This is a genomic window from Comamonas sp. JNW, from assembly GCF_003105075.1.
Lineage (GTDB): Bacteria > Pseudomonadota > Gammaproteobacteria > Burkholderiales > Burkholderiaceae_C > Comamonas > Comamonas squillarum.
Genome location: NZ_QETI01000006.1, coordinates 1 through 110,692 on the forward strand (window position 1 = coordinate 1; position 110,692 = coordinate 110,692).

The following is a 110,692-nucleotide window of genomic DNA, read 5'->3' on the forward strand; positions in this document are numbered from 1 at the left end:
ATCCGGTTGGCTGTCCTGAGTGGGTTGGGTGTTTGGCGACTTCCAGTCTCTCAAATCCAACCCGGATGAACACCGGATACAACCTATTGAACCTTCACATCTAGGGCACCCCATCCACCACGGCGGTGCGTGTAGCCGCTTACTCAGCCTTTGCCAGATAGGGCTTGAGCCAGCCCAGCCCATCGCTGGTGGCATGGGGCGCTGCGCCGCGCGCGGGCTTGTACTCGCAGCCAATCCAGCCGTCCCAGCCCAGGCTGTCCAGCAGCGCAAACAGATAGGGGTAGTGCAGCTCGCCCACATCGGGCTCGTGGCGCTCGGGCACGCCGGCAATCTGGATATGGCCGACCTGGCCCGTGGGCAGGTACTGGCGGATCTTCATCGCCAGGTCGCCCTCGACGATCTGGCAGTGGTAGAGGTCCATCTGCACCTGCACATTGGCGGCGCCAATCTCGGCCACCAAGGCATGGGCCTGGTCCTGGCGGCTCAGGAAGAAGCCGGGCATATCGCGGCCATTGATGGGTTCGAGCAGAATGCGTACATCCTGCGCTGCTGCATGCTCGGCCGCATGGCGGATATTGGCGATGTAGGTGGCGCGCACGGTAGCCGCATCCACGCCCGCGGGCACCAGGCCGGCCATCACATGCAGGCGCGGGCATTGCAGCGCTTGGGCGTAGCGCAGCGCCTGTGCAATGCCGTCGCGGAACTCGGCCTCACGCCCGGGGATGCAGGCGATGCCGCGCTCGCCCCGGTCCCAATCGCCCGGCGGCGCATTGAACAGCACCTGCTGCAGGCCTTGCTGCTGCAGCAAGGCTGCCAGCTGCTCGGGCGCGTAGCCGTAGGGGAAGAGGTACTCGACGGCCGTAAAACCATCGTGGGCGGCGGCGGCAAAGCGGTCCAGAAAGTCCAGGTCGTTGTAGAGCATGGACAGGTTGGCGGCAAAACGGGGCATGGGTGATTTCCAAAAAAAGGGGGCGGCCGGCAGGCAGAGGGTCAGTGCACGGCAGGCAGGGTGTGGTTTTACCAGTGCGCGCCAAAGCTTTGGCGCAGCTCGTCAATCTGGGCCTCGCTCAGCGGCGCGGGTGGCTGCGCGCGGCATTGGTTCCAGAGCAGGGCGGTCTCTTCCAGCTCTTCCAGCGCGGCCATCGCCGCAGCCGGGCTTTCGTGCCAGACATTGGGGCCCAGGCGCGCCAGCATCACCGCGCGGATCGGCCGGCCCGCTGCTGCGTACTGCGCAATCGCCTCGGCCACGGCCTGCGCCGCATCGGGCGAGCCGGGGCGGTGGTAGGGGATATGCGGCACGCGGCCCACCTTCATCACAAAGTAGGGGGTCAGCGCGGGCAGCAGCTCGGCGGCGGGCACCACCCCGGGCACAGCAGTGGCTTGCAGCGAGCAGGCCACCAGCTGGCGGCTGTGGGTGTGGATCACGCAGCCTGCGGGTGTGGGCGTGTTGGCGCTGGCCTCGTAAATGCGCCGGTGCAGCACGATGGTCTTGCTGGCGCGGTCACCGCTCAGCTGTTGGCCTTGCAGATCGAGCTTGGCCAGGCGGTCGGGCTGCAGCTGGCCCAGGCTGGCATCGGTCGGGGTGATCAGGTAGCCGTCGGCCAGGCGCACGCTGATATTGCCAGCGCTGGCATGCACATAGCCGCGCTGGAACAGCGATGCTCCTACCCGGCAGATCTCGGCGCGGGCGCTGGGTTCGTCCATAAAGACCATGGTTGTCAGCCTTGCAAAGCGGTGAATGCCTTGGTGAAGAAGTCGGTGCTGCCAAAGTTGCCCGATTTGAGCGCGATGTGCAAGCCCTCCGGCGCTGCAGCGCTGGCCGCATGGCACCAGGGCACACCCGGGTCAATCTGGCCGCCAATGCGCATCTGCGCAATGCCCAGCGCCTGCACGCAAGCGCCTGATGTTTCGCCACCGGCCACCACCAACTGCCGCACGCCCAGCTCCACCAGGCCGCGCGCAATGGCGGCCAGCGTCTGCTCGACCAGTGCGCCGGCCTGCTCCACGCCCAGCTGGGCCTGGATGCTGCGCACATCGTCGGGCTCGGCGGTGGAGTAGACCAGCACCGTGCCGCTCGCTAGATGGGGACGCGCCCAGTCGAGCGCCTCGCGCACCACATCGTCACCAGCGGCCATGCGCAGCGGCTCGATCGCAAGTGCCGGGCGGCCGCTGGCGATAAAGTGCGCCACCTGGGCATTGGTCGCCACCGAGCAGCTGCCCGAGACCACCGCCTGCAGGCCACTGGCCGCTGGCAAGGCGGCAGCCTGGTTGCTGGGTTGCAGGCCAAAGTTGGCAGGCAGCGCAATGGCGACGCCAGAGCCAGCGGTCACCAGCGGCAGATCCGCCAGCGCCGGGCCCATGCGCAGCAGGTCGTCGTTCGATACCGCGTCGACAATCGCGATGCCCACGCCGTCGGCCTTCAGCGCCGCAATGCGGCTGCGGATGGCGTCCGCCCCCTGGGCGACTACGCTGTGGTCAATCAAGCCCACCTTGCGCCGGGTCTGCGACTGCAGCACGCGCACTAGGTTGGGGTCAGTCATGGGGGTCAGCGGGTGGTTCTGCATGCCGCTTTCGCTCAGCAGCACATCGCCGGCAAACAGATAGCCCTTGAAGACGGTGCGCTTGTTGTCGGGGAACGCAGGCGTCGCAATGCTGAAGTCGCTGCCCAGCGCATCCATCAAGGCCTCCGTCACCGGGCCGATATTGCCGGCCGGCGTGCTGTCAAAGGTGGAGCAGTATTTGAAATAGATCTGCTGCGCGCCCTGGCCCTGCAGCCAGCGCAGGGCCTCCAGGGACTGCGCCACGGCCTGCTCAGCGGGGATGGTGCGCGACTTGAGCGCCACCACCACGGCATCCACCTCGGTATCCAGCGGGCCCGTAGGCACGCCAATGGTCTGCACTACGCGCATGCCGGCGCGCACCAGGTTGTTGGCCAGGTCGGTGGCGCCGGTAAAGTCATCGGCAATGCAACCCAGCTTCAAGGCAGCGCCGCTCATCGCTGGCCTCCGTCGTTGGCAGCTTGGGGGAGGGTGATGCCGGGGAAGATCTTGATCACGGCGCTGTCATCTTCCTTGGCGTAGCCGGCAGTCGATGCCTGCATGAACATCTGGTGCGCAGTGGCCGCCAGCGGCAGCGGAAACTTGCTGGCGCGCGCGGTATCGAGCACCAGGCCCAGGTCCTTCACAAAGATATCGACGGCCGACAGCGGTGTGTAGTCGCCCGCCAGCACATGGGCCATGCGGTTTTCAAACATCCAGCTGTTGCCGGCGCTGTGGGTGATGACCTCGTAGATCGCGGCAGCATCCACGCCTTCGCGCAGGCCCAGGGCCATGGCCTCGGCCGCTGCGGCAATGTGTACCCCTGCTAGCAGCTGGTTGATGATCTTGACCTTGCTGCCCGCGCCCGCCTTGTCGCCCAGGCGGTAGACCTTGCCGGCCATTGCATCGAGCACATCGCCCGCTGCCGCATACGCCGCGGGCGTGGCCGAGGTCATCATCGTCATCTGGCCGGCCGCTGCCTTGGCCGCGCCACCGGAGATCGGGCCATCGACATACAGCACGCCGCTCTGGGCCAGGCGCGCCTCCAGCGCGATCGACCAGTTCGGGTCCACCGTGGAGCACATCACAAAGGTGCTGCCGGGGCGCATGGCGGCAGCGGCGCCATGCTCGCCAAACAGCACGGCCTCGGTCTGCGCAGCGTTGACGACGACCGACACCACCACGTCGACCTGGGCGGCCAACTCCGCCGGGTGGGCGCAGGCCACGCCGCCGGCGCTGGCAAAGTCGGCCGCTGCGCCAGGGCGCACATCGCAGACATGGACCTGGTAGCCCCGGTTGCGCAAGGTTTGGGCAATGCCCAGGCCCATCGCGCCCAGGCCGATGACGCCCACCTTGGCGTGCTGTGCTTGTGTAGTCATTGGAGATGCTCCCGTGAATCAGAGATAGAGAATGCCCGGCCGGGGGCCGGGGCACAAGAATGCAAGTGACAAATAGCCAAGCGGCAAGCGAGGCTGCGGATCAGGCCACCAACGCCCAGACCAGGCAGGTCAGCGCAAAGCCAGCGACGCCCAGCACGGTCGTCAGCACCGTCCAGCTGCGCAGGCCATCGGCCACGCTCAGGCCCAGGTAGCGGGTCACGATCCAGAAGCCCGAGTCATTGACATGCGACAGCCCCAGGCCGCCAAAGCCAATGGCCACCGTCAGCACGGCGACCTGCACGGCGCTGTAGCCGCCGCTGTGGATGCTCTCGGCCAGCAGGCCGCAGGTGGTGAGAATGGCCACGGTTGCCGAGCCCTGCGCGGCGCGCAGCGCCAGCGAGATGATGAAGCCCAGCAAAATCAATGGCAGCCCCGTGCCCGCCAGCGCCTGCGACAGCGCCGAGCCAATGCCGCTTACCGTCAGCACCTTGGCAAACACGCCACCGGCGCCGGTCACCAAAATCACCGTGGCCGCTGCGGGCAGGGCCGATTCCATCACGTCATTGGTGCGCTTGCGCGTCCAGCCCAGTGGACGCACCAGCAGCACAAAGGCCAGGCCAATCGCGACCATCAGCGCAAAAATGGGCGCGCCGGTAAAGGCCAGGAAGTCGCGCAGCGCATGGCCCTTGGGCAGCATCGTCGCCGCCGTGGTGCCCAGCATGATGAGGGCGAGCGGCGCGAGGATCAGGGTCAGCACGGCGCCCACGCCGGGCAGCTTGGCAGCAGGGGCATCGGCCGCATCACCGCTGCCAAAGTTGCGGAACTGGGCCTGCGCATCGGGCAGCATCGCGTAGTCGCGGCGGTTGAGCAGGCGGCCCAGCCACTGAGCCACAAAGGCCAGCGGAATGCAGATGCCCAGGCCAATGACCGTGATCCAACCCACATCGGCCGACAGCACGGCCGCGCCGCCCACAATGCCCGGGTGCGGTGGCACCACCACATGGGTGGCCAGCATGATGCCGGCCACCGGCAGCCCGTACTTGATGGGGTTGACGCCTGCGGCCTTGCAAAAGCCATAGATGATGGGGATCAGGATGATGAAGCCCACATCAAAGAACACGGGGATGGACAGCACCAGTGCCGCCGCGGTCAGCGCCGCAGGCACGCGCTGGGGCCCCAGGATCTGCGTAAAGCGCTGCGCCAGCGTATTGGCCCCGCCCGAGACCTCGATCATGCGCCCCAGCATGGCGCCCAGCGCCACCAGGATCGCCACCGAACCCAGGGTGCCGCCCATGCCCGAGATCAAGGTGGGGATGATGTCGGCCAGCGGCACCCCTGTGGCCAGCGCCACCAACAGGCTCACCAGCATCAGCGCGACAAAGGCATGGATTTCGAAACGGATGATGAGCAGCAACAGCGCAGCAATGCTGGCGCCCGCAATGCTCAGAAGGGCAATGGTCGTCATGTGAAGGACTTGTCTCGTTGACTCGTTAGAAGAACTCCTGAGACCCTTGAATCGCAGGATACTGGTATGGTTATCATACAAATTTTGCTGGATCATAGCATTGCTTTCGCAGTGCTTTGGTTCGCACTTTCCCCGAGAAATTCTGGGGTTTTTGAGAGGCGTGGGGATGCCGCTGCGCGCCGGTGACACGCATAAAAAAGGCGCCGCAGCTTTCACTGCAGCGCCTTTGGTTCGGCGTCGACCACGGTGGGCCCAAGGCCCAGGCCTCGGCGATCTAACCCGCCACTAAGGCATCAAGCCAAGGTACGCAACGTCGGCTCGCGCTCCCAGAATCGGGTCTTGGCACCGGCAATAAAACCGGCCACATCCTTGGGGTCAAACACGCCGTCATCGGGCTTCACCCCGGCGGCATCCAGGATCAGATGCGTGGCCTTGCAAGCAGCAATGGCTTTCAGATGCCCAAAGGCATCGCGGAACCAGTCTTGCGCGGCGCTGTCCTTGCTCAGCATCTCGCCTGATGCCATCGGGATCACCGAGGCAACCGCATCGAACTGCGCCGAAGGCGCGCCGGCCAGCTGCGCGTCGGCGGCGATGTGCTTGCCATCGCTCAAGGTCGCTCCACCAATCTTGGGGGCGATGATCTTGACCATCGCCTTCTCGGCCAGGATCGCTTTTTGCAGCGCGGCCACATTCTCGGCGTTGGAGCCGTCGTCCACCAAGATCGCCACGCAGCGGCCTTCCAGGGTCGGCTTCATGCGGTCGATGATGCGCAGCGCAGGGCTGGGCGGCAGGTCCTGCACGGGCACCGCCGGCTTGGCCGGTTTGGGCAGCGCAGCCAGGCCCAGGCCCTTGGCCACGCGCTTGCCCAGGTCGCTGTCAATCACCAGCAGATGGGCGACCATCGCTTCGCGCACATGGGGCGTCTGCACCTTGGACAGCTCAAACACCAGCGCCGAGGCCATATGCGCCTGTTCTATCTCGCTCTGGCTGGTGTAGAACAGGCGCGCCTGGCTGTAGTGGTCGGCAAAGCTTTCGGGGCGGATGCGGCTCTTGGCCTCGGCCTCGGACGGTTGCGCAAAGGACTTGAAACCCTGGGCCCGCGATTCGCGCGGCGAGTTCGGCTCCAGGCTCGAAGGCTCATAGGCGACGCGGCCCTTGGGCACCTCGGTCTGCATATGGCCATCGCGCTGCGTGTGTGCAAACGGGCACTTGGGCGCGTTCACGGGGATCTGGGTAAAGTTGGGCCCACCCAGGCGCGAGAGCTGCGTGTCCAGGTACGAGAACAAGCGGCCTTGCAGCAGCGGGTCGTTCGAAAAATCAATACCGGGCGGCACATTGGCCGGGCAAAACGCCACCTGCTCGGTCTCGGCAAAAAAGTTGTCCGGCCAGCGGTCCAGGGTAAAGCTGCCGATCTTGGTGAGCGGAATCACTTCTTCCGGAATGATCTTGGTCGGGTCCAGGTGGTCGTACGGAAGGGCATCGGCTTCTTCCTGCGTGAACAGCTGCACAAACAAATCCCAGGCGGGGGCATGGCCGGCCTCGATCGCTTCGAACAGGTCACGGCGGTGAAAGTCGTTGTCGGCCGCTTGCAGCTTGGCCGCCTCGTCCCACACCGTCGACTGGATACCCAGCTGCGGGCGCCAGTGGAACTTCACAAAGGTGCTCTCGCCCTGGTCGTTGATGAGGCGAAAGCTGTGCACGCCAAAGCCTTCGATGGTGCGCAGGCTGCGCGGAATGGCGCGGTCGCTCATCGCCCACATGATCATGTGCATCGACTCGGGCATCAGCGAGATGAAATCCCAAAACGTGTCATGCGCCGAAGCAGCTTGCGGAAAGCCCCGGTCCGGTTCCATCTTCACGGCGTGCACCAGGTCGGGGAACTTCATCGCGTCCTGGATAAAGAACACCGGGATGTTGTTGCCCACCAGGTCCCAGTTGCCTTCCTCGGTGTAGAGCTTGATCGCAAAACCGCGCACATCGCGGGGTGTATCGACCGAGCCGGCGCCGCCTGCCACCGTGGACATGCGCGCAAAGATCGGCACCTTCTTGCCGACTTCGGTCAGCACCTTGGCCGTCGTGTATTTCTTCAGCGAGTGGCTCAGCTCAAAGTAGCCATGCGCTGCCGTGCCGCGTGCATGCACGATGCGCTCTGGAATGCGCTCGTGGTCAAAGTGGGTGATCTTCTCGCGCAGCACAAAGTCTTCGAGCAGGGTGGGTCCCCGGCCGTAGGCGCGCAGCGAGTTCTGGTTGTCGGATACCGGAATGCCTTGCTGCGTGGTCATTACCGGGTGGCCGTCACCGGCCTGCTCGTGCAGCTCGCCCCCAGCGCCTTGGGTGGGGGCTGCGGACGAAGTCGTTTTGCGGGTGGTCATCGTGGATCTCCAAGTTAGGGTGGCAGTGCATGTCTGCCGGTGGGCTCAAGCCTTCAAGGATGACCGCTGCGCGGCAGCGCGCTTGTAGGCGTTTGGAGGGCTTGGCTGTATGCGTACTCCGAGCTGCTCGCCCGCCTCCTGTGTCAGTGGGGCGCAAAAAAGGCCGCTGGTGGGCGGCCTGGGTGTCTTGGGGGGCTGTTCTTAGTGGAAGAACAGCGCAATCAAAATGATGATCGGGATTGGTACGCCAATCAGCCACAGCAGGATGGATCGCATGGTGGTTCCTTTCTAGGTTTGCCCGTGGGCAAAGGTTGTGTTCAGGTCAGGTCGATGGTCAATTACGCGTCGCGCTGGCGTCCGCCAAAGGTGGCAGACAGGCTGCCCACAAAGGCCCCGATCAGCAGCACCACAAACATCCACAGCAGCGAGTAGGCGGTGGCCTTGCGGGCTTGCTCGGCCGCTTGCTTGGCCTTCACTTCGGCGTCCTGCGCAGCTTGCTTGGCCTTGTCGATCTGTTGCTTGACCTGGTCGTAAGTGGCTTGCACCTTCTTCTCGGACTCTTCCTGGCTCATGTCGGTGCGCTGTGCCACCAGGCGGCCCAGGTACTGGCGGTCGTCATTGGACAGCGAGCCCGCTTGCAGCGAATGCACAAACACGGTGCTCATCTCGCTGGCGTCATCGGCGGCGGAGCGGGCCTTCTGGGCGGCGTTTTGCGCGCTGTCCTTCATGTCCTGCTTTTGCTGCTCGGTGGGGCCGCCCTGGCGCAGCAGGCTGTTGATCCAGTAGTTCAGGTCCGAGCCGGGCTCATTGGCCTTGCCAGCGGTCACGCCAGCAGCACCAGTCAGTGCGGCAGAGGCGGCACCACCGATCACACCGGTGGCACCACTGGCCGCACCGCCCACCACTTGGGCCGCGCCGCTCACCACCGCACCGGCTGCCTTGGCCGTGCCCGAGATGGCAGCACCGGCTAGCGATCCGGCCACTGCGACCATCAGCATCGTGGCCAGTGCCCAGGCCAGAAAGCCGTGGGCGGTGTCGCGGAAGTACACCTCGTCGGTGTGCACCCCTTGCCACTTGGTGCGCAGGCGGCCTGCAATATAGCCACCCACACCAGCGGATGCCAGCTGGGTGAACACCAGCCAGGCCACCGCGCCCCAGCCAATGGTGTCGCCATCGGCGCCCCGGCCGGACCAGACCGACACCGACGACAGGCCCAGCCCGACGCCGAGCATGAACAGCAGCAGCGACAGCACCGCTGCAGCCAGCGCACCGGCCAAAATGGCGGCCCAGGAGACCGCGCTTTCACTGTGGCCCGCGATAGCGCGTGGTACGGCGCCAGCGACGACACGGTCGTCTTCTACGTATGTGGTGGTAACCATTGCTATTCCTTGTTAGATAAGGCTTTCATTCTGCTTTTGGGGCTTGAAATTCTTGTAGTCCAAATGCCGTCCTACCCGTGCGAGCTTGGCGGTTTACCGCATCAGCCGATCTGCGCAAAGGCACGCCTGGCTTGGTGGTAGGCCTGTACATGGCGCAAAACCGCCGCGAAAACCAGGTGACAACGAGACACCAGAACAACGCCAAGGGCGGCCGCAGCGGGCGCAGTGAACAGAGCCGTCAATACACCGCCACCGGTGCATGTCCCTCGTCGGCAAACAGCCAGGCATGCAGCGGCTGCACGGCCATCGGCCCCGAGCCGGTGAACTCAGAAAACGCCGGCAGGTTCAGGTAGGGCGCAGAGTAGGCCAGGCAAGGCAGGCGCTTGCGCAGCTGTGGCACGCGCATGGCAGGGTGGATATGGCCGTGGATATTGAGCGCAAAGTGGTGCACGCCCGGGCCCATGGGCTCATGGCTCATCAGCACCTGGTGGCGCACCAGGTGGGTGTGCACGTCATCGAGCAGCAAGGCTTCGGTCTGCAAGAAGCGGTCATGGTTGCCACGTGTCAGGCTAAATCGGGTTTTGAGGTTGGCGCGCCGCAGGTTCTGCCACAGCTGAAAGGTGTCTTCGCCAATAAAGCGGCCATGCACAAAGTCGCCCAGAATCACCAGCTCCTGGGGCTGCCATTTCTGCAAGACCTGGTGCAGGCGCAGCAGGTCTTGCCGTTGCACTTCCAGCGGCACGGCCACGCCTCGGCGCCGGAAGATATCGCTCTTGCCCAGGTGCAGGTCGGCAATGATCAGCAAGCTCTCCTGGGGCCAGAACAGCGCCCGCTCTGCCAGTACCAAAAACTCCATGCCGGCAATGCTGGCGGCAACATGGTCCTGGGGCGAGGGGGAGACTTGAATCGGGGAGAAGAGCTGGGCGGAATGCGTACCTGCCATTAAGAACGGTCCTCTGGTTGCCGGGAGCGGCGCGCGCGGCGGGCCGCTCCCTGGGTCGGGGCGCCCGGGTGGGCGGCCTGTCGGTGGTGGGTGTCGCCAAGGCTTTGGCGCTCTTGCTGCGCGGCCATGCGCCGCACCTTGTCCTGCCAGGTCTCATTGCTGAGCTGGCCACGAAAGCTCTCCGCCCACAGCCCAAACGAGAACGGCGTGTGTTTGGCCGGAAAGCGCAATGCGATCTGCCGCCCTGCAATGCTGGTCAGCAGCCTTTGCATGGTTGGCAGGTGCAGCTCCTGGTCCAGCGCCTCTTGGCGGGCCTGGCGCAGCAGCAGGTGCTCGGGGTCGTACTTGCTCAGCACATCAAACAGCAGGCTGGCCGAGACCTGCAATTGCCGGTCGCTGGCGCGGCTTTTCTTGCCCGGCACCTTGGACTGCACCAGGCCGGCAATCTGTGCAATTTCCTTGAAGCGCTTGCGTGCCAGCTCGCTGAAGTTCACGGCAGAGCGCAGATCGGTATCCAGCCCGTCGAGTTGAAATATCTCTGACCAGTCCACCGCATTCGCGTCGATGGGCAAGGTGGGCTGGATCATGAGCCCGATCTCATTGCAGGCCCAGGCAAAGGTGTTGGGCTGGATGTGGGCCAGGCGCGTGGCAATCAGCACCGCCAGCCCCTCATGCGCCACCCGGCCGGCAAAGGGGTAGACAAACAGCGGCGCCGCCTTGCCCGCCTGGGGGGCTTGGGTTTGGCCCACCTGCTCAATCAGCAGTTGGTCGGCATCTGGCACCAGCGAGCGCTGGCTTTGCAGCTGCAGCAAGGGCTGCAGCCATTGCAGCTCGCGGGCGTGCGGCGCGTCATCGGCGGCAGGGCTGGCGGCAGCTTGGCTCAGCAGCTGCTGCATGCGCTCGCCCAGTGATGACGACATCGGCATCAGCGAGCCGGCCCAGGCGGGCGTCAGCAGGCCCACCTGGGCACTGCGGCGCACCCAGGCGGTGTTGTTCTCCAGCCGCACCAGCACCAGGCTGCGGCCGGCAAAGTTGAATACATCGCCAGCGTTCAGGCGCGCGATAAACGCCTCTTCAACCGAGCCCAGCCGCGCGCCGCGCAGGTACTGCACATTGACTGCCCCATGCGCAGTGATCGTGCCAATCGACATGCGGTGCATGCGCACCACGCCGGTGTTGGCTGGCTGGCACAGGCCATCTTCGCAATGCAGGCGCTCGTACTGCGGGTACTGCACGAGCGAATCGCTGCCATGCTCCAGAAACGCCAGCACCGCCTGCCACTGCGCATCGCTCAGATCACGAAAAGCGGCAGTGCGCCGCACCTCGGCCAACAGCTCGGGCGGCCTGAATCCCCCCGCCAGCGCCGCGCTCATCGCATGCTGGCTCAGCACATCAAAGCACAGGCGCAGGGGCTCGCGCCGCTCATACACCTGGGCCTCGGCCAGCTCGCGCACGGCGGCAAACTCGGCCAGGTCCATCGCCTGGGTGGCAACGGCTTCCACATGCACGGCAGCACCAGGCCGGTGCTTGGCACGGCCGGCGCGCTGCACCATGCGGGCCACAGACCGTGCCCCGCCAATCTGGATCACGCGCTCGACTGCCGGGAAGTCCACGCCCAAATCCAGGCTGCTGGTCGCCACCACGCAGCGCAGGGTGCCAGCGCGCAGGCGCTGCTCCACCGACTGCCGTACGCCCTGGTCCAGCGAGCCATGGTGGATCGCCAAGGTCTCGGCATCTTCCGGCCATATGCTCGCCAGCGCCGTGTGCCACAGCTCGGCCTGCGCGCGGGTGTTGGTAAACACAATGGTGCTGGGCGCGCTGAACACCAGCTTGGCCACCTCGCCCAAATTCGCCAGGCCCAAATGCCCCGCCCAGGGCATGCGCGTGCCCAGCGGCGGCGTGATGCTGTGCAGATGAAAAGGCTTGGGCCGCATATCCTGAATCAGCGCGGGCTGCTTGACCTGCCAGGCGCTCAGCAGCACATCGCTGGCCTCTTGCAGATTGCCAATCGTCGCCGACAGGCCCCAGACCTGCGCGGCAGGTGCCAGCGCCTGGATGCGCGCCAGGTTCAGCTGCAGCAGCACGCCGCGCTTGCTGGGCAAGAGCTCATGCCACTCATCCACCACGATGCAGCGCAGCTGGCTGAACTGCTCGCGGCTGCGCTCATGGCTCAGCAGCAGCGCCAGGGATTCGGGCGTTATCACCACCAGCTGAGCCTTGCCGGTGTCGGTCAGCCGCTTGTCACGCGATGTGGCGTCGCCCGTGCGCATCGCCACTTGCCAATGGGGCAGCACGGCTGCTACCGGGCCGGTGATGCGCTCGCGGGTATCGCTGGCCAGCGCGCGCAATGGCGTCACCCACAGCATGCGCGGGCCATGCGCTGCGCGGCCCTCGGACGTCTCGGCCTCGGCCATCGCCTGCATCAACGGGCCCCCCAGCGCTGCCAAGGTTTTGCCCCGGCCGGTGGGCGCCGATACCAAACCGCTGTGCCCTTCGGCATAGGCGCGCCAGGCCTGTTGCTGGAAGACGGCCGCGCCTATGTCCTGCTCCTTCAACCAGTCGCGCCAGCGCTTGGCCGCACGCTGCATCGCGCGGTCGCTGGGGGCCGTGGTGTCGCTCCGCTCAGCCATCGGCCAACTCCAGCAAGGCGCCCAGCTGGTCGGCATCCTGCGCAGTCTTGTCCTCGCGCCAACGCAAGATGCGCGGAAAGCGCACCGCCACGCCCGATTTGTGGCGGGTGGAGCGGTTCACGCCTTCAAAGGCAATCTCAAACACGAGGCTGGGCGTGACAGAGCGCACCGGACCAAAACGCTCCAGCGTGTGGCTGCGGATCCATTTGTCCAGCCGCAAAATCTCTACATCGGTGAGGCCCGAGTAGGCCTTGGCGACAGGCACCAGCGCATCGCCGCTCCACACGGCAAAGGTGTAGTCGGTATGCAAGGTGCTGCGGCGGCCGCTGCCGCTTTGCGCATAGATCAGCACCGCATCAATGCTGAACGGATCCACCTTCCACTTCCACCAATCGCCCCGGCGCCTGCCTTCCTTGTAGGGGGAGGCCAGCGCCTTGAGCATCAGGCCTTCGGCATTGCGTTCCGCAGCGGTATTGCGCAAAGGGCCCAGTGCTCCCCAGTCATCAAACGGCAGCTGGGGCGACAGGCCCAGCGCGGGTAGCTCGGCCTGGTTGATCACCTGTTCCAGCCTGGCACGGCGCTGCTGCAGCGGCTGGGCGCGCAGGTCTTCGCCTTCATATTCCAGCAAGTCGTAAAACAATATGCGCGCTGGCACCGTCTGCATCAGCTTGGCAGAAGGCTTACGTTTTTGAATGCGGCTTTGCAGCGCGACAAAGCCCAGCGGTTTGTTCTGCTCGTAATCCCAGGCCAGCAGTTCGCCATCCAGCACCATATCGCGCGGCAGCAGTGCGGCGGCGGCCTCCAGCTCCGGAAAGCGGCCATCCAGCCGTTCCTCGCCGCGCGACCACAGGTAAGGCGCATGGCCCTGGCGCCGCACCAGCTGCACGCGTATGCCATCCCATTTCCATTCAGCCAGCCAATCCTTGGGGTCGCCCAGTGCCGCTGGCTCTTGCGGCAGCGGGGAGGCGAGGTAGAAGGGGTAGGGCTTATCCAGCAGCTGCGCGCTGGTGTCCGGGTCCATCAAGGCCTCATAGGCCTGGGCGCTGGGCAGCCATTCGCCCACCATGCGGTGGGCCATATCGGCGGCAGATATGCCCACCAGGGGCGCCAGGCTGTTTTGCAGGCTGCGCTTGTTAACGCCTGCGCGCAGCGATCCGGTCAGGAGCTTGTTAAAGACCAGGCGCGAAGGCGTGTCCAGCTGCTGCCAGGCTTGTTGGATCGCGCGCTTGCGCTGCTCGGTATCGGCGGCCACCAGCGGCAGTAAAAATTGCTCAGTCCATTCGTCCAGGCGGCTGTCGTTGTCGGGTGTTTTAAAGGTGGCGCCCAGCAAGGATGCATGCCAGGGCGCAGCGGCATCGGGGGCAACGGCTGCGCCGGGCGCAGCAGCCAGCTCAGGATGATTGATACCCTGCTTTTGCCAGGCCGCTACCAACAACGACAAGGTCTCTGCCAAATCGCCCACCTGCCGGTAGCTCTCTTCCACCAGCCACAGCGGCAGGGTGGTCAACTCGCTCACCCAGCTGCGCAGCTCGGTGGTGGTGGCCAGGCGGTTCTTGCCGGTGTTCACCTTGCCGCCGCTCAGCACATAGACGGCCCAGGTTGCCTCAGCAGCTGTGGCGCCGGCAAAGTACTGCTGCAAGGCGAGCTCGCGGTCGCGCGTGCCGGAGGCCTCATCCAGCAGCTGGTACAGCGCCACAAAGCGGTTCATTCGGCCGCCTCCTCTTCGTCGCCATAGGCGGTACGCAGGCGCTCCGCCTGTATGCCCAGGCTCTGCAGATAGGGGATCAGCGCATCGGTATTGCCATGGGTGGCCAGCACCCGCTGGGCGCCGCTCTCGGTAATCGTGTCGACGAGTTCCTGCCAATCGGCATGGTCCGATATGACAAAGCCGCGCTGCATATTGCGCCGCCGCCGGTTGCCGCGCAGCAGCATCCAGCCCGAGGCAAAGCCTTGCTCCACCTGTTTAAAGCGCTTGAGCCAGGCAGAGTCTTGCGCAGAAGGCGGTGCCAGCACCATGCGGCCGGCAAAGTCGGTATCGGTGGGCACATCGGCCACCATCTCGGTGGCGGCCAGCGCAATACCCGCCTGCCGGTAAATATCGGTGCCGCGCGCCATTGCGCCATGCAGCAACACGGGCGCATCCAGCTTGCCAGCCAAGCCCGCCAGTACCCGCTGGGCCTTGCCCAGGCTGTAGGCATACAGCACTGCCGCCTTGCCCTGCTCCTTGCAATGCGCCACCCAGCGCTCAATGCGTTCCACCTCATGGGCCATCGTGGGCCAGGCGTAGACCGGGTAGGCAAAGGTGGCTTCGCAAATCAGGGTATCGCAGCGCAGCAGCTCAAATGCCTCGCAGGTCGGATCCGGCTCGCGCTTGAAGTCGCCCGTGAACACCCACACCGCATCGTCGTGCTGCACCCGCACCTGGGCGGAACCAAGAATGTGCCCCGCCGGGTGCAGCGATACCTGCACCTCCCCCATCGTGATCGTCTGCCCAAACGGCAGCGCATGGATGTTCTGCTCCCCGAGCCGCCATCGAAGAATGGGTTCGCTTGTCGAGCTGCAGTAGTACTCGCCCATCCCCACATGGGCATGGTCCGAGTGGCCGTGGGTAACAAAAGTGCGGTGTACCGGCTTCCAGGCATCAATAAAAAAATCCCCAGCCGCGCAGTACAGACCTTTGTCGGTCAAGGTGATGACGTCAGCGGGTGGGGCGTTGGCAGATGCAGAAGCAGCGAGCATGGGCAAATTCTGCGGCTGCGGGGGTAGGGGTGGGCGTCAGAGTTTGCCTTGTTGGGGTGCGGGTCAGTGCGGTTAGATTGAAATGAAGACGATTGAGGCACTCATGTGGATTTGCTGAGGACAGCAGGGCGAATTGACTCGCTCACTGCTACGATAAGGTGCTCTATTGAGGCGAAGCAGTAGTCGTATTCGCGATCCAGCGGAAGAGCTCCACGCGTCTACTACAGAGTTGCCGAAGTACACCCTGTATTCATAGAAGCACTGCATCAGACAGTGAAAAATTAACTCTTATCGAATAAGCCTACATTGGTAAAAGAGTATTCTCTTAATAATATGCAAAAATTAACAGATAAGGTAATTAGGCAGGCATTGATAGCCAATTTAAGGCGCAGACTGAATGCGCCTCTTGCTACGCTCGAGGAAGTACATGTGTGCAATAGCAATGCAATTGCTGATGTAGTTGCTGTCTATAAAAAAATGCACTGCTATGAAATAAAAGGCGAGACGGATTCTATAACTAGAATTGCTAGGCAGGCCAGTTTTTACGACCAAGCTTTCTCTCTTATATCTCTGGTTACAACAGAAAATCATCTTAAAAGAGCAGAGATAATAATCCCAAATCACTGGGGTATTATATTGGCGAAGGAGTCCGGGGGGGCAGTTAGCCTAAGAAATATTAGGGGGGCATCCAAAAATTCTCTATATCGCCCTGAAATTGCACTGCTTAGTCTATGGCGCTCTGAATTAATTCAGTTTGCAAATGTGGATAACATTTCATTGGGTAAAATGAATCGCCAGAAGATTGCGGAGCTTATTGCTTCAAATGCTTCAATTAATGTAATTAATCAGGGTTTGGGGCGAGCCCTTGCTGCTCGCGAGAAACAATTATCTATGCTGGATAACTATTTGCCATGTACGTAATGTGAGCGCATATAGTAGGTTTTAGGACCGTGGATGGGGTCACATTTTTTACACGAATTCCATTTGCCCGTTCTTGAATGAAGTTATCTCCCCATGAGTAGGGTGATCCTCGAAAAAATTTTTTGACTGAAATTGATTCGAATATTTCATCATATTGACCATACCCATGTGTCTTAATTCGACTGCCCCGAGCAATGTAATGGTGGCCTTGATAGGTGTAAAACACCTTTGGTGCAGTAACGCTGAGAAGTAGCTCCGGTTCAATATTTATCTCTGAATAATTTGGGCTCACAATAGTATAATCACCCAGCGATACTGTATTTTCACCGAGAATTCTTTGAATATGATGGAAAACTGCCAGTTCAGTCCGGTCTACTATAGATTCTTTACTTGGTTTTGCAATGTCTGTAATAGCGGCAGGAATGGATGATCCAGTGATGATGAATTCTTGAATTTTTATTATTGGCTTCAAGGATTTTATAAAATCAGCTATTTTTTCAGCAGTTGAAACTGTGTCGATGTTTGCGCAAAATCTACAGTCGAAAATAAATATCCAATGATCAAATAAATCGAAGCCTTCATTAATTAAATCTTGTAACTCATACTCAATTAATTCATACGAAAGAAATTCCTCTGACTGAAGTCTTACGGCAACCGTGTTGGAAATAATTTCGTTGTTGTCTTTTGCTTTAAAAATGGTGTCATTGTGATCCAATGATCTATCTAGTCCGAGTACAGGAATATAATTAAAATTTTCAAATTCTTTAATTATGGATGCACAATTTGGTGAGCCTTTTTTTGCAATGTTATCTGGAATATCAAAGGAATCAATGAATATATGATGAAATTGCTTTAGGTATTTATCGGCCTTCTTGCGGCAGTCTTTAAGTGCTTTCTCAAAATCTGATTTTTTCATGCCATCTTTTCGCGGAATGTCAAAAAAAGGCTTTATTTGTGCTTTGACTTGAGAGCTAAGTGCAGATAGACCCGCTACTTCGTTAACTTTGAACTTCATAAAAGGGGTGTAATTATTGTTTATCGGCACCTAGAATCTCCTTGACATTAAACTCATTGATGATTTCTGCAAAAAGCTCATACCTATTGAGCTCTCTTTGCAAACGGCCAGCTACGCACTGCGCGGGAATTCCTAGTCGATTCGCAAAATTAATTACATCCGCGGAGGAATGTGTAAATCTAGCGGGACAACTTCGCCACTCATTTCTTGGTATTAAGCTATCCAGCGCTAATCTATCAGCTTGTTTCTCTTGAATGGATGCTGAGGTAATTTCTAAGTTATCGATTATCGGTGAATTCAAATGATCGGCATGCAGTACTACATGCGCAAGTTCATGCAGTAGTGTGAACCAAAAATAATCTAATCGAGAATATCTAAGGCTTAAAGCTACAACAATTTGTCCTGAGGGTATTGAAAATACAGCCCCATCAAGCTTCATTGCGGGAAATGCATTTTTGTAAACAAATATTACCCCCTCATTTGCCAGAAATGGCTCAATCCTCTTTAAATTTTTTGGTTCTTTGAAGTTTCTGGGTAGGGATACGAGAGTGGACTTATCAATCCCTTTAAATATGGGCGTGCTATTGGCCGCTGCATACCAGTTCGCTATATTTCGAACTTCAGATAGCCACAGGCCAACTAATACATCTGAAGCCGTTTCTTGTTTTCGATATAAAGCTTGAGTTGTATCGCCTTCGCTATAGAAATAGCTGGTGAGTTCCGCGAGACTGTTTTCGGCGGCTTCTTTGTGCTTTGTTGGTGTAGCTTTTAATATTTCTTCTGCTTTTAAAAATGCCTCATAATATTTGCGAGAATTCACTGTAGACGATGCAGGACATGGAAAATCGTCTTCTAAAGTATTAAGGATTTTCATAAATTTGTCCACCTAGCTCGTTGGGGGGAACAACCCATTCGAAAAATTTAAGACCCTCTTTGTCATATTTAGGGAATGCGGTCATTCCGATCTTTTCATAGAACTGAATAGCCTTAGGTAGAGAGTGTAATGAAAAGCCTGGATCAAGTTTTAAATTATCCTTTGCGTAAATAATAACGTGATTTAATAGCTTGGCACCGGCGCCTTTAAAAATGCGCTCATTTAGGGCATTCTCACGATTCCACGGCGCCGCTGCTATATATTCAATGTAGAAAATATTGCTCGGTCCAGCAACACTATTTTTAGGATGATATACAAGGCATGCCGCCTGAGGATAATTTTCGGCAACTAGGAAAAACCATTTGTAGCAATCAGTTTTGTAGCTAAGGCTCTTGTTGAGCCAATTCCAATGGTTATCCTCAAGTTGGGCTGTTTCCAGTATTGAGGTTACGTCAACACCAGATTGTTGAAGCTTTCTTATATGGCGTAGTAGGGACATATTGAATGTGCCCCAGGAACGATCGCAAAGATTGGCGATTAAAAGATCCCAGCCAAGATGGACCGTGTAATCGACTGCCCTGCCTTTGCCAAGCAATTCTCCACGAGCTATGATTCCATTCGGACTTATCTCCAATGGGACTGCATCTACTGCTCGACGGATATCCTCAATGGTATAGAGCAAGAGTTCTCCTTAGATCTATGAGCCGTAGAAACATTTTTTCTATCGACCGGCCTTCTGAAATTGTGTACGGTTGGTTACTTTTTATTTCAGTATAAACCATTTGCTGCTATTCAGAGGCCCCTCCCTAGATTGGTTACCTAGAAAGGCGGTAGCAGAGGTGGTTCCCAGTCGCGTTAAAACAATGACTGACTTGGCTGCTACGTATGGGGAGAGTGTCTTGGCGCAATGCATTTGCAGATTAGCCCAATCCCAGAGGTAAAAGGTTGGCGCACCTGTATTGCAATTCAAGTTGCTACTATTTCGATAGCAATAAAGCAGATCACCTCTTGGACTGAGTGAGAAATTTGAGTGTTACCGCTGCTTGTCGCATCCCGGATGATTGCTTACATAGAAAAACTAGCATCATCGCCGGACTGACGTTGAGGTTCGTAACCTTTACTCCCCCAACAACACCCGCGCCAACCGCTCCCCATCCTGCCGCCAAAACGCCGGATCCGCCTGCCGGATCCGGTCAATCGCGTTATTCATATGCGCCGTCGCTGCCGCCCGTGCAGCCGCCGGGTCCCCCGCCTCAATCGCCTCCACAATCCGCGCATGCTCTTGCGTCACCGCAGCCGCAAAGTCCTGTCGCCGCGCCTCATTAGCCCGAGTGATGCGCGTGGCACCCGCCAGTACCTGCGACAGGTAATCCAAGGTACTGAGCAGGAAAGGGTTACCGGAGGCCTGGGCGATGACGCGGTGCAGGGCGACGTCTTCGGCTACGCCGTCTTGGCCATTGGCCACGGCTTTGGCTAAGGCCTTGACGCCAGCGCGGATGCGGCGCAGATCGGCGGTGCTGCGGCGGGCGGCCGCTAGTTCTGCTACTTCGGCTTCTAGCGCGCGGCGCACTTCTACGATTTGGATGACGGCCTCTTGCGAGGCGGCATGGCCTTTTTCCAGATCGAGCGGTTCGGCCCTGGGCGCTTGTACAAAGACGCCGCTGCCTTGGCGGGAGGCGACCAGGCCGCTGGATTTGAGGCGGGACAGCGCTTCGCGCACCACTGTTCGGCTCACGCCAAACTGCGCCACCAACAACAGCTCTGTGGGCAGGCGGTCGCCGGGTTGCATTTGCCCTTGCCGAATGCTGGCCTCCAGCGCCTGGGCCACTTGGTCGGCGAGGGAGTTGGCGGCCTTGACGGGCGTGAAGGAGATCGGCATGCGTGGGCAGGAGAGCTAGTTGCTGGGAGTGGGCGCTGGCTGCTGCCAGGCCGCAAGATGGCGCTTACTGTACTCCAGCCCAGGGGCGGCGCCTGCGCCTTAGGCGCAATGGATGGCTATGCCGTGTTTTTGGACAAAAGGCGCGCTGCTGTAGATGCAGTGGCTACACCTGCCGCAGCGGGGCCATCTGCTTGCACCCGGCCTGTATATACCAGCACGCAAACGCCAAAGCTGCAGGCCCATATCGGCGGCCTGCAGCGGGGTGCCTGGTGGCTACAGCCCTGCATGCACTGCAGTGGCTGTGGCCCCATCAGCGGATAACTGCCTTATTTAGGCAGCAGCACCTTGTCGATCACATGGATCACGCCATTGGATTGGTAGACATCGGGGATGGTGACGGTGGCGGTGCCGCCTTTCTCGTCCGTCAGCATGATCTTGGAGCCCTGGCTTTTGGCCACCAGGGTGCCGCCGCTGACGGTCTTGATGCTGGCCATGCCCTTGCCGTCTTTGATCATCTTGCTGATGGCTGTGGCGTCCCACTTGCCGGGGACCACGTGGTAGGTCAGCACGGTGGTCAGCATGGCCTTGTTCTCGGGCTTGAGCAGGTTGTCTACCGTGCCGGCGGGCAGGGCCGCAAATGCTGCATTGGTCGGGGCAAACACGGTGAAGGGGCCTGGGCCCTTGAGAGTGTCTACCAGTCCTGCAGCCTTGACTGCTGCCACCAGGGTGGTGTGGTCCTTGGAGTTGACGGCGTTGTCGATGATGTCCTTGGTGGGCAGCATGGGCGCTCCCCCCACCATCACATCTTTGGCGATCGCTGCCATGGTGGTGCTTGCCACCATGAATGCCATGCCATAAGAGACCAGTTTGCGCGTACTTTGGATCGAGGCCATGAGATGCTCCTTGCGTATGGATGAACAGCCGAAAAAACGTTGCGGCTGTTTGGAATACGCAGCGGATGGCGCAGTGGATTCAACAAATCTAGAAATAGTTTTGCAAAGAGGTGAAGCAGGGGAGTGATGCAGGGTGCGCAAAAAAATTCTGCATCCACTGCATCCAAACATGCCACAGAGGACTAGTACTACTAACAGCACACACCAAACAGCGCTGTTTTCACTCTCGTCCTTCTGTCCCCCTCACTTAGGAGAACTCGTATGTTGACCTCTCGCACAGCTCCCCGTATCGCCGCCATCGCCACCGCAGTGGCCTCCATCGGCCTGCTCACCGCTTGCGGCTCGATGCAGAAAAAGGAAATGGCTTTCTCGCAGGCATCGCTGCCAGCGACCATCCAGGTGCCAGCGGGCCACAAGGTGGCCTGGGAAACGGTGGGCTCGGGTGACATCACCTACGAATGCCGCGACAAGGCCAACGCCCCCGGCCAGACCGAATGGGTGTTTGTGGGCCCCGATGCGGTGCTGAAGGACCGCGCGGGCAAGACGGTGGGCCGTTACTATGGCCCGCCTGCCACCTGGGAGGCGAATGATGGCTCCAAGCTGACGGCAACCCAGCTGGCCGTGGCGCCATCGGGTGCCGGTAACCTGCCCTACCAGTTGGTGAAGGCCAACCCTGCGATGGGCAGTGGTGCCCTGGTGGGTGTGAGCCACATCCAGCGCGTGGCATTGAAGGGCGGTGTGGCACCGGCGGACAAGCCTTGCACGCCAGCGCAAAAGGGCCAAAAGGCGGTGGTGCAGTACCAGGCTGACTACATCTTCTGGAAGCCGGTCTAAGAGTCACAAACACAACCCTTGATACTTCGTTGCCTCGCCGGCCGCCTCAAGCCTTGCCGTACGTCTGTACTGTCTGCGGCTTGATGTCTTGTATCAACCGCAAACCTTCGGTTTGCTGGGTTGTCTTCATGACTCTAAGTCGGATGTAAATTTTTGTGCGGTAGCGGCTACACTCGAAGAAGGACGTCTTGCTCCTTCTTTGATCGAAATCTCCATGCCGCCTGCCGCTTCTGTGACCGACGACAATTTTGACCATGCCTTGGCGCTAGCTGCTTGCGCGCGTGGCGACCGCCATGCGCTGCAGCGTATTTACGAGCAAGAGTCGCGCTATCTGCTGGGGGTGGCGATGCGCATTGTGCGCAGCCGCGCAGCGGCCGAAGATGTGCTGCACGATGCCTTTGTGGCGATCTGGAGCAAGGCGCACAGTTTTGATGCGGCGCGGGGTGCGGCTAGAGGCTGGATCTATAGCATTGTTCGGCATGCCGCATTGAACCGGGTGCGCAGCAGCGCCCGCGAAAGCACACTGGATGAGCCGACCGCCGCTGCCTATGAGGCCAGCGCCGCGATGGCTGCCTGGCAGGAAGAGGGCGATGCCCTGGACCGCCAGGCCCAGCTGGGCCGCCTGGGCCAGTGCCTCGAAGGCCTGGAGCCGCAGCGCCGTGAATGCCTGCTGCATGCCTATGTAGATGGCTGCAGCCACAGTGAGATTGCAGCGCGGGTGCAGGCCCCGCTGGGAACCGTCAAAGCGTGGATACAGAGGGGCCTGCGCGCCCTGCGGGAATGCATGCAATGAGCGCCGATACCAACCACCAATTGCCGCCCGATGGCGACAGCCCGGACGACCTGCAGACGCTGGCCGGCCAGTATGTGCTGGGCACGCAGGATGCTGCAGAGCGTCGCGCAATCGAAGAGCGCCTGCCGCAGGATGCTGCGCTGCGCGCCGCCGTGGATGCCTGGGAGCAGCGCCTGCAACCCTTGACCACTCTGGCCCCGCCGCAAGAGCCGAGCACGGGCCTGTGGCCGCGCATTACCGCCAGCCTGTGGCCCGCAGCCGAGCCGCAGCGCGCCGCCGCCGCAGTGCCGCGCCGCTGGTGGCATTGGGACAGCCTGGCGCTGTGGCGTGGCCTGGCCGGCAGCGGTTTTGCTGCTGCTGCCGTGCTGGCCGGTGTGCTGGTGCTGGGCCCCGCCCCGGCGCCTGGCCCCGCCCGCTACTTTGTGGTGCTGGCCGCGCCGCAAAGCCAGGCCCCTGGCTGGCTGGTGCAGGCCCAGGCGGCAGACCGGCTGCGCCTGGTGCCGCTGGGTACCGATGTGGTGCCGGCCGAGAAATCGCTGCAGTTCTGGACCAAGGCCGATGGCTGGAGCGCCCCGGTGTCGCTGGGCCTGGTCAAACCGGGTGAAGCGATTGAGGTGCCTGTGGACAAGCTGCCACCACTGCAGCCCAACCAGTTGTTTGAGCTGACCCTGGAGCCCGCAGGCGGATCGCCGATTGGCAAGCCGACGGGGCCGATCCAGTTCATCGGCCGCGCGGTTCAAATTTAGCCGCTGCTGCCAAGCAGCAAGGGGCCCGTTCATGGAACGGGCCCTTTGTTGTGGTTGCTGTGATTCCGCCAGAAAGCTGCGATCCGCTTTAGTGGTTGTTCGCGCCTCGGTGCGCCCATGCGGTGGTCCGCTTCTCGACAAAGCTGAACAGCTCGTACATCACCATCGCCATCGCACCCACCACCAGCAGGCCCGCAAAGGCCAGGCCCATTTGCATGGAGGAGCCGGCGGAGATCAGCAGGTAGCCAATGCCTTCGTTGGCGGCGGTCATCTCGGACACGGTGGTGCCGACAAAGGCGAGGGTGATGGCAACCTTGAGCGAGCCGTAGAAATAGGGCAGCGAGCGGGGCAGGCCGACCTTGATCAATACATCCCAGCGCTTGGCGCCCAGCACGCGCAAGACATCTTCCAGCTCCGGCTCCAAGGTGGCCAGGCCGGTGGCGATGTTGACCATGATGGGGAAGAAGCTGATCAGGAACGCGGTCAGGATGGCCGGGCCAATGCCGATGCCAAACCAGACCACGAGGATGGGCACAAAGGCGGCCTTGGGCAGCGCGTTGAAGGCGGTCATCAGCGGGTAGACGGCGGCGTAGGCCAGGCGCGAGCTGCCAATCAAAAAGCCCAGCAAAACACCGACGACGATGGCCACGCCAAAGCCTGCCATCGTCACCCAGAAGGTGCGCCAGGCATGCGCGGCGATGACGGCGTGGAACTCCAGAAACTGCTGCCAGATCAGCAAGGGGCTGGGGAAGATGAACTCCGACACCTGGAAGGCCGAGCAGATGATTTGCCAGACGATGACGACGGCCGCCAGCAGCAGCCAGGGCGACCAGCGTTCGAGCTTGGGGTTGTTGAGCTTGTACATAAGTGAATGGGCCTGGGCGCTTACTGGTTGATCACGGTGCCGGTCTTGCGCATCGCGCCGATGTGGCCGCGCAGCTCATGCACGATGTCGCTGAACTCCTTGGTGTAGGTCAGCTCCAGATCGCGCGGGCGGGGGATGTCGATATCGCGGCGCACCACAAAGCGGCCGGGGCTCTTGCTCATCACATAAATGGAGTCGGCCAGGAACACCGATTCGCGCAGGTCATGCGTGACGAGGATGACGTTGAACTGCTGCTCGGCATGCAGATCGCGCAGGATGCACCAGAGCTCTTCGCGGGTGAAGGCATCGAGGGCGCCAAAGGGCTCGTCGAGCAGCAGCATCTTGGGCTCATGGATCAGCGCGCGGCAGATGCTGGCGCGCTGCTGCATGCCGCCCGACAGCTCCCAGGGGAACTTGTCCTCATAGCCCGCGAGGCCCACCTTTTGCAGCAGGCGGCGGGCGCGCTCTTCGTACTCCTGGCGCCGGGCCTTGAACTGGCTGCGGTGGGGCTCGACGATCTCCAGCGGCAGCAGCACATTGTCGACCGTGGTACGCCAGGGCAAGAGCGATGGCGACTGGAAGGCCATGCCCGATATCTTGAGCGGGCCGGTGACGGGCTGGCCATCGATGCGGATCTTGCCAATGCTGGGCATGCGCAGGCCGGTGGCCAGCTTCATGAAGGTGGATTTGCCGCAGCCCGAGGGGCCGACGATGGCGATGAACTCGCCACGGCGCACTTGCAGGTCAATGGCTTCGACAGCGAACTGGTTCTTGGCCTGCAACTCGTCGTTGTAAGCCAGCCAGACATCGCGAAACTCAACAAAGGCAGGGTCTTGGAGGGAGGCCGTCATAGGGTGCAATCGTCTTCAAAAGGGCAGGGCGCGGGCAGCGCCCTGCAGGCGGCGGGATCAGCGCTTGGGGAGGATGTCCAGCTCGGCAGCGCTGGGCAGAAAGCTGCCGTTCCAGACCGCCTGGGCGGGCACGGGGTTCTTGGTTTCATAGGCCTTGGCGACCTGCTCGGCCATCAGGCCCAGGCGCTCGGGGCGCAGCTGGCCAAAGCCTTCTTCGCGCGCGCCCTTGCTGTCGATGGCGGTGTCGATGGTGAGCTTGAGGCGCTTCACCTCCAGCGGCACATTGACCAGGCCATCCTTGGCCTTGAGCGAGGCAATGGCGGCCTGCGGATCGGCAATCGCTTCCTTGGCGCCTTTCGCAAACGCCTTGAGGAAGGCGCGCACCGCTTCGGGCTTCTCGGCAATCAGCTTGGGGCTGGCGATGATGACATTGCCGTAGAGCTGCACGCCATGGGTGGCATAGGGCAGCACCACCACGTCTTCGGCCTTGATGCCACGCGCTTCCAGGTTGAGCAGGCTGGTGAAGGTGTAGCCGGTGACGGCATCCAGATCACCACGCACCAGCATGGTTTCGCGCAGCGGTGGGTCCATCGTCGTCCACTGCACGGCGCCCACGCCATTGGCTTGCGCAAAGATTGGGAAGGTGCGGCGGCCTGCGTCAAAAATCGGTGCGCCCATCTTCTTGCCGGTCAGGTCGCTGGCCTTGGTGATGCCCGATTTCTTCAGCGCCATCACCGATGCCGGTGTGGTGTTGTAGATCACCATGATGGCCACCGGCTTGATCGGCGCATCGGGGTTGTTGGCATGGAACTCCATCAGCGCCGCCAGGTCGGCAAAGCCCAGGTCATGCGTGCCCGAGGCCACGCGCTGGATCGCGCCCGCGCCGCTGGCAGCTTCCACCGTCACATCCAGACCTGCCTGCTTGAAGTAGCCCTTTTGTTCGGGGTGCACAAAGAGAGCGGCCGGGCCTTCAAAGCGCCAGTCGAGCTGGAACTTGAGCGGCGTCAGCGGCTGGGCCAGGGCGCTGCAGGTGCTGGCGGCGGCCAGCAGGGCGATGGAGGCATGGAGGAAGCTGCGTTTTTTCACGGGGAGGTCTCGTCAGGTGGTGGGGGATCGGTGAAAGGGAGCGGAGCGATGCGGTGTGCTCAGCTGGTGGATGGCTTACTTTTTCGGGAGCACATCCAGCACGGCGGCAGGCGGCAGAAAGCTGCCGTTCCAGACGTCTTCGGCCTTGACGCGGGTCTTGGTGCCATAGGCATCGGAGACCTGGGCGGCCATCAGGCTCAGGCGGCTGCTGTCGAGGCGCCCAAAGCCTTCCTTGCGGGCGTCGGCGCTGTTGATGACGGTGTCGATCGCCAGCTGCAGGCGGCGCGTCTCCAGCGCCACATTGGCGATGCCATCACGCGCCTTGACGGACTGGATCGCCTGGGCCGGGTTGGCAATCACGCCCTTGGCGCCCTGGGCAAAGGCGGTCAGGAACTTCTTGATCGCCTCGGGCCGCTCCTGGATCATCCTGGGGCTGGCGATGATCACATTGCCGTAGAGCTTGACGCCATAGTCGGCGTACTGCATCACCACCACATCGCTGGCCTTGGCGCCGCGCGCCTCCAGGTTCAGCAGGCTGGTAAAGGTAAAGCCGGTGATGGCATCGACATCGCCGCGCACCAGCATGGTTTCGCGCAGCGGCGGGTCCATCGCCGTCCAGGCCACGTTGCTGACGCCATTGGCCTTTTCAAAAATGGGGAAGGCCTTGCGGCCGGCATCGAACACCGGCGCGCCCAGCTTTTTGCCAGCCAGATCGGCGGGGGTCTTGATGCCCGACTTCTTGAGCGCCATCACCGAGGCCGGCGTGTTGTTGTAGACCACCATGACGGCGACGGGCTTGTTGGGCGCGTCGGGGTTGTTGGCATGGAACTCCATCACCGAGGCCAGGTCGGCAAAGCCCATGTCGTAGGTGCCCGATGCCACGCGCTGCACCGCGCCGCCCGAGCCATTGCCGGCATCCACCGTCACATCCAGGCCCTGGGCCTTGAACAGGCCTTGCGCGACGGGCTGCAGGAAGAAGGCGGCTGGCCCTTCAAAGCGCCAGTCGAGCTGGAACTTGATGGGCGCATCTGCCGCCTGGGCCGCACCCCAGGACAGCGCCAGAGCGGCGACGGTGGTCTTCAGAAAACTGCGCTTGTGCATGGGGAGCCTCCGATGTTGCATACAAGGTCGTTTGCAAGATCGGTGCCAGTTTGTAAGCCCCTGTATTGGCGTGCGTAGCTGCACCAGGCTGGTGCAAATGCCAGGTGATGCAGCTGGGGCGTGCACGCGCAGATGCATGGCAGCGCATCTGCTTGGTGCAGCTTGTATACATGCTTGGTCGGCTACTGGGGCGGCGCCGCCCGGGCATGGCAATTGCAAGCAAAATGCCCCATTCAGACGATGAGAAAGCGCCCATGACCGAGATCGACTTTGCCCAGCTGGGCACCTACGAACGCTACAAGCTGATGGCCAGCCTGATCGTGCCGCGCCCCATAGCCTTGGTGACGACCCTGGGCGCCGACGGCACCGTCAACGCCGCGCCTTTTAGCATGTTCAACATGATGGGCGAGGACCCACCGGTGGTGATGCTGAGCGTGAACAAGCTGCAGGACACCGCGCAAAAGGACACCGCCACCAACATCCTGCGCGACAAGGAGTTTGTGGTGCACATCGCCGACGAAGCGATGGCCGCCGCCATGCACCGCTGCGGCGACCGCCTGGCCCCGCACGAGAGCGAGCTGGACCACACGGGCCTGACAGCCACCCCCTCCCAAAGCGTGCGCCCCCCACGCATCGTGCAAGCCCCCGTCGCCTTCGAATGCTTGCTGCACGAAACCTTGGAAACCGCGAGCCGCTATGTCTTTATCGGCCGCGTGCAATGGCTGGCCGTGCGTGACGGCCTGGTCGACACCGAAAAATGGCGGGTGCGCCTGCAGGAGTTCTTCCCCGTCGGGCGCTTTGGCGCGAGCTTCTATATCAACTGCCGGGAACGCTTTGCGATTGAGGCGGGGGAAGGGCTGGCGGGGGCGCAGGGTAGCGCTGCAAGTACGGCGATTGATGAGATGTGACGGAGCCGACCGGCGCGTTGGGATCGATTGGTTGCGGGAATGGATAGATCCCTAAAACGCTTGCACAAACAGAACCTCGCGCTGGATACGGGACACCTCGGCTTCATGGAAAGGGAAGACATGGTAGCCGCAGTGTTCGGTGAACACTGCAATCGCGAACTTCCGCGCATTGACCACATGGAATGCGTGTTCGAACTGAACAAACGAGCCGTCCATCAGTTTGATGTGCAAGCTTCCGTTCGATGGAAAGTCTGCTGCGCCCAGGCCCTTTTGCTGTATTTCTTCAACAGAGCGGCCAAGGACAGGGGCTAGGTCTTCAGCCCATTCAGTGACAAGCTGTTGGGCCAAGCGCGGTACAGGATGCATGTCATTCCTTGGGTTGGGGGAGGCGGGGGATTCCGCTGAAGAGCACTTGGGAGTGGATTCTAGCTACAGGAGGTATGTGAGTTAGGTACGTGCTTGGCGCGTGTACTGCAATGGGGGACCCCGCCCCTCAAGGCAAATTCTCCCGAAAAATGACCTGACTCCGCACAATGTCCACCGCCGTCATCGTGTCGAGCTGGTCGCGCAGATTGCTGAACATGCGGATGCAGCTCATGATGATGCCCAGGTGGCTTTGGGTGATGACGGCGTCCATGGTGCCGTTGATCAGCAGGGCGCGGGTGTCGGGGGTGAGGCCGTGGCCGATGAGGACGACCTGGTGCTCGCGGCCGGCTTCCTGCAATGCGCGGCCTACGCCATCGGATGAACCACCGATGTTGTAGATGCCGGCGATATGCGGGTGGCGTTGCAGCAGCTCCTTGGTTTGCTGGTAGTTGCGGGAGGTGTCGTCATAGCTCTCGCGCAGGCCCAGGATCTGCATGTCGGGGAACTGCTCGGCATGCAGTTGCAGAAAACCGCCCTCGCGCTCCTCATGCGCCAGGTAGCTGCGCGATCCTGCGATCAGTGCGATTTGCGCATCGCGGCGCTGGCTGCCGATAAAGCGGGCCAGCAGGTAGGCGGCGGTGCGGCCGGCGGCCCGGTTGTCCAGCCCCACATAGGCGATACGGGCGCTGTTGTCCAGGTCCGAGATGACGGTCAAGGTCGGCACACCCCGGTCGGCGAGTTGCTGCACCGCTTCGCGCACGGCCGGGTGCTCGATGGCCATGAAGGCGATGCCCTGCACGCGCTTGCCCAGGCGCAGCAAGGTGGCGGCCAGCGCTTCGGGGTTGAAGCTCTCGACATATTCCACCTGGCATTTGACGTTGAACGGCGCCTGGTGGCTTTCTGAAAAGCCAATGGTGTCGCCCAGCATACGCAGGTAGGGGTTCTGTCCCTGGGGCAATACAAAGGCCAGCTTCCAGGGCGCGGATTGGGGCGCGGCATCGGCCAGGGCATCGGGCAGGTAGCCCAGGGCCTGCGCGGCCTGGCGCACCTTCTGCACGGTGATGGGGCGCACGCCGGGGCGCTGGTTCAGCACCCGGTCGGCGGTGGCGGTAGACACGCCCGCCAGGGCGGCCACGGTCTTGAGCGTGAGGCGCTGGCTAGGCACTGCGGGGTTATGGGGCATCAAAAAACATCAGATTCAATCATTTTGTGCGTTTGACTATAGCAAGTCGTTTGCATATCTTCCAGTATGAGATCTGTGCCATTACATCAATTCAAATCAAATACTAGGAGACAAGCATGACCGAACTCAGCCGCCGTTCCCTCATCAAAGGACTGACCGCCCTGCCTGCCGCGGGCATGGTGTCGGGCTTTCCATTGATCGCCCGTGCGGCCGAGTTCTCGCTCAAATACGGCAACAACCTGCCGCTCAGCCACCCGCTCAACGTCCGCGCGCAAGAGGCGGCCGACCGCATCCGCAAGGAAACCAATGGCCGCGTTGAGCTGGCCATCTACCCCAACAACCAGCTGGGCGGTGATACCGACATGCTGGCGCAGGTGCGCTCGGGCGGTATCGATTTCTTCACACCGTCCGCGCTGGTGATTGCCACCTTGGTCCCGGCAGCGGCCATCAATGCGGTGGGCTTTGCGTTTACCAACTACGACCAGGTCTGGAAGGCCATGGACGGCCAGCTGGGTGCGATGGTGCGGGCCGAGATTGCCAAGCGCAAGCTCTATGCGTTCGACAAGATGTGGGACAACGGTTTCCGCCAGACCACCAGCAGCAAGGGCGCGGTGCAAAGCGCCAAGGACATGGATGGCCTCAAGATCCGCGTGCCGGTGAGCCCGATGCCGATTGCGATGTTCAAGGGCCTGGGCGCTGCGCCGGCCAGCCTGCAGTTCTCCGAGGTGTACTCGTCGCTGCAGACGCGCATTGTGGATGCGCAGGAGAACCCGCTGCCCATCATCCAGGTGGCCAAGCTGTACGAGGTGCAGAAGTTCTGCTCGCTGACCAACCATATCTGGGACGGCTACTGGTTCATTGCCAATGGCCGCATGTGGGAGAGCCTGCCAGCCGACCTGAAGAAGATCGTGGCCACGGCGATCAACGATGCCGGCATGGCGCAGCGTGCGGATATCAGCCAGCTCAATGCCTCGGTGCAGGCCGATCTGGCCAGCAAGGGCCTGCAGTTCAACCAGCCCGATGCGGAGAGCTTTCGCGCAGCGCTGCGCAGCTCGGGCTTTTACAAGGATTGGCAAGGCCGCTTTGGCAAGGACGTGTGGAGCCTGCTCGAAGGCGCCGTTGGCAAGCTCGCTTGAGCGCTGCTCTGATTCACGCCCTGAAAGAGCATTGCCATGTCCCACCCTGCAACCCCCGCGCTGGCGGGGCACTCTGCTGCGCCGCCCGACAACGCCTTGGCCTCGCTCGCGCGTGGCGTTGACCGTGGCCTGGGCGCCATCGTCGAGACAGCGGCCGCTGCCTTGGTGCTGGCCGAAATCATCGTGCTGTTTGCCGGCGTGGTGGCACGCTATGTGTTCCACCAGCCGCTGGTCTGGTCCGATGAGCTGGCTTCGCTGATGTTTCTGTGGCTGTCCATGCTGGGCGCCGTGGTGGCGCTGCGCCGGGGCGAGCACATGCGCATGACGGCCTTTATCAACAATGTGCGGCCAGGCCTGCGCGCGGCGCTGGAGGCCTTTGCGCTGGCCGCATCGCTGGCCTTTTTGCTGATGGTGCTGGGCCCCGCCTACGAGTACGCGGAGGAGGAGGCCTTTATCACCACCCCGGCGATGGAGCTGAGCAATGCCTGGCGCGCCGCAGCGCTGCCGGTGGGCATGGGCCTGATGGCCGTGGTGGCCCTGCTGCGCCTGCTCACGCAGACGACCTGGCAAAAGGCGCTGGCGGCGGTGGCCATGGTGGCTGCGCTGGTGCTGCTGTTCTGGCTGTGCCAGCCGCTGTTCAAGAGCCTGGGCAAGTTCAACCTGGTGATCTTTTTTGTGCTGGTGGTGGCGGGCACGGTGTTTGCCGGTGTGCCGATTGCGTTCTCGTTTGCGCTGGCCACCTTTGGCTACCTGGCGCTGACCACCCGCACACCGCTGGTGGTGATGGTGGGGCGCCTGGATGAGGGCATGTCGCACCTGATCATGCTGGCGGTGCCGATGTTCATTTTTCTGGGCTCGCTCATAGAGATGACCGGCATGGCCAAGGCGATGATCCAGTTTCTGGCCAGCTTGCTGGGCCGCGTGCGCGGTGGGCTGTCCTATGTGCTGATTGGCGCGATGTACCTGGTATCGGGCATCTCGGGATCGAAGGTGGCCGACATGGCGGCGATTGCGCCGGTGCTCTTCCCCGAGATGAAAAAGCGCGGCGCCAAGGAGGGCGATCTGGTCGCGCTGCTGTCGGCGACGGGCGCGCAGACCGAGACCATTCCGCCGTCCATCGTGCTGATCACGATTGGCTCGGTCACCGGCATATCGATTGCCGCGCTGTTTACCGGCGGCATGTTGCCCGCCGTGGTGCTGGGCGCTGCGCTGTGCTGCGTCGTGTGGTGGCGTTACCGCAAAGAGGATCTGGGCGGTGTGGAGCGCTTTAGCGGCAAGCAGATTGGCCGCTTGCTGGTGATCGCGCTGCCGGCGCTGGCCTTGCCCTTTGTGATCCGCGCCGCGGTCGTGGAGGGCATTGCGACGGCGACCGAGGTCTCCACCATCGGCGTGGTCTATTCGGTGCTGGTGGGCCTGTTCATCTACCGCTGCTTTGACTGGCGGCGCCTCAAGCCCATGCTGGTCGAGACCGCTTCGCTGTCGGGCGCGATCATGCTGATTGTCGGCTGCGCCACTGGCATGGCCTGGGGGCTGACGCAGTCGGGCTTCTCGTCGGACCTGGCCAAGGCGATGACCAGCATGCCGGGCGGCAGCTGGGGGTTCCTCGCCATCTCCATCGTCTGCTTCATCGTGCTGGGCAGTGTGCTCGAAGGCATCCCCGCCATCGTGCTGTTTGGCCCGCTGCTCTTCCCCATCGCCAAGGAGGTGGGCGTGCACGAGGTGCATTACGCAATGGTCGTGATCTTCGCGATGGGCATTGGCTTGTTTGCGCCGCCCTTTGGCGTGGGCTACTACGGCGCCTGCGCGATCAGCAAGGTCAACCCCAACGAGGGCATTCGGCCCATCGGCGGCTACATGCTGGCGCTGTTTGTCGGGCTGCTTTTTGTCGCGGCCATTCCCTGGATTTCTACCGGATTTTTATAAGCGGACTGCGGCCCCAAGGCCACCCGGCCAGCTTCCCGGCCTTGGTCTGCATCGCGTGCACCCACGTGAGGCAGCGCCCATGCCACCAACGCAACAACCAACTTAACAACAAACGAAAGACAAGCTATGAGCCGCTTTTTGGGAGAAATCCGCCAGCTGGGCTATGTGGTCGACGACATCGAGGCCGCGATGAAATACTGGAGCGAGACCTTGGGCGTGGGTCCCTGGTTCTACAACCCGCAGGTGCCGATCGAGAACTACCAGTACGCGGGTGAGCGTTACCAGCCGCACAACTCGGTGGCGCTGGCCAACTCGGGCTTTGTGCAGGTGGAGCTGATCCAGGTGCGCAACGATGTGCCGTCGATGTACCGCGACTTTCTGCGCGCGGGCCGCACGGGCCTGCAGCATGTGGCGTACTGGACCACCGACTACGACGCCGATCTGCAGCGCTTGCTGGCGCAGGGCTTCAAGCCGCAGATGAGTGGCGAGGTGGGCAAGAACGGCCGCTTTATCTACTTTGACACCGAATACCACCCGGGCACGGTGATCGAGCTGTCCGAAGTGATGGGCCCCAAGGGAAAGATGTTTGATCTGATCCGTGCGGCCTCCCAGGACTGGGATGGCCAGAACCCCGTGCGCCCTTTCCCTGACCTCAACACCCTGTGATGGCCGGCCCGCCCTGGGCCTGGAAATGCGATGAAATCTACCCATTTTGAAGCCAGCTACCTGATTGAGACGCCGCTGGCGCCCGAGGCCGTCGCCGAGGTGATGGCCGGTGAGCAATCCTGCGGCACCTTTACCCGCGTGGCCGGCGAGACCGATGACCTGCGCGCGCGCGCACGTGCCCAGGTGCTGCAGGTGCAGCCGCTGGGTACGGTGGAGCGGCCCAGCCTGCCCAATGCCTGGCTGGAGCGCCAAGGCTATGGCGCAGGCGCCAACTGGCAGCGTGCGCGCGTGCGCATTGCCTTCCCCATCGCCAATGTGGGCGCCAATCTGCCCACCTTGGCCGCTACCGTCAGCGGCAATCTGTATGACCTGGGAGAGGTATCGGGCCTTCGGCTGGAGCGCCTGGACCTGCCGCCGGACTACCGCGACCAGTTCGATCTGCCGACGATGGGCGTGGCCGGCACGCGGCGCAGTATTGGGGCCAGCGCAGGCGCCATGGTCGGCACCATCATCAAGCCCAATGTGGGGCTATCGGCCCAGCAGACGGCCGACCTGGTGCGGCAGCTCTGCGACGCGGGTGTGGACTTTATCAAGGACGATGAGGTATCGGCCAACCCGGCGCATGCACCGCTTGAGGAGCGCATTCCCGCGGTGATGCGCGTGATCCGCGAGCACCGCGAGCGCACCGGCAAGTGGGTGATGGTGGCTTTCAACATCACCGATGAAACCAGCGCCATGCTGCGCCATGCCGATCTGGTGCAGCAAGAGGGCGGCAGCTGCGTGATGGCCAGCATCAACTGGTGCGGGCTGTCGGGCATCCAGAGCCTGCGGCGCCACACGCCCTTGGCACTGCATGCGCACCGCAATGGCTATGGCGCGCTGTCGCGCGACCCGATGCTGGGCATGGGCTACCAGGCCTACCAGACCCTGTGGCGCCTGGCTGGTGTGGACCATGTGCATGTGCATGGCTTGCAAGGCAAGTTTGCGCAGCCTGATGCCGAGGTGGTGGAATCGGCGCAAGACTGCCAGCGGCGCCTGTCGGCCGCGCAGGATGACTGCGTGCTGCCCGCCTTCTCATCGGGCCAGTGGGCGGGTACGGTGCCTGCCACCTGGGCGGCGCTGCAAAGCGATGACCTGCTGTTCATGTCGGGCGGCGGCATTCTGGCGCACCCCGACGGGCCGGCCGCTGGCGTGGTGAGCATTCGCCAGGCCTGGGCTGCCGTGCGTGAAGGCAGCAGCCTGGACGACTATGCCTGGCATGCGCCGGAGCTGGCGCGGGCGCTGCAGTTCTTTGGCAAGCGCGGATAGGCAAGCAACATGCTGGACACCTTGCTGCGCGGCAAGCCCGCTGTCGTCTGGTATGGCGATGACTTTACCGGTGCGACCGACACCTTGGCCACGGTGGCGCAGGCCGGCCTGCGTTCACTGCTTTTTCTGGAGGTGCCGACCGAGGTGCAGCTAGCCAAAGCCGGGCCCTTGCAGGCCATCGGCATTGCCGGTGCAGCCCGCAGTTTGTCGCCCGCCGCGATGGGCAAGGCGTTAGCGCCGGTGGCACAGTTCATGGCGCACAGTGGTGCGCCCGTGTTGCACTACAAATGCTGCTCCACCTTTGACAGCGCCCCGCATGTGGGCAGCATTGGCGCGGCTGTGACGGCATTGCGCAAGGTGGCAGTCGCATCGCCAGCGGTGATCGTTGGCGGCCAGCCCAATATCGGGCGTTTTTGCGCCTTTGGCAACCTGTTTGCGCAGGCTGGGCCGGGGGGCGCGGTGCAGCGCCTTGACCGCCACCCCACCATGCGGCAGCACCCCGTCACCCCCATGGACGAGGCCGATCTTCGCCTGCATCTGGCCAAGCAGGGGCTGGCCGATATTCGGCTGCTGAGCACCCGGCAGCTGGAGCTGGCGGGCGCCGATACCGCCGTGCTGCTGCGCTGGATGCAGGCGCAGGAAGGAGCAAGCCCTGTGCCGCATGCCTTGCTGATCGACCTGGTGCACGAAGCCCAGCTGCCGCAGATTGGAGCGTTGCTGTGGACGCGCGCGCAGCAGTCGCCCTTGCTGGCCGTGGGGCCCAGCGGCGTGGAGCAGTGCCTGATAGCAGGCTGGCGCCAACTGGGGTTGGTGGGGGAAGTGCCAGCGGCTAGCCCCTTGGCGCCCGCGCAGGGCCCGGTGCTGGTGCTGGTGGGCAGCTTGTCGCCGGTCTCCAATCAGCAGATCGCGGCCAGCCAGCAGTTTGACAAGCGGGAGGTGGATGTGGGCCGGCTGTTGGCCGAGGAAGGCTATCTAAGCGCTTGCGCGGCCCAGCTGGCCCAGGGGCTGCTCCAGGGGCGCCATACGCTGGCGCACACCAGCCGGCCCGATCAAACCGTGGATGCAGCGACCACGGCAGCGGTGGCACAGCGCAGTGCGCAATTGCTGGCAGAGACCTTGCGCCTGATGGCGGCACAGGGCCAGCCACTCAAGCGCCTGGGCATTGCGGGCGGCGATACCTCCAGCCTGGCGACCCAGGCTTTGGGGTTGTGGGGGCTGGCCTTCCACAGCACCTTGGCGCCGGGGGTGACCTTGAGCGTGGCGCGCAGCGATGATGCGCGCATCGATGGGTTGGAGCTGATGCTCAAAGGCGGGCAGATGGGCGATGCGCAGCTGTTCGATCGGCTGGTGAAGGGGGCGGGCTGAGGGGCACCTGGGCAGAGGCACAGATGTAAAAAAGCCCCAGGCGCTATGCCTGGGGCTATCTTTTGGTGTGGTGTGGTGTGGCTTGCTGCGCAAGCAAAGGCGCGGCCTGCGCCGCGCCAGCGCTTACTTGCCTTCCTTGCGCGCTTGGGCCTGGGCGGCGACCAGGGCCGTCATGTTGACCACGCGGCGCACGGTGGACGATGGGGTCAGCACATGGGCGGGGGCCTCGCTGCCCAGCAGGATCGGGCCGATGGTGGTGCCATGCGAGGCGGTGGTCTTGAGCACATTGAACAGGATGTTTGCGGCGTCCAGGTTCGGGCAGATCAGCACATTGGCCTCACCGGTCAGGCTCGACTCGATCAAGGTGCGCTCGCGCACGTGTTCGTCCAGCGCGGCATCGCCATGCATTTCGCCATCGCATTCGATGTCGGGGTTGGCTGCGGCAAACAGGTCGCGGGCAGCGCGCATCTTGAGCGCCGACTTGCGGGTGGACGAGCCGTAGTTGCTGTGCGAGAGGAAGGCCACCTTCGGGGGCAGGCCAAAGCGCTGCACCTCTTGCGCGGCAAGCTTGGCGATCTGGGCCAGCTCTTCGGCGGTCGGATCTTCGTTGATGTAGGTGTCCGCGATAAACAAGGTGCGGCCTTCCAGCATCAGCGCATTCACGGTGGCCAGGCGGTTGGCGTCGGTCTTGTGGCCGAGCACGTCTTCGATATGGCCCAGGTGACGGTCAAAGCGGCCCATCACGCCGCAGAGCATCGCGTCGGCATCGCCCAGGTGCACCATCAGTGCGGCGATCACGGTGTTGGAGCGGCGCACGGCAGACTTGGCCACCTCAGGCGTGACGCCATTGCGGCCCATCAGCGCGTGGTAGGCCTCCCAGTACTGCCGGAAGCGCGGGTCGTCTTCGGGGTTGACGATGTCCACATCCTTGCCCAGTTGCAGGCGCAGGCCGGCCTTGGCAATGCGCGCTTCGATGACCGCAGGGCGGCCGATCAGGATGGGCTTGGCCAGGCCGTCGTCCACCGCCACTTGCACGGCGCGCAGCACGCGCTCGTCTTCGCCTTCGGCGTAGGCCACGCGTTGCACATTGGCCTTGGCTGCTGCAAAGACCGGGCGCATGAACATGCTGGTCTGGTAGACGAAGCGGGTGAGGTTCTCACGGTAGGCTTCGATGTCCTCGATCGGGCGTGCTGCCACGCCGGACTCTTGCGCGGCCTTGGCCACGGCGGGCGCAATGCGCAGGATCAGGCGCGTGTCGAACGGGGTGGGGATCAGGTAGTCGGGGCCGAACTTGAGCTCCTTGCCCTGGTAGGCGGCGGCCACTTCGTCGCTCACGTCCTGCTTGGCCAGCGCGGCAATTTCGCGCACGCAGGCCAGCTTCATCGCTTCGGTGATCTTGCTGGCGCCGCAATCGAGCGCGCCACGGAAGATGTAGGGGAAGCACAGCACGTTGTTGACCTGGTTCGGGTAGTCCGAACGGCCGGTGGCGATGATGCAATCGGGGCGAACGGCCTTGGCCAGCTCGGGGCGGATTTCTGGCTCGGGGTTGGCCAGTGCCAGGATGATGGGCTTGTCGGCCATGGTCTTGACCATGTCGGCGGTCAGCACGCCGGGAGCCGAGCAACCCAGGAACACGTCAGCGCCGTTGACCACGTCGGCCAAGGTGCGGGCCTCGGTCTTTTGCGCATAGCGCGCCTTGGACGCGTCCAGGCCACCGGGGCGGCCGTCATAGATCACGCCCTTGGAGTCCACCATGAAGATGTTCTCGCGTTTGACCCCCAGGCCCACCATCACATCGACGCAGGCAATGGCAGCCGCACCGGCGCCGGAGACGGCGATCTTGACGCTGCCGATCTGCTTGTCGACCAGCTCCAGGCCGTTGAGCAGCGCGGCGCTGGAGATGATGGCCGTGCCGTGCTGGTCGTCATGGAACACCGGAATGTTCATGCGCTTGGACAGCTCTTGCTCGATGTAGAAGCACTCGGGGGCCTTGATGTCTTCGAGGTTGATGCCGCCCAGCGTAGGCTCGAGGCTGGCGATGATGTCGATCAGCTTGTCCGGATCGCGCTCGGCCAGCTCGATGTCAAACACATCGACGCCGGCAAACTTCTTGAACAGGCAGCCCTTGCCTTCCATCACCGGCTTGCTGGCCAACGGGCCGATATCGCCCAGACCCAGCACGGCGGTGCCGTTGGTGATCACGCCCACCAGGTTGCCGCGCGAGGTGTAGTCAGCCGCCAGGCTGGGATCGGCTTCGATGTCCAGGCAAGGGTAGGCCACGCCTGGCGAATAGGCCAGCGACAGGTCACGCTGGTTGGACAGCGGCTTGGTCGGGGTGACGGAGATCTTGCCCTTGCTGGGGCTGCGGTGGTATTCGAGTGCGGCTTCGCGCAGTGCCTGTTCGGCGGCGGACAGTTGTTGTGCCATAAGAGTGAGTCAATCCAGTGTGTACCAAGCGGATGATAAAGGCGCAGGCCCACCCCTAGGGGGCAGTGGGCCTAAGTTTCGATGCTGCACCGCAGCAATCTTGTCAGTGGGCATCTGCTTGCTGCGCAGCCTTGATGATCTGGGCCTGGTCGAGTTTGGCGCCGTTGAAAAACAGGTTCAAGGCGACGGCACAGATGGAGGCGAGCAGGATGCCCGATTCGATCAGCGGGTGGATGGCATGGGGCATCCATTGGCGGAACTGCGGTGCAATCAGCGGAATCATGCCCACGCCAATGGACACGGCAACGACCATGGCGTTGTAGCGGTTATGGCGAAAATCCACATTCGACAGGATGCGGATGCCGGTGGCGGCCACCATGCCGAACATGACCAGACCGGCGCCGCCCAGCACCATCGTGGGCAGCGATTCGACCAGCGCGCCCAGCTTGGGCAACACGCCCAAAATGATCAGGATAAAGCCGCCGGCCACGCAGACAAAGCGGCTCTGGATGCCGGTGACTGCCACCAGGCCCACGTTTTGCGAGAAGCTGGTGTAGGGGAAGGTGTTGAAGATGCCGCCCAGCAAGGTGCCCAGGCCATCGGTGCGCAGGCCCCGGGTCAGGTCGGCGGGGGTCACTTCCTTGTTGGTCATGTCACCCAGCGCCAGGAACATACCCACCGATTCGATCATCACGACGACCATCACCAGGGTCATCGTCAGGATCAGGATGGGGTCGAACACCGGCATCGCGATCTCGAACGGCATGACAAAGTCAAACCACTCGGCATGCGCGACTTTTTCATAGGTCATCAGGCCCATGGCCGAGGCCACGATGGCGCCGATGACAATGCCGGCCAGCACCGCAATATTGGCCATGAAGCCCTTGGCAAACTTGGTGATCAGCAGGATGGAGACGAGCACCAGCGCGGAGATGCCCACGCCGCTCAGGTCGGCATAGCGGGGGTTGGGCACGGACGGCAGGATGGCCAGGCCCTGCGGGATGGGCGGCAGCGCCGAGCCCGGCGCACCGGCGGCCATCTGGGCACTTTGCAGCCATTTGACATGCTCGGGGTTGGGCACGGAAGGCGCCGTGGGGCCCACCGGGTTGCCAAAGATCCAGTTGATGCCCACGCGCATCAGGCTGATGCCGATCACCGTGATGATGGTGCCGGTGACGACCGGCGGGAAGAACCGCAGCATGCGGCTGACCAGCGGTGAGATCAGGATCGATATGACCCCCGCGCCGATGACCGAGCCAAAGATGAGGCCCGCGCCATAGACGCCTCCTGTGGTCTGCGCCATCGAGATCATCGGCGCCACGCTGGCAAAGGTCACGCCCATCATCACCGGCAGCTTGATGCCAAACCAGCGGGTTGCTCCCCAGGCCTGGATCAAGGTGACCAGGCCGCAGACGAAGAGATCAGCAGAGATCAGCTTCGCTATCTGGTGCGAGTCGAGGTTGAGTGCGCGCCCTACTATCAGCGGCACCGCCACGGCCCCCGCGTACATGACCAGCACATGCTGCAAGCCCAAGGTGGTGAGGCGCCCCAGGGGCAGCACCTGGTCGACGGGGTGTTTGTCAGACTGCATCTTTATCACTCCTCATGCGGGGAATTTCTGACCAGAAAAGCCAGTGTTATGTCTTAAAAATCCATACAAAAAGTGTATACACATGCGCTGATGGCGCACCCCCCTGATTACCCTCAAGCCGCCACCATGCGACGGGGAGTGGCCGGTTGGATGCGCGTGGCTCGTTCACAAAAATGCCTGCCGCCACATGCAAAACCGCCCCCAGGCGCGGGGCCTGGGGGCGGTGGATGTAAAAACCGCTGAGGCGGCGCAGCCGGGCGCCGCGTTGGATCAGGCCAACAGATCGACCAGCGAGCGGGCGATGACCTTGGTGGCGCGGCGCAGGTCTTCCAGGTCCAGGCGCTCGTCGGCGCGCTTGGCATGGCTCTCCAGCACGGTGCGGGGGCCGGCGCCGTAGATCACGCCGGGAATGCCGCGCTCCACATACAGGCGCACATCGGTGTAGAGGGGGGTGCCCACAGCCGGGGGCTTCTCGCCAAACACGGCTTCGCCATGGGTCTGGATGGCATCGACCAGCGGCTGGTTGCCCGCCAGCGGCGTCATCGCATTGGCCAGCAGCAGGCGCTTGATGTCGATGCGCACGGCGTCGTCGCCCTGGTAGCCGCGGTCGCTGTTGAAGCGCTCCACCGCCTGGGCAATGACCTGGCGGATATGGGCTTCGACCTCGACCGGGTTTTCTTCGGGGATCATGCGGCGGTCGATCTTGAGCAGCACCTTGCCGGGGATCACATTGGTGTTGGTGCCCCCTTCAATGCGGCCAATGTTCAGGTAGGGGTGCTTGATGCCGGCGACCTGGGAGCTGACCTTTTGGTAGGCGGTGTTTTCCGCATACAGGTCGTTCATGATCGCGACGGTGGCCTGCAGCGCATCCACGCCGGTGTGGGGCACGGCGGCGTGGGCCATCTTGCCGTGCACGGTGATCTCCATCTGTAGGCAGCCATTGTGGGCGACGACCACTTCGTAGCTGAAGCCGGCAGCGACCATCAGGTCGGGCTTGGTCAGGCCTTTTTCGAGCAACCAGCCGGGGCCCAGCAGGCCGCCAAACTCTTCGTCATAGGTAAAGTGCAGCTCCACCGCGCCCTGGCTGGGCTTGGCCACGGCCTCCAGTGCGCGCAGCGCGTAGGTGAAGGTGGAGAAATCGCACTTGCTCACGGCAGCGGCGCGGCCGTAGAGCTTGCCGTCGACAATGCGGGCGCCATAGGGGTCATGGCTCCAGCCCTCACCGGGTGGCACCACATCGCCATGGGCGTTGAGCGCAATGGTGCGGCCCGAGCCGGCCGAGCCAAAGGGGCGGCGCACGATCAGATTGGTGATCGAGGTCATGCCATAGGCCTCGACATCGGCCTGGGGCACGACATGCTTTTCAGCGGTGTAGCCCATGGCCTGCAGCAGCTCGGCGGTGCGCTCGGCGTGGGGCGTGTTGTCGCCCGGCGGCGTGTCGGTAGGCACTTGCACCAGCTTCTGGAAGAACTGCACCTGCTCATCAAAGTGCTGGTCAATCCAATGGTCCAGGGCGGCGTAGGTGGCGTTGTTCGTGGTCATACGGTTTCGTTTTCTAGTTGTTGAAGGACGTGGCTGAAGCTGTCGATCGCCAGCTGCATGTCATCGGCGGTCGAGGACTCCAGCGGGTTGTGGCTGATGCCGCTGTTGATGCCGCGCACAAAGAGCATGGCCTGGGGCATGATCTCGTGCAGCTTCATCGCATCATGGCCAGCGCCGCTGGGCATGCGAAACAGCGGCACGCCCTGGGCGGCCACGGCTTTCTCCCAGCGCTGCTGCCAGGCCGGTGCGCTGGGGGCCGCTGCGGCCTGCATGGTTTGCTCGGCGCGGTAGCGCAGGCCGCGCTTGTGCGCAATCGCCTCCAGTTGGCCCATCACATCGCGCACCAGCGCGTCGCGCTGCGGATCGGTGGGCGCGCGCATGTCGATGCTGAACTTGCACTGGCCGGGCACAACGTTGATCGAGCCGCTGGGCACTTCGAGCATGCCGACGGTGGCGACCGAATCGCCATCCTGCGCGGCGCGCTGCTCGGCATACAGCATCAGCTCGGCCACGCCACAGGCGGCATCGCGGCGGCGGTCCATCGGCGTGGTGCCGGCATGGCTGGCCATGCCCACCATTTCGCAGACATAGCGCGAGCTGCCGTTGATCGAGGTGACGATGCCCAGCGGAATATCCAGCTCGGTCAGCACCGGGCCCTGCTCAATGTGCACCTCGATAAAGCCCAGGTAATTGGATGCATCGCGCTGGATCTTGGGGATGTCGTCAATGCACAGGCCGGCATGCTGCATGGCTTCGCGCATCGTGATGCCGGCGGCATCGGCCTGGTCCAGCCACTGCGGGTTGAAGTGGCCGATCAATGCGCCTGAGCCCAGGAAGGTAGCCTTGTAGCGCTGGCCTTCTTCCTCCGCAAAGGCCACCACTTCGATGCCAAAGGGCAGGCGCTTGCCGGCGCGGTGCAACTCGCGCACGCAGGCCATCGGCACAAAGATGCCCAGGCGCCCGTCGTACTTGCCGCCGTTGCGCACGGTGTCGTAATGGCTGCCGGTGAGCAGGTACTTGCCGCCTTCCTGCGCGGGGCGGTAGCGGCCCACGACGTTGCCGACCGCATCGATCTCGACCTCGTCAAAACCGCTGTCGCGCATCCAGTGGCTGATGCGCTGGGCGCAGGCGCGGTGGGCATCGGTCAGGTAGGTGACGGTGAGCTGGCCTTTTTCGGCAAAGCCCTCGTCGCTGTGCTGGGCCAGGCGCTCCTGCCAGTCCCAGACATCATTGCCCAGCACCGGCTCGTAGCCGAATTTGTCGTTCAGGCGGATCTCGGCAATGCGGTGGATGTTGCGCAGCGCCTCGTTGCGCTCGAAATCGGGGTGGTGGTTCAGGCGCCGCGCAAAGGTGGCGATGATCTCCTGCTTAGCGAGGCCCAGGCCCCGTGGCCCGCGCACCGCCAGGATGAACGGAAAACCAAAGCGGGCGTTGTAGTCCGCATTGAGCTGCTGGATCTGCGCGAACTCCTCGGGCGTGCATTGCGTCAGGCCCGCGCGGTTTTGCTCCAGCGTGGACTCTGCCGTCAAGGTGTTGGCCACCATGGCCTTGCCCGCCAGCTCCGGGTGGGCGCGGATCAGGGCCAGCTGCGCATCGACCGGCGCCTGCGCCAGCACGCGCACCATCGCGTGCTTGAGCTGGGCGAGCGAGGCAAAGGGCCGCTGGGCCAGCGCGGCTTGGGCAATCCAGGGCGAGTGCTCGTACAGCCCATCGAGCATGGCCAGCGCCGCATCGGGCGTGGCTTGGTTGAGTTGTTCCAGGGTCAGGGCCATGTGTTTCCTATCGAATGGATGGGGTACTAGCGCTTCTTTTCGCTCGGGCGCGGCGCTGTGTCATCTTTCAAAGCGTGGGGGCGGGAAAGTGCTCGGCCCAGTGGCGGGCAATGTCGATGCGGCGGCAGACCCAGACGTTCTGGTGCTGTTGGATGTGGTCCAGAAAGCGCTGCAGCGCGGTGATGCGGCCCGGGCGGCCCAGCAGGCGGCAGTGCATGCCGATGCTCATCATCTTAGGGCGGTTCTCGCCAGCAGGGTCACCTTCGGCGTACAGCACATCAAAGCTGTCCTTGAGGTACTGGAAGAAGGGATCGGCGTGCGAGTAGCCCTGGGGCAGCGCAAAGCGCATGTCGTTGCAGTCCAGGGTGTAGGGAACGATCAGCTGGTGCGCGGCGCTGCCATCGCTCTTGCCGACCTTCATCCAGAAGGGCAGGTCGTCGCCGTAGTAGTCGCTGTCATAGGCAAAGCCGCCAAAATCGGCCACCAGGCGGTGGGTGTTGGGGCTATCGCGGCCGGTGTACCAGCCCAGGCCGTGGGTGCTGCGGCTGCCGTAGAGGCTGTGGAAGATGTCCATCGCCTGCTGCATATGGGCGCGCTCGACCTCTTCGGGCGTATTTTGGTAATGCACCCATTTGAGGCCGTGGCAGGCCACTTCATGGCCCAGATCGGAAAACGCCTGGGCCAGTTCGCGGTGTCGCTGCAAGGCCGTGGCCACGCCAAACACCGTCAGCGGCAGGCCGCGCTTTTCAAACTCGCGCAGCAGGCGCCAGACGCCGGCGCGCGAGCCGTATTCATAGATGCCATCCATGCTCATGTGGCGGTCCGGGTAAGAGGCCGGGTTGAACATCTCCGAGAGGAACTGCTCGCTGCCCGGGTCGCCGTGCAGCACATGGTTTTCGCCGCCTTCCTCGTAGTTCAGCACAAACTGCACGGCAATGCGTGCGCCCTGGGGCCACTGGGCATGGGGCAGATCGCGGCCGTAGCCGATCAGGTCGCGGGGGTAGGGGGTGGTAGCGTCGTAGGTCATAGCGTGATCGAGGACAGAGCCATGGATAAATCGTTGCTGGGAATCTCGCGTTCGAACTGCAGGCCTTGCTCCACATGCTCCAGGTGCGCGATCATCAGCTGCACGGCGCCTTCGGCATCCTTGCGGGCGAGGGCCTGCACAATCTCTTCGTGCTCCTCATGCGAGTGGGCAGCGGCGCTGGCCGACTGGTACATCAAGGTGATCAGCGCGCAGCGCGAGATCAGATCGCCCAGCAGCTGGGCCAGCACATCGTTGCCCATCAGCTCGGCCATGCGCACATGGAAGTCGCCCAGCAGCTCGGTGCGCTCGGTGACATCGGCGCGGTGCACGGCGGCAGCCTCTTGCCGCACATGCTCGCGCAGCACCTTGATTTGTTTGGGCGTGACGGTCTCGACAAAGCTGCGGGTCATCTGCGCTTCAAGCATCTTGCGCACGGCAAAGACCTGGCGCGCTTCGGTCACAGACGGGGTGGACACAAAGGCGCCGCGTGCGGGCTCCAGCGTGACCAGGTGGTTTTGCGACAGCTGGAACAGCGCCTGGCGCACTAGGGTGCGCGACACGCCAAAGTGGTCCGCGAGTTTTTGCTCGGCCAGCTTGGTGCCCGGCAGCAACCGGTGCTCGACGATGGCACGGGTCAGGGATTGGGCAATGGTGGACGTTGAGGTGGATTCCATGTCAGGATAGTAGGCCGAATGACAAAAAGTGTATACACTTTTAGTGCACATCACCAGTCCGATCTTACCCAGAATCATCAGGAGATTTACCTATGGGCCTGAGCACCCACGTTCTCGATACGATGCACGGCTGCCCCGCTGCGGGCATGGACATTGCGCTGTACGCCACCGATGGTGGCGAAGCGCGCCTCATCCGCCGCGAAACCCTGAACCACGACGGACGCACCCAGACCCCGTTGTTTGACAATGCGACGCTGCGCCCCGGCACCTACCGCCTGAGCTTTGAAGTGGCGGCCTACTTTGCGGCCAAGGGCGTGGAGCTGCCCAGCCCCAACTTTTTGAACCAGGTGAACCTGGACTTTGGCGTGGCCCATGCCGACCAGCACTACCACGTGCCGCTGCTGGTCAGCCCCTGGAGCTATTCGACGTACCGGGGGTCTTGAGGCGGGGCGAGGGCGGGTGGGGCATTGGGTAGTCGGCTGCCCTTGACCTGTCTCAAACGCGCATCGCCAAAACTGTAGGCCGAAGCCGCAAGTTGCGGCTGCGGCCTTCCAGCGTCATCGGGGATGGCTACTATTTGCTCCTAGGCGCACCGCAGGATTCACAGCGGTGCCAACCTGATCGATATAACAGCAAATTTCATAGGAGTAGGTATGCAACGTTTTTCTATGCGCACCCTGGGTGTCGCCGCTGCAGTGGTTGCCGGCGCTCTGTCGATGGCGGCCTGCACGGTCACCAAGCCTGAAACCAGCAATGCGCCTCGTGCCGATGAGACGTCGGTAGACGCCCGCGCCAACGCCGCGCTCGAGCGCCTGTACCAGACCGCTCCTGGCTCCAAGGACCTGGTCGCACGCTCCAAGGGCGTGCTGGTGTTCCCATCAGTGATTGGCGGCAGCTTTGTGGTGGGCGTGGAGCACGGCCGCGGCGTGCTGCGCGTGGGCAGCCGCAGCGACAGCTACTACAGCACCACGGGCGCGTCGATCGGCTGGCAGGCCGGTGGCCAGTCCAAGGCTGTCATCTATGTGTTCAACACGCCTGAAGCGCTGGCGAAGTTCCGCGACAGCAATGGCTGGTCCGTGGGTGCAGATGCCACCGTGGCCGCAGGCCGCGTAGGCGCCAATGGCAGCATCGACACCACCTCGGCCCAGGCCCCGGTGACCAGCTTTGTGCTGAACAATGCCGGCCTGGAAGCGGGCGTGTCGCTGCAAGGCGCCAAGATCACCAAGATCAAGGAATAAAGCAGCGCCCACCGCGCCTGCAAAGCACAAACCGGCCAGCAGGCCGGTTTTTTTTGCGCTTGTCGCACCTGTCCTATGCCAGCCTTTATTGCTGGCCTTCGCTCAAGGTATGCAGCTGGAACTTGCCCGAGGCATCCCAGAGCCAGGTCTCGGTGTAGGAGACCATGACCTCGCCGTGGCGCAAATGCTGGGGGGCGGGAAAGGGCGCAGCGGCTTGCACCAGCGCCTCAATCAGTGGCGGCACCTCCTGGGCCTGCGCGGGCTCGCGCATCCAGTTCATGTCCTGGATATGGCCGTCTTCGTCGAGCAAGAGCTCCAGCACGCCAATGGCATAGAGCATGGGCGGCAGCATGCCAGGGTAGATGCGATCGGCGTAGCGTTCATACAGGTGCTGGGCACACTGCTTGCGGTAGGCCTCGTCGGCGACCGGGTTGAGGACGGAGTCCTGCCCATCGGCTTGCGGGGACCATTGGGGCATGCGCGCGCCGGGCAACTGGGTCAGCACCGAGAGATAACTGTCCTGGTCGTCCTCCTGCTCGGCGGCATGGGGCGGCTTGGCGCTGCCCCTTGCCTGTGCAGGTGTTCGCGACGGGTGCGGTATACGAAAAAGCGTATGCCAAAGTCGTGACAGCAGGGAGGTGGAGGGTCGATCGCTCATGGTACAAATCCGTCTATAGCGGACCTGCAGTATGGCAGGCCGATCTTCATCATGGAACAAGGCATGCCCGTTCTGCAGCAATTATTGGCGCGCCTGGCGACGCAGGAGGCCTGTATGGTACAGGTGGCGTCGACCCAGGGGTCGGCTCCGCGCGATGCCGGCGCCTGGATGGCCGTGTTTGCGCAGGACCAACTGGGCACGATTGGCGGTGGCCACCTGGAGTGGCAGGCCGCCAACAAGGCCCGCAATCTGCTGGCCAGCGGCGGCGCCCCGCAGAGCGAGCGCTTTGCGCTGGGCCCGCGCCTGGGCCAATGCTGCGGCGGTGTGGTACATCTGCGTTTTCAGCGGATTGGACAGGCTGACCGCGAACCGCTGGCGCAGCAGCTGGCGCCCGAGTGCAGCCCCGTGGCGGTGTTTGGCGCGGGCCACGTGGGCGCAGCGCTGGTGCAGGTGCTGAGCAACCTGCCTATGCGCATCACCTGGGTGGACAGCCGCGAGGCGCTGTTTCCGGACGCGTTGCCTGCCAACGTGCAGACCGAGTATTCCGACCCCATCGAGCGCGCGGTGGCTGACCTGGCGCCGCGCAGCAGTGTGTTCATCCTCACCCACGACCACCAGCAGGACCTGCAGATCACCCAGGCCTGCCTGCAGCGCCAGCGCAACAGCGGCGATCTGGACCTGATCGGGCTCATTGGCAGTGCTACCAAGCGCGCCAGCTTTGCGCACCGGCTGGCCGAGCGGGGTTTTGCCGATGCGGAGTTTGCCCGCATCACCTGCCCGATCGGCCTGCCGGGCATCCGGGGCAAGGCGCCGGAGGTGATTGCCATTGCGGTGGCCGCGCAGCTTTTGCAGCATCTGCAGCGAACGCAGCATGCCTGATGTGGCTTGCCCCCCGGGCAGGAGCCATGCATGCGGTGTAGAGGCCACCTGCAGCGGGTTTGCTGCGTTGCATCAGGGTTTTATCTAGGGGGTGTGCAGCTTTTTGCCGACCTTTGGGTGGCAGAAATTGCATACACTTTGAGTCTACAAAAGGTCGCAGCGGTGCCCCGGTCATCCCGATGATGGCTGTGGATTGCGGCCTGTCTGCTGCTCAGATCGCCCGCCGTGGTGAGCAGGTTCAACAAGTGGCCGGTGCCTCCACGCTGGCTGCTTGATGAGGAGAGCGGGCATCACCCCTCCCTCGCACTGGCAGACCCCACGCTGCCAAGGATGAGAGCAATGGAAGGCTATATCCTCGATTGGGCGAACCTGTTGTTGCGCTGGCTGCATGTGATCACAGCCATTGCCTGGGTCGGTTCGTCGTTCTATTTTGTGTTTCTCGACAGCAGCCTGACCCCGCCCGAAGACGAAGACCTGAAAAAGCAGGGCGTCAGCGGCGAGCTCTGGGCCGTGCATGGCGGCGGCTTCTACCACCCTGTCAAGTTCAATGTCTCGCCGCCCAAGCTGCCCGACCACCTGCACTGGTTCTACTGGGAGAGCTACACCACCTGGCTGTCGGGCTTTGCGCTCCTGACGGTGTCCTACCTCTGGAACGCCAATATCTACCTGGTCAACCCGGCCGACCCCAATGCGATGAGCGCGCCGCTGGCGGTGTTCACGGCGCTGAGCTTTCTGGCGGTGTTCTGGCTGCTCTATGACGGCATCTGCCGCGTGTTTGGTTTCAAAAAGCATGGCGATGCGATTGTGGGCGCCATGGTGCTGGTGCTGGTCTGCATTGCCGCGTATCTCGCCTGCCATATCTTCCCGGGCCAGGCAGCCTTCTTGCTGATGGGCGCGATGCTGGCCACCTCGATGAGCGCGAACGTGTTCTTCTGGATCATCCCGGGCCAGCGCACCGTGGTGCGGGCGCTCAAGAATGGCGACCCGGTCGACCCCATCTACGGCAAACGCGGCAAGCAGCGCAGTGTGCACAACACCTATTTCACGTTACCGGTGCTGTTTGCGATGCTGTCCAACCACTACGGCTGGCTCTACAACCAGAAGTACAACTGGCTGGTGCTCATCGGCATGATGTTTGCCGGCGCGGCCATTCGCCAGTTCTTTGTGCTGCGCCATGGCCACAAGCTCGGCCGCAACAAGCACCCCTGGCCCTATGCACTGATCGGTGTGCTGGTGATTCTGGGCGTGATCGCCTGGCTGCGGCCCGGCCCCAAGCCCGCAGCAGCCGCTGCGCCCGCATCGGCCCCTGCGAGCCAGCCCGCAGCTGGCGCCGTGCCCTATGGCGAGGTGGCCAAGGTGTTTGCCCAGCACTGCGTGCTGTGCCACAGCGCCACGGGCCTGGCGCAAAAGAATGTGAAGCTCGACAGCCCCGGCGAGGTGGCCCAGCACACCCAGCAGATCTACCAGCAGGTGGTGGTGCTGCGCAAGATGCCCTTTGGCAACCCCGAGGGGTTGAGTGCCGACGAGCGCGATCTGGTCAAGCGCTGGTTTGAATCCGGCGCCTCTACCGCGCCTTGATGGCGGGTGGCAGGGGGCGGGGCAGGGCCCCCGCCCGCCGAAATCCGACTACAGCCTGGGGTGGCTGATCGGCGTAGGATGGGAGGGTTGGGGCATGCCCTAGCCCCTCTTTGCGGTGGGTGGCTGGGGATGCGTGTCACAAATCCACATCTTCTCGCATGTCAAATTTCGATATCCAATTGCTGCTGACCGCCTTGGTGAGCGTGCTGGTGCTGGTGGCGCTGATTGTTTCGCGCATCCGCATGCACCCCTTGCTGGCCTTGCTGATCGTCTGTATCGGTGTGGGCTTTGCCACCGGCATGGCGCCGGGCGACATTGCTAAGAACATCACCAACGGCGCGGGCAAGACCCTGGGCGCGGTCGGCGTGGTGATTGCCTTGGGCGCGATGCTCGGCAAGATCCTGGCCGACTCGGGCACCACCGAGCGCCTGGCCAGCGCCATTCTGCGCCACACCTCGGACCGCATGATCCCCTGGGCGATGACCCTGGTAGCCTTCATCATCGGCATCCCGATGTTCTTCGAGGTGGGCCTGGTGGTGATGCTGCCGCTGATCTTCAGCGTGGCGCGCAAGCTCGAGAGCCGCGAAAACTTCAAGGGCTCGGCCTATGTCTATGTGGGCGTGCCGGTGATTGCGGCACTCGCCTCGATGCACGGCATGGTGCCGCCCCATCCTGGCCCGCTGACCGCGATTGCCACCTTGAAGACCACGGTCGGCCCGACGATGCTCTACGGCTTTTTGGCCGCCTTGCCCGCGATGGTGCTGGGCGGGCCGCTGTACGGCGCCTTCATCACCCCGCGCATGACGACCCGGCCTGAGCAGGCGCTGCTCGACCAGTTCACCGAAGCGAAGCCCGACAGCGGCAAGGACCAGCCGGGCATCGCGATGGGCGTGCTGTCTGCCCTGCTGCCTGCGCTGCTGATGCTCGCCCATGCGCTGGCCGAGATGGCCTTGCCCAAGGGCTCGGCCCTGCTGCAGGTGGCCAGCTTTCTGGGCAACCCGCTGATTGCAATGCTGCTGGGCGTGCTGTTTGCCGCCTTCACCCTGGTCTACCTGCGCGGCGGCGATGCCGAAAAGCTGCGTGACACCCTGGGCGCCAGCCTCAAGCCGATTGCCGGCATCATCATGATCATTGCTGGCGGCGGCGCTTTCCAGCAGGTGCTGACCAGCGCCAAGGTGGGCGACGCCATCGTGCACCTGACGCACCAGTTTGCATTTCCGCCGCTGGTGCTGGGCTGGCTCATTGCGATGCTGCTGTCGGTCTCGACCGGCTCGGCCACCGTGGGCATCGTGGGTGCGGCCGGTTTGCTCGCGCCGCTCGCCGCTGCCGACCCCAGCCTGAACCTGCCTTTGCTGGCGCTGTCGATTGGCTGCGGCTCGCTGTTCTTCAACTATGCCAACCATGCCGGTTTCTGGATGGTCAAGGAATCCTTTGGCATGACCATGGGGGAGGCAACGCGCACGATCACCGTGGTGCAGTCCATCGTCTCGTTTGTGGGCCTCTTGATGGTGCTGCTGTTCAACACCTTGCCGGCGCTGGGCGGCTAGCGCCTTTTCCCATAAGCAAAAGGGCCGCAGCAGCAATGCTGGCGGCCCATTTTGTTGCGCCCAAGGGCGCGGCGCTCAGTCGGCCGGCTTGTCTTGCGCAGGCGCGCCGCTGCTGTCCGCGCCGGTCGCTGGCTCCTGCTCGGGGGCGTCGCCATCAGCGCCATCAGGTGTGTCCGAGGCATGCCCGCTGGCCTTGCGCAGGGCTTTTTCTTCCTTTTTCTTCTTCTTTTCCAGCTCACGCTGGCGCTTTTCATACTGGTAATTCGGCTTGGCCATGTTTTTTGTTCCTTATCGGTGTGCAGCCTCCACCATACAGCATGCGCCGTACTCGGGGCGCCGCCATAGGATTGTTTGAAGGCCGCGATGGGTAAAGTGGGCGGTTTGGGGGCCTGGCCGAGGCGGTCAGGATGTCGGCACTGCTCCCACCGGCTGGGAATGCGGGGAGCGGGCAGCAAAAAACCGCCCGAAGGCGGTTATGGGGAGCGGTGCCGGGCGATCAGGCGCCTGCCACTTCAATGCCCTTGAATTCACCGGTGGCGATCTTTTCCTTCCAGATCGCCGGGCCGGTGATATGGGCACTGGTGCCGCCGGCATCCACGGCCACGGTCACGGGCATGTCGACCACGTCGAATTCATAGATCGCTTCCATGCCCAGATCGGCAAAACCGACCACCTTGGCCTGCTTGATGGCCTTGGAGACCAGATAAGCGGCGCCGCCCACGGCCATCAGGTAGGCCGACTTGTGGTTCTTGATCGCTTCGATGGCGACCGGGCCACGCTCGGACTTGCCGATCATCGCGATCAGGCCGGTCTGCGACAGCATCATGTCGGTGAACTTGTCCATGCGGGTGGCGGTGGTCGGGCCGGCGGGGCCGACGACTTCGTCACGCACCGGGTCCACCGGGCCCACGTAGTAGATCACGCGGTTGCTGAAGTCGACGGGCAGTGGCTCGCCCTTGGCCAGCATGTCCTGGATGCGCTTGTGCGCAGCGTCGCGGCCGGTCAGCATCTTGCCGTTGAGCAAGAGGGTGTCGCCCGGCTTCCAGCTGGCCACTTCTTCCTTGGTCAGCGTGTTCAGGTCCACGCGCTTGGACTTGTTGTAGTCCGGTGCCCAGTCGATCTTGGGCCAGGTGTCCAGCGATGGGGGATCGAGGTATACGGGGCCGGAGCCGTCCATCACGAAATGGGCGTGGCGGGTGGCGGCGCAGTTGGGGATCATCGCCACGGGCTTGGAGGCCGCGTGCGTGGGGTACATGTTGATCTTGACGTCCAGCACGGTGGTGAGGCCGCCCAGGCCCTGGGCGCCAATACCGAGGGCATTGACCTTCTCGAACAGCTCCAGGCGCAGCTTTTCCACCTGGTCGAGCTCGGCACCGCTGGCAGCTTTTTGCTGCAGCTCGTACATGTCGAGGTCTTCCATCAGGCTTTCCTTGGCCAGCAGCACGGCCTTTTCAGCGGTGCCGCCAATGCCGATGCCCAGCATGCCCGGTGGGCACCAGCCCGCGCCCATGGTCGGCACGGTCTTGAGCACCCAGTCCACAATGCTGTCGCTGGGGTTCATCATGATCATCTTGGACTTGTTCTCCGAGCCGCCGCCCTTGGCCGCCACGGTCACATCCAGCTTGTCGCCCGGCACGATCTGCACATTGATGACGGCAGGCGTGTTGTCCTTGGTGTTCTTGCGGGCGAACTGGGGATCGGCCACCACGGAGGCGCGCAAGGTGTTGTCGGGGTGGTTGTAGCCCCGGCGCACGCCTTCGTTGATCGCGTCTTCCAGGCCCATCGTGAAGTCTTCCCACTTCACGTCCATGCCCACCTTCAGGAACACGTTGACGATGCCGGTGTCCTGGCAGATGGGGCGCTGGCCGGTGGCGCTCATCTTGGAGTTGGTCAGGATCTGGGCCATCGCATCCTTGGCCGCCGGGCTTTGCTCGCGCTCATAGGCCCGTGCCAGGTGCTGGATGAAATCCGGTGTGTGGTAGTAGCTGATGTACTGCAGGGCGCCCGCGATCGAGTCGATCAGGTCCTGCTGACGGATGGAGGTGGTCATCGTGCTTGTGGGGTGGGTTTTGGATTGCGCAAGGCTATGGTGCCGTTGGCGCTCGGTATCACGGGGGCAATTATCGGCCTTTCGCCAGGCCGGTGGTGGCAAATGCCCGATAAGTCTTCTAGAAGACTCAGGTGTCGAGATGGTGCAAGAGCATGCGCCCAGTATGGCTGCTTGATGCAGATGAGAACGGCTGTCATTGCCTGCGTTAGGATGCGATGCCGCGCCCGCTTTGCCGCAAAGCGGGCGGCATCCTATTTACGAATCCTGCGGCCCACCAGCCACATGCTTACCAGCCAGACGAGCCGCGTTGCAATTGTTGAGATACAAGGAGTGATCCAGACATGACAGCTACCCGCCAGGAAAAAGACACCTTCGGCCTGATCGACGTGCCGGCCGACAAACTCTGGGGTGCCCAGACGCAGCGCTCGCTGCAGAACTTTGACATCAGCGGCGAGAAGCAGCCCGGCGAGATCATCCACGCGCTGGCGCAGGTGAAAAAGGCCAGTGCCACCGTCAACCACGCGCTGGGCCTGCTCGACGAGAAGAAGGCCAAGGCTATCAATGCGGCGGCCGACGAGGTGATTGCCGGCCAGCACCCCGATGAGTTCCCGCTGGTGGTCTGGCAGACCGGCTCGGGCACGCAGACCAATATGAACGTCAACGAAGTGCTGGCCAACCGCGCCAGCGAGCTGCTGGGCGGCGAGCGCGGTGAGTCGCGCCTGGTGCACCCCAATGACGAGGTGAACAAAAGCCAGTCCAGCAACGACGTCTACCCCACCGCCATGCATGTGGCCGCCGTCACCGCCATCGAGCGCAAGCTGCTGCCCGCGCTGGAAAAGCTGCGCCGCACCCTGCAGGCCAAGAGCGAGGCCTTCAACGACATCGTCAAGATCGGCCGCACCCATTTGCAGGATGCGACGCCGCTAACCCTGGGCCAGGAGATCTCCGGCTGGGTGGCCCAGCTCGAACACGGCGCCAAGCACATCAAGTCGGCGCTGCCCCATTTGTATGAACTGGCGCTGGGCGGCACGGCTGTGGGCACGGGCCTCAACGCCCCCAAGGGCTATGCCGAGGGTGTGGCCCAAGAGCTGGCCAAGCTGACCGGCTACCCCTTCATCACCTCGCCCAACAAGTTCGAATCGCTGGGTTCCTGCGACGCGCTGGTGTTTGGCCATGGCGCCCTCAAGACGCTGGCCGCCAGCCTGATGAAGATCGCCAACGATGTGCGCTGGCTGGCATCGGGCCCGCGCAGCGGCCTGGGCGAGATCTCCATCCCCGAGAACGAGCCGGGCTCGTCGATCATGCCGGGCAAGGTCAACCCCACGCAGTGCGAAGCGATGACCATGCTCTGCGCCCAGGTGTTTGGCAATGACGCGGCGATCAACGTGGGCGGTGCCTCGGGCAACTTTGAGCTCAACGTGTTCCGCCCCATGGTGGCGCACAACTTCCTGCAAAGCGTGCGCCTGCTGGCCGATGGCATGGTAAGCTTCAACGACCACTGCGCCGTGGGCATCGAGCCCAACCGCGAGCGCATCACCGAGCTGGTCAGCCGCTCGCTGATGCTGGTGACCGCCCTGAACACCCATATCGGCTACGACAAGGCGGCCTATATTGCGAAGAAGGCGCACAAGGAAGGCAGCAGCCTGCGCGATGCGGCCGTGGCCAGCGGCCATGTGACCGCCGAGCAGTTTGACCAGTGGGTCGTGCCCGAGCATATGGTCGGCAATCTGTAAGCGCCAGCCAGACGCACTTGACCGTTCCAGGGCCCGCATGACTGCGGGCCTTGTGCTTTTACACTGGCGGTTTCTGCCTTTTCCCTGTGGACCATTCATGCCCTCAGCGCCCATGCAGTCGTTGACCGCCAACTCCCAGCCAGGTGAAGGCTTGGTGGTCGGTGGCCTGGATATCCATGTGCTGGCCCAGGCCCTGGGCGTGCCGGTGTTCCAGACTCCCTGGCATATGCCGCAGTACGAGTTGGGCGAGCAGTGCGCCTGGCGGCTGCTGCGCGGCGGCATGGGGCTGGACAGGGGTTACTACAGCGGCAGCTGCGTCTATGCGGGCTCTACCGCGCTGTTGCGCCAGAACGCACAAGGCGGCTGGGATACGTGGATGTCGCTGTCGCCTTTCGAGATCGAGAGCCAGGAGCTGGCCTGCCGCCATGCGCATGGCCACACGGTGGTCATGGGCCTGGGGATGGGATGGGTGACGGCCAATATAGCGCTGAACCCGTCCGTGGAGCGGGTCACCGTGGTCGAGCGTGATCCAGAGGTGATCGCGCTGTTCCAGCGTATGCAGGTGCTGGAAGGCTTGCAGGCAGATGTCGCCGCCAAGATTCATATTGTGCAAGCCGATGCGCTGCAGTGGCGCCCGGCGCCGCAGCAGCCGGTGGACTTTCTGTATGCCGATATCTGGCTGCAACTGGCCGAGCCCCAGGCGCTGGCCGAAGTGCGGCAGATGCAGGCAAATGTGCAAGCGACGCAACTGTACTTTTGGGGCCAGGAGTGGGTGCTGGCTGCTTCTTTGCAAGCACTGTGGGGCAGCCCAAGTTGGTCCCCTGCATTGGCAGACGCTTTGACCGCCACGCGCCTGCCCTTGCTCACCGCCGTGGACGGCGGATTTGCCCCCTGGGTGGAGCGCATCTGGCGTGAGCGCCTGGCACGCACGCCTGCTTCAAGCATTCGGTGATCTAGGCCCGCGCCCGCGCTGCCCAGACCGAGCGGCCGCCTTGCCAGGCCAGCATTGCCAAGGCCAGCAGCATCGCCACATTCACCGCCTGCCAGCCCAGCGTCTGGATCAGCACGCCGCAGCTGAGCGACATCAGCGCGGCGCTGCCGTTGTTGCTCCACTCCATCATCGGCTGGGCCTGGGGGCGCTCCTCGGGCGTACAGGCCTGGTTCAGCAAGCTGGTGCCGGCGAGGATCATCAGGTTCCAGCCGGCGCCCAGCAGCAAGGAGCTGAGCAGGAACGGCAGAAATTCCGTACCGATCAGCGCCACGCCTGCGCTGGCGGCCAGCAGCGCCGCGCCCAGCCAGGCCAGGCGCCGCGCGCCAAAGCGGTCCACCGCGCGGCCCGCAAACAAGGACGGCGCAAACATGCCCAGCACATGCCACTGGATCACCTGGGTGGAGCTGGCCAGCGAGTGGCCCGCGCCATGCATGGCCAGCGGGGTAGCGTTCATCACCAGCACCATCAGCCCATGGCCGCAGGCGCTCAGCACAATGGCCTGGCGCAGCGCAGGGCGCTGCCACAACTGGCGCCGCGAGATGGCGGGCTGGCCAGCAGCCTTGGCCTGCATCGGCAGGTGCAGGCGTGGCGGCAGGCATTGCAGCAGCGCGCAGGCCAGCAAGGCCAGCACGGCAATCGCCAGGTAGGCGCCGGCCAGCGGTGTGGCCAGGGCGCCTGCGGTGTGGATGGCCAGGCTGGGGGCGAGCAGGGCGGCCGCCATGCCCCCTGCCAGCACCCAGGCTGCGGCACGGCCGCTGTGCTCGGCCGGCATGCCGTCCAGCGCGGTGAAACGGTAAAAACCGGCCGAGGCCTGGTAGCCACCCAGCAGCAGCATTGCCAGGCAAAACAGCCCAAAGCTCGCCTGCACCACCGCCCAGGCCGCCAGCAGCCCCGCTGCGACCCCCAGCAGTGCGCCACCCTGCAGGCCCCGGGCGCGGCCATGCCGCTGCATCCAGCGGGCCAGTGGGCCAATCGACAGCAGATTGCCCGCCACCAGCAAGGTCAGCGGCACCGTGGCCAGCACCGGCCAGGGCGCCAGCTGCCGGCCCACGAGGCCCGTGAGCGCAATGCCGATGATGGAGCAGGACCAGTACAGCGCTTGCGCGATGCTGAGGGTGAGCAGTTGGGGATGGCGTTGGAGCAGCATGGGCGGTGATTTGGGAATAACGGGGCGTGTGGGTGCTGCCGGGCAGCATCGGCTGTCCGGATCGCATGGTTTGGGCGGGAGGATTCAGCCGCTTAGTGGCGGGCGCTGGTTAACCCACGCCAAAGCGCTCGGCAAAGGCCTGGGGGCTGACGGCCAAGGTCTTGTGAAAGCTGCGGCGCAGGTTTTCCGGGTGGCCAAAGCCGCACAGCTGCGCCACCGTGGAGACGGAGGCCTGACGCTGGCTGAGCAAGGTGGTGGCGGCCTGCAGCCGCACGCGTTCCACATAGCGGGCCGGCGTGGTGCCCAGCTCTTGCTGGAACACCCGCGCCAAGGTGCGCGGCGGCAGGCAGGCCTGCGCGGCCAGCTGCTCCACACCCAGGCGCTCGCCCAGGTGGCCGGGAATCCATTCAAGCAGGCCAGCCAGGCGCGGCGCCTGCGTGGTCTCGGCTGCCAGCAGTGGGCTGAACTGCGCCTGGCCGCCGGGCCGGCGCACAAACATTACCAAGTGGCGGGCGACGGCCAGCGCCATGCTGCGGCCCAGGTCGGCTTCGACGAGGCTCAGCGCCAGGTCGATGCCCGAGGTCACCCCCGCCGATGTGAAGATATGGCGCTGCTGCGGATCGCTGGCATCAAAGGTGTGCAGCCGGTCGCCATCGACCTGGATGGGGCGCTCCATCGCCGCGAGCTCGGCCAGGCGGCACCAGTGGGTGGTGGCAGGCAGGCCATCGAGCAGGCCGGCGCGCGCCAGGATCAACGCACCCGAGCAGACCGAGCCAAGGCGCTGCACCTGGGGCGCCGTGCGCTGCAGCCATTGGCGCAGGCCGCTGTGGTGCTGCACATCGACCACGCCATCGCCCCCCGGCACCAGCACCGTGCTGTTGGCGCCCGGGCGCAGCTGGCCCAGGCCCTCGGTGGCGATGGTCTGCAAACCGCAGGACAAGGTCACCGGCCCGGCCTCCAGCCCGGCAAAGACCAACTGGTAGAAGGCAGGCAGGCCCTGGCGCTGGCGCACATCGTTGGCGGTGGCAAACACCTGCATGGGCCCGGTGATGTCCAGGCTCATCGCGCGCGGGTAGGCAATGCAGATGACGTGGTGGCCGGGCTGGGCGCTGTGGGCGGCGGTGGTGCGGGATGGAGACATGCGCACAGTGTGCATGCAGCGCGATGTGGCAGCAATGACATTGATCGCACAGATTCTGCCAAGCTGCGGCTCAAGCGCAACAGCTATGGGGGTGATTGGGCAATGCAAACGGACAAGCGCGGAGTTTGTAGGACAGCTGCGCGACAATAGCCGATTGCCATCCAACCGCCAAGACGCAGCGGCTCAGCTGCGCGTCCCCAAATAATGACCGCTTTGAACCAACCCGGAATCCTGCTGGCGCTGCCAGCTGCCAGCCGCTACCAACTCTGGAAACTCTCGGGCGACGCCCCGGCCGTGCGCGCCGCGCTGGCGCGCCTGCAGCAATGGGCCGATGGCGAGCAGGCTGTCGTCTGCATTGGCCAGCCGGTGGCCGATCTGCTGGGCGTGCAGGTGCCGGGCCTGCGCAATTTTCCGGCCATCAACGGGCCCCAAGGCCCGCTGGCGCTGACGCCCCATGCGCTGTGCCTGTGGCTGCGCGGCAATGACCAGGGCGATGTGCTGCGTCTGTCGCGCGAGGCCGCTGCGCTGCTGGCGCCGGCCTTCAGCCGCGAGAAGGTGGTCGATTGCTTCCGCCATGGCTGGAACGGCAAGGACGCGGTGCGCGATCTGACCGGCTATGAAGACGGCACCGAAAACCCCCAGGACGATGACGCCGTGCATGCCGCCATTGCCGATGGCATGGGCCCGGGGCTGGATGGCGGCAGCTACTTTGCCGTGCAGCAGTGGCTGCATGACATGGACGCCTTTGCCCGCATGAGCGCCTTGCAAAAGGACCACATGATTGGCCGCCGCCTGAGCGACAACGAGGAGCTGGACGACGCGCCCGAGTCGGCCCACGTCAAGCGCACCGCGCAGGAGAGCTTCAGCCCCGAGGCCTTTATCCTGCGCCGCAATATGCCCTGGTGGAAGGTGCAGCCCGATGGCAGCGACGCCGTGGGCGCCATCTTTGCCGGTTTTGGCCGCAGCTTTGAGGCCTTTGAGGCGCAGATGCGCCGCATGGCGGGCGAGGAAGACGGCATTGCCGACGGCCTGTTCCAGATGTCCAACCCGGTCACCAATGCCTACTACTGGTGCCCGCCGATGCGGGACGGGCGCATTGATCTGCGCGCGCTGGGTTTGTAAAACGCTAGTTCCAAAGCGTGGGTTTGTTGACCATCAGGTAGTACACGCCCAGCATCGCCACAAAGGCCGGGTAGCCCAGCGCTTCCCAGCGCCCGGCCAGGCGCCGGTAGGCGTCGGGCAGCGGCAGGCCCTGGGCATCGGCCTGGGCGGCCATGTGGGCCATGCGGATCTGCATGGCCACCACTGGCAACCAGCACAGGCCTGCTAGCACATACAGTGCCATCGACAAGAGCAGCCAGGGCGTGTGCCAGGGCCAGCCGGCCATCGCCATCAGCGCCCAGCCGCTGATCGGCTGGATGATGACCGCTGGCGTCGTGAACCACCAGTCGGCCCGCACCACCAGGCGGCTGACCACGGCCTGGGCCGCTACATTGCCGCTGCGGTTGGCAAAGAACATATAGAAGGCCGAGCCAAAGCCGGTGCCGACCATCAGCACGCTCGACAGGATATGCAGCGTTTTGAGCAGCAAATAGGTGTTCATCATCGGCTCCATCCGTCGCGGGCGCTGCTTTGCCACAGCAGCCACAGCGCGGCGGCAATCGGCAGGTTCTTGGACAAGGGGCCCAGCGGGTGCAACCACAGGCTGGGCAGCAGGGCGGTGGCGGCCAGGGTCATCGCCAGCATCGCTGCCAACGATGCGGCATAGGCCCTGCGCCCGGGTCGGCACAGCAGCCACAGACCCAGCAGCAGATCCAGCGCAGCGCCGCCGCCTATCAGCCAGGCTTGCAGGCGAGGATCAGCAATGCCGCCCGCTACCAAGAGCGCGGTGCTGTCGCCCTGCCACTGCAGCCAGCTGGCTGCGGCCGTCCACAGCCAGACGGCGACCAAGCTCAGGCGCAATAGCTGCAAGGGCTGCTGCATGGGCTGAGCGCGGGGCGGGGTGGTCATGCGCGGCTTTCGGGCGATGGGTGGGCTGCCGGGTTGCGGATCAGGGCCAGCATCTGCGCCGGATCGGTGGGCGCACGCCCCAGCCACTGGGCCATTGGCGCGGGGTCGCAGCAGTTGTCCAGCGATGCCAGTTGCAGTGAGACACTGCACCAGGGGCTGGTGGGTACTGCATCGCCCAGGCGTGCACTGGCCTGGGTGGCCCAGCCGGGCAGGCGCAGCTGCAGCGCCTTGCTGCGGCCCGCTTGCTGGCGCAGGCTGTCAATCATCTGCGCCATGCTGAGGCGCTGGGGCCCGCCCAGCAGCACAACGCCGGTGGTGGGCGATTGCAGCAGCCGCACCATCACCTCGGCCAACTCGTCAACGGCGACCGGCTGCATCAGGCGCTGCTGCATCACCGCTGGCAGCACCAGCACCGGCAGCAGCGCCAGGCGCATGAACAGCTGGGTGCTGGCGCCTTGCGCGCCGATGACGATGCTGGGCCGCACGACGATGCCTTCGAGCTGGCCCTGCGCGGTCAGCGCCAGCAAATGGGCATCGGCCGCACGCTTGGTGCGGGCGTAATCGGTGTCGTTGCTCTCCACCCCCAGGGCCGAGAGCTGCATCACGCGCCGCACGCCCGCCTGGGCGCAGGCATCGAACAGCGCTTGCGGGCTGGTCTGGTGCAGCGCCTGCAAGGGGGCGCCGTTGGGCCCGGGCTGGTCGCGCAGGCTGCCCACCGCGTTGATGACCATGTCCACGCCTTGCAGATAGGGCAGCCAATCGGACGGCTGCTGCATCTTGCCAAACTGCAGCGGCGGCTGCGAGCGCCTGCTGGCTGCGATAACCCGCAGGCCCAGGGCGCGCAACTGGCGCGCCAGCGCCTGGCCGATAAAGCCCTGGCCGCCGCAGAGCAGGACGGTGGGTTGGGGAGCATTGGGGGTATGCATGGTCTCTCCTGATTGGCCAAGGGCGTTGGGGTTGCAGCGCGTTTAGCGCGGGCGGTCGATGTCGCAGGCGTCGCTGCCGCGTGCGCAGGCCTCGCTGCGCGCTGCGGCCTGCCGGGCCTGGCGCCGTACGGTGCATTGCAGGCCCTGCTCCAGTACCCAGGCCATCGGGGCCAGCGGCAGGCGGTAGCGGTTGCGGGCCAGCAGCGGGTAGAGCGTGTCCAGTGCACCGGCCACCAGCGGCAGCCCCGCGAGCCGGGGCACCCAGTCCCAGCCCACGCCCAGGTAGGCGCGCGTCAGGCAATCGACGCCGGTGTAGACCTGGCCGTCGGCCCCCACGCCATGGATGGACTGCATCAGCGCGGCCTTGTCGGCCGGGGCCTGGCTCAGATCGGCGGTGCAGGCATCGACAAAGAGGAGCTTGCCCGCGCGGTTGCGCAGCATCAGATGGCGCATCTCGGCATTGCACATGCGGCAGCTGGCGTCGTAGTAGATGGTCAGCGGAAACTGGGTGGCAAAACTGTCACGGCGGGGCATATGCTGTCCTTTCAATATTTCTGTCAAAACAGAAATGAATGCGCCAAAAAAAGGCCGGTCCCTGCTGGGCACGGCCATGGTGTTCTCAGGGTTTGCTCAGCGCCTCGGGCTCCTGCGCGGCAGGTGTGCCACGCACAAAGCGCTGCACGGTCGCGCCCAAGGTCAGGATCTTGTCCAGCGTGGCGGGCGAGAGCCGCAGCATCTCGTCGCTCCAGGCGCCCAGCTTTTGCATCAACTCCAGGGTCGCCAGGATACGGTCCTGGCCATCGGGGCTTTCGCGGGCAAAGTCGGGGCTGTTGACCAAGGACTGCAGCAGGCGGGTGGTGGGGTCGAACTCCCGCTCCTTGCGCTCCCGCACGATGGTTCGGAGGAGCTCCCAGACATCGACACTGGTCTCGAAATAGTCGCGCCGGTCGCCCAGCACATGCGTCACCCGCACCAGCTGCCAGGATTGCAGCTCCTTCAAGCTGTTGCTGACATTGGAGCGCGCCACATTCAAGGTCTCGCTCAGCTGCTCGGCATTGAGCGGCTTGCCCAGCACAAACAGCAGCGCATGGATTTGCGAGACCGTGCGGTTGACGCCCCACAGCGATCCCATCTCGCCCCAGTGCAGCACAAATTGTTGTTGGATGTCGGTCATTTGCATGGGTGAATTCTAGGGCTTCATTTATTTCTGTCAAGACAGAAATTAAGATGCAATAAAAAGGCCATCGCGGATGGATGGCCTTGGTTTGGGTTGTTTTGCTGGCGGTCTGGTGACAGATGCAGCCAGCGCCGTGCTCAGTGCAGCAGGTTATTGCCTGGCGCCTGGGGTTGCACGCGGAAAAAGCCGGTGCCGCAGGTGCCCGTGCCGATCTCTTCTTCGGTCGCCTCGCGCACGGCAGCCACCTGGATGTCCAGGCGAATGGCGATGCCGGCCAGCGGATGGTTGCCGTCCAGCACCACATGCTCGGGGTAGAGCTCGGTGACGGTGTAGATCATGTCGCGCGGCGCATCGGGGTTGGTGCCCTGGGGCAGAGCATGGCCTTCGATGGTCATGCCTTCTTCCAGATCGGCGGGGAAGAGCGCGCGCGATTCCAGAAAGACTTTTTCTTCGTCGTAATCGCCAAAGGCATCTTCGGGCTCCAGGTGCAGCTGCACGCGGCTACCGACGGTATGGCCTTGCAGCGCCTGCTCCACGCGCGCCAGCAGATCCTGGCCTCCGACCAGGAATTCCACGGGCTCGTCGAGCACATCCAGGGTCTCGCCCAAAGTGTCTTTCAGCGTCCAGGTCAGTGCGACCACGCATTGATCAATGATTTCCATAGGACAATTGTCGCAGTTTGGGCGCGGGCGCCCAGAGGATTACCGAGAAAGCCATGCAAATCGAACAAGCACTGCCTCTGCTGGGGGGCATCTCCCCGGCCCAGTTCATGCGCCGTTACTGGCAGAAAAAACCACTGCTGGTGCGCGGCGCCGTCAGCGACTGGAAGGACCTGCAGCTGCCGCTGCCGCGCAGAGAGCTGTTTGCGCTGGCCGGCGAGGAGGGGGTGGAGTCGCGCCTGATCCAGCACAAGGCGGGCGCCTGGACGGTCAAGCACGGGCCCTTCAGCCGCCGTGCCATCCCCTCGCTCAAGACGCCGGAATGGACCTTGCTGCTGCAGGGCCTGGATCTGCACAGCGATGCTGCCCATGCGCTGCTGCAGCGCTTCGCCTTTGTGCCGGCCGCGCGCCTCGATGACCTGATGGTCAGCTACGCCAGCGATGGCGGCGGCGTGGGCCCGCATTTCGACAGCTATGACGTGTTCTTGCTGCAGGCCCATGGCAAGCGCCGCTGGCGCATCGGCAAGCAAAAGAACCTGGCGCTGAAGGACGGCATACCGCTCAAGATCCTGGCCGAGTTCGAAGCGCAAGAGGAGTATGTGCTCGAGCCCGGCGACATGCTCTACCTGCCGCCGCGCTATGCGCACGACGGCGTGGCCGAAGGCGAGTGCATGACCTACTCGATCGGTTTCCGCTCCCCCGCGCAGCAGGAGCTGGCTGGCGAGCTGCTGATGCGCATGTCCGAGAGCGATGAGATGGACGAGGTCAACGCCAAGGCCGGCTCGCCGATCTACCAGGACCCCAAGCAGGCGGCGGTGCAGGCGCCCGGAGCGATACCGCCTGCGATGCTGGACTTTGCCCGCGCGGCGATCGAAAAGCGCCTGGCCGAGCCGCTGGCGCTGGCCCGTGCACTGGGCGAGGCGCTGACCGAGCCCAAGGCCAATGTCTGGTTCGAGCCCGAGGATTCGCCTGCCATGCTCGAAGCCGTGGCGCTGGACCGCAAGACCCGCATGGTGTACGACGAGCACCATGTCTTCATCAATGGCGAGAGCTACCGCGCTGCCGGCCGCGACTTCAGCCTGATGAAGAAGCTGGCCGATGGCCGCCACCTGGACCGGCGCGATATCAGCGGCGCCAGCGACGATGCCTTGCAGCTGCTGTCGCAGTGGTGCGAGGATGGCTGGGCCCACGCGTTGCCGCAGTGATGGCCAGCGCCAGCCCCGCGCCCGCTGCATGGCAGCCCGCCGATGGCCTGAGCGGCCGTTTTGACGGCCGGGCTGCATTCGATGCGCAAGTGCTGCATTTTCTGCAGCAGGCCGCGGTGCAGGGCTGGCGCCAGGTCATCGTCGCCGACCTGGATTTTGCCGACTGGCCCTGGGGCAGCGCCGATGCGGTGGAGCTGCTGCACCAATGGGCGCGCCAGGGCGGGCAGATGACGGTGCTGGCCCACCGCTTTGACCGCCTGGTGCAGCGCCACCCGCGCTGGGTGCAATGGCGCAGGACCTGGGACCACCGCCTGCAGTGCCGCAGGCTGCTCAGCCGCGACGAGGCGCAGGTCCCCAGCGCGCTGTGGTCGCCCCAGTGGGCCGTGCAGCGCCTCGATGCGGCGCGCTGCGTGGGCGTGGCCAGTGCCGAGCGCAGCGCCATCGTGCCCTTGGGCGAGCGCCTGCAGGAGTGGATCCGCTCGGCCAGCACGCCGGACTTTGCCGCGACGGTGCTGGGTTTGTAGGCCATTGTTGACAAGCGTGTCTTTCGTTGCTGCGCGGCAACGAAAGACATACGCCTGGCATAGTCAGCCAGACCGGGTAATCCCTATAATTCATTTCAGACGCTCAGGCGTTAATTACTTTGTGCTACGCACTCTTGGCCCGAGCGTTCTGTTTGCCCTGGCCCGTTCCACAAAAATCCACCGTCGTTAGGAATATCCAAATGAAGAAATCCCTTGTTATCGCATCGTTGATGGCTGCTGTTGCTCTGGCTGCTTGCGGCAAGAAGGAAGAAGCTGCTGTGCCCACACCAGCACCTGCGCCCGTGGAAGCGCCAGCACCTGCACCCGCACCTGCTGTTGAAGCTGCCAAGGACGCCGCCAACGCTGCTGCTGATGCTGCCAAGGACGCTGCTGCCGATGCCAGCGCTGCTGCTTCGAAGGCTGCAGACGCTACCAAGGAAGCTGCTGGCAATGCCGTCGATGCGACCAAGGACGCTGCCCACAATGCCGCTGAAGCCGCCAAGGACGCAGGCGCTGCTGCCGCTGACGCTGCCAAGTCGGCTGCTGATGCTGCTGCCAACGCCGCTACCGCTGCCAAGGAATCGGTGAGCAAGTAAGCGCTGAGCCGCTGGCCTGGTGGATGCCGGGCCTGCGCTGCAGACTTGCCTGAACGAGCCCGTGCTTTGCACGGGCTTTTTTATTGGCGCGCGCGGGGTGCATTGCGAGCAGCCGCTGGCATGGCTCTGAAGTCAATGTCCTTGGTTGCCCACAGTCCATTCCATAGCCCGCGCCCATGAAAAAAGCCACTGCGGCTGCGCAGTGGCTTCGGGGGTGTTGCGGTACACGGCCAGGTCAGGCCGCGCAGCGCATCACTTCATGTCGTCTGCCAGCACCTTCAGAATGCGCTGGGCGTTCGCCGAGGTGTCGGCCTTGCCGCTCTCGTTGAGCACGGTGACATTGCTGGTGTTGGCTTCGCTCTTGACCTGGATGCGGTACTTGATCGGGTCCGGTGCATCCGGGTTGCGGTTGAAGATCTTGGCAAAGAAACCGTCGGGCTTCTTGTTCAGATCGGTCGGGTCGATGTAGCGCACAAAGTACACGCCCTGGCTGCGGTCGCGGTCCTCAACGGTAAAGCCCGTGCGGTCCAGCGCCAGGCCCACACGGCGCCAGGTGCGGTCAAACGGATCGCTGACCTGCAGCACGGGCGAGCCATCGGCAGCGGTCGCGATCTTGGAGGTGCTCACAGGGGCCAGCGGCGCTGCGGCAATCGCCTTGGACTGCTCTTCGCTCACGCCCAGCTTGACCATGATGCGGCGCAGGAATTCGGTTTCCAGCTCTGGATCGGCCTTGCGCGGCTGCCAGATAGTGCTGTCCTTTTCCTTGTTGGAGTAGACCTCTTCCATGCCGCGGTGGCTCACGTAAATTTCGGTCTTGCCATCGGGGCGGCGCTCGATGCGGGTGCGGAACTTGTCCTGCTCGCCGGTCGAGTAGATCGAGTCAAACACCTTGCCAATGGAGCGGCGGATGAAATCCTGCGGCAGCTTGGCGCGGTTTTCGGCCCAGTCGGTTTCCATGATGCCGATGTCGGGGCGCTCGATGGTCAGCGCAAAGCCGCTTTCCTGCCAGAAGTCCTTGACCGGCTCCCAGACCTTGTCTGCGGGGCGGTCGATGACCAGCCAGCGCTGGTTGCCATCGCGCTCGATTTGCACGTCGCCAATCTGCGACGCGGCGGTGTTGGCCGTGCCCTTGGGGGCCGCATCCTTTTGCACCTGGTAGGCCGCAGCCGAGACCGTGCCGCCAGGCACGACATAGCGCGAGTCCTTGGACAGCTGGGTCAGGTCCGGGGGGACTTCCAGCGTTGGCCCCTTGGAGGCGCTCTTGTAGTCGATCTTGTCGCCTTCGAGAATATTGCCGGTACCGCAAGCGGCCAAAGTGACAGACAGGCTCAGCACGCTGAGTTTTGCGAGGGAATTCACGTTCAAATCCTTAACAGAGGCAACGCGCGGGTGTTGCTTTAGAGCAAGGAGGCTCCGCGCATTGCAGCTTCCACCGTGCCATGCAGACCGGCGGAAAGCTCGGTCATCGGCAGGCGCAGGGTCGGGCCACACAGGCCCATCTTGTTGGCCGCCCACTTTACCGGAATGGGGTTGGCCTCCAAGAAGAGGGCTTTATGCAGCGGCAGCAGTTTATTCTGAATTTCCATAGCCCGACCAACATCCTTGGCAATTGCCGCCTGGCATAGCTGGCTCATCAGGCGTGGCGCGACGTTGGCGGTGACGCTGACATTGCCGTGTCCGCCGCACAGCATCAGGGCCACGGCGGTGGGGTCATCGCCTGAGTAGATGCCAAAGCCGGCTGGCGCATCCTTGATCAGCCACTGGGCGCGCTCGATGTTGCCGGTCGCTTCCTTGATGCCGACGATGCCGGGCACTTCGGCCAGGCGCAGCACGGTGTCGTGCTGCATGTCGGCCACGCTGCGGCCCGGTACGTTGTAGAGGAAGATGGGCAGGTCGCCCACCGCTTCGGCAATCGCCTTGAAGTGCTGGAACTGGCCTTCCTGGGTCGGCTTGTTGTAGTAGGGCACGACCTGCAGCTGGCTGTCGGCGCCCACGCTCTTGGCGTACTTGGCCAGCGTGATGGCTTCGTGGGTCGAGTTGGCGCCACAGCCGGCCATGATGGGCACGCGCTTGTTGGCCTGCTCGACGGAGACGCGGATGATCTCCATGTGCTCTTCGACGGTGACCGTGGGCGACTCGCCCGTGGTGCCCACCACACCGATGCAGTTGGTGCCTTCGGCGATATGCCAGTCGATCAGTTTTCGCAGGCTTGCATAGTCCACGCTGCCATCGGCATGCAGGGGGGTGATCAGGGCAACAATACTACCGGTCAATGGAACACTGGTGGAAGTCATAGCGTGGAATGGAAGCTGGATGGAAGATTCTAGCGGGGGCTGGACTGCCGCCGCCGCAGGCAGTATAGCGCGCCCAGCAGCAATTGCTGTCATATTGATTGCAAACACGTTTATTGTTTGGTCATTTTGAATGTCTTGTAGCAGTTATTTGGTTAATTTGACGTAAATTTTGGGGTGATGGCTTGATATCGATTGTGTAATCGAATGCGCATGGGTGCGGGTAAGTCCTGTGGCTCCCACTGGGGATGGCGCTGCCTGCCGTGAACTGCGGCACAATGCCTGCCATGCTGATGTATCCCCAATTTGACCCGATTGCCATCAAGCTCGGCCCGCTGGCCGTGCATTGGTATGGACTGACCTATCTGGTCGCCTTTGGCCTGTTTTTGTTCCTGGGCATACGCCGCCTCAAGGACCAGCCCTTTGCCTCGGTCACCACGCCCACGCGCTGGCAGCGCAAGGATGTCGAGGACATTCTGTTCTATGGCGTGCTGGGCGTCATCGTCGGCGGCCGCCTGGGCTACTGCCTGTTCTACAAACCCGCTTACTACCTCAGCCACCCGCTGGAGATCTTGGCCGTCTGGCAGGGCGGCATGAGCTTTCATGGCGGCCTGGTGGGCGTGATCGTGTCCATGGTGCTGTATGCCAAGCTCAAGGGCCGGCCCTGGCTGCAGGTGGCCGACTTTGTCGCGCCCTGCATCCCGCTGGGCCTGGCCTCGGGCCGCGTGGGCAACTTCATCAATGGCGAGCTCTGGGGGCGCTTCTCAAGCCCCGATCTGCCCTGGGGCATGGTATTTCCGCAAAGCGGCTCGATGCTGCCGCGCCACCCCTCGCAGATCTACCAGTTCCTGCTCGAAGGCGTGCTGCTGTTCGTGGTGATGTGGCTGTACTCGCGCAAGCCGCGTGGCGAGGGCCAGGTCGCTGGCGTCTTTCTGATCGGCTACGGCCTGCTGCGCTTTATTGCCGAGTACTTCCGCGAGCCCGATGACTTTTTGGGCCTGCTGTCGCTGAACCTGAGCATGGGCCAGTGGCTCAGCCTGCCGATGGTGCTGCTGGGGATTTACCTCTGGAGCCGGGGCCGCAACCAGCCGGTGTTGACGACGGCCTAAACCGCGTATCCCCTGAATTTATAGGGCTATACTGATCAGCCGCTGTGCCGGATTCCTCTGGCACAGCGGCTTTGTTTTTTGTCTGAGCGGAGATAGGACGATATGACCAAAAAATGGGTGCTGGGCCTGGTGGCCGGTGTGTGCGTGCTGGGCAGTGCAGCGGTGTCTGCGCTGCAGGCCTTGCCCGATCTGAAAGTGGCCGTGGACCTGAGCTATGAGCCCTTTACCTACAAGCTGCCCACTGGCCAGCCCGCCGGTTTCGACGTCGACATCGCCAACGCGCTGTGCGCCCAGATCAAGCGCAAGTGCGTGTTTGTCGAGCAGGTCTGGGACGGCATGATCCCCGGTCTGCAGGCCAAGAAGTACGACGTGATCATCAGCTCGATGGCCAAGAACGAGGACCGCGCCCGTGTTGTGGACTTCACGAACAAGTACTACCACACCGGTGCGCGCATCGTGATGCCCAAAGGCTTCAAGTACACCGGCCCTGAATCGCTCAAAGGCAAGAAGATCGGTGTGCTCAAGGCCAGCATCCAGGAGAAGTGGGCGCTGACCTACCTCAAGCCCGCAGGCGCCGATGTGGTGTCCTACCCCGGCCGTGACCCGGTCTACCTGGACATCAATTCCGGCCGCCTGGACGGCTCGGTCGCCGACAGCGTCGAGATCGCCTACGGCTTTTTGAAAAAGCCCGAGGGCCAGAACTTTGAGTTTGTCAGCGACACCTTGGTGGACAAGAAGATCTTTGGCGAAGGCGCCAGCATTGCGATGCGCAAGGGCCAGCCCGAGCTGAAGAAGTCACTCAATGATGCGATTGCCGCCATCCGCGCGGACGGGCGCTACAAGCAGATCGCCGACAAGTACTTTGACTTTGACCCTTACGGCAAGGACTGAGAACGCAACGTAGTTCGCAGCGGCAGGGGGCGTGGCCCCCACCAATGACGCAAGCAGGCCTGGAGCAACCGGTGCCTGCTTTTTTTGTGTCCGCAAAGCGGGAGGGTAAGCGTTTGCACCGGTAACAGTGGTCGCGGGGGATGAACCGGGTGTTAACACGGGGGCCAAAATGCGCTGTAATTTCTCATAATTACAGCATTGCACCGTTGAGTTGGGTCTCTTAGTCAGAGACAATGCCAGAGCCAACCTGAGATTTTGGCGTGGACGGTGCAGAACGACTTTTCCAAAGGAGTGAGCGGATGGCGGTTGCCGGACAGTCCTTGCACGACACGGTGGCGATCCAGGTGCGCGACCTGATCTTTGCCGGCACCTTGGCGGCGGGCGAGCTGCTCGATGAAAAGGCGCTGTGCGACCAGCTCTCCGTCTCGCGCACGCCGCTGCGCGAAGCGCTCAAACTGCTGGTCTCCGAAGGGTTGCTGCGCCATGAGCCGCGGCGTGGCTGCTTTGTCGAGACCGTGACCGAGCGCGATCTGGACGATATCTTTCCAGTCATTGCGCTCTTGGAAGGGCGTGCCGCGTACGAGGCGACCAAGAAACTCAGCAGCGCCGACCGCGCCGTGCTCGATGTGATGCACGAGCAGCTGGCCCACTACGCCGAGGCGGGCGATATCGCGGCCTACTACCGCATGAACCACCAGATCCATGAGGCCTTCATCACCCTGGCCGACAACCGCTGGCTGGCCCAGGCCATTGCCGATCTGCGCCGCATTCTGCGTCTGGCGCGGCTGCACCAGCTGCGCGCGCCGGGCCGCCTGCAGGCCAGCTTGCAGGAGCACCTCGATATCTATGCCGTGATGCTGACGGGCGACGCCGATGCCGCCGAGCAGACCATGCGCAACCATTTGCTGCAGCAGCGCAAGGCCCTGCTGCGAACCACCCCCCTTTCACTGTCAAGGATTGCTTTATGACCACCGCTACCGAAACTTCGCCCGCTACCGCGGTGGACAGCGCCGCCAACAACTGGCTGCAAAAAAGCGCGGCCTGGCTGCGCTCGGTCGGCATTCCTACCGAGTTGGGCAGCAGCAGCGCTGCCGAAGGCGAGCGCAGCACCACCGAGCGCCTCAAGGCCACCTTGCGCCGGGGCAATGAGGCGCTGTCGCCGCGCGAGTTGCGCCGCCTGCTGGCGGACCTGCAGGCCGTGGGTGCCAGCGAGGTGAGTGACGCCGAAGGCGGGCGCCTGGCCGAGCCGGTGATGCAGTGGTATGCCGCCGCCCAGCCCGAGCAGCGCCTGGACTGCTGGCGCCTGCTGTGCGAGCAGTTCATGCCCGATGTGGCCAAGATTGGCCAGGCGCGCCAGCGCTACGAAGACGCGATCGGCACCGCCAGCATGGCCGCTGCCGAGCGCCACCTGCGCAAGGCCTTGCAGACCCCGCGCATGCGCCTGTTTCAGCGCTTTGCGGTGCCCGCGCAGGGCATGCGCTTCTTGCTCGATCTGCGCGCGCAGATGCTGCCCCAGCTCAAGAGCCAGGAATGGCTGGTCGCTGTGGACGCCGATCTGGAATACCTGTTCTCGACCTGGTTTGACATCGCCTTTTTGGAGCTGCGCAGCCTCAGCTGGGATTCGCCCGCGTCCTTGCTCGAAAAACTCATCAAGTACGAAGCGGTGCACGACATCCGCAGCTGGACGGACCTGAAAAACCGCCTCGACAGCGACCGCCGCTGCTACGGCTTTTTCCACCCGCGCCTGCCCAACGAACCGCTGATCTTTGTCGAGGTGGCCCTGGTCGACAAGATGTCGGACAGCATTGCGCCGCTGCTGGACGAGGCCGCTGCCGCAGCCGATGTGAACAAGGCCAGCACGGCGATCTTCTACTCGATCAGCAACACCCAGACGGGTTTGCGCGGCGTGAGTTTTGGCGATTCGCTGATCAAGACCGTGGTCGAGCAACTGCTGCAGGAGTTTCCCAAGCTGCGCCAGTTCGCCACCTTGTCGCCGATACCCGGTTTTCGCAGCTGGCTGGGCAAGAATGCTGGCGAGGTCTGGGAGGGCGCCGACAAGCGCCTGCGTGCCGAGCTGGGCAAGGCGCTGGACAAGGCTGAGCCCACGGTGGACGACTGGATGGCCGCGCTGGAGCAACCGGGCCAGTGGCAGGCGGGCGATGCGGCCGCCAAGCTGCTGCTGCATGCCGCTGCCCGCTACCTGGGCAAGAGCCTGGTCAAGGACAAACCGGTGGACCCGGTCGCGCGCTTTCACCTCGGCAATGGCTCGCGGGTCGAGCGCCTGAACTGGGCGGGCGATACCTCGGCCAAGGGCATCAAGCAGTCCTATGGTTTGATGGTGAACTACCTGTACGACTTGAAGCGCCTGGACAAGCACCGCAATGCGCTCGCCCAGGGAAAGATTCCGGTGTCATCGGGCATTGAGGCGCTGGCCAAGGTCTGAACCTGTTTTTGAGGATGGCAGGCCAGCATCGCGCCCCCGGGCGCTGCGCTGGCCTGGAGAGAGCTGCAGGCCCCCATAGGGCCGCAGCCTGGGTGGTAGGCATTCTTTGCTGACCACCCAGGGCCTGAGCGTTGCTGTCGGCGCGCGCAGGCGGGTGTGCGTGGATCTTTAAAAATAACCGTTAGGAGACAAGATGACCAAGAGCAATACACCTTCCCCGTCCAGAAGACGAACTGTCCTGGGCCTGGCCGCTGGCATGGCGGGCAGCGCGCTGCCCGCCTGGAGCTGGGCCAGTGCGGCCGCTGCGCGCGACTGGCCGAGCAAGCCGGTGACCTGGGTGGTGCCCTTTCCTGCAGGGGGTGGCACCGATGCCTTTGCGCGGCCGCTGTCCTCGCAGTTCTCGAAAATCTCGGGCAAGACCCTGGTGATCGACAACAAGGGCGGCGCAGGCGGCACCCTGGGGGCCAGCTTTGCCGCGCGCCAGCCCTCCGATGGCTACCATTTCTTTATGGGCGGCACCCACCATGTGATTGCGCCCTCGGTCTATCCCCGGCTTGATTACGACATTCAGAAGGACCTGGTGCCGCTGGCCTTGCTGGCGACGGTGCCGCAGGTGCTGGTGGTCAACCCCAAGCGGGTGACGGCGGCCAATATGCAGCAGCTGCTGGCCCAGCTCAAGGCCAACCCGGGCAAGATGAGCTTTGCCTCGGCTGGCGCCGGCACCAGCCACCACCTGGCCGGCGAGCTGTTCAAGATCCAGAGCCAGACCGACATCCTGCATGTACCCTACAAGGGCGCGGGCCCGGCGCTGCAGGACCTGATTGCCGGCAATGTGGACATGCTGTTCGATGGCCTGGGCTCGTCGGCCGCGCATATCGCCGCCGGACGCATCAAGTGCCTGATGGTCTCGGGCAGCCAGCGCAACCCCTCGCTGCCCGATGTGCCCTGCGCTGCCGAAGTCGGCTTGCCCGACTACAACGTGACCACCTGGTACGGCCTCTGGGCCATCAAGGGCACCTCGCCCGAGCTGCAGGCGCGCATGTTCGAAGAGGCCAAGCGCATGGGCGCCTCCGAAGAAATCAAGGCCATCTGGGCCAAGAATGGTGCGGAATATGGCAGCATGACGCAGCCGCAGTTTGCCGCCTTTGTGGCCGACGAGGTCAAGCGCTGGGCCGAGGTGGTCAAGGCCTCGGGCGCGAAGATTGAATGACAAGAGGAGCGAGATGATGGCGGGGCAGGTTCGTGTGCAATCGTGGGTGGCGGGCGAGGAGGCATCCCGCGCGCAGGCCGTGCGCGTGGTGCTGAACCATGCGGGCAAGCGCAATGCCATGTCGCGCGCCATGTGGCGCCAGCTGCGCAGCGTGTTTGAGGACCTGCAGCGCCAGCCCGGGCTGCGCTGCATCGTGCTGCAAGGCGAGGGCGAGGCCTTTTGTGCCGGTGGCGATATCTCGGAGTACGCCGACTTTCGCTTTGCCCCAGAGAGCCTGGCCGCCTTCCACGAAGGCGAGGTCTGGCCGGCGCTCAACGCCATGCTGCAATGCGATGTGCCGTTGGTGGCCGCCATTGAAGGCGCCTGCATGGGCGCGGGCGTGGAGCTGGCCAGCTGCTGCGACATGCGCCTGGCGGCCGACACCGCCCAGTTTGGCGCGCCGATTGCCAAACTGGGCTTTCCGATGGCACCCAAGGAGGCGGCGTTGGTGCTGAGCCAGGTGGGGCCTGCCAAGACGCGGCAGATGCTGCTGGAGGCAGCGCTCTTTGGCGCCGACCAGATGCTGGCCTCGGGCTTTTTGAGCCAGGTTCACCCCGCTCAAGACCTGCAGGCCCAGCTGGAACGCAGCGTGGCCCGCATCTGCGGCCTGGCGCCCCAGGCTGCCCGCATGACCAAGCAGCTGCTGCGTGCACTGGCCGAAGGCGATGCCCAGGCCCCGGTGCTGCAGCAGCCCTATGCCTATGCCGATTCGGCAGAACACCGCGAAGGCATTGCCGCCTTTGTCGACAAAAGAGCAGCCCAGTTTTGACCGTGCCTGCGCTGGCCACCGGCCGGGCCGCAGGCGCCAAGGAAACCACCAACCAAGTAGACAAACATGACCAACGACAACCTGTTCTGCGCCCTGCGCGCGGCCTTTCCTGAGGACCTCGATGCCATCGCCGTGGAGACCACGTCGGCCAGCGGTGAGCCGCTGAACTACAGCTGGCGCGATCTGGACCGCATGAGCGCGCGCATCGCCAACCTGCTCGATTCGCTGAATATTCCTTCCGGCAGCCGCGTGGCGGTGCAGGTGGAAAAGTCGGTCGAAGCGATGGCGCTATACCTGGCCACCTTGCGTGCCGGCCATGTGTTTCTACCGCTCAACACCGCCTACCAAAGCGCCGAGATCGAGTACTTTGTCACCAATGCCGAGCCGGCCGTTGTGGTCTGCTCACCGGCCAACTTTGGCTGGGTCTCCAAGATCGCCTTCCAGTGCGGCACGCAAAGCGTGTTCACCCTGGGCGATGACCGCAGCGGAACCTTGCTGGAGCGTGCGGTGCACTGCGCCGATGCACACACGCCTGCGCAGAAATCTGCCGACGACATGGCCGCCATCCTCTACACCAGTGGCACCACTGGGCGCAGCAAGGGTGCGATGCTCAGCCACGGCAACCTGCTGAGCAATGCCGTCATGCTCAAGGACTACTGGGGCTGGAAAAAGGGCGATGTGCTGATCCATGCGCTGCCGATCTTCCATGTGCATGGCCTGTTTGTCGCGATCCATGCGGCCTTGCTCAATGGCAGCAAGATGATCTGGTTTGCCAAGTTCGAGCCCAAGGCGGTGATTGCCGCGATGGCGCGGGCGACGGTCTTCATGGGCGTGCCGACCTTGTATGTGCGCCTGCTGGCCGAGCCGGGCCTGACCAAGGCAGCGGCCCAGCACATGCGTCTGTTCATCTCCGGCTCGGCGCCGTTGCTGATCGAGACCTTCCGCGACTGGCAGACCCGCACCGGCCACACCATCCTGGAGCGCTATGGCATGAGCGAGACCATCATGCTGGTCTCCAACCCCTACCAGGCCGATGCCCGCCATGGCGGCCAGGACGAGCGCCGGGGCGGCACGGTGGGCTTTGCGCTGCCGGGTGTGGGCGTGCGGGTGCAGGGCGATGACGGCCAGGCGCTGGGCGCCGACGAGATCGGCCATATCCAGGTGCAAGGCCCCAATGTGTTCAGCGGCTACTGGCGCATGCCCGAGAAGACCGCGCAGGAGTTCACTGCCGACGGCTGGTTCAAGACCGGCGACGTAGGCAAGATCGATGCGCGCGGCTATGTGACCATCGTCGGCCGCAGCAAGGACCTGATCATCTCCGGCGGCTACAACGTCTACCCGGCCGAGATCGAGGGCTTCATCAACGAACTGCCGGGCGTCGCGGAAAGCGCGCTGGTCGGCGTGCCGCACCCCGATTTTGGCGAAGTGGGTGTGGCGGTGGTCATTGCCAAGGCGGGCCAACCGCTCGATGCCGACGGCATCATTGCGACCTTGAAAAAGCAGCTGGCCAATTTCAAGATTCCCAAGCGCTGCTTTGTCGTGGGCGAGCTGCCACGCAACACCATGGGCAAGGTGCAAAAGAACCTGCTGCGCGACCAGTACCAGGACCTGTTCAAGGGCTGATGCGCCTATGGAGGCGGCATGCGCCGCCATGACAAAACCCTCGCGCTGTGGCCGCTCAGAAGCTGCCGCAGGCGAGGGTTTTGCTATGGGGATGATGCGGTTATACGGCGATCAGCGCAGTACCAGCACCGGTATCGTGGCATGGGTCAGTACATGCTGTGTTTCGCTGCCCAGCAGCAGGCGCTTCAAGCCCCGGTAGCCGTGCGATGCCATGACGATCAGGTCGCAGTTTTCCTTCTTCGCCGTCTCCAGCAGCGCCTCGGCAATCATGTCGGACTTGATCACCAGGGTCTTGATGGGCACGCCGGTCGCGGCGCCTTCGGCCACCACCTTATCGACAATGCCTTGCGCTGCGCGTTCCCAGCCATCCTCGATGCGCGCAATGTCATCGGGGTTTTGCATGGTGCTGCCTTCGAAGTAGCTGCGCGGGTAGTTGGGCGAGATGTTGACGGCAGTCACCGTGGCATGGCTCAGCTTGGCCAGCGCCAGTGCGTGGCGCACGGCCTTCTCGGACAGCTCAGAGCCATCGGTGGCAAGCAGGATATGTTGGTACATGGCAGGCTCCTTTCAGGTCAGACATGGGGCAGGGCTGTGGGTGGCAGCCTTGCCGTGGATGCAACTCAGAGCATCGCCGCTTGCGGCTTGAGCGGATGTCGGATCAGACCGCGTTTGTATCCGCTGGCGGAGCGACTTGGAACAGGGTCTTAAGCCGAGCAGGCCTGGGTGTTGATCAGGCCCTGGAGCTTGTCGGTGTCCAGAATGCGCACATGGCGCTGCTTGACCTCGATGATGTTCTCCTCGGCAAACTTGGAGAAGGTGCGGCTGACGGTCTCGAGCTTGAGGCCCAGGTAGCTGCCGATTTCCTCGCGCGTCATGCGCAGGATCAGCTCATGCTGCGAAAAGCCCCGGGCATGCAAGCGCTGCACCAGGTTCAGCAAGAAGGCGGCCAGGCGCTCTTCGGCGCGCATGCTGCCCAGCAGCAGCATGACGCCATGCTCGCGCACGATCTCTCGGCTCATGACCTTGTGCACATGGTGCTGCAAGGCGGTCACCTCGCGCGACAGGTCTTCGAGCGAGGAGTAGGGCATCACGCAGACCTCGGCATCTTCGAGCGCAATCGCGTCGCAGGAATGGCGGTCGTTGACGATGCCGTCCAGGCCGATGATCTCACCCGCCATCTGGAAGCCGGTGACCTGGTCGCGCCCGTCTTCGGTGGCGATGCTGGTCTTGAAGAAACCGGTGCGTATCGCATACAAGGAGGTGAAGGTCTCACCGTTGCGGAACAGCGCGCTGCCGCGCTTGATCTTGCGCCGGGTGGCGACGATCTCGTCGATGCGCTCCATCTGTTCGGCCGACAGTCCCACGGGCATGCACAGCTCGCGCAAATTGCAGCTGGAGCACGCTACTTTGATGGAGTTGGATGTCATGTATCAATACCCGTGAACAACTATTCAGATAGGAACGACGTTCCTTGGATGGGCCTATTGTGCGTGCTGGCGCCCAGAGGCTTCTTGATGTACATCAAGGACGCGTGGCAGGCCTTGGGGCACATTGGGGCGTCCGCTAGGAAGAAGAACCATGATTTCCCTGACCCCTGAACTGCTGTGCCGTTTTGATGTTCCCGGCCCCCGTTACACCTCGTATCCTACCGCAGACCGATTTGTTGAAGCCTTTGCTGCGAATGAGTACAAGCTGGCGCTGGCGCAACGCGGCACCGGTCTGGCGGGCCGGCTGTCGCCGCTGTCCTTGTATGTGCATGTGCCGTTCTGCGCCTCGCTGTGCTACTACTGCGCCTGCAACAAGATCATCACCAAGCACGCCGAGCGGGCCGACGAATACCTGGATTACCTCGAGCGCGAGCTGGACCTGCAACTGGCCCATGTCAGCGCCCGCCCGACCATCAGCCAACTGCACCTGGGTGGGGGCTCGCCCACCTTCCTGACCGATGCCGGCCTCAGCCGCCTGATGGATATGGTCAAAGAGCGTTTTCATCTGCAGCCCGGTGGCGAGTACGCGATCGAGATCGACCCGCGCACTGTGAGCGGCGAGCGCCTGCAGCACCTGTACCGGCTCGGCTTCAACCGGCTGAGCTTTGGCGTGCAGGACTTTGACCCGCTGGTGCAAAAGGCGGTGCACCGCGAGCAGCCCGCTGACCAGGTGTTTGCCTTGGTCGAGCAGGCGCGCGCTATCGGCTTTGAATCCATCAATATCGATTTGATCTATGGTCTGCCCCAACAAAGCCCGGCCAGCTTTGTGCGCACCATGGAGCAGGTCAACGCGCTGCGGCCCGACCGCATTGCGCTGTATGCCTATGCGCACCTGCCCGAGCGCTTCAAGCCCCAGCGCCGCATCCAGGCCCAGGACCTGCCCAGCCCCGCCGACAAGCTGGCGATGCTGGCCCAGGCCCTGGCGGCGCTGGAAGCCGCCGGTTATGTGTATGTGGGCATGGACCATTTCGCCTTGCCCGACGATGCCTTGGCGGTGGCCAAGCGCCAGGGCCGCCTGCACCGCAACTTTCAGGGCTACAGCACCCAGCCCGATTGCGATCTTATGGCGCTGGGCGTGTCAGCCATCGGACGCATTGGCGCCACCTACAGCCAAAATGCCAAGACCCTGGAGGAGTACTACGACCTGATCGACCAGGGCCAGATTCCCGTGGTGCGTGGGCTGGCACTGACGCGCGACGACCTGCTGCGCCGCACGGTGATCATGGGCCTGATGTGCCAGGGGTGCCTGGCGATTGAATCGCTGGAGCAGGCCTGGCTGATTGATTTTGCGCAGTACTTTGCCGCCGAGCTGGCCCAGCTGCGTGAGCTGCAGGAGCAGGGCCTGGTGCAGCTGAGCGACGAATCGATCAATGTGACCGAGCTGGGCTGGTACTTTGTGCGTGGCGTCGCCATGGTGTTTGACAAGAACCTGCAGGCCGACCGCAACCGGGCGCGCTTCTCGCGGATTATCTGAGGGCAGGGCGTGGGCGGGCCTCAGCCCTGCCAGGCCGCCAAGCTCTTGTAGAGCATGTAGAGCGCCAGGCACAGCAAGATGCCGCCAAAGATCTTCTTGAGCTGGCCCACCGGCAGCCGGTGCGCGGCGCGGGCGCCCAGCGGCGCGGTCAGCACGCTGCAGGTGGCAATGGCGGCCAGGCCGGGCAGCCAGATATAACCCAGCGAATGCGGTGGCAGCCCCTGCAGGTGCAGGCCGGCCACCATGAAGCCGATGACATTGGTGACCGCAATCGGAAAGCCCAGCGCCGAGCTCGTGGCTACCGCGTTGTGCATCGGCACGCTGCACCAGGTCATGAAAGGCACGCTGATGAAGGCGCCGCCCGCGCCCACCAGGCCCGAGAGGCAGCCGATCACGCCACCCGCAGCCAGCTGGCCGGCCGTGCCCGGCATGGCGCGCATGGCCTGGCTATTGGGCTTGCGGAACATGCGCAGTGCCGAGTAACCAATGAACAGGCCAAAAAACAAACCCAGGTAGCTGCCCTTGAGCACCGCAAAAATACCCAGGCTGGCCAGCAGGCCGCCCAGCACAATGCCCGGGGCCAGGCGTTTGACAAGGTCCCAGCGCACCGCGCCATGCTGGTGGTGGGCGCGCACGCTGGACATCGAGGTGAAGACGATGGTCGCCATCGAGGTGGCAATCGCCATCTTGATCGCCAGCTCCGGCGCCACGCCCTGGGTGCCCAGGATGTAGGTGATGAAGGGCACCAGCACCATGCCGCCGCCAATGCCCAGCAGGCCCGCCAGAAAACCGCCGATCAGGCCCAGAAACGACAGCGGCAGCAAAACAAGAGGATCAGTCATGGCGCGCAGTAAAAAGGCCACCTGAAACAGGTGGCCTGAAACCCCGCTGTCGCGGAGAGGAGAAGACAGGTTGGGCGGAGCCTGCCCGAAAAAATCAGGTGTTCGCAGCGGATCCACTGGACCGTCATCCTGAACCGGGGGTTCAGGTGGGCGAGGGCAACCTATCGTTGGGTTCATCTGACGCGAGACGATCACGCTCAATAGGTAATGTACCAAGCCCGTGCTCGTAGAGCATTGGTTCAAGGAACTATAAAGTCCAGCAGGGCTGCGAACGCTTTCATTGTAATCGCTCGCGCCTGCCGCACCCACCAAAACTGCAATTCAATGTGCCTGGATTGGTCAAAAAAGATAGCTGGTTAGCCAGATTGAGCAATGGGTGGCGTGATATTTTGCAGCCAGGCATTGCATGGCGCGGCAATCTGGTGTTGGCGCCTGCTCGCGGCAGTGCCTCAAGCGCTGGTGCCCAGGGTGTCGGCCGGTTGCGCGGGGGCCGGCGCCAGCGCCGCGTCCAGCCGTTGCATCACCGACTGCACACGGGGCGCATCCCAGTCCAGGCTCGCCTGGTCCCCAGGGGCGGTCTGGGCCTGGACCTCAACCATCGCGGCAGACTGCGCAGCAGCTTGCGCCTGCAGGGCGTCTGCGGTCTGGCTGAGCTGGCTGTTTTGCACTTGCAAATCAAGCAGGTCAAAAGCGACATTGAGGGCCGCCAGCACAGCGATGCGCTCGCGGCCACGGATCTTGCCCGCGTCGCGGATGCCGCTCATGGCCTCATCGACATGCTTGACGGCAGCCAGCAGACGTGCTTCCTGGCCTTCGGGGCAGCCCAGCATATAGCTTTGCTGCATGATGTGTACTTCCAGCTGTTTCATCATTCGTCCTGGTCAAAGGTCTTGGGCAGGCGTTCGATCAGTGCATCCACGCGGGCGCGGGCCGCTGTCAGGCGCGATTGGAGGGAGTCGCGCTCCTGGGTCAGGGTGGTGACTTGCTCTTGCAATTGGGCGTGGGCGCGTTGCAAAGCCTCATGACGGCTCAGCAGTGCCTCCACCCGCTCAAGCATCAGATCCATAGAAGGCGTAGTGGCCATAGAGAGACAGTCTTCTTAAGTGCGCAATGGGTTTAACGCTAAAATTGTACCCGTTGGTGCTCGCCCCAGTGGTTCACATGGGGGCAGTTCAACGGGAAGCAGGAGCGCTGCTTGTGCCCTACAAGCCTTGCGCAACCTGCGCTGCCCCCGCAACGGTAAGCGATGGTTGGCTTTTGCGCCATCCACAGCCACCACTATGCCACTGAATACCTTGAACAAGTGTTTGGGAAGGCGTGTGCTGTGTCATCGCCAGCCCGGATACCGGCCAACAATAGTGGAGGCGCGTGGCTGAGGCCTTGCCGCGGCTTCCGTGTTCCCCATTGCCGGCGGGGAGGCTGGCGCGGGGTGGTTCATCACCAACTCAGTGCATGTTTTCCTCTGCTTTTTCGACACGCCCCTGCGCGCGTCCCGCGCTTGCGCCCCGCTCGGGCACCCTCCATACCCCCCGTTTTTTGGCCTTGGCCATCGCAGCGGCGTTGCCCCTGTTGGCGCTGCAAGCTCAGGCGCAGCAGGCTACAGCCGCCCAGGAAACAGAGGGTAAGAACCTGCAAGAGATGGTGGTAACCGCCAACCGCATCGAGCAGCCGCTGTCCGATCTGGTGGCCGACATGTCCATCATCGATGCGCAGACCATCGAGCGCCAGGGCCCGGGCAGCGTGGCCGATGTGCTCGCGCGCGTGCCGGGCATCCAGATTTCGCGCAACGGCGGGCCGGGCACGACGACCAGCGTGTTCATGCGCGGCGCCGATTCGCGCTTTACCGCTGTCTATGTTGATGGCGTGCGCATGGATTCGCAATCGACCGGCGGCGCCTCCTGGCAATCGATTCCGCTGGCGCTGATCGATCGCATCGAAGTGCTGCGCGGCCCGGCCGCTGCCGTCTACGGCTCGGACGCGATGGGCGGCGTAGTGCAGATCTTCACCAAGAAAGGTGAGGGCACGCCCCAGCCCTATGTCGGCCTGGGCTTTGGCAACCGGGGCACGTTCACGGCCGAGGCCGGTATCTCCGGCGGCGCCGACGGCTGGGATTACGCGCTGGGTCTGAACCGCTCGCAGACCGATGGCTTCAATGCCCGCACCGTGGCCACCGCCAACCCAGACAAGGACGACTACCGCAGCAATGCGGTCAGCGGCCGCCTGGGCTACCAGCTCAACGGCCAGCACCGGCTCGAAGCCACCTTGCTGGCCAGCGATGTGAACTCGGGCTATGACAGCAGCCTGACCGAGGACGACCGCAGCCTGAACAAGATGTATGCGCTGGGCCTGAACTGGCAGGCGCAGTGGACCGAGCACTACAGCACCAAGCTGCAGTTCAGCCAGTCGCGCGACTATTACGAGACCCGGCCCTCGCCCTACCAGACGGACACGCGCCTGCATAACTACCTGTTCCAAAATACCTGGCGCCTGGGCGTCCACACCTTGACGGCCGCACTGGAGCGGCGTGACGACGCGCTGACGAATGGCGGCATTGACCGCGACCGCCACCAGAATGCGCTGGCGCTGGGCTATGGCCTGAACACCGGCCCGCACACGGTGCAGCTGAACCTGCGCCGGGATGACGACAGCGAGTTCGGCGGCAAGACCACCGGCAGCGCTGCCTATGGCTATGCCTTTGCAACCAACTGGCGCGCCACCGCGACAGTGGGCACGGCCTTTCGCGCGCCCACGCTCTACCAGCGCTTTAGCGAATACGGCGACGCATCGCTGCAGCCCGAGAAAAGCCGCAATGCCGAGCTGGGCCTGCGCTGGGCGCAGGGTGCCGACAGCTTCTCGGCCACGGCCTACCGCAACCGGGTCACCAACCTGATCAACTTCTCGTCGCCCGGCAGTTGCGACAGCGAATTCGGCTGCTATGCCAATGTGGGCAAGGCACGCCTGGAAGGCATTACCTTGGCGGCCACGACCAAGCTGGGCGCGTTCAACCTGCATGGTTCGGTCGACTTCCAGAACCCGCGCGATACCGAAAACGACAAGCTGCTGGCGCGCCGCGCCAAGCGCTATGCCACCCTGGGCGCCGAGACGCGTGCAGCCGGTTGGACCTGGGCGGCCGACCTGCAGACCAGCGCCAAGCGCTTTGACAATGCCGCCAACACCAATGTGCTGGGCGGCTACACCTTGTTCAACCTGTCGGCGCAGACCGAGGTGGCCAAGGATGTGAACCTGATCGCCCGTATCAACAACCTGGCCGACAAGCGCTACCAGACCGCACGCACCTATGCCACCGAAGGTCGCAGCGTGTATGTGGGTGTGAAGTGGATGCCGCGCTGAGCGCAGAGGGGATAAGCCAGCCATGACAGAGACGACGGTTCAGGACCGCCCAACGGCCGCTTGCGTGGCACTGCTGATTGCGGCGCCCGCATCGGGCCAGGGCAAGACCACGGTGACGGCAGCCTTGGCGCGCCTGCATGCCCGCCAGGGCCGGCGGGTCCAGGTGTTCAAATGCGGCCCGGATTTTCTCGATCCGCAGTGGCTGCGCCTGGCCAGCGGCCAGCCCGTGCATGCGCTGGATCGCTGGATGAACGGTGAAGTGGATGTGCGCGCACGCCTGTTTCAGGCCGCGCAAAGCAACGATGTGCTGCTGATCGAAGGCGTGATGGGCCTGTTCGATGGTGCCAACAGCGCGGCCGAGCTGGCCAAGTCGCTGGGCATCTCCGCTGTGGTGGTGGTCGATGCATCGGCCATGGCCGCTACCTTTGGCGCCATTGCCCATGGCCTGCAGCACTATGACCCAGGCCTGCAGCTGGCCGGTGTGCTGGCCAACCGCGTGGCCACTGCCCACCATGGTGAGCTGCTGCGCAGCGGCCTGCGCGACCCGGCACTGTGGCTGGGCGCGATGCACCAGGTGAGCCTCGATGCTGCGAAACCGCGCGCCAACCTGCTGCCCGAGCGCCACCTGGGCCTGGTGGCAGCCCATGAGCTGCACGACGCTGCCGAGCGCCTGGATGCCGCCGCCGACGTGCTGGCGCTAACGCCGCTGGGCCAGCTGAGCTGGCAAGAGTGGCAGCAGCGCTGGACGGTGGCCTTTACCGCGCCTGCTGTTGCCGCCCCGGTGCCCGCCTGGCTGGCCGGGCGCCGCATTGCCGTCGCCCGCGATGCCGCTTTCAGCTTTATCTACACCGCCAATCTGGAATGCCTGCAGGCCATGGGCGCCGAGCTGGCCTTTTTCTCGCCGATCGCAGGCGACCGCCTGCCCGCCTGCGATGCGCTGTGGCTGCCTGGCGGCTACCCGGAGCTGCACCTGCCCGCGCTCAAGGCCAATGCCGGCTTGCAGCTGGATCTGCAGGCGCACCTGGAACAGCGCAAGCCCGTCTGGGCCGAATGCGGCGGCATGGTGGCACTGGCCGAGGGCCTGACCGACCTGGACAGCCGCTGGCACAGCTTGTGGGGCTTGCTGCCAGCGCAGGCCGTGATGCACCAGCGCCTGGCGGGTCTGGGCATGCAGCAGCTGCTGACGCCCTGGGGCATGCTGCGCGGCCATACCTTTCACTATTCCAAGCTGCAGAGTGAGGCCCTGGAAGTGGCGCGCAGCAGCCGCCCGGGCCAGGCGGCCGAGAGCGGCAAGGGCGAAGCCGTCTACCAGCAGGGCAGCATCCATGCGAGCTATTTCCATGCCTGGTTTCCCTCGTGCCCGCAGGCCGTAGCGGCCTTGCTGGGGGTGGACATGCCGGTGGTCGATCCGCAGGCCTGGCACCGTGAGGCGTTGAACGCCTAAGATGCGCGGCATGGATGACTCTCTTTTCCACGTTGATGGAGCGCCGCTGAAGCTCTTGCTGCTGGGCGGGCAGAAATCGGGCAAATCACGCCAGGCCGAGCTGCTGGCGCGCGCCTGGCTGCAGGCCGATGCCGGCCGCAGCGCCAGCCTGGTCGCCACCGGCACCGCGTATGACGCCGAGATGCACGAGCGCATTGCGCGCCACCAGCGTGACCGCCGCGCCCGCGTGCCGCAACTGGCCACCGTGGAGGCGCCGCGCGACGTCGCCCAGCAGCTGCTGGCGAGCAGCCGGCCCGAACACCTGCTGGTGGTCGACTGCCTGACCCTGTGGCTCACCAACTGGTTGATGCCGATGGAGCCTCCAGCGCTTTCACCTGCGCAAGCCTGGCAGGTACAGTGCGATGCCTTTGTCGCTGCCCTGCAGGCCGCACCGGGGCCTGTCATTTTGGTCAGCAATGAGATTGGCCTGGGTGTCATTCCGATGGGCCGCGAGGTGCGCGCCTTTGTCGATGCGCTGGGTCTGCTCAACCAGCAAGCGGCAGCGGCCTGCAACCGCGTGCAACTGATGGCAGCGGGCTTGCCGCTGCAGATGAAATGATGGCCTTGTTGATGGCTCCCCGACCCCTTTTGCGGCAGGCACTGGCCCGTGTGGCGCTGATGCTCGCGTTGCCGATGGCCCAAGCTGCGCCGTCCGCCAGCGTCGATGAACTGCGCCTGCAACCCTTTGCCAATGCGCCGGTCTGGAAAGACCAGGACCTGGTTGCTCCCGTGGCCATCGTCGACGACCGGGGCCGCAAGGTCCAGCTGGCGCAACCACCGCAGCGCATCGTGAGTCTTCTGCCGTCGCTCACCGAGAGCACCTGCGCGCTGGGACTGTGTGAGCGCCTGGTGGGGGTGGACCGCTATTCGGACTGGCCCGCCTCGGTCAAGAAACTACCGGTGGTGGGCGGCGGTCTGGACCCGAGCGTTGAATCCGTGGTGGCGCTCAAGCCCGATGTGGTGCTGCTGTCCGATGCCTCCAAGGCAGCAGAGCGCTTGCAGGCGCTGGGCCTGAAGGTGGTGGCGCTCGATGTGAAGTCCAAGGCCGATATCCACCGCGTGCTGGGCACCCTGGGCCAGCTCCTGGGCGTGCCCCAGGCGCAGGGCGCTGACCGGGTCTGGCACGCGCTGGAATCGGGCATTGATGCGGTGGTGCGCGACCTGCCCGAGCGCACGCGCCATACCCGGGTCTACTTTGAGGTGAGCCGCGGCCCTTATGCGGCCGGCCCCCAGTCCTTTATTGGCGAGACCCTGACCCAACTGGGCGTGGACAATGTCGTGCCCGCTGAGCTGGGCCCCTTCCCCCGGCTGAGTCCCGAGTTTTTGCTGCGCGCCCAGCCGGATGTGATCATGCTGGGCAACCGCAGCATGCAGGCTGCCACCAGCTACCCGGGCTGGCACAACCTCCAGGCCGTCAAGGCCGGGCGGGTCTGTGTGTTTACGGATGAAGAGTCGTATGCGATCGTGCGCCCAGGCCCGCGCATGGCCCAGGCGGCGGCGCTGATGGCGCGCTGCCTGGCCGACAAGGCACCGGGCAAGGCTGCGGTGGCGCGCTGATGGCTGCTTTTCCCACCTCAGCACCCGCATCCGCAGCGCAGCGCGAGGCGGCGCCCGGCCTGCGCCGCAGTGCCTGGCTGGCGCTGGTGCTGCTGGTGCTCAGCGCCTTGCTGCTGCTTGTCGGCGCCAGCGTCGGTAGCACCGGTTGGGAGAGCGTGTTGCGCATGCGCGACGACCCGACTTCCTGGCAGATCGTCGTCGATATCCGCCTGCCGCGCTCGCTGGGCGCCTGGCTGGCTGGTGGCCTGCTGGGCCTGGCGGGGGCTGTCGCTCAGGGCCTGTTTCGCAACCCGCTGGCCGATCCCTATTTGCTGGGCAGTGCGTCTGGCGCCTCGCTGGGCAGCGCATTGGGCCTGGTGCTGCTGGGCTCGTCCGTCACCAGCCTGAATCTGCTCTACCGCCTGGGCATGACCGGCATGGCCTTTGTGGGTGCCGCCTGCGCGGTGGCGCTGACGGTGGTGCTGGCGCGCAATGTGCAAAACACCTTGCGCCTGTTGCTGGCCGGCGTGATCGTCGGTGTGGTGCTGGGCGCCATGCGTGATCTGCTGGAGCTGCGCCACCCCGATATTCTGCAGGCGATGCAGGCCTTTACCCTGGGCACCTCGGCCTTTGTCGGCTGGGAGGGCTGCGCGCTGATGGCCGGCGTGCTGCTGGTCTGCGTGCTGGCCACCTGGTGCTGCGCCCGCCTGCTCGATGGCCTGACCCTGGGCGAGGCGACGGCCGCCAGCCTGGGCTTGCCACTGGCCCCGTTGCGCTATGGCCTGGTGGCCGTGCTGGCCCTGGCCACCGGAACCTCGGTGGCGCAGACTGGCCTGATCGCCTTTGTCGGCCTGGCCGCCCCGCACTTGGTGCGCAGCCTGGTGCAGGTGGGCCATGGCCGCAGCACCGTGCTGGCTGCCGCGATGGGTGGCGTGCTGCTGCTGGCCGCCGATATCTTGGCGCGCTGGCTGGTGGCCCCGCAGGAGCTGCCGGTGGGCGTGCTGACCGCCGCGCTGGGCGGCACTTACCTGCTCTGGCGCATGCACCGCAGCACCCGGTCGGCAGGGGGGCTGTGATGCAAACTCCGAACTCTGCTGCGCTGAGCGCCACCAATATCCACGCCGCTGTGCATGCAAGGCCGATTCTGCAAGGCGTCAATGCCCAGTTTGCCCAAGGCCGCTGGACCAGCATTGTCGGCCCCAATGGCGCGGGCAAATCCAGCCTGCTCAAGGTGCTGGGCGGTTTGTGGCCGGCGGCACAGCTGCAGGGCGAGGTAGCACTGCTGGGCAAGGATTTGCAGCGCTGGCCGCGCAAGCAGCGCGCCCAGGCGCTGGCCTGGCTGGGCCAGGGCGAGGTGGTGACGCAAGAGCTGACGGTGATGGATGTGGCCATGCTGGGCCGCCTGCCGCACCAGCCCTGGTTTGCAGCGCCCAGCCGCGAAGACCATGCGGTGGTGGAGCAATGCCTGCGCGCAGCCCATGCCTGGGACTGGCGCCACCGGCCGGTGGCCGAACTCTCGGGCGGCGAGCGCCAGCGCGTGCTGCTGGCCCGGGCCATGGCCGTGCAAGCCCAGGTACTGCTGATGGATGAGCCGCTGGCCAACCTGGACCCACCGCACCAGACCGACTGGGTGGACAGCATGCGGGCCTTGACCGCCCAGGGCATCACCGTGGTCAGCGTGCTCCACGAGATATCAGTGGCGCTGCTGGCCGACCATATGCTGGTGCTGCAGGCCGGCCGGGTGCTGCACCAGGGCCGCTGCGACGACCCGGCCACGCATGCCGCACTGGAGGCGGTGTTTGACCACCGCATCCAGGTGCGAGCGATTGATGGCGTCTGGATAGCCTTGCCGCGCACCGCCACTGTAGTGCAAGCCCCTGAGCGCCTGCGCTGAATCCCTGTGAAGCCGGGCCTGGCCCCGTTTCCAAAGACACAACGACTCAACGAAAGACTTCCGATGCAGATTGAAACGCCACCCAGCGAAAAGCCTTATGAAAAGCCCGAGGGCGAGCGCCGTGGCCTGGTGATCGTCAACACCGGCGATGGCAAGGGCAAGACCACGGCGGCCTTTGGCCTGGCGTTCCGCGCCACGGGCCGGGGCAAGGCCGTGAAGGTCTACCAGTTCATGAAGGTGCCGACCGCGCGTTTTGGCGAGCACCGCCTGTCTGAGCAGGTGGGCCTGCCGGTCGAAGGCCTGGGCGATGGCTTCAGCTGGAAGAGCCGCGATCTGGAGCACAGCGGCCAGCTGGCGCGCGAAGGCTGGGAAAAGGCCAAGGCAGCCATCCTCTCGGGTGAGTATTTCCTGGTGGTGCTCGATGAGGTCACCTACCCGCTGATCTACGGCTGGCTGCCCTTGCAAGAGGTGCTGGACACCCTGGCCGCGCGCCCCAAGGAGGTGCATGTCTGCATCACCGGCCGGCGCTGCCCGCAGGAGATCATCGATGCGGCCGACACGGTCACCGAGATGACGATGATCAAGCATGCGTTCAAGGCCGGCATTCCGGCGCAGCGCGGCATTGAAGACTGAGGCCCCGCAGCCGATTGCTGGCATGAGCGATATCAACTCCCACGCCCCCATCAGCGCCCCCACGATTGCCGCCACGGCCTTCAGCGAGGCTGAGCGCGCAGCCGTCTACCGCGCCATCCATGAGCGGCGCGACATGCGCCACTTTGCCGGCGGCCAGGTGGACGATGCCGTCCTGCTGCGCCTGCTGCGGGCGGCGCACCATGCGCCCAGCGTTGGCTTTATGCAGCCCTGGCGCTTTATCCGGGTGCGCGATGCGCAGATGCGCGGCCGCATCCATGCGCTGGTTGAAGAGGAGCGGCTGCGCACCGCCCAAGCCTTGGGTGCGCGCGAGGCCGACTTTATGCAGCTCAAGGTGCAGGGTGTGCTGCAGGCGGCCGAGGTGCTGGTGGTGGCCATGCCGCCGGGGCGCGAAGCCCATGTGTTTGGCCGCCGCACCTTGCCCGAGATGGATGTGGCCAGCACCGCCTGCGCGATCCAGAACCTGTGGCTGGCGGCGCGTGCCGAGGGGCTGGGGATGGGCTGGGTATCGCTGTTCGAACCCCAGGCGCTGGCGCAGCTGCTGGCCATGCCCGCAGGTGCGCATCCGTTGGCCGTGTTGTGCCTGGGCCCTGTAGAGGCCTTTTATGCCGAGCCCATGCTGCAGCAAGAGCGCTGGGCCAGCCGCGCGCCCTTGCAGGACATGCTGATGGACGGGTGCTGGCAGCCAAACCAAGGGACGCAGCCATGAGCGATGGCGGCCTGTGGTCGCTGGCACTGGCCGGTGGCAGCCCGCTGCTGCAACTGGTCCAGGCCTTGGCGGATGCTGGCCCTGCCGTGCCCTGGCAGGCGCCGATGGCGGCCTTGCTGGCGGTCTTGGTGGCCTTGCTGGTGGATCGGCTTTGGGGCGAGCCGCCAGTGCGGCTGCACCCTGTTGTCTATATGGGCCAGCTGCTGGGCATGCTGGGCCAGGGGATTGCGCCGCGCCAGGCGCTGGAGCGCGCTTACGGTCGCTTTGTGCTGGCGGCGCTGGCCTGGTGCATGCTGGCGGCGGGCGCCTGGCTGGTGTATGCGGCACTGCAGTGGCTGCTGCTGTTGGCGCCCTGGTGGCTGGGCGCACTGGGGGCGGGTCTGCTGCTCAAGCCCTTGCTGTCCTGGCGCATGCTGCGCAGCGAGGTGCTGGCGGTGGAGGCCGCGCTCGGCGAATCGCTGGACGCGGGCCGGGCCCGGCTGTCCTGGCTGGTGAGCCGCGATACCGCACAGCTCGAGGCAGCGACAGTGCGCGAGAGCGCGATCGAGACGCTGGCCGAGAACCTGAGCGACTCGGTGCTGGCGCCGCTGTTCTGGTTTGCCGTCGCCGGCCTGCCGGGTGCGGCGCTGTACCGGTTGGCCAACACGGCCGATGCGATGTGGGGCTACCCAGGCTGGCGCGGCCAGGGCGCTCAGCGCCGCCACTGGCAGTGGGCGGGCAAATGGGCGGCACGGGCCGATGATGTGCTGAACTGGCTGCCGGCCCGCATCACCGCAGCCTGGCTGGCCGCGTTGGCGGGCGGCCTGTCCTGGTCCGGCCTGCGGCGCGATGCGGCGGTCACGCCATCGCCCAATGGCGGCTGGCCCATGGGCGCGATGGCGCGGGCGCTGGGCCTGCACCTGTCCAAACCCGGTGTGTACCAGCTCAACCCGCAAGGCCGGCCGCCGCAGGCCCAGGATGTGCAGCGGGCGCTGGCCCTGGCGGGCCGGGTGGTGTGGGCACAGGCACTGTGCGCCTTGTTGCTGGCCCTGGGTTTGGCGGTAAAGATAGCAATCGCCTCGATGGCGCAAGGAGCATTGGCCCATGGCTGATAACGAGCATGGTGGCACCGACGCCTTGGGCGTGCCGGCGCATGATTTTTCCACCAACCGCAATGCCTGCGGCCCCTGCCCGGAGGCGGTGGCCGCCTTGCAGGCCGCGCACCTGGCGCAGTACCCCGACCCGCACTACACGGCGCTGCGCCTGCAGCTGGCGGCCTTCCATGCGGTGGATCCCGAGCGCTTGGTCATTGGCGGGAGCAGCAGCGAGCTGATCCACCGCCTGACCCAGCATGCGCTGCGCCAGGGTGCCACGCAGGTGAGCCTGCCCCGCTATTCCTATGGCGACTATGCCCAGGCGGCGGAGGTGTGGGGCCTGCGCAGCAGCACCCGCAATCCGGCTTGGGGCGAAGGCCTGCACTGGGCCTGCGAGCCCTCCAGCCCACTGGGCCGTGCCGAAGATATTTGGCAAGCGTTGCCTGCAGACGCTAGCCACCATGGCCTGGTGCTCGATTGCGCCTACCGGCCGCTGTGGCTGGAGGGCCCTGCGCCGCCACGCGACATGGCCGCGCTGTGGCAGCTGTGGACGCCCAACAAGGCACTGGGCATGACGGGGGTACGCGCTGCCTATGCGATTGCACCTGAGGACACGGCACAGGCGCAGATTGATGCACTGCGGGCGCTGGCGCCTTCCTGGGTGGTGGGTGCCCATGGCGTGGCCATGCTGCAGGCCTGGGTGACGCCCGAGGTGCAGGCCTGGCTGGCCCGCAGTCTGGACACCTTGCGCCACTGGAAGGGCCGGCAGCTGGCGCTGTGCGAGCGCCTGGGCTGGGCGGTGCTGCCCGGCCACCAGGCCAATTACTTTGTCGCGCGCCTGCCGCTGGCGCAGGCAGACCTGCCCGCGCGCCTGGCAGCACTGCGCAGCCAGGGTATCAAGCTGCGCGATGCCCGCAGCTTTGGCCTGCCCGGCCATGTGCGCCTGGGCGTGATGGCGCCGGTGGCGCAGGCGGCGCTGGCGCGGGTCTGGCTGTCGCTGGCAGATGCATAGCGAGGACATGCGGCAACCGCTACCATTTGGTATGGATTTACAAACTTTGCAACTGCGCACCGTCTTGGTCGAGCGCTATGTGACGCCGCTGCGCGAGGGCGGCTCAATGCCGGCCGTCGTCGAGGCGGACGATCTGGGCCTGTATGTGCTCAAGTTCCGGGGCGCTGGTCAGGGCGTGCGCGCGCTGATGGGCGAGCTCATTTGCGGCGGCATCGCCCGCGCGCTGGGCCTGCCGCTGCCCGAGCTGGTGCTGGCCCTGCTGCACGCCAAGCTCGCGCAAACCGAGCCCGACCCCGAGATCCAGGACCTGATCCGGGCCAGTGATGGCCTCAATGTTGGGCTGGATTACCTGCCCGGCTCGGTCAATTTTGACCCGGCCGTCGATGCGGTGAGCATTGACTTCGCCTCGCGCCTGGTCTGGTTCGATGCGCTGGTCAGCAATGTGGACCGCACGGCCCGCAACACCAATATGCTGATGTGGCAGCGCAAGCCCTGGCTGATTGACCACGGCGCGACCCTGACCTTCCACCATGCCTGGGATGGCACGGTGGCCGACCCGGCCAAGCCCTTTGCGCCGATTGCCGACCATGTGCTGCTGGCCCAGGCCAGCCAGCTGGCCGAGGTGGACGAGGCCCTGGCCGCACAACTGACCGAGCCGGTGCTGAGCGCCATTCTGGCCACGGTGCCCGACTGCTTTTTAGCCAAGGCGGCCGAGGACCGCAATAGCCCGCTGCTGGCCGATCCGCAGGCGCACCGCGCCGCCTATGTGAATTATTTTCTGGCCCGCCTGCAAGCGCGTGGCCGCTGGTTGCAAGGAGCCATCGATGCACGCGCATGATGTGTATGACTACGCTATCGTGCGCGTGGTGCCCCGGGTCGAGCGGGAGGAGTTCATCAACGCCGGCGTGATTGTGTCCTGCCAGCGCAGCGGCTATCTGCAGGCAGCGATGGCGCTCGATGAGGCGCGGCTGCTGGCGCTCGATCCAGAAGTCGATCTGCAGGCCGTCTACCGCCACCTGGGCAGCATTGTCGCTATCTGCGCCGGCGTGCCCGAGGCCGGGCCCATCGGCCAGCTGCCATACCGCGCGCGCTTCCACTGGCTGACGGCCAAGCGCAGCAGCATGATCCAGACTTCGCCCGTGCACACGGGGCTGTGCGCCGATGCGGGCTCGGCGCTGGAGCGCATCATGGCGCGCATGGTGCTGCCGCTGGGCAGCGTGCAGCGATGAGCGCGCGCTGCATCATGGTGCTGGGCACCAGCAGTGGCGCGGGCAAAAGCTGGGTGGCCACGGCGCTGTGCGCCTGGTACCGGGCCCAGGGCTACAAGGTGGCGCCCTTCAAGGCGCAGAACATGAGCAACAACGCCCGCGTGGTGGCCACGCCGGATGGCCAGTGGGGCGAGATTGGCACCGCCCAGTACCTGCAGGCGCTCGCCGCAGGCGCCGTGCCCGATGTGCGCATGAATCCGTTGTTGCTCAAGCCCGAGGCCGACGCGCGCAGCCAGGTGGTGCTGTTTGGCCAGGTGGACGAGGCGCTGTCCAAAATGCCCTGGCGCGGCCGCAGCCTCCAGGTGTGGCCGCAGATCGCGCAGGCGCTCGATGCGCTGCGCGCCGAGAACGATGTGGTGGTGATCGAGGGAGCTGGGTCGCCCGCCGAGATCAATCTGCACCGCAGCGACGTGGTCAATATGCGCGTGGCGCGCCACTGCGATGCGCATTGCCTGCTGGTGGCCGATATCGACCGGGGCGGGGCCTTTGCCCACCTCTACGGCACCTGGGCGCTGCTGCCGCCCGAGGAGCAAAGCCTCATCCAGGGCTTTGTGCTCAACAAGTTTCGGGGCGATGCGGCCTTGCTGGCGCCGGCGCCGCAGATGCTGCAAGACATGACTGGTGTGCCCACGGTGGCCTGCATTCCGATGCAGTTCCAGCATGGCCTGCCCGAAGAAGACGGCGTGTTTGACGACCGGGGCAGTGGTGGTGCCGGGCAACCGGTGCACACCTGCATCGCCATCGTCGCCTACCCGCGCATCAGCAACCTCGACGAGTTCCAGCCGCTGCTGCAACTGCCAGGCGTGCGTGTGGTCTGGGCCCGCACGCCCGCGCAGCTGAGCGATGCGGACTGGGTGATTCTGCCGGGCAGCAAGGCCACCGCAGCCGATCTGGCCTGGATGCGCCAGCAGGGGCTGGATGCGGCTGTCGCCCGCCATGCGCAGGCGGGCAAACGGGTGCTGGGCATTTGCGGCGGCCTGCAGATGCTGGGCGAGGCGCTCGTCGATCTGCATGGCGTGGACGGCAATGCCGCCGGCCTGGGCCTGCTGCCGCTGGTGACGTTGTTTGCGCAGCAAAAGAATGTGCAGCCCACGCGCCTGCTGCTGCCTGCCGTGCAGGCGCCCTGGCAGGCCTTGAGCGGCCTGGTGGTGACGGGTTATGAAATCCACCACGGCCAGACCGAACTGCGCCCCGACATGCAGGCCGGCGCCGCCCAGCCCGCGCAGGAGCTGCTGCCCGGCCTGCTGTGGCAGGGCGGGGCGCCGCAGGTGCTGGGTACCTATGTGCATGGCCTGTTCGAGAATGCCACTGTCATCCATGCGCTGTTTGGCCACGATGCGCCCAGCCTGGACCAGGTCTTTGCGCGCATGGCCCAAGGGGTGGGCGAGTGGTTTGGAGGCCGCCTACCCTGAGTGGGCGGGGCCTTTGCCTGTAGGCCAAATATTGCAAGCGCTGGCGGATTGGGCCGATAGGGGTGCGCTTGCAGCGCAGGCATGCTGTTTGTGTTGCTTCCCATCACCGATAAGGATGATCGCTATGAAAAACATGTTCCGCCAGTCTTTGCAAATGGCCGCGATGGCCCTCGCGCTGGGTACCGCCGGCTATGCCAGCGCCCAATCGGCACCGCCCCCTCCACCACCGCCTGCCAAGCACATGAAGCCCATGCCGCATGGCCCGCACGGTGCCCACCACAAGCGCGGTGAAATGCGCGGCGATGCCCGCGCCAACGCCGATGTGGCCGAAGGCAGCTCTAACGCCCGCGAAGCGGCAGCCGCTCGCCAGGCCGCACGCCAGGGCCAGTTGACCGATCCGGGTTCCAGCTTCCGCGAAAACGCCACCGCACGCTGCGCCGTCTTCAAGACCGATGAAGACCGCCGTGCCTGCGTCGGCCGCGTGGCCCAGGGCCAGGACAGTGGCTCGGTGCAAGGCGGTGGCATCTTGCGCGAGTACACCTATACGGTGCCTGCCAAGTAAGCCGACTGATCTAGTCCATCAACGCTCTGCCCAGCTTTTGCTGCGCAGAGCGTTTTTGCATGGTTTGTGCGCGCCGGGCTGCAAACCGGGGCGGGCAGCGCGATACTGGCGGCTTGGCGTATCACCGTGCCCCGTTCTCTAGCTTGACCATGTCCGAATCCTCGTTCTCCCCGCTCATCCCTTCCATTGCCTCGATTGAGGACGCCGCCTTTCGCCAGCAAGTGCAGCAGCTGCTGGACAACAAGACCAAGCCGCTGGGCTCGCTGGGCTTGCTGGAGGCCCTCGCGCTGCGCATCGCCTCCATTCTGGGTAGCACCCAGCCCCGTCTGGCAGACCCCCAGATGGTGGTGTTTGCAGCCGACCATGGCCTGGTGGCGCAGGGCGTGTCGGCCTACCCGGCCGATGTGACCTGGCAGATGGTGGGCAATTTTCTGGCTGGCGGGGCGGCGGTGAGTGTGCTCTCGCGCCAGCATGGCGTGGCGCTGAATGTGGTCGACTGCGGCGTGGCCCGCGATTTTGAACCCCAGACCGATGCGTTGCCCCCAGGCACGCCGCGCCTGTGGCTGCGCAAGGTGGCTCCGGGCACGCAAGACAGCAGCCTGGGCCCGGCGATGGACATGGCGCAGTGCGAAGCGGCCATTGCCAATGGCCGCGCGCTGCTGCAGGCCTTGCCCGGCAATGCCTTGCTGCTGGGTGAGATGGGCATTGGCAACACCTCGAGCGCGTCGCTGCTGTTGGCGCGGCTGTGCAACCTGGATGTGGAAACCGTCACCGGCGCAGGTACCGGGCTGAGCGGCGAGGGCGTAGCCCGCAAGGCCGCCGTGCTGCGCCGGGTGCTGGCGCGCCATGCCGATGTGCACGAGCCCCTGGCCGTGCTGGCCGCGATGGGCGGGCTGGAAGTGGCCACAATGGTGGGCGCGGTGCTGCAGGCTGCGCTGGAGCGCCGCGTGATCGTGGTCGATGGCTTTATCACCAGCGCGGCCGTGCTGGTGGCCTCACGCCTGCAGCCCGCCGTGCTGGAGCGCTGCGTCTATGCCCACCGCTCGGGCGAGCCCGGCCATAGCCACTTGCTGGCGGCCTTGCAGGCCCAGCCTTTGCTCGACTGGCAGCTGCGCCTGGGCGAAGGCTCGGGTGCGGCGCTGGCCTGGCCGCTGCTGGAGTCGGCCTGCGCGATGCTGCGCGACATGGCCAGCTTTGCATCGGCGGGTGTCAGCACCCAGAGCAACGCTTGATGCCTTGCCGCTGCGATCAGCGCAGCGCGCCTTGCGGTGGCGGTGTCTTGGGCGAGAAATCGCAGTAGCTGCTGACCAGGCATTCCCAGCAGCGCGGCTTGCGCGCCTGGCAGACATAGCGGCCCAGCAGGATCAGCCAGTGGTGCGAATCGACGGCATAGTCGTCCGGCACGCGCTGCATCAGCTGCTTTTCCACCTCCAGCGGGTTCTTGCCGGGCGCCAGGCCGGTGCGGTTGCTGACGCGGAAGATATGGGTGTCCACCGCCATCGTCGGCTGGCCAAAGGCCACATTGAGCACCACATTGGCGGTCTTGCGGCCCACGCCGGGAAGCGCTTCGAGCGCCTCGCGCGTATCGGGCACCTGGCCGCCATGGCGTTCCACCAGAATGCGGCAGGTTTCCATCAGATGCTTGGCCTTGCTGCGGTACAGGCCGATGGTCTTGATATAGCCCTCCAGGCCTTCCAGCCCCAGCGCCAGCATGGCCTGGGGCGTGTTGGCGACCGGAAAGAGCTTGCGGGTGGCCTTGTTCACGCCCACATCGGTTGCCTGGGCCGACAGCAGCACGGCAGCGAGCAGCTCGAACACCGAGGTGTATTCCAGCTCGGTCTGGGGCGAAGGATTGGCCGCCTTCAAGGTGGCGAAGAAGGGTTGGATATCAGCGGTTTTCATCGTGTTGTTGTGCAGGCTCGGCTGCCATTATCTGGTAAGGCCTGAGCCTGGGTCCCTGCATCAGGGCTGCAGCGGCGCCTGCGGCACGCCCTGGCGGATGGCGGCCGAGAAATCCTCACCCGGGCGCACTGCCTTGGCGCGGGCGTTGATGTGCGCGGCCTCATGGATGGCCTCAAAGTCATGCGGGCGGGCGAGGGCGCCCAGGCTGTCCACATACTGGGGCAGGTAGCCGCTGGCCAGCAGGCGCCAGTCCATCGGCAGGCCCGGCACGATGCGGCGCACCATCTCGAACACGATGGTGGTGCAGTTGGCAAACAGCGTGTGGTAGAACTGCGGCGTCTCGACCAGCGCATTGGCCTTGTCCACATAGGCGATGAACAGCGAGCGCATCGCAGCGCGCGGCATGGCGACGCTGTAGAGGTAGACCTCTTCCCCGCGCATATTGCTGCGCACGCGCAGGATGTCGTGCTCATCGGCGGCGACCAGGCTTTGCTCGAACTGCTTGAAAAAGCCGCCTACGGCCGAGAACTGCTCGCCGCGCTCCTTGCGGATCTCCACCGAGAAGGTCAGGTAGCGGCGCGGGCCCTTGCCATCGTCAAAGCCAAAGGACACCAGGGTGTGGGCAATGGCCGGCCCCATCCAGTACGAGGTGCTCATGTCCACCGAGACGAGCTGGCGCAGGTCATAGTTGCGGTCTTCCCAGCGCGGGGTCGCCTTGCTTGCGGTCTGCCAGTCAAAATTGCGCACATTGTGCAGCTGCACCAGGTCGCCCTGCACTGTGCCCGACAGCTGCTGGGCTACATCCGGCGCCCATTTGCGCGTGTTGGACGGCTGGATGCTGGCCCACCAGGCCAGGATGCCTGCCAACAGCAGACCATAGATCAGCAAACCCCGGGGCGCTCGCTGCTGCCACAGCAGGAAGATGCAGTACAGGCCCACCCCCACCCAGACCCCCAGCAGCAGACCCCGGGCCGAGCCCGACTTGACCGACTGTGCCAGCTGAAACCACAGCGCCCCGCAGGCCCAGACAACGCCTGCGAGCATGAGCAGCGAGGCCAGCAATTTGACCAAAACAATAAAGAAAGCGGCGATGCGCATGGTGACAAAATCCTTTGGACCGCAAGCATAGTCGATAGGAGAGGCCAATGGCGGGCTCAGGGATGCCAGAGCGACGCATGGGGCCGGTAAAAAGTAGCAAAATGCCAAGGCGGCCGGTCGCTCGACCTGGCTGCGCTTTTTTGATTTGAGAGAACACTCCATGACACTGCGCTTTGCCTCCCGCCTCGACAATGTCGAGACGTCCGCCATCCGTGAACTGTTCAAGCTGCTGGGCAAGCCCGGCATCATCAGTTTTGCCGGGGGCTTTCCGGATGCAGCCATGTTCGATGTGGAAGGGGTGCGCGAGGCCGCCAATGCGGCGCTGACCGAGGAGCCGGGCGCCGCGCTGCAGTACGGTGCGACCGAGGGCTACCAGCCGTTTCGCGAGCAGATCGTCGGTCTGATGGCCGCCAAGGGCGTGCAGTCGCTGACGCCCGAGCAGCTGATCGTCACCACCGGCAGCCAGCAGGCGCTGGACCTGCTGGGCAAGACCATGATCTCGCCCGGCGACAAGGTGATCGTCGAGGGCCCGACCTTTCTGGCCACGATCCAGTGCTTTCGCCTCTACGGCGCCGAAGTCATCAGCGCCCCCACCGATGAGAACGGCGTCATCCCCGAAGCGCTGGAGCAACTGATCGCCGAGCATCAGCCCAAGCTGGTCTACCTGATCCCCACCTTTGGCAACCCCAGCGGCGCGCTGCTGAGCCTGGAGCGCCGCCGCCAGGTTCTGGAGATGGCCGTGCGCCACCAGACCCTGGTGGTCGAGGACGATCCCTATGGCGACCTGTATTTTGATGCGCCGCCGCCGCCCAGCATGCTGGCGCTGTCGGACAGCGTGCCCGGCAGCCGTGACTACCTGGCCCACTGCGGCAGCATGAGCAAGGTGCTCAGCCCCGGCCTGCGCCTGGGCTGGCTGATTGCGCCGGCCGAGCTGCTGGGCAAGTGCGTGATGTGCAAGCAGTTCAGCGATGCGCATACCAGCACCTTCAGCCAGGCCACCGCCGCCCAGTACCTCAAAGCCGGCCGCATGCCCGCCACCTTGGACCGCGTGCGCACCACCTACGCGGCGCGCAGCAAGGCCATGGGCGAGGGTCTGCGCAGCCAGCTGGGCGATGCCGTGCGCTTTGTGCAGCCGCTGGGCGGCATGTTCATCTGGGTGCAGCTGACGGGCGCCCGAGGCCAGGAGACGGACGGCAATGCGCTGGCCAAGCGCGCCATCGAGCAGGGCGTGGCCTTTGTGCCCGGCACGCCGTTCTTCGCGCAGAACCCCGATACCTCGACCCTGCGCCTGTCGTTTGCCACCGCCGATATCGCGCGCATCGAAGAGGGCATTGCCCGTCTGGCCAAGGCGCTGTAAGCGTTGTTGACACCCCAACGCCGGCATGTGCGCTGTCACATGCCGGCGTTATTCTTTGCCTCGCCCGCCCCGTTTTTAGCCAGGAGCCGCCATGTCCACCCTCGAACCCCTGCAGCAGCGCCTTGAAGCCTTGGAGATCAAGTCCGCCTATGCCGACGACCTGCTCGAAGAGCTGAACCTGACGATATACAAGCAGCAGCAGCAGATCGACCGCCTGCTGCACCTGGTCAAAGACCTGCAGCAGCGCATGCCCGAGACCGGATCTGTTGCGCCAGGTGCACGCGACGAGCTGCCGCCGCACTACTGAGCACACAATTTGCTGCAAATCAGCCCAGAAACAGGGCGGAAAAGGTATTAGGGTTTGCACCTATTTGGTGCGAGAATGTTGGCTTGAATTTTGCAGTGTTCATTGCAGGCGTTGCAGCCTGCACAAGGCGTGTGCTGCAGCGCAGTTTGTCCACCCTCTCTGCCCTAACACCATGTCCATCGACGTCAGCAACATCACCCACAGCATCCAGCTGGCTGTGGCTCCCGTTTTCTTTCTCACCGGGGTGGCGGGCATGATTGGCGCCGTCGCCGGCCGGCTCGCGCGCATCATCGACCGGGGCCGCGTGCTCGAAGACCGCATGATGGCCTCCAAGGACGAGGACTATGTGCAGCGCTCCTTGCTGGAGCTGAACTTTCTGCGCCGCCGCGGGCGCCTGGCCAATCTCTGCATTGGTTTGCTGACCTTGTGCGGCGCGCTGATTGCGCTGACCATCATCTTGCTGTTCGTCGGCCAGACCACCAAGACCGAGATCGACGCCAACAGCTGGTCGCTGGCAGCCATGTTCAGCTTTGGCCTGGGTGTGGTCAGCTTTGTCTCGGCGCTGTGCTGCTTCATGGTCGAGACCATGATGGCCACGCAGCTGCTGAACTTCCATCCGCTGCGCCAGCCGGCCACGATTCCCTGCATGGCCGCGTCCCAGGCGGCTGCCGCTGCGGCCCCGCGCAAAGCAGGGGCCGAGCCCAGCCGCCACGATGCCTTCATGCCCCAGGCCTGAGGCTGGCAGCGGCCCGCCTTAGCAGGCGGTGGATAGGTGCCTAAAGCGCAAAGATATCGTCCTTCGCCGCGCTGCGGGGCGTGATGGCCTTGAGGCGCCACACCAGCGCTACGGCCAGCACGGCCAACTGCACCAGCATACCGCTCCAGGCGAGCCAGCCCAGCGCCGGCGCATGCTGGAAGTTGGACGACAGGCGCGGGTCAAAGGCGCCAAACAGCGGCTCGAACAGCGGCGCCAGCCCCAGTGACCAGAACATGGCCGGCAGCAGGGCGCTGAGCACAAAGACCACCAGCAAGGTCATGCCCAGCGGCGAGCGGCTGCTTTTGCGCAGCGAGAACACCAGGTAGATGCCGCAGTCGCGCAGCACATGCAGCAGCACCATGAAGGCCAGCGGGCCCAGTTGGGAGCGGTTGGACAGCGGGTCGGCATTCCACAACAGGTAGGCTGGCAGCAGCACCGCAAATGCCATGCACCAGCTGATCGGCCACAGTGGCATGTTCTGCCAAAAGCGCCGCCACTGGCCGTGCTGCGCGCTATAGAGCAGGGCGCGCCAGCGCTGCGCCACCTGGCTCTCGAGCGCAGCGGCGTAGTAGGTTACCAGCGCCAGCAGCAGCATGCCGGTCAGCGCCCGGCCGGTGCCGCTGGGCACCAGGCCCACGAGCAGCAGACAGCCCGCCGCATTGCCCAGCGCCCAGGCCCAGGGCGTGGTGGGCACCGACAGCTGCATGGACATGGCCCGCCACAGCGCCAGCAGACCCAGCAGCAAACTGGCGGCCGCGAAAATCAGCAGCAGCGCGCCCGAGCCCAGATGCAGGCCCCACCAGGCGCCGCCACCGTCACCGCCCAGCAGGCTGTCCAGCCCCACCACCAGGCTGCTGACGAGTTGCAGCAGCAGGAACACCAGCACCACCAGCACCCAGACATTGCGGCTCGTGGCCGGTTTGTTGGGATCCATGCTGTAGAGGCGGCTGGCCATCATCGCGCAGTGCAGCGCGCAGGCGCCCACAATGGTGAGGACGAGCACCAGCACGGTCTCGGCCAGCTCGCCCAGCCAGAAGCCGCACAGCAGGGCCGCTGCGGTGCACAGCAGCGCGCCATACCAGGCATAGCTGGGGCCGCCCAGCAGTTTGCCCCAGGCCATGCGCCAGGGGCCCATGGCGCTCATGCGCTGCTGGTCCCAGGTGCGTTCGTTCAGCTCGTCATTGATGCTGGACAGTGCGGTGAAGGTGCCCACGCAGGCGGCCAGCAGGCCTACCAGCGTCATCGCACCCTTGTGCAAATAAACCAGCGGCTGCTTGCCCTCGATCACAAACACGCAGATGGCCAGCATCAGCAAGATGGCCGGCATCAGCACCAGGCGCGCAGGGCTCAGCTCCAGGCTGAGCTGGCGGCGAAATTCCGGATTCATGGCCACTCCTTGGCAAACAGCGCTTGGGGATCAACGGGCGCCTCCAGGCTTTGCTGGTAGCGCTCCTGCAGGCTGGTGCGCGCCTCCTGGTAGCCCAGCACCTGCGCACCATGGGCCACGAGCTGCTGCAGCAGCTGCACGCGGGCAGCAGTGTCATGCGCAGGCATGCCAATCCACAGGATATGAGAGGCGCTGCCCTCACGGCCCGCACGCATATCGACCAGGCGGTAGCCAGCCAGTGCCAGCTCGGGCTGGGCGAGCGGCGCGGCCAGCTCCAGCTGCATCACCAGCTCGGAGGGCAGGGCGCCGATGCCGCCGGCGCCAGCGACCGCATTCAGGGGCCCGTGGCTGGTGATGCGGCCTTCGCGGATCGACAGGATATGGCTGCAGTACTCGTCGAGCTCGCTCAGGATGTGGCTGGAGACGACCAGGGTCATGCCCTGGGCCTGCAGCTGGCGGAACAGGGTCGAGAGGCTGCTGCGCGCTTCCGTATCGAGCCCGCTGGCGGGCTCATCGAGTAGCAGCACCTGGGGCTCATGGATGATGGCCTGGCCAATGGCCACGCGCTGGCGCTGGCCACGCGAGAGATTGCGCGTGGCATGGCCCAGCTTGGCCGTCAGCGCCAATTGCTCGGCCACGGCATGCACGCGCGCGGTGGCTGCCTGGCGGCTCAGGCCCTGGCTTTCGGCGGCGTACTGCAGGCACTGGGCCACGCTCAGGGTCTCGTAGAGCCCGAAGAAATCCGACAGATAGCCCATGCACTGGTGGGCGCGGCGGGGCGCTTGCTGCACATCAATGCCTGCCACCCGGGTGCTGCCGCTCAGCGGCGCTTCCAGCCCGGTAATGCAGCGCAGCAAGGTGGATTTGCCCGCGCCATTGGGCCCCACCAAGGCGGTGACGGTGCCCGCCTCGATCTGCAGGCTCACGCCATGCAGCGCGCGGTGGCCGGGGTAGTCGACGATGAGATCCTGCACCTCAATCATGCTGTGCTCTTTCTAATGAAAACCATGGAGTCCTCCCTCTGCGGCAGCGCCCAGGTAGGCCGGTGCTGCCGCTGCCAGCATCATAGGCGCACCAGCCTGCGCCTTGCTGACAACCCCAGGGCAGCAAGGCTCAAGCCGCAGGCGTGAGCACGCGGCTGGCTGCGCGCATGACGCAGTCCGTCAACCGGGCCAGGCTGGTCTGCGCGCTGCGCGGCAGCGCCCAGTACAGCGGCACGTCCAGCGGGGTGTCGGGCACCAGCGGCACCAGGCTGCCGCGCGCGAGCTGCTCGGCAATCAGCACCGTGGGGTGCATGCCCCAGCCCATGCCGATCTCGCAGGCACGCACATAGCCCTGGTTGGATGGCAGAAAATGCCGGGGACCGCTGCCGCGCGAGGCCATGCCCTGGGCCTGCAGCCACTGGTCCTGCAGCCGGTCCTTGCGGTCAAAGGTCATGATGGGCGCCTGGGCCAGCGCCTGGGTGCTCACCCCGTCTGCAAAGTAACGCGTCATAAAGCCGGGGCTGGCCGCTGCCACATAGCGCATCGTGCCCAGCGGCCAGCTGTTGCAGCCCGGAATCTGGCCGCTGGTGCCGGTCACTGCGCCCAGCACCGCCCCTTCGCGCAGCGCCTGGGCGGTGTGGTCCTGGTCGTCCACGCGCAAATCCAGCAGCTCGTTGCCCGAGGCGGTGAATTCGGCCATCGCATCCATGAACCAGGTCGAGAGCGAGTCGGCATTGACAGCCAGCTTGATGGTGGGCGCGACCGGCGCGTCGGGCAGCAGATCGGGGTTGCTGCGGCGCAGGGCGTTTTCCAGCAAGGCCACCTGCTCGAGGTGCAGGCACAGACGCAGGCCGGCCTCGGTGCCGGTGCAGGGATTGCCGCGCTGCACCAGCACCTGGCCGCTGCGCTCCTCGAGCTGCTTGATGCGCTGCGACACCGCGGATGGGGTGACATGGAGTTTCTTGGCGGCGCGCTCGAAGCTGCCCTCGCGCACCACGGCCGCCAGCGCGGCCAGTCCCAGGTAGTCCAGCATTTAGTTTTGCTTCATTTGACTAAGATTGTTTAATTTTACTTATTTAGTGGTGCGCCGCACAATAGCCGCCATGTGGACAACAAGCATGACTTCTACCTGGCTGGCCGGTTTCACGGTCTGCCTTTCTTTGATCGTCTCGATCGGTGCGCAAAACCTCTATGTGCTGCGCCAGGCCGTGAGCGGCGAGCATGTACGCGCCTGCGTCGCCTGGTGCGTGTTCAGCGATGCGTTGCTGATCGGTATTGGCGTGGCCGGCATGGCCCAGGTGCTGGGGGATTCGCCCACCCTGGCCTACTACCTCACCTTGGGCGGCGCACTGTTTTTGCTGGCCTATGGCCTGATGGCTCTGTGGCGCGCCGCGATGCCCGCTGGCGCAGCGCCTGCTGCCGATGGGGGCGGTGCGCCGGCAACGGTGGCCCGGCGCGGCCTGTGGCGCGTGCTGGGTGCGCTGGTCGTCATCACCTTGTTCAACCCCCATGTCTACCTGGACACGGTGGTGCTGGTGGGTTCGATCGGTGCACGCCAGGACGGCAGCCTCAAATGGATCTTTGTGCTGGGTGCGGCCAGTGCGAGTCTCGCCTGGTTTGTGATGCTGGCCAGCGCCGGCCGGCGCCTGCAAACGCTGTTTGCCAAGCCCCAGGCCTGGCGCGTGATGGACGGCTTTACCGGCGTGATGATGCTGGCGCTGGCCTGGTGGGTATACAGCGGGCTCGGCAGCATCGCAGCGGCCTGAGCCAGGCGATAGCGGGCGGCGCCCAAGGTCTTGTAGATCAAGCCCTGCCGCTGGCTTGCTCTACAATATTTATAGCTGCGCGCTACGCATAACGAATAACCAAAGCCGAGCCATACCGCTGCAAGCCGTGCCTACAAGCACTTGAATTTGCAGCGTTTCCCCTCATGTACCCAGGGTAGGCAAGCAGGCACCCCGCCTGTGGCCCCGGCCTTTTATTTGGAAATTTCGTAGTGAACCCCTCTTTTCGCACCTCTGCATCCGTTCTTGCTTTGACCATCGCCGGTCTGGTTCTGCCAGGCCTGGCCCACGCCAAGCGCATGGGCGGCGGTGTCAAGCGTCCCGCAGCCACGCAAAAGGCGGCCCCTGCACCGGCAGCCAAGCCTGCGACGCCAGCCGCCGCTGCACCCGCGGCCGCTCCAGCAGCGGCTGCAGCCCCTGCCGCTGCGGCACCGGCCGCCGGCGGCTCCAGCATGATGGGCACCATGGGCGCAGCTGCCGTGGGCGCCGTTGCTGGCACGATGGCCGGCAGTGCCATGGCGGGCGCCATGGGCGGTGACAAGGGCAAGGAAGAAGCCGCTGCCAAGGAAGCCGAAGCCAAGAAGGCAGAGGCCGAAGCGGCGGCGCTGCAAAAGCAGGCCGATGATGCCAAGGCCAAGGCCGACGCAGCCCGCTCTGCCGTCAAGTAAAGCAGCGTCTCAACAACCTGAACCCACCCGCAGCTGCTGGCAGCCTGCGGGTTTTTTCATTTTCGCGGAGGCTGTCCAGCTGCCTGCCCGCTCGCCTGCAGGCTGGCGCGCAGAGGGTGCAGCAACTCGCCCAGGCCGTTGTGGTCGATCTCGTGCATCAGTGCCAGCAGCCGGCCCAGATCGCCTTTGGGAAAGCCCTCCCGCGCAAACCAGTTGAGGTAATTGCCTGGCAGGTCCGCAATGGCGCGGCCCTGGTACTTGCCAAAAGGCATGGGGGTGGTGAGCAGGCGCAGCAGCTGATCGGGGTCAAACGGGCTAGACATGGCCCAGAGCATAGCGCGGCCGGCGCCCGGCGGCTGCCCGGACTGTGGCTTTGGGCCATAAAGATCAATTTCTTTATAACCAAATCTCTTTATATTCTTTGATCGATATGCCAATCAAGGCTAGACTTGCACCATCTTGGTTCAGTCCCATCAAGAAAAAATCCATGTGTTGCCCGGGCTGGTCTTTCTCATCTGTTCAAAACACCATGTTCAAAAAAACGCTTTCCGTTCTTGCCATCGCGGCCCTGGCCGTGTCTGCCCACGCTGCTGATGTGGTGCTGAAAGTGGCGGCCTCGCCGGTGCCACATGCCGAAATCCTCAATTTCATCAAGCCCAAGCTCAAGGCTGAGGGTGTGGATCTGCAAGTGCGCGAGTTCAGTGACTACATCCAGCCCAATGCGGCGGTGGAAGACAAGCAGCTCGATGCCAACTTCTTCCAGCACCAGCCTTACCTGGACAGCTACAACAAGGACCGCAAGAGCTCGCTGGTGCAAGTGCCCAATGGCAAGGTGCATGTGGAGCCCTTTGGCGCCTACTCCAGCAAGATCAAGAACATCAAGGACCTGAAGGACGGCGCCACCGTGGCCATCCCCAATGACCCGTCCAACGGCGGCCGCGCCTTGCTGCTGCTGCAAAAGCACGGCCTGATCGAGCTCAAGGACGCCTCCAAGCTGACTTCGACGCCGCTGGACATCGCCAAGAACCCCAAGAAGCTCAAGTTCAAGGAGCTCGAAGCGCCGCTGCTGCCGCGCGCGCTCGGTGACGTGGATCTGGCCCTGATCAACACCAACTACGCGATCGAAGCCAAGCTCAACCCCACGAAGGACGCGCTCTTTATCGAAGGCGCCGATTCGCCCTACACCAACATCATTGCCGCCCGTGCAGACCGCGCCAATGACGAGGCGATTGCCAAGCTGACCCGTGCGCTGCATGGCGACGATGTGAAGAAATTCATCCTGGAGAAGTACAAGGGCGCCGTCGTCCCCGCATTCTGATCGGCAAGTGAGCTGCTCTGGCAGGGCATAACACCATCCCGCACATTTTGTTGACGGGTATTTACAAAAGGCACTCCAACCGAGTGCCTTTTGTTGTTTTGGACGCTGTACCATGCAGGGTCGGCCCGGATAGCGCACACTGCCACGGGCCACTCCAGAATTCGCGACCTCCCCCCATCCATGTCCAAACTCATCGTGCACGGCGGCACCCCTTTGCAGGGCCGCATCATTCCCTCGTCCAACAAGAATGCCGTTTTGCCTGTGCTGTGCGCGACGTTGTTGACGGCCCAGCCCCTGGTGCTCCATGGCGTTCCGGACATCACCGATGTGCGCAAGATCCTGGACATCTTTGGCAAGCTCGGCTCGAGCGTGCAGATGGACTACGCCAGCGGCGTGCTCCAACTGCACCATCGCGATACCCACTTTGATGCCTGCAAGCACCACCTGCCCGAGGAAATGCGCTCATCCATCATGCTGGTGCCGCCGCTGCTGGCCCGCTTTGGCGTGGCGCGGCTGGAGGACAATGTCAAGGGCTGCACCCTGGGCGTGCGCGAGATCGATCCGCACATCGAGGTGTTCCGCCGCTTTGGCGGCCGCGTGGAGCATGGCGAGGGGTCGCTCATCGTGCGCTGCGATGGCCCGCTGCAGGCCACCCAGCACTGGCTCGACTATGCCTCGGTTACCACCACCGAAAACTTTGTGCTGTGCGCGGCCACGGCCAAGGGCAGCTCGGTGCTGACCAACGCCGCCTGCGAGCCGCATGTGCAGGAGTTCTGCCGCTTCATGGTGATGCTGGGCGCCAGGATCGAGGGCATTGGCACCTCGCGCCTGACGGTGCATGGCGTCGAGCAGCTGGGCGGCGGCGAGTTCCATTTTGAGGAAGACTTCCACGAGATCACCACCTTCTTGGCGTTGGGCGCGATCACCGGCGGCGATGTGCAGGTGCGCAACCGAACCCCCGACAACTTCCCGCTGATCGACCGCACCTTTGCCAAGTTTGGCGTACAGATCGAGCACAAGGACGGCTGGTCGCGCGCCATCCGCAAGGGCCCGCTCAAGGTCGAGACGCCGTTTACCCGCAATGTGCTGACCAAGGTCGAGGCCGCGCCCTGGCCTTACTTCCCGGTCGATCTGCTGCCGATCTTCATCGCGCTGGGCGTGCGTGCCGAGGGCAATGCGATGTTCTGGAACAAGGTTTATGACGGCGCCCTGGGCTGGACCGGCGAGCTGTCCAAGTTCGGTGCCCATGTGTTCTCGTCCGACCCGCACCGCATCGTCACGCTGGGCGGCAACCCGCTCAGCCCCGCCGTGGTGGAGAGCCCCTACATCATCCGCGTGGCCATTGCCTTGTTCATGGTTGCCGCCAGCATTGAAGGGCGCTCCGAGATTCGCAATGCCGCGCCGATCAAGCGCGCGCACCCGCGCTTTGTCGAGAACCTGCAAAGCCTGGGCGCCAAGGTGGAGTGGGCGGGCGAGAACTAAGCTGCTTCCATCCCAATACCCAAGCGCTTGCCGACTATGCGGCAGGCGCTTTTTTCATGGGCGGGTGGGTGGCGTGCTCAGGCGACGGCCTGGCCTTCGGTCTTGGGCGCTGCCGCCTGCGGCGGGGCAGAGGGCTTGGCCGTCAGTGCGCTGCCCATCGCTGCAAACATGATCAGTCCAATGGCCGACCACTGGGTTGCGGTCAGCAGCTCGCCCAGCACCAGCATGCCGGCAATGGCGGCAATGGCCGGCTCGGTGGCGAGCATGGTGGAAAAGGCCCCAGAGCTCAGGCGCTTGAGCGCAAACATCTCCAGGGTGTAGGGAATGGCGCTGGAGACAGCGGCCACTGCCAGGCCATAGAGCAGGATCGAAGGCTGCAGCAGCTTGGCGCCGGCCTCGGCAATGCCAAAGGGCACCACCACGATGGCCGCAGTCAGCAGCGCCAGTGACACCACCATGCCGCCATGCATATGGCCGGCGCGCTTGCCCAGCACGATGTAGCCGGCCCAGCAGGCCGAGGCCAGGATCGCAAAGCACAGGCCCACCGGGTCGAGCGCGGCAGTCTGCACACCAAACATCGGCAGCACCAGCAGCAAAAACAGGCCCAGCGCCGCCAAGCCCAGCCAGACCAGATCGAGCAGCCGGCGCGAGGTCCACACCGCCACCGACAGCGGGCCGACAAACTCGATGGCCACCGTCACGCCAAAGGGCAGGCGCTTGATGGCCATGTAAAACAGCAGGTTCATGAGCCCCAGCACCACGCCAAAGATCGCAATCTGCCTCAGGTGCGCCTTGGTAGGCCCAAAGCGCCAGGGGCGCCAGATGAGCAGCAGCAGCAATGCCGAAAAGCCCACGCGCAACGCAGTAGTGCCCTGGGCGCCGACAACGGGGAACAGGTGTTTGGCAAAGCTGGTGCCCAGGCACAGCGCGCTGACCGAGCCCAATACGGCCAAGGAGGGCAGCAGCCGCTGCCAGAGAGAATCTTGCATGGCCGAGATAATATTGCAGCTGGGCGAAGTAAATTGCTCGAAAAATCGGTGCCAAATGCAAGTTTCGCTCTTGCTGCGCACTCCCCCTCCAGGCCCTCGCGATGAACGCTGAACTCGATTCCTTCGACCTGGCCATTTTGGCCATCCTGCAGCGCGACAACCTGCGCCCCCAGCGCGAGGTGGCCGAGCAGGTGAACCTGTCACCGGCTGCCGTGCAGCGCCGCATCCGCCGTCTGCAAGACAGCGGTGTGATTGCGGCCAATACCGCACAGCTCAGCCCCGAGGCGGTGGGCCGGCCGCTGACGATCTTTATCGAGGTGCAGCTGGTCAATGAGCTCGATGCGCTGACCCAGGGCTTCCGCGCCCGGGTGGCGGCTGAGACGGCGGTGCAGCAGTGCTATGCCGTCACCGGCCAGACGGACTACCTGCTGGTGGTGACTGCGCGTGACATGCAGGAGTACCAGGCGATCACCCAGCGGCTGTTTGACGGCGATCAGAATATCCAGCGCTTCAACACCTCGATTGCGCTGGCCACGCTCAAGCGCAGCCTGCATCTGCCGCTGCCCGCGCGATAAGCGCCAGGTTCAGTAAATGGGGCGGGTGAGGAGGGCGCGTTAATGCGCCACCGCCTGCACCGGCAGAAACTGCAGCAAGCTGCCGCCGGCCAGCCCCTGCACATAGCCAATCACCGCGCGGCGGTATTTCTCGGATACGACATCGGCCATCAGGTCATTGCGGGCAATCATCTTGCCAAATTCGCGCTCGAAGCTCAGGTTGCGCTCGCTGGCATTGAGCTCGTTGCTCAGCAGCATGGTTTGGCCATTGCCCAGCTTGCGGTGGGTGAGCATCCAGTTGGCAATCTCCAGGTTGCGCGACGCGTTGTAGACCGCCTGGGCATCGAGCCCATGGATCAGGTAGAAGGTGGTGCGGCCGCCATAGGCGGTGATCAGCATGTCGGCCGTGGCCCAGGTGAAGGCGGCCACCCGGTCGCCGGCAAACTCGGGCGCCAGCGCCATGCTCATGCCGGCAATGTCGCGTTGATCCAACAGTTCGGGCCAGGGTTGCTGGTTTTCGATCGCCTCGCGCACGGCCTTCATCGCCGCCTCGCGGTTGTCAAAACCGCCCTTGCGCCACTCCTGCGGATTGCGGCGGTAGAGCTTGTCCATCAGCACATACAGGCTTTGCAGGTTGGCGCGCATGCTCAAGGTGGCCATGCGGTTCACATCGGACTGGCCCCACTCCTGGGCCTGCATATCGCGTTCGGGGACTTTGCCACGGGTGGCGGGGGTGCTGGAGCAGCCCCCTTGCAGCAATAACGCAGCCAGGCAGGCGGACATTCCAACAGATCGGGCGTAGCGATAGGGCATATCTAATCGTCAAGGTCTGCTATCGTTTTGATTATGGCAAGCCCGTTGGCGCCCGGATTGCGGGAAGACCAGCAGATTGCATCAGAATGTGGGAAAATGACAGTCGTTTTAGATTCCATCCACTGGTAAGAGCGAGAAAGGCAACATCGGTTATGACACCGCGAACTACAACCACTTGGGGTTTGACTGGCCAGTAAGGCCGGTGGTTCGCGCCTGTACGACGATTTCGTCTCCTCACACCAAAGCGCGGACAAGCTCCGCGCTTTTTGCTTTTCTGGCAGCGCGGCTTGGTAAAAGCTCACGATTATTTAGGATTTCTCATGGTTCAAATTACGCTTCCCGATGGCTCCAAGCGCGACTACCCGGGCCCCGTGTCGGTGGCCGAGGTCGCTGCATCGATTGGCGCTGGCCTGGCCAAGGCCGCGCTGGCTGGCAAGGTAGGTCTGGGCGACAACGCCAAGGTGGTGGACACCAGCTTTGTCATTGACCGCGACATGCCGCTGTCCATCGTGACGGCCAAGGATGCCGATGGCCTGGAAGTGATCCGCCACTCCACCGCCCACTTGCTGGCCTACGCCGTCAAGGAGCTGTTCCCGGAAGCCCAGGTCACCATCGGCCCGGTGATCGACAACGGTTTCTACTACGACTTCGCCTACAAGCGCCCCTTCACGCCCGAAGACCTGGTGGCGATCGAAAAGCGCATGACCGAGCTGGCCAACAAGGACGAGCCCGTGGTGCGCCGCGTGCTGCCGCGTGACGAAGCCGTGGCCTACTTCAAGGGCCTGGGTGAGAACTACAAGGCCGAGATCATTGCCTCCATCCCCAGCAATGAAGATGTGAGCCTGTACCGCGAAGGCGCGTTCGAAGACCTGTGCCGTGGCCCCCACGTGCCCAGCACCGGCAAGCTCAAGCATT

The 110,692-nt window shown here is 64.1% G+C and carries 107 protein-coding genes and 1 riboswitch (1 of these 108 cut by a window edge); of the genes, 53 read left to right on the top strand and 54 right to left on the bottom strand.

The features are described 5' to 3' along the window. Positions 1–139 precede the first annotated feature (139 nt). The 11 genes from otnI to DCO45_RS10380 form a co-directional block, all read right to left on the bottom strand. On the bottom strand, positions 140–949 hold the full coding sequence (otnI, locus tag DCO45_RS10330) for a 2-oxo-tetronate isomerase (RefSeq protein WP_116925782.1): 810 nt from the start codon (positions 947–949) through the stop codon (positions 140–142). Positions 950–1,017: 68 nt separating this feature from the next. Then, positions 1,018–1,704, bottom strand: coding sequence for an aldolase (locus DCO45_RS10335; RefSeq protein WP_116925981.1), 687 nt, complete (start codon positions 1,702–1,704; stop codon positions 1,018–1,020). A 14-nt stretch (positions 1,705–1,718) separates the two neighbouring features. Then, positions 1,719–2,996, bottom strand: a complete 1,278-nt coding sequence (gene otnK / locus DCO45_RS10340; RefSeq protein WP_116925783.1) for a 3-oxo-tetronate kinase — start codon at positions 2,994–2,996, stop codon at positions 1,719–1,721. Next, the gene (gene ltnD / locus DCO45_RS10345) at positions 2,993–3,916 is read right to left on the bottom strand and encodes an L-threonate dehydrogenase (RefSeq protein WP_116925784.1); all 924 of its coding nucleotides are present in this window, start codon (positions 3,914–3,916) and stop codon (positions 2,993–2,995) included. The genes otnK and ltnD overlap by 4 nt, the downstream gene beginning before the upstream one ends. Before the next feature lie 100 nt (positions 3,917–4,016). Next, complete coding sequence (locus DCO45_RS10350) at positions 4,017–5,381, bottom strand: GntP family transporter (RefSeq protein WP_116925785.1); 1,365 nt, start codon at positions 5,379–5,381, stop codon at positions 4,017–4,019. A gap of 293 nt (positions 5,382–5,674) precedes the next feature. Beyond that, positions 5,675–7,753 (bottom strand): catalase, encoded by a 2,079-nt coding sequence (locus tag DCO45_RS10355; protein ID WP_116925786.1) that lies wholly within the window; start codon positions 7,751–7,753, stop codon positions 5,675–5,677. A 338-nt stretch (positions 7,754–8,091) separates the two neighbouring features. Further along, positions 8,092–9,132, bottom strand: a complete 1,041-nt coding sequence (locus tag DCO45_RS10360) for a hypothetical protein (RefSeq protein ID WP_243419314.1) — start codon at positions 9,130–9,132, stop codon at positions 8,092–8,094. 238 nt (positions 9,133–9,370) lie between these two features. Further along, a complete protein-coding gene (pdeM, locus tag DCO45_RS10365) occupies positions 9,371–10,075 on the bottom strand; it encodes a ligase-associated DNA damage response endonuclease PdeM (protein ID WP_116925787.1) in 705 nt (234 codons plus the stop codon). Further along, on the bottom strand, positions 10,075–12,705 hold the full coding sequence (locus DCO45_RS10370; protein ID WP_207788067.1) for a ligase-associated DNA damage response DEXH box helicase: 2,631 nt from the start codon (positions 12,703–12,705) through the stop codon (positions 10,075–10,077). Before DCO45_RS10370 ends, pdeM begins: the two co-directional genes overlap by 1 nt. Beyond that, positions 12,698–14,413: an ATP-dependent DNA ligase gene (locus DCO45_RS10375; RefSeq protein WP_116925788.1), complete on the bottom strand. Its 1,716-nt coding sequence runs from the start codon at positions 14,411–14,413 to the stop codon at positions 12,698–12,700. The genes DCO45_RS10370 and DCO45_RS10375 overlap by 8 nt, the downstream gene beginning before the upstream one ends. Continuing rightward, positions 14,410–15,444 (bottom strand): ligase-associated DNA damage response exonuclease, encoded by a 1,035-nt coding sequence (locus DCO45_RS10380; RefSeq protein WP_116925789.1) that lies wholly within the window; start codon positions 15,442–15,444, stop codon positions 14,410–14,412. Before DCO45_RS10380 ends, DCO45_RS10375 begins: the two co-directional genes overlap by 4 nt. Before the next feature lie 333 nt (positions 15,445–15,777). Between DCO45_RS10380 and DCO45_RS22680 the strand changes: the two genes are divergently transcribed. After that, entirely contained in the window at positions 15,778–16,365 is a 588-nt protein-coding gene (locus DCO45_RS22680) for a sce7726 family protein (protein WP_133248131.1), read from the top strand. On the opposite strand, the gene DCO45_RS10385 is transcribed toward DCO45_RS22680, so the two are convergent. From DCO45_RS10385 to DCO45_RS10405, 5 genes are all read right to left on the bottom strand, one after another. After that, positions 16,334–17,380: a hypothetical protein gene (locus DCO45_RS10385; protein WP_116925790.1), complete on the bottom strand. Its 1,047-nt coding sequence runs from the start codon at positions 17,378–17,380 to the stop codon at positions 16,334–16,336. The genes DCO45_RS22680 and DCO45_RS10385 overlap by 32 nt on opposite strands. A gap of 13 nt (positions 17,381–17,393) precedes the next feature. Then, complete coding sequence (locus tag DCO45_RS10390) at positions 17,394–18,254, bottom strand: ImmA/IrrE family metallo-endopeptidase (RefSeq protein WP_116925791.1); 861 nt, start codon at positions 18,252–18,254, stop codon at positions 17,394–17,396. Then, the gene (locus DCO45_RS10395) at positions 18,241–18,936 is read right to left on the bottom strand and encodes a GNAT family N-acetyltransferase (RefSeq protein WP_133248132.1); all 696 of its coding nucleotides are present in this window, start codon (positions 18,934–18,936) and stop codon (positions 18,241–18,243) included. The genes DCO45_RS10390 and DCO45_RS10395 overlap by 14 nt, the downstream gene beginning before the upstream one ends. Before the next feature lie 435 nt (positions 18,937–19,371). Next, complete coding sequence (locus DCO45_RS10400; RefSeq protein WP_116925793.1) at positions 19,372–20,133, bottom strand: FadR/GntR family transcriptional regulator; 762 nt, start codon at positions 20,131–20,133, stop codon at positions 19,372–19,374. Positions 20,134–20,459: 326 nt separating this feature from the next. After that, positions 20,460–21,026, bottom strand: coding sequence for a fasciclin domain-containing protein (locus tag DCO45_RS10405; RefSeq protein ID WP_116925794.1), 567 nt, complete (start codon positions 21,024–21,026; stop codon positions 20,460–20,462). A 261-nt stretch (positions 21,027–21,287) separates the two neighbouring features. Between DCO45_RS10405 and DCO45_RS10410 the strand changes: the two genes are divergently transcribed. From DCO45_RS10410 to DCO45_RS10420, 3 genes are all read left to right on the top strand, one after another. Then, positions 21,288–21,860 (top strand): DUF3455 domain-containing protein, encoded by a 573-nt coding sequence (locus DCO45_RS10410; protein WP_116925795.1) that lies wholly within the window; start codon positions 21,288–21,290, stop codon positions 21,858–21,860. Between the two features lie 214 nt (positions 21,861–22,074). Beyond that, positions 22,075–22,653 (top strand): sigma-70 family RNA polymerase sigma factor, encoded by a 579-nt coding sequence (locus DCO45_RS10415; RefSeq protein ID WP_116925984.1) that lies wholly within the window; start codon positions 22,075–22,077, stop codon positions 22,651–22,653. Continuing rightward, positions 22,650–23,399: an anti-sigma factor gene (locus tag DCO45_RS10420; RefSeq protein ID WP_116925796.1), complete on the top strand. Its 750-nt coding sequence runs from the start codon at positions 22,650–22,652 to the stop codon at positions 23,397–23,399. The genes DCO45_RS10415 and DCO45_RS10420 overlap by 4 nt, the downstream gene beginning before the upstream one ends. Positions 23,400–23,487: 88 nt before the next feature. On the opposite strand, the gene DCO45_RS10425 is transcribed toward DCO45_RS10420, so the two are convergent. The 4 genes from DCO45_RS10425 to DCO45_RS10440 form a co-directional block, all read right to left on the bottom strand. Further along, complete coding sequence (locus DCO45_RS10425) at positions 23,488–24,264, bottom strand: ABC transporter permease (protein WP_116925797.1); 777 nt, start codon at positions 24,262–24,264, stop codon at positions 23,488–23,490. 20 nt (positions 24,265–24,284) lie between these two features. After that, on the bottom strand, positions 24,285–25,115 hold the full coding sequence (locus DCO45_RS10430) for an ABC transporter ATP-binding protein (protein ID WP_021027056.1): 831 nt from the start codon (positions 25,113–25,115) through the stop codon (positions 24,285–24,287). Positions 25,116–25,172: 57 nt separating this feature from the next. Then, on the bottom strand, positions 25,173–26,201 hold the full coding sequence (locus tag DCO45_RS10435) for an ABC transporter substrate-binding protein (RefSeq protein ID WP_021027055.1): 1,029 nt from the start codon (positions 26,199–26,201) through the stop codon (positions 25,173–25,175). A gap of 75 nt (positions 26,202–26,276) precedes the next feature. Beyond that, the gene (locus tag DCO45_RS10440; protein WP_116925798.1) at positions 26,277–27,302 is read right to left on the bottom strand and encodes an ABC transporter substrate-binding protein; all 1,026 of its coding nucleotides are present in this window, start codon (positions 27,300–27,302) and stop codon (positions 26,277–26,279) included. Positions 27,303–27,556: 254 nt separating this feature from the next. On the opposite strand from DCO45_RS10440, the gene DCO45_RS10445 reads away from it, so the two are divergent. Further along, complete coding sequence (locus DCO45_RS10445; RefSeq protein WP_116925799.1) at positions 27,557–28,210, top strand: flavin reductase family protein; 654 nt, start codon at positions 27,557–27,559, stop codon at positions 28,208–28,210. 51 nt (positions 28,211–28,261) lie between these two features. On the opposite strand, the gene DCO45_RS22685 is transcribed toward DCO45_RS10445, so the two are convergent. Both DCO45_RS22685 and DCO45_RS10455 read right to left on the bottom strand, forming a co-directional pair. Then, entirely contained in the window at positions 28,262–28,576 is a 315-nt protein-coding gene (locus tag DCO45_RS22685) for a hypothetical protein (protein WP_133248133.1), read from the bottom strand. Between the two features lie 127 nt (positions 28,577–28,703). Then, on the bottom strand, positions 28,704–29,759 hold the full coding sequence (locus tag DCO45_RS10455) for a LacI family DNA-binding transcriptional regulator (RefSeq protein WP_116925801.1): 1,056 nt from the start codon (positions 29,757–29,759) through the stop codon (positions 28,704–28,706). Between the two features lie 116 nt (positions 29,760–29,875). Between DCO45_RS10455 and DCO45_RS10460 the strand changes: the two genes are divergently transcribed. From DCO45_RS10460 to DCO45_RS10480, 5 genes are all read left to right on the top strand, one after another. Then, positions 29,876–30,895: a TRAP transporter substrate-binding protein gene (locus tag DCO45_RS10460; RefSeq protein WP_116925802.1), complete on the top strand. Its 1,020-nt coding sequence runs from the start codon at positions 29,876–29,878 to the stop codon at positions 30,893–30,895. Positions 30,896–30,931: 36 nt separating this feature from the next. After that, positions 30,932–32,818 carry a TRAP transporter large permease subunit gene (locus DCO45_RS10465; RefSeq protein ID WP_116925803.1) on the top strand — a complete coding sequence of 629 codons (1,887 nt, stop codon included), beginning with the start codon at positions 30,932–30,934 and terminating at the stop codon, positions 32,816–32,818. A 126-nt stretch (positions 32,819–32,944) separates the two neighbouring features. Further along, the gene (locus tag DCO45_RS10470) at positions 32,945–33,484 is read left to right on the top strand and encodes a VOC family protein (protein WP_021027048.1); all 540 of its coding nucleotides are present in this window, start codon (positions 32,945–32,947) and stop codon (positions 33,482–33,484) included. 30 nt (positions 33,485–33,514) lie between these two features. Then, the gene (locus DCO45_RS10475) at positions 33,515–34,792 is read left to right on the top strand and encodes a ribulose-bisphosphate carboxylase large subunit family protein (protein WP_116925804.1); all 1,278 of its coding nucleotides are present in this window, start codon (positions 33,515–33,517) and stop codon (positions 34,790–34,792) included. A gap of 9 nt (positions 34,793–34,801) precedes the next feature. Continuing rightward, entirely contained in the window at positions 34,802–36,157 is a 1,356-nt protein-coding gene (locus DCO45_RS10480) for a four-carbon acid sugar kinase family protein (protein ID WP_116925805.1), read from the top strand. A gap of 123 nt (positions 36,158–36,280) precedes the next feature. Here DCO45_RS10480 and DCO45_RS10485 read toward each other — a convergent pair whose 3' ends face one another. The 6 genes from DCO45_RS10485 to DCO45_RS10510 form a co-directional block, all read right to left on the bottom strand. Then, a complete protein-coding gene (locus DCO45_RS10485) occupies positions 36,281–38,584 on the bottom strand; it encodes an NADP-dependent malic enzyme (protein ID WP_116925806.1) in 2,304 nt (767 codons plus the stop codon). Positions 38,585–38,687: 103 nt separating this feature from the next. Continuing rightward, on the bottom strand, positions 38,688–40,175 hold the full coding sequence (locus DCO45_RS10490) for a nucleobase:cation symporter-2 family protein (RefSeq protein WP_116925807.1): 1,488 nt from the start codon (positions 40,173–40,175) through the stop codon (positions 38,688–38,690). A gap of 270 nt (positions 40,176–40,445) precedes the next feature. Beyond that, entirely contained in the window at positions 40,446–41,717 is a 1,272-nt protein-coding gene (locus DCO45_RS10495; RefSeq protein ID WP_116925808.1) for a M20/M25/M40 family metallo-hydrolase, read from the bottom strand. Further along, positions 41,714–43,489: a 2-oxo-4-hydroxy-4-carboxy-5-ureidoimidazoline decarboxylase gene (gene uraD, locus DCO45_RS10500; RefSeq protein ID WP_116925809.1), complete on the bottom strand. Its 1,776-nt coding sequence runs from the start codon at positions 43,487–43,489 to the stop codon at positions 41,714–41,716. The genes DCO45_RS10495 and uraD overlap by 4 nt, the downstream gene beginning before the upstream one ends. 67 nt (positions 43,490–43,556) lie before the next feature. Then, entirely contained in the window at positions 43,557–44,516 is a 960-nt protein-coding gene (gene puuE / locus DCO45_RS10505; RefSeq protein ID WP_116925810.1) for an allantoinase PuuE, read from the bottom strand. Then, positions 44,513–45,190, bottom strand: a complete 678-nt coding sequence (locus tag DCO45_RS10510; protein WP_116925811.1) for a GntR family transcriptional regulator — start codon at positions 45,188–45,190, stop codon at positions 44,513–44,515. The genes puuE and DCO45_RS10510 overlap by 4 nt, the downstream gene beginning before the upstream one ends. A 92-nt stretch (positions 45,191–45,282) precedes the next feature. On the opposite strand from DCO45_RS10510, the gene uraH reads away from it, so the two are divergent. Next, entirely contained in the window at positions 45,283–45,633 is a 351-nt protein-coding gene (uraH, locus tag DCO45_RS10515; protein ID WP_021027040.1) for a hydroxyisourate hydrolase, read from the top strand. A gap of 210 nt (positions 45,634–45,843) precedes the next feature. Further along, positions 45,844–46,428, top strand: a complete 585-nt coding sequence (locus tag DCO45_RS10520; protein WP_116925812.1) for a YSC84-related protein — start codon at positions 45,844–45,846, stop codon at positions 46,426–46,428. 85 nt (positions 46,429–46,513) lie between these two features. Here the strand turns inward: DCO45_RS10520 and DCO45_RS23210 are convergent, their stop codons facing one another. Continuing rightward, positions 46,514–47,086, bottom strand: coding sequence for a hypothetical protein (locus tag DCO45_RS23210; RefSeq protein ID WP_232539408.1), 573 nt, complete (start codon positions 47,084–47,086; stop codon positions 46,514–46,516). Positions 47,087–47,149: 63 nt separating this feature from the next. Between DCO45_RS23210 and xdhC the strand changes: the two genes are divergently transcribed. The 3 genes from xdhC to DCO45_RS10540 all read left to right on the top strand — a co-directional run bounded on the left by xdhC (position 47,150) and on the right by DCO45_RS10540 (position 51,090). Then, the gene (gene xdhC / locus DCO45_RS10530) at positions 47,150–47,965 is read left to right on the top strand and encodes a xanthine dehydrogenase accessory protein XdhC (protein WP_116925985.1); all 816 of its coding nucleotides are present in this window, start codon (positions 47,150–47,152) and stop codon (positions 47,963–47,965) included. 339 nt (positions 47,966–48,304) lie between these two features. After that, entirely contained in the window at positions 48,305–49,543 is a 1,239-nt protein-coding gene (locus DCO45_RS10535) for a urate hydroxylase PuuD (protein ID WP_116925813.1), read from the top strand. Between the two features lie 158 nt (positions 49,544–49,701). Then, positions 49,702–51,090 (top strand): gluconate:H+ symporter, encoded by a 1,389-nt coding sequence (locus DCO45_RS10540; RefSeq protein ID WP_116925814.1) that lies wholly within the window; start codon positions 49,702–49,704, stop codon positions 51,088–51,090. Between the two features lie 75 nt (positions 51,091–51,165). Here the strand turns inward: DCO45_RS10540 and DCO45_RS10545 are convergent, their stop codons facing one another. Next, positions 51,166–51,366: a hypothetical protein gene (locus DCO45_RS10545; RefSeq protein WP_116925815.1), complete on the bottom strand. Its 201-nt coding sequence runs from the start codon at positions 51,364–51,366 to the stop codon at positions 51,166–51,168. Positions 51,367–51,586: 220 nt separating this feature from the next. Further along, positions 51,587–53,140 (bottom strand): fumarate hydratase, encoded by a 1,554-nt coding sequence (locus DCO45_RS10550; RefSeq protein ID WP_021024731.1) that lies wholly within the window; start codon positions 53,138–53,140, stop codon positions 51,587–51,589. Positions 53,141–53,481: 341 nt separating this feature from the next. On the opposite strand from DCO45_RS10550, the gene fumC reads away from it, so the two are divergent. Together fumC and DCO45_RS10560 are read left to right on the top strand one after the other, a co-directional pair. Further along, on the top strand, positions 53,482–54,873 hold the full coding sequence (fumC, locus tag DCO45_RS10555; RefSeq protein WP_116925816.1) for a class II fumarate hydratase: 1,392 nt from the start codon (positions 53,482–53,484) through the stop codon (positions 54,871–54,873). Positions 54,874–54,970: 97 nt separating this feature from the next. Continuing rightward, a complete protein-coding gene (locus DCO45_RS10560) occupies positions 54,971–55,825 on the top strand; it encodes a hypothetical protein (RefSeq protein ID WP_243419315.1) in 855 nt (284 codons plus the stop codon). Position 55,826: 1 nt separating this feature from the next. Here the strand turns inward: DCO45_RS10560 and DCO45_RS10565 are convergent, their stop codons facing one another. Continuing rightward, the gene (locus DCO45_RS10565) at positions 55,827–57,011 is read right to left on the bottom strand and encodes an MFS transporter (RefSeq protein ID WP_207788068.1); all 1,185 of its coding nucleotides are present in this window, start codon (positions 57,009–57,011) and stop codon (positions 55,827–55,829) included. A 109-nt stretch (positions 57,012–57,120) separates the two neighbouring features. Further along, entirely contained in the window at positions 57,121–58,152 is a 1,032-nt protein-coding gene (locus DCO45_RS23355; protein ID WP_116925988.1) for a helix-turn-helix domain-containing protein, read from the bottom strand. A 204-nt stretch (positions 58,153–58,356) separates the two neighbouring features. Here DCO45_RS23355 and DCO45_RS10575 point away from each other — a divergent pair, with 204 nt between their 5' ends. Beyond that, positions 58,357–59,274, top strand: coding sequence for a Dyp-type peroxidase (locus DCO45_RS10575; protein WP_116925817.1), 918 nt, complete (start codon positions 58,357–58,359; stop codon positions 59,272–59,274). A gap of 4 nt (positions 59,275–59,278) precedes the next feature. Here the strand turns inward: DCO45_RS10575 and DCO45_RS10580 are convergent, their stop codons facing one another. The 6 genes from DCO45_RS10580 to DCO45_RS10605 all read right to left on the bottom strand — a co-directional run bounded on the left by DCO45_RS10580 (position 59,279) and on the right by DCO45_RS10605 (position 62,927). Continuing rightward, positions 59,279–59,755, bottom strand: a complete 477-nt coding sequence (locus DCO45_RS10580) for a DUF2269 domain-containing protein (RefSeq protein WP_116925989.1) — start codon at positions 59,753–59,755, stop codon at positions 59,279–59,281. Next, on the bottom strand, positions 59,755–60,162 hold the full coding sequence (locus DCO45_RS10585; protein WP_116925818.1) for a DoxX-like family protein: 408 nt from the start codon (positions 60,160–60,162) through the stop codon (positions 59,755–59,757). The genes DCO45_RS10580 and DCO45_RS10585 overlap by 1 nt, the downstream gene beginning before the upstream one ends. Beyond that, on the bottom strand, positions 60,159–61,088 hold the full coding sequence (locus DCO45_RS10590) for an NAD-dependent epimerase/dehydratase family protein (RefSeq protein WP_116925819.1): 930 nt from the start codon (positions 61,086–61,088) through the stop codon (positions 60,159–60,161). Before DCO45_RS10590 ends, DCO45_RS10585 begins: the two co-directional genes overlap by 4 nt. A 42-nt stretch (positions 61,089–61,130) precedes the next feature. After that, on the bottom strand, positions 61,131–61,622 hold the full coding sequence (locus tag DCO45_RS10595) for a DUF393 domain-containing protein (protein WP_165841176.1): 492 nt from the start codon (positions 61,620–61,622) through the stop codon (positions 61,131–61,133). An 85-nt stretch (positions 61,623–61,707) separates the two neighbouring features. After that, complete coding sequence (locus tag DCO45_RS10600; protein WP_116925821.1) at positions 61,708–62,268, bottom strand: MarR family transcriptional regulator; 561 nt, start codon at positions 62,266–62,268, stop codon at positions 61,708–61,710. Between the two features lie 134 nt (positions 62,269–62,402). Then, the gene (locus DCO45_RS10605; protein ID WP_021027081.1) at positions 62,403–62,927 is read right to left on the bottom strand and encodes an FKBP-type peptidyl-prolyl cis-trans isomerase; all 525 of its coding nucleotides are present in this window, start codon (positions 62,925–62,927) and stop codon (positions 62,403–62,405) included. A 53-nt stretch (positions 62,928–62,980) separates the two neighbouring features. On the opposite strand from DCO45_RS10605, the gene DCO45_RS10610 reads away from it, so the two are divergent. From DCO45_RS10610 to DCO45_RS10620, 3 genes are all read left to right on the top strand, one after another. Beyond that, entirely contained in the window at positions 62,981–64,129 is a 1,149-nt protein-coding gene (locus DCO45_RS10610) for a cupin domain-containing protein (RefSeq protein ID WP_116925990.1), read from the top strand. Further along, complete coding sequence (locus DCO45_RS10615) at positions 64,129–64,653, top strand: hypothetical protein (RefSeq protein WP_116925822.1); 525 nt, start codon at positions 64,129–64,131, stop codon at positions 64,651–64,653. Before DCO45_RS10610 ends, DCO45_RS10615 begins: the two co-directional genes overlap by 1 nt. 200 nt (positions 64,654–64,853) lie before the next feature. After that, a complete protein-coding gene (locus DCO45_RS10620) occupies positions 64,854–65,249 on the top strand; it encodes a hypothetical protein (RefSeq protein ID WP_116925823.1) in 396 nt (131 codons plus the stop codon). A gap of 252 nt (positions 65,250–65,501) precedes the next feature. Here DCO45_RS10620 and bamC read toward each other — a convergent pair whose 3' ends face one another. Both bamC and dapA read right to left on the bottom strand, forming a co-directional pair. Continuing rightward, the gene (bamC, locus tag DCO45_RS10625; protein WP_116925991.1) at positions 65,502–66,608 is read right to left on the bottom strand and encodes an outer membrane protein assembly factor BamC; all 1,107 of its coding nucleotides are present in this window, start codon (positions 66,606–66,608) and stop codon (positions 65,502–65,504) included. 38 nt (positions 66,609–66,646) lie between these two features. Then, complete coding sequence (gene dapA, locus DCO45_RS10630; protein ID WP_116925824.1) at positions 66,647–67,543, bottom strand: 4-hydroxy-tetrahydrodipicolinate synthase; 897 nt, start codon at positions 67,541–67,543, stop codon at positions 66,647–66,649. 275 nt (positions 67,544–67,818) lie between these two features. Here dapA and lgt point away from each other — a divergent pair, with 275 nt between their 5' ends. The 7 genes from lgt to DCO45_RS10665 all read left to right on the top strand — a co-directional run bounded on the left by lgt (position 67,819) and on the right by DCO45_RS10665 (position 75,624). Further along, complete coding sequence (lgt, locus tag DCO45_RS10635; protein ID WP_116925992.1) at positions 67,819–68,649, top strand: prolipoprotein diacylglyceryl transferase; 831 nt, start codon at positions 67,819–67,821, stop codon at positions 68,647–68,649. 102 nt (positions 68,650–68,751) lie between these two features. Then, positions 68,752–69,540 (top strand): transporter substrate-binding domain-containing protein, encoded by a 789-nt coding sequence (locus DCO45_RS10640; protein WP_116925825.1) that lies wholly within the window; start codon positions 68,752–68,754, stop codon positions 69,538–69,540. Between the two features lie 299 nt (positions 69,541–69,839). After that, positions 69,840–70,508: a GntR family transcriptional regulator gene (locus DCO45_RS10645; RefSeq protein ID WP_116925826.1), complete on the top strand. Its 669-nt coding sequence runs from the start codon at positions 69,840–69,842 to the stop codon at positions 70,506–70,508. Beyond that, positions 70,505–71,983 carry a malonyl-CoA decarboxylase gene (locus DCO45_RS10650; protein ID WP_116925827.1) on the top strand — a complete coding sequence of 493 codons (1,479 nt, stop codon included), beginning with the start codon at positions 70,505–70,507 and terminating at the stop codon, positions 71,981–71,983. The genes DCO45_RS10645 and DCO45_RS10650 overlap by 4 nt, the downstream gene beginning before the upstream one ends. Positions 71,984–72,239: 256 nt before the next feature. Continuing rightward, a complete protein-coding gene (locus DCO45_RS10655) occupies positions 72,240–73,193 on the top strand; it encodes a tripartite tricarboxylate transporter substrate binding protein (protein WP_243419324.1) in 954 nt (317 codons plus the stop codon). Between the two features lie 16 nt (positions 73,194–73,209). Further along, the gene (locus tag DCO45_RS10660; protein ID WP_116925993.1) at positions 73,210–74,001 is read left to right on the top strand and encodes an enoyl-CoA hydratase/isomerase family protein; all 792 of its coding nucleotides are present in this window, start codon (positions 73,210–73,212) and stop codon (positions 73,999–74,001) included. 66 nt (positions 74,002–74,067) lie between these two features. Next, on the top strand, positions 74,068–75,624 hold the full coding sequence (locus tag DCO45_RS10665) for a malonyl-CoA synthase (RefSeq protein WP_116925829.1): 1,557 nt from the start codon (positions 74,068–74,070) through the stop codon (positions 75,622–75,624). 111 nt (positions 75,625–75,735) lie between these two features. Here the strand turns inward: DCO45_RS10665 and DCO45_RS10670 are convergent, their stop codons facing one another. Beyond that, the gene (locus DCO45_RS10670; RefSeq protein ID WP_021027068.1) at positions 75,736–76,179 is read right to left on the bottom strand and encodes a universal stress protein; all 444 of its coding nucleotides are present in this window, start codon (positions 76,177–76,179) and stop codon (positions 75,736–75,738) included. Between the two features lie 149 nt (positions 76,180–76,328). Continuing rightward, positions 76,329–77,051, bottom strand: a complete 723-nt coding sequence (gene fnr / locus DCO45_RS10675; RefSeq protein WP_116925830.1) for a fumarate/nitrate reduction transcriptional regulator Fnr — start codon at positions 77,049–77,051, stop codon at positions 76,329–76,331. Between the two features lie 151 nt (positions 77,052–77,202). On the opposite strand from fnr, the gene hemN reads away from it, so the two are divergent. Then, complete coding sequence (gene hemN, locus DCO45_RS10680; RefSeq protein WP_116925831.1) at positions 77,203–78,585, top strand: oxygen-independent coproporphyrinogen III oxidase; 1,383 nt, start codon at positions 77,203–77,205, stop codon at positions 78,583–78,585. A 20-nt stretch (positions 78,586–78,605) separates the two neighbouring features. Here the strand turns inward: hemN and DCO45_RS10685 are convergent, their stop codons facing one another. The 3 genes from DCO45_RS10685 to DCO45_RS10695 all read right to left on the bottom strand — a co-directional run bounded on the left by DCO45_RS10685 (position 78,606) and on the right by DCO45_RS10695 (position 80,511). Next, positions 78,606–79,427: a sulfite exporter TauE/SafE family protein gene (locus tag DCO45_RS10685; protein WP_116925832.1), complete on the bottom strand. Its 822-nt coding sequence runs from the start codon at positions 79,425–79,427 to the stop codon at positions 78,606–78,608. 449 nt (positions 79,428–79,876) lie between these two features. Then, positions 79,877–80,296 (bottom strand): cell division protein ZapA, encoded by a 420-nt coding sequence (locus tag DCO45_RS10690; RefSeq protein WP_116925833.1) that lies wholly within the window; start codon positions 80,294–80,296, stop codon positions 79,877–79,879. Next, a complete protein-coding gene (locus tag DCO45_RS10695; RefSeq protein ID WP_021027064.1) occupies positions 80,296–80,511 on the bottom strand; it encodes a hypothetical protein in 216 nt (71 codons plus the stop codon). The genes DCO45_RS10690 and DCO45_RS10695 overlap by 1 nt, the downstream gene beginning before the upstream one ends. Before the next feature lie 37 nt (positions 80,512–80,548). Beyond that, positions 80,549–80,796: riboswitch (cobalamin riboswitch) on the top strand. Between the two features lie 269 nt (positions 80,797–81,065). Here DCO45_RS10695 and DCO45_RS10700 point away from each other — a divergent pair. From DCO45_RS10700 to cobT, 15 genes are all read left to right on the top strand, one after another. Next, positions 81,066–82,778: a TonB-dependent receptor gene (locus DCO45_RS10700; RefSeq protein WP_347707645.1), complete on the top strand. Its 1,713-nt coding sequence runs from the start codon at positions 81,066–81,068 to the stop codon at positions 82,776–82,778. 22 nt (positions 82,779–82,800) lie between these two features. Further along, positions 82,801–84,222 (top strand): cobyrinate a,c-diamide synthase, encoded by a 1,422-nt coding sequence (locus DCO45_RS10705; protein WP_116925835.1) that lies wholly within the window; start codon positions 82,801–82,803, stop codon positions 84,220–84,222. Between the two features lie 10 nt (positions 84,223–84,232). Further along, complete coding sequence (locus DCO45_RS10710) at positions 84,233–84,820, top strand: bifunctional adenosylcobinamide kinase/adenosylcobinamide-phosphate guanylyltransferase (RefSeq protein WP_116925994.1); 588 nt, start codon at positions 84,233–84,235, stop codon at positions 84,818–84,820. Positions 84,821–84,831: 11 nt separating this feature from the next. Next, positions 84,832–85,818 (top strand): ABC transporter substrate-binding protein, encoded by a 987-nt coding sequence (locus DCO45_RS10715; protein ID WP_232539406.1) that lies wholly within the window; start codon positions 84,832–84,834, stop codon positions 85,816–85,818. Positions 85,819–85,895: 77 nt separating this feature from the next. Beyond that, entirely contained in the window at positions 85,896–86,873 is a 978-nt protein-coding gene (locus DCO45_RS10720; protein WP_313900091.1) for an iron ABC transporter permease, read from the top strand. Further along, on the top strand, positions 86,873–87,691 hold the full coding sequence (locus DCO45_RS10725; RefSeq protein ID WP_116925837.1) for an ABC transporter ATP-binding protein: 819 nt from the start codon (positions 86,873–86,875) through the stop codon (positions 87,689–87,691). The genes DCO45_RS10720 and DCO45_RS10725 overlap by 1 nt, the downstream gene beginning before the upstream one ends. A gap of 63 nt (positions 87,692–87,754) precedes the next feature. Continuing rightward, positions 87,755–88,324, top strand: coding sequence for a cob(I)yrinic acid a,c-diamide adenosyltransferase (gene cobO / locus DCO45_RS10730; RefSeq protein WP_116925838.1), 570 nt, complete (start codon positions 87,755–87,757; stop codon positions 88,322–88,324). Between the two features lie 22 nt (positions 88,325–88,346). Further along, complete coding sequence (gene bluB / locus DCO45_RS10735; RefSeq protein ID WP_116925839.1) at positions 88,347–89,051, top strand: 5,6-dimethylbenzimidazole synthase; 705 nt, start codon at positions 88,347–88,349, stop codon at positions 89,049–89,051. Further along, positions 89,048–90,142, top strand: coding sequence for an adenosylcobinamide-phosphate synthase CbiB (cbiB, locus tag DCO45_RS10740; RefSeq protein WP_116925840.1), 1,095 nt, complete (start codon positions 89,048–89,050; stop codon positions 90,140–90,142). The genes bluB and cbiB overlap by 4 nt, the downstream gene beginning before the upstream one ends. Beyond that, the gene (locus DCO45_RS10745; RefSeq protein ID WP_116925841.1) at positions 90,135–91,136 is read left to right on the top strand and encodes an aminotransferase class I/II-fold pyridoxal phosphate-dependent enzyme; all 1,002 of its coding nucleotides are present in this window, start codon (positions 90,135–90,137) and stop codon (positions 91,134–91,136) included. Before cbiB ends, DCO45_RS10745 begins: the two co-directional genes overlap by 8 nt. Positions 91,137–91,188: 52 nt before the next feature. Further along, the gene (locus DCO45_RS10750; protein WP_116925996.1) at positions 91,189–91,974 is read left to right on the top strand and encodes a HipA family kinase; all 786 of its coding nucleotides are present in this window, start codon (positions 91,189–91,191) and stop codon (positions 91,972–91,974) included. After that, positions 91,961–92,365, top strand: coding sequence for a DUF3037 domain-containing protein (locus tag DCO45_RS10755; RefSeq protein ID WP_116925842.1), 405 nt, complete (start codon positions 91,961–91,963; stop codon positions 92,363–92,365). Before DCO45_RS10750 ends, DCO45_RS10755 begins: the two co-directional genes overlap by 14 nt. Continuing rightward, on the top strand, positions 92,362–93,816 hold the full coding sequence (locus DCO45_RS10760; RefSeq protein WP_116925843.1) for a cobyric acid synthase: 1,455 nt from the start codon (positions 92,362–92,364) through the stop codon (positions 93,814–93,816). The genes DCO45_RS10755 and DCO45_RS10760 overlap by 4 nt, the downstream gene beginning before the upstream one ends. A 124-nt stretch (positions 93,817–93,940) precedes the next feature. Next, positions 93,941–94,378: a hypothetical protein gene (locus DCO45_RS10765; RefSeq protein ID WP_021025181.1), complete on the top strand. Its 438-nt coding sequence runs from the start codon at positions 93,941–93,943 to the stop codon at positions 94,376–94,378. A gap of 149 nt (positions 94,379–94,527) precedes the next feature. Further along, a complete protein-coding gene (cobT, locus tag DCO45_RS10770) occupies positions 94,528–95,610 on the top strand; it encodes a nicotinate-nucleotide--dimethylbenzimidazole phosphoribosyltransferase (protein ID WP_116925844.1) in 1,083 nt (360 codons plus the stop codon). Between the two features lie 16 nt (positions 95,611–95,626). On the opposite strand, the gene nth is transcribed toward cobT, so the two are convergent. Beyond that, entirely contained in the window at positions 95,627–96,280 is a 654-nt protein-coding gene (nth, locus tag DCO45_RS10775) for an endonuclease III (protein WP_116925845.1), read from the bottom strand. Positions 96,281–96,340: 60 nt separating this feature from the next. Continuing rightward, the gene (locus tag DCO45_RS10780) at positions 96,341–97,378 is read right to left on the bottom strand and encodes a DUF4105 domain-containing protein (RefSeq protein WP_116925846.1); all 1,038 of its coding nucleotides are present in this window, start codon (positions 97,376–97,378) and stop codon (positions 96,341–96,343) included. A 160-nt stretch (positions 97,379–97,538) separates the two neighbouring features. On the opposite strand from DCO45_RS10780, the gene DCO45_RS10785 reads away from it, so the two are divergent. The 3 genes from DCO45_RS10785 to DCO45_RS10795 all read left to right on the top strand — a co-directional run bounded on the left by DCO45_RS10785 (position 97,539) and on the right by DCO45_RS10795 (position 99,778). Beyond that, a complete protein-coding gene (locus tag DCO45_RS10785) occupies positions 97,539–98,735 on the top strand; it encodes a PLP-dependent aminotransferase family protein (RefSeq protein WP_116925847.1) in 1,197 nt (398 codons plus the stop codon). A gap of 91 nt (positions 98,736–98,826) precedes the next feature. Beyond that, positions 98,827–99,042: a SlyX family protein gene (locus DCO45_RS10790; protein WP_116925848.1), complete on the top strand. Its 216-nt coding sequence runs from the start codon at positions 98,827–98,829 to the stop codon at positions 99,040–99,042. A 172-nt stretch (positions 99,043–99,214) separates the two neighbouring features. Continuing rightward, positions 99,215–99,778, top strand: a complete 564-nt coding sequence (locus DCO45_RS10795; RefSeq protein ID WP_116925849.1) for a DUF2721 domain-containing protein — start codon at positions 99,215–99,217, stop codon at positions 99,776–99,778. A gap of 40 nt (positions 99,779–99,818) precedes the next feature. Here the strand turns inward: DCO45_RS10795 and DCO45_RS10800 are convergent, their stop codons facing one another. The 3 genes from DCO45_RS10800 to DCO45_RS10810 form a co-directional block, all read right to left on the bottom strand. After that, the gene (locus tag DCO45_RS10800; protein WP_116925850.1) at positions 99,819–101,186 is read right to left on the bottom strand and encodes a hypothetical protein; all 1,368 of its coding nucleotides are present in this window, start codon (positions 101,184–101,186) and stop codon (positions 99,819–99,821) included. Beyond that, positions 101,183–102,169, bottom strand: coding sequence for an ABC transporter ATP-binding protein (locus tag DCO45_RS10805; RefSeq protein WP_207788069.1), 987 nt, complete (start codon positions 102,167–102,169; stop codon positions 101,183–101,185). The genes DCO45_RS10800 and DCO45_RS10805 overlap by 4 nt, the downstream gene beginning before the upstream one ends. Before the next feature lie 130 nt (positions 102,170–102,299). Then, positions 102,300–103,202, bottom strand: coding sequence for an HTH-type transcriptional regulator ArgP (locus tag DCO45_RS10810; protein WP_116925851.1), 903 nt, complete (start codon positions 103,200–103,202; stop codon positions 102,300–102,302). A gap of 70 nt (positions 103,203–103,272) precedes the next feature. Between DCO45_RS10810 and DCO45_RS10815 the strand changes: the two genes are divergently transcribed. Further along, positions 103,273–103,935 carry a LysE family transporter gene (locus DCO45_RS10815; protein ID WP_116925852.1) on the top strand — a complete coding sequence of 221 codons (663 nt, stop codon included), beginning with the start codon at positions 103,273–103,275 and terminating at the stop codon, positions 103,933–103,935. A gap of 230 nt (positions 103,936–104,165) precedes the next feature. Next, on the top strand, positions 104,166–104,621 hold the full coding sequence (locus DCO45_RS10820; protein WP_116925853.1) for an ABC transporter substrate-binding protein: 456 nt from the start codon (positions 104,166–104,168) through the stop codon (positions 104,619–104,621). A gap of 56 nt (positions 104,622–104,677) precedes the next feature. On the opposite strand, the gene DCO45_RS10825 is transcribed toward DCO45_RS10820, so the two are convergent. Further along, positions 104,678–104,944, bottom strand: a complete 267-nt coding sequence (locus tag DCO45_RS10825) for a DUF3820 family protein (RefSeq protein WP_116925997.1) — start codon at positions 104,942–104,944, stop codon at positions 104,678–104,680. Positions 104,945–105,150: 206 nt separating this feature from the next. Between DCO45_RS10825 and DCO45_RS10830 the strand changes: the two genes are divergently transcribed. Beyond that, positions 105,151–105,939: a MetQ/NlpA family ABC transporter substrate-binding protein gene (locus tag DCO45_RS10830; protein ID WP_021025165.1), complete on the top strand. Its 789-nt coding sequence runs from the start codon at positions 105,151–105,153 to the stop codon at positions 105,937–105,939. A 180-nt stretch (positions 105,940–106,119) separates the two neighbouring features. Further along, complete coding sequence (locus tag DCO45_RS10835) at positions 106,120–107,421, top strand: UDP-N-acetylglucosamine 1-carboxyvinyltransferase (RefSeq protein WP_021025164.1); 1,302 nt, start codon at positions 106,120–106,122, stop codon at positions 107,419–107,421. A gap of 77 nt (positions 107,422–107,498) precedes the next feature. Here DCO45_RS10835 and DCO45_RS10840 read toward each other — a convergent pair whose 3' ends face one another. After that, positions 107,499–108,410, bottom strand: a complete 912-nt coding sequence (locus DCO45_RS10840; protein ID WP_116925854.1) for a DMT family transporter — start codon at positions 108,408–108,410, stop codon at positions 107,499–107,501. A 101-nt stretch (positions 108,411–108,511) separates the two neighbouring features. On the opposite strand from DCO45_RS10840, the gene DCO45_RS10845 reads away from it, so the two are divergent. Continuing rightward, entirely contained in the window at positions 108,512–108,985 is a 474-nt protein-coding gene (locus DCO45_RS10845; RefSeq protein WP_116925855.1) for an Lrp/AsnC family transcriptional regulator, read from the top strand. Positions 108,986–109,024: 39 nt separating this feature from the next. On the opposite strand, the gene DCO45_RS10850 is transcribed toward DCO45_RS10845, so the two are convergent. Beyond that, a complete protein-coding gene (locus tag DCO45_RS10850) occupies positions 109,025–109,747 on the bottom strand; it encodes a hypothetical protein (protein WP_116925856.1) in 723 nt (240 codons plus the stop codon). Between the two features lie 350 nt (positions 109,748–110,097). On the opposite strand from DCO45_RS10850, the gene thrS reads away from it, so the two are divergent. Continuing rightward, positions 110,098–110,692, top strand: partial view of a threonine--tRNA ligase gene (gene thrS, locus DCO45_RS10855; RefSeq protein WP_116925857.1) — the beginning only. The gene runs 1,337 nt beyond the window's last position; 595 of the gene's 1,932 nt are visible here — the first part of the coding sequence; its start codon is at positions 110,098–110,100; the stop codon falls past the right edge of the window.

What these genes read in the sequence shown, in the direction of transcription:
- otnK (WP_116925783.1), bottom strand. Translation starts at nt 2,996, where the DNA reads ATGAGCGGCGCTGCCTTGAAGCTGGGTTGCATTGCCGATGACTTTACC.
- DCO45_RS10660 (WP_116925993.1), top strand. Translation starts at nt 73,210, where the DNA reads ATGGCGGGGCAGGTTCGTGTGCAATCGTGGGTGGCGGGCGAGGAGGCA.
- DCO45_RS10425 (WP_116925797.1), bottom strand. Translation starts at nt 24,264, where the DNA reads ATGTACAAGCTCAACAACCCCAAGCTCGAACGCTGGTCGCCCTGGCTG.
- DCO45_RS10585 (WP_116925818.1), bottom strand. Translation starts at nt 60,162, where the DNA reads ATGACCACCCCGCCCCGCGCTCAGCCCATGCAGCAGCCCTTGCAGCTA.
- DCO45_RS10420 (WP_116925796.1), top strand. Translation starts at nt 22,650, where the DNA reads ATGAGCGCCGATACCAACCACCAATTGCCGCCCGATGGCGACAGCCCG.
- DCO45_RS10670 (WP_021027068.1), bottom strand. Translation starts at nt 76,179, where the DNA reads ATGTACCAACATATCCTGCTTGCCACCGATGGCTCTGAGCTGTCCGAG.
- cobT (WP_116925844.1), top strand. Translation starts at nt 94,528, where the DNA reads ATGTCCGAATCCTCGTTCTCCCCGCTCATCCCTTCCATTGCCTCGATT.
- DCO45_RS10600 (WP_116925821.1), bottom strand. Translation starts at nt 62,268, where the DNA reads ATGCAAATGACCGACATCCAACAACAATTTGTGCTGCACTGGGGCGAG.
- xdhC (WP_116925985.1), top strand. Translation starts at nt 47,150, where the DNA reads ATGCCCGTTCTGCAGCAATTATTGGCGCGCCTGGCGACGCAGGAGGCC.
- cbiB (WP_116925840.1), top strand. Translation starts at nt 89,048, where the DNA reads ATGAGCGATGGCGGCCTGTGGTCGCTGGCACTGGCCGGTGGCAGCCCG.
- DCO45_RS10785 (WP_116925847.1), top strand. Translation starts at nt 97,539, where the DNA reads ATGACACTGCGCTTTGCCTCCCGCCTCGACAATGTCGAGACGTCCGCC.
- DCO45_RS10795 (WP_116925849.1), top strand. Translation starts at nt 99,215, where the DNA reads ATGTCCATCGACGTCAGCAACATCACCCACAGCATCCAGCTGGCTGTG.
- DCO45_RS10350 (WP_116925785.1), bottom strand. Translation starts at nt 5,381, where the DNA reads ATGACGACCATTGCCCTTCTGAGCATTGCGGGCGCCAGCATTGCTGCG.
- DCO45_RS10440 (WP_116925798.1), bottom strand. Translation starts at nt 27,302, where the DNA reads ATGCACAAGCGCAGTTTTCTGAAGACCACCGTCGCCGCTCTGGCGCTG.
- DCO45_RS10580 (WP_116925989.1), bottom strand. Translation starts at nt 59,755, where the DNA reads ATGAACACCTATTTGCTGCTCAAAACGCTGCATATCCTGTCGAGCGTG.
- bluB (WP_116925839.1), top strand. Translation starts at nt 88,347, where the DNA reads ATGAGCGATATCAACTCCCACGCCCCCATCAGCGCCCCCACGATTGCC.
- DCO45_RS10665 (WP_116925829.1), top strand. Translation starts at nt 74,068, where the DNA reads ATGACCAACGACAACCTGTTCTGCGCCCTGCGCGCGGCCTTTCCTGAG.
- DCO45_RS10620 (WP_116925823.1), top strand. Translation starts at nt 64,854, where the DNA reads ATGAAGAAATCCCTTGTTATCGCATCGTTGATGGCTGCTGTTGCTCTG.
- DCO45_RS10535 (WP_116925813.1), top strand. Translation starts at nt 48,305, where the DNA reads ATGGAAGGCTATATCCTCGATTGGGCGAACCTGTTGTTGCGCTGGCTG.
- DCO45_RS10575 (WP_116925817.1), top strand. Translation starts at nt 58,357, where the DNA reads ATGACCGCTTTGAACCAACCCGGAATCCTGCTGGCGCTGCCAGCTGCC.
- otnI (WP_116925782.1), bottom strand. Translation starts at nt 949, where the DNA reads ATGCCCCGTTTTGCCGCCAACCTGTCCATGCTCTACAACGACCTGGAC.
- DCO45_RS10380 (WP_116925789.1), bottom strand. Translation starts at nt 15,444, where the DNA reads ATGCTCGCTGCTTCTGCATCTGCCAACGCCCCACCCGCTGACGTCATC.
- DCO45_RS22685 (WP_133248133.1), bottom strand. Translation starts at nt 28,576, where the DNA reads ATGCATCCTGTACCGCGCTTGGCCCAACAGCTTGTCACTGAATGGGCT.
- DCO45_RS10800 (WP_116925850.1), bottom strand. Translation starts at nt 101,186, where the DNA reads ATGAATCCGGAATTTCGCCGCCAGCTCAGCCTGGAGCTGAGCCCTGCG.
- DCO45_RS23210 (WP_232539408.1), bottom strand. Translation starts at nt 47,086, where the DNA reads ATGAGCGATCGACCCTCCACCTCCCTGCTGTCACGACTTTGGCATACG.
- DCO45_RS10710 (WP_116925994.1), top strand. Translation starts at nt 84,233, where the DNA reads ATGGATGACTCTCTTTTCCACGTTGATGGAGCGCCGCTGAAGCTCTTG.
- DCO45_RS10375 (WP_116925788.1), bottom strand. Translation starts at nt 14,413, where the DNA reads ATGAACCGCTTTGTGGCGCTGTACCAGCTGCTGGATGAGGCCTCCGGC.
- DCO45_RS10590 (WP_116925819.1), bottom strand. Translation starts at nt 61,088, where the DNA reads ATGCATACCCCCAATGCTCCCCAACCCACCGTCCTGCTCTGCGGCGGC.
- DCO45_RS10715 (WP_232539406.1), top strand. Translation starts at nt 84,832, where the DNA reads ATGGCTCCCCGACCCCTTTTGCGGCAGGCACTGGCCCGTGTGGCGCTG.
- DCO45_RS10370 (WP_207788067.1), bottom strand. Translation starts at nt 12,705, where the DNA reads ATGGCTGAGCGGAGCGACACCACGGCCCCCAGCGACCGCGCGATGCAG.
- DCO45_RS10690 (WP_116925833.1), bottom strand. Translation starts at nt 80,296, where the DNA reads ATGAAACAGCTGGAAGTACACATCATGCAGCAAAGCTATATGCTGGGC.
- DCO45_RS10510 (WP_116925811.1), bottom strand. Translation starts at nt 45,190, where the DNA reads ATGGAATCCACCTCAACGTCCACCATTGCCCAATCCCTGACCCGTGCC.
- DCO45_RS10650 (WP_116925827.1), top strand. Translation starts at nt 70,505, where the DNA reads ATGACCACCGCTACCGAAACTTCGCCCGCTACCGCGGTGGACAGCGCC.
- DCO45_RS10835 (WP_021025164.1), top strand. Translation starts at nt 106,120, where the DNA reads ATGTCCAAACTCATCGTGCACGGCGGCACCCCTTTGCAGGGCCGCATC.
- DCO45_RS10410 (WP_116925795.1), top strand. Translation starts at nt 21,288, where the DNA reads ATGTTGACCTCTCGCACAGCTCCCCGTATCGCCGCCATCGCCACCGCA.
- DCO45_RS10825 (WP_116925997.1), bottom strand. Translation starts at nt 104,944, where the DNA reads ATGTCTAGCCCGTTTGACCCCGATCAGCTGCTGCGCCTGCTCACCACC.
- DCO45_RS10755 (WP_116925842.1), top strand. Translation starts at nt 91,961, where the DNA reads ATGCACGCGCATGATGTGTATGACTACGCTATCGTGCGCGTGGTGCCC.
- DCO45_RS10745 (WP_116925841.1), top strand. Translation starts at nt 90,135, where the DNA reads ATGGCTGATAACGAGCATGGTGGCACCGACGCCTTGGGCGTGCCGGCG.
- hemN (WP_116925831.1), top strand. Translation starts at nt 77,203, where the DNA reads ATGATTTCCCTGACCCCTGAACTGCTGTGCCGTTTTGATGTTCCCGGC.
- DCO45_RS10560 (WP_243419315.1), top strand. Translation starts at nt 54,971, where the DNA reads ATGCCCTCAGCGCCCATGCAGTCGTTGACCGCCAACTCCCAGCCAGGT.
- DCO45_RS10520 (WP_116925812.1), top strand. Translation starts at nt 45,844, where the DNA reads ATGCAACGTTTTTCTATGCGCACCCTGGGTGTCGCCGCTGCAGTGGTT.
- DCO45_RS10490 (WP_116925807.1), bottom strand. Translation starts at nt 40,175, where the DNA reads ATGCAGTCTGACAAACACCCCGTCGACCAGGTGCTGCCCCTGGGGCGC.
- DCO45_RS10545 (WP_116925815.1), bottom strand. Translation starts at nt 51,366, where the DNA reads ATGGCCAAGCCGAATTACCAGTATGAAAAGCGCCAGCGTGAGCTGGAA.
- DCO45_RS10610 (WP_116925990.1), top strand. Translation starts at nt 62,981, where the DNA reads ATGCAAATCGAACAAGCACTGCCTCTGCTGGGGGGCATCTCCCCGGCC.
- uraD (WP_116925809.1), bottom strand. Translation starts at nt 43,489, where the DNA reads ATGGCCCTGACCCTGGAACAACTCAACCAAGCCACGCCCGATGCGGCG.
- DCO45_RS10790 (WP_116925848.1), top strand. Translation starts at nt 98,827, where the DNA reads ATGTCCACCCTCGAACCCCTGCAGCAGCGCCTTGAAGCCTTGGAGATC.
- DCO45_RS10460 (WP_116925802.1), top strand. Translation starts at nt 29,876, where the DNA reads ATGACCGAACTCAGCCGCCGTTCCCTCATCAAAGGACTGACCGCCCTG.
- DCO45_RS10605 (WP_021027081.1), bottom strand. Translation starts at nt 62,927, where the DNA reads ATGGAAATCATTGATCAATGCGTGGTCGCACTGACCTGGACGCTGAAA.
- DCO45_RS10390 (WP_116925791.1), bottom strand. Translation starts at nt 18,254, where the DNA reads ATGAAAATCCTTAATACTTTAGAAGACGATTTTCCATGTCCTGCATCG.
- DCO45_RS10465 (WP_116925803.1), top strand. Translation starts at nt 30,932, where the DNA reads ATGTCCCACCCTGCAACCCCCGCGCTGGCGGGGCACTCTGCTGCGCCG.
- DCO45_RS10685 (WP_116925832.1), bottom strand. Translation starts at nt 79,427, where the DNA reads ATGACTGATCCTCTTGTTTTGCTGCCGCTGTCGTTTCTGGGCCTGATC.
- DCO45_RS10400 (WP_116925793.1), bottom strand. Translation starts at nt 20,133, where the DNA reads ATGCCGATCTCCTTCACGCCCGTCAAGGCCGCCAACTCCCTCGCCGAC.
- DCO45_RS10725 (WP_116925837.1), top strand. Translation starts at nt 86,873, where the DNA reads ATGCAAACTCCGAACTCTGCTGCGCTGAGCGCCACCAATATCCACGCC.
- DCO45_RS10540 (WP_116925814.1), top strand. Translation starts at nt 49,702, where the DNA reads ATGTCAAATTTCGATATCCAATTGCTGCTGACCGCCTTGGTGAGCGTG.
- fumC (WP_116925816.1), top strand. Translation starts at nt 53,482, where the DNA reads ATGACAGCTACCCGCCAGGAAAAAGACACCTTCGGCCTGATCGACGTG.
- cobO (WP_116925838.1), top strand. Translation starts at nt 87,755, where the DNA reads ATGCAGATTGAAACGCCACCCAGCGAAAAGCCTTATGAAAAGCCCGAG.
- DCO45_RS10470 (WP_021027048.1), top strand. Translation starts at nt 32,945, where the DNA reads ATGAGCCGCTTTTTGGGAGAAATCCGCCAGCTGGGCTATGTGGTCGAC.
- puuE (WP_116925810.1), bottom strand. Translation starts at nt 44,516, where the DNA reads ATGACCTACGACGCTACCACCCCCTACCCCCGCGACCTGATCGGCTAC.
- DCO45_RS10695 (WP_021027064.1), bottom strand. Translation starts at nt 80,511, where the DNA reads ATGGCCACTACGCCTTCTATGGATCTGATGCTTGAGCGGGTGGAGGCA.
- DCO45_RS10480 (WP_116925805.1), top strand. Translation starts at nt 34,802, where the DNA reads ATGCTGGACACCTTGCTGCGCGGCAAGCCCGCTGTCGTCTGGTATGGC.
- DCO45_RS10385 (WP_116925790.1), bottom strand. Translation starts at nt 17,380, where the DNA reads ATGAAGTTCAAAGTTAACGAAGTAGCGGGTCTATCTGCACTTAGCTCT.
- DCO45_RS10645 (WP_116925826.1), top strand. Translation starts at nt 69,840, where the DNA reads ATGGCGGTTGCCGGACAGTCCTTGCACGACACGGTGGCGATCCAGGTG.
- DCO45_RS10840 (WP_116925854.1), bottom strand. Translation starts at nt 108,410, where the DNA reads ATGCAAGATTCTCTCTGGCAGCGGCTGCTGCCCTCCTTGGCCGTATTG.
- DCO45_RS10815 (WP_116925852.1), top strand. Translation starts at nt 103,273, where the DNA reads ATGTGGACAACAAGCATGACTTCTACCTGGCTGGCCGGTTTCACGGTC.
- DCO45_RS10360 (WP_243419314.1), bottom strand. Translation starts at nt 9,132, where the DNA reads ATGGTTACCACCACATACGTAGAAGACGACCGTGTCGTCGCTGGCGCC.
- DCO45_RS10845 (WP_116925855.1), top strand. Translation starts at nt 108,512, where the DNA reads ATGAACGCTGAACTCGATTCCTTCGACCTGGCCATTTTGGCCATCCTG.
- DCO45_RS10485 (WP_116925806.1), bottom strand. Translation starts at nt 38,584, where the DNA reads ATGGCACAACAACTGTCCGCCGCCGAACAGGCACTGCGCGAAGCCGCA.
- DCO45_RS10700 (WP_347707645.1), top strand. Translation starts at nt 81,066, where the DNA reads ATGGTGGTAACCGCCAACCGCATCGAGCAGCCGCTGTCCGATCTGGTG.
- nth (WP_116925845.1), bottom strand. Translation starts at nt 96,280, where the DNA reads ATGAAAACCGCTGATATCCAACCCTTCTTCGCCACCTTGAAGGCGGCC.
- DCO45_RS10445 (WP_116925799.1), top strand. Translation starts at nt 27,557, where the DNA reads ATGACCGAGATCGACTTTGCCCAGCTGGGCACCTACGAACGCTACAAG.
- DCO45_RS10780 (WP_116925846.1), bottom strand. Translation starts at nt 97,378, where the DNA reads ATGCGCATCGCCGCTTTCTTTATTGTTTTGGTCAAATTGCTGGCCTCG.
- DCO45_RS10550 (WP_021024731.1), bottom strand. Translation starts at nt 53,140, where the DNA reads ATGACCACCTCCATCCGTCAGCAGGACCTGATCGACTCGATCGCGGGC.
- pdeM (WP_116925787.1), bottom strand. Translation starts at nt 10,075, where the DNA reads ATGGCAGGTACGCATTCCGCCCAGCTCTTCTCCCCGATTCAAGTCTCC.
- DCO45_RS10830 (WP_021025165.1), top strand. Translation starts at nt 105,151, where the DNA reads ATGTTCAAAAAAACGCTTTCCGTTCTTGCCATCGCGGCCCTGGCCGTG.
- DCO45_RS10640 (WP_116925825.1), top strand. Translation starts at nt 68,752, where the DNA reads ATGACCAAAAAATGGGTGCTGGGCCTGGTGGCCGGTGTGTGCGTGCTG.
- DCO45_RS10805 (WP_207788069.1), bottom strand. Translation starts at nt 102,169, where the DNA reads ATGATTGAGGTGCAGGATCTCATCGTCGACTACCCCGGCCACCGCGCG.
- DCO45_RS10430 (WP_021027056.1), bottom strand. Translation starts at nt 25,115, where the DNA reads ATGACGGCCTCCCTCCAAGACCCTGCCTTTGTTGAGTTTCGCGATGTC.
- DCO45_RS10810 (WP_116925851.1), bottom strand. Translation starts at nt 103,202, where the DNA reads ATGCTGGACTACCTGGGACTGGCCGCGCTGGCGGCCGTGGTGCGCGAG.
- DCO45_RS10565 (WP_207788068.1), bottom strand. Translation starts at nt 57,011, where the DNA reads ATGCTGCTCCAACGCCATCCCCAACTGCTCACCCTCAGCATCGCGCAA.
- lgt (WP_116925992.1), top strand. Translation starts at nt 67,819, where the DNA reads ATGCCTGCCATGCTGATGTATCCCCAATTTGACCCGATTGCCATCAAG.
- DCO45_RS23355 (WP_116925988.1), bottom strand. Translation starts at nt 58,152, where the DNA reads ATGTCTCCATCCCGCACCACCGCCGCCCACAGCGCCCAGCCCGGCCAC.
- ltnD (WP_116925784.1), bottom strand. Translation starts at nt 3,916, where the DNA reads ATGACTACACAAGCACAGCACGCCAAGGTGGGCGTCATCGGCCTGGGC.
- DCO45_RS10765 (WP_021025181.1), top strand. Translation starts at nt 93,941, where the DNA reads ATGAAAAACATGTTCCGCCAGTCTTTGCAAATGGCCGCGATGGCCCTC.
- DCO45_RS22680 (WP_133248131.1), top strand. Translation starts at nt 15,778, where the DNA reads ATGCAAAAATTAACAGATAAGGTAATTAGGCAGGCATTGATAGCCAAT.
- dapA (WP_116925824.1), bottom strand. Translation starts at nt 67,543, where the DNA reads ATGACTTCCACCAGTGTTCCATTGACCGGTAGTATTGTTGCCCTGATC.
- DCO45_RS10655 (WP_243419324.1), top strand. Translation starts at nt 72,240, where the DNA reads ATGGCGGGCAGCGCGCTGCCCGCCTGGAGCTGGGCCAGTGCGGCCGCT.
- DCO45_RS10495 (WP_116925808.1), bottom strand. Translation starts at nt 41,717, where the DNA reads ATGACCACGAACAACGCCACCTACGCCGCCCTGGACCATTGGATTGAC.
- DCO45_RS10760 (WP_116925843.1), top strand. Translation starts at nt 92,362, where the DNA reads ATGAGCGCGCGCTGCATCATGGTGCTGGGCACCAGCAGTGGCGCGGGC.
- DCO45_RS10475 (WP_116925804.1), top strand. Translation starts at nt 33,515, where the DNA reads ATGAAATCTACCCATTTTGAAGCCAGCTACCTGATTGAGACGCCGCTG.
- DCO45_RS10705 (WP_116925835.1), top strand. Translation starts at nt 82,801, where the DNA reads ATGACAGAGACGACGGTTCAGGACCGCCCAACGGCCGCTTGCGTGGCA.
- DCO45_RS10415 (WP_116925984.1), top strand. Translation starts at nt 22,075, where the DNA reads ATGCCGCCTGCCGCTTCTGTGACCGACGACAATTTTGACCATGCCTTG.
- DCO45_RS10455 (WP_116925801.1), bottom strand. Translation starts at nt 29,759, where the DNA reads ATGCCCCATAACCCCGCAGTGCCTAGCCAGCGCCTCACGCTCAAGACC.
- DCO45_RS10595 (WP_165841176.1), bottom strand. Translation starts at nt 61,622, where the DNA reads ATGCCCCGCCGTGACAGTTTTGCCACCCAGTTTCCGCTGACCATCTAC.
- fnr (WP_116925830.1), bottom strand. Translation starts at nt 77,051, where the DNA reads ATGACATCCAACTCCATCAAAGTAGCGTGCTCCAGCTGCAATTTGCGC.
- DCO45_RS10335 (WP_116925981.1), bottom strand. Translation starts at nt 1,704, where the DNA reads ATGGACGAACCCAGCGCCCGCGCCGAGATCTGCCGGGTAGGAGCATCG.
- DCO45_RS10405 (WP_116925794.1), bottom strand. Translation starts at nt 21,026, where the DNA reads ATGGCCTCGATCCAAAGTACGCGCAAACTGGTCTCTTATGGCATGGCA.
- DCO45_RS10850 (WP_116925856.1), bottom strand. Translation starts at nt 109,747, where the DNA reads ATGTCCGCCTGCCTGGCTGCGTTATTGCTGCAAGGGGGCTGCTCCAGC.
- DCO45_RS10355 (WP_116925786.1), bottom strand. Translation starts at nt 7,753, where the DNA reads ATGACCACCCGCAAAACGACTTCGTCCGCAGCCCCCACCCAAGGCGCT.
- DCO45_RS10615 (WP_116925822.1), top strand. Translation starts at nt 64,129, where the DNA reads ATGGCCAGCGCCAGCCCCGCGCCCGCTGCATGGCAGCCCGCCGATGGC.
- uraH (WP_021027040.1), top strand. Translation starts at nt 45,283, where the DNA reads ATGGGCCTGAGCACCCACGTTCTCGATACGATGCACGGCTGCCCCGCT.